113 protein-coding genes and 3 tRNA genes (2 of these 116 only partly in view) are annotated in these 110835 nt (G+C 67.7%); 53 read left to right on the top strand and 63 right to left on the bottom strand.

Going from position 1 to position 110835, the window contains the following annotated elements:
* Window positions 1-1099, top strand: the 3' end of a protein-coding gene (locus tag K3A85_RS09335; protein WP_225206241.1) for a beta strand repeat-containing protein. It extends 2120 nt beyond the left edge of the window; the window shows 1099 of its 3219 coding nt (coding positions 2121-3219); its start codon lies off the left edge, out of view; it ends in the stop codon at window positions 1097-1099.
* Entirely contained in the window at window positions 1096-1398 is a 303-nt protein-coding gene (locus tag K3A85_RS09330; protein ID WP_225206240.1) for a hypothetical protein, read from the top strand. The genes K3A85_RS09335 and K3A85_RS09330 overlap by 4 nt, the downstream gene beginning before the upstream one ends.
* Window positions 1399-1407: 9 nt before the next feature.
* On the opposite strand, the gene K3A85_RS09325 is transcribed toward K3A85_RS09330, so the two are convergent.
* Window positions 1408-1791, bottom strand: a complete 384-nt coding sequence (locus K3A85_RS09325; protein ID WP_225206239.1) for a type II toxin-antitoxin system HicB family antitoxin — start codon at window positions 1789-1791, stop codon at window positions 1408-1410.
* Window positions 1792-1874: 83 nt separating this feature from the next.
* On the bottom strand, window positions 1875-2120 hold the full coding sequence (locus K3A85_RS09320) for a type II toxin-antitoxin system HicA family toxin (RefSeq protein ID WP_225206238.1): 246 nt from the start codon (window positions 2118-2120) through the stop codon (window positions 1875-1877).
* A 191-nt stretch (window positions 2121-2311) separates the two neighbouring features.
* Between K3A85_RS09320 and K3A85_RS09315 the strand changes: the two genes are divergently transcribed.
* Window positions 2312-2539, top strand: coding sequence for a hypothetical protein (locus tag K3A85_RS09315; RefSeq protein ID WP_225206237.1), 228 nt, complete (start codon window positions 2312-2314; stop codon window positions 2537-2539).
* Here K3A85_RS09315 and K3A85_RS09310 read toward each other — a convergent pair whose 3' ends face one another.
* Window positions 2540-2722 carry a hypothetical protein gene (locus tag K3A85_RS09310; RefSeq protein WP_225206236.1) on the bottom strand — a complete coding sequence of 61 codons (183 nt, stop codon included), beginning with the start codon at window positions 2720-2722 and terminating at the stop codon, window positions 2540-2542.
* Between the two features lie 53 nt (window positions 2723-2775).
* Between K3A85_RS09310 and K3A85_RS09305 the strand changes: the two genes are divergently transcribed.
* Window positions 2776-3129, top strand: coding sequence for a thermonuclease family protein (locus tag K3A85_RS09305; protein WP_225206235.1), 354 nt, complete (start codon window positions 2776-2778; stop codon window positions 3127-3129).
* 224 nt (window positions 3130-3353) lie between these two features.
* Here the strand turns inward: K3A85_RS09305 and K3A85_RS09300 are convergent, their stop codons facing one another.
* The 11 genes from K3A85_RS09300 to K3A85_RS09255 all read right to left on the bottom strand — a co-directional run bounded on the left by K3A85_RS09300 (window position 3354) and on the right by K3A85_RS09255 (window position 9929).
* Entirely contained in the window at window positions 3354-4187 is an 834-nt protein-coding gene (locus K3A85_RS09300) for a DUF3800 domain-containing protein (protein ID WP_225206234.1), read from the bottom strand.
* A 288-nt stretch (window positions 4188-4475) separates the two neighbouring features.
* Entirely contained in the window at window positions 4476-4943 is a 468-nt protein-coding gene (locus tag K3A85_RS09295) for a phage virion morphogenesis protein (RefSeq protein ID WP_225206233.1), read from the bottom strand.
* Window positions 4944-4945: 2 nt separating this feature from the next.
* Complete coding sequence (locus tag K3A85_RS09290; RefSeq protein ID WP_225206232.1) at window positions 4946-5437, bottom strand: phage tail protein; 492 nt, start codon at window positions 5435-5437, stop codon at window positions 4946-4948.
* Window positions 5434-5565, bottom strand: a complete 132-nt coding sequence (locus tag K3A85_RS18015; protein ID WP_263624785.1) for a hypothetical protein — start codon at window positions 5563-5565, stop codon at window positions 5434-5436. The genes K3A85_RS09290 and K3A85_RS18015 overlap by 4 nt, the downstream gene beginning before the upstream one ends.
* Window positions 5558-5959, bottom strand: a complete 402-nt coding sequence (locus K3A85_RS09285; RefSeq protein WP_225206231.1) for a hypothetical protein — start codon at window positions 5957-5959, stop codon at window positions 5558-5560. The genes K3A85_RS18015 and K3A85_RS09285 overlap by 8 nt, the downstream gene beginning before the upstream one ends.
* A 2-nt stretch (window positions 5960-5961) precedes the next feature.
* A complete protein-coding gene (locus tag K3A85_RS09280) occupies window positions 5962-6180 on the bottom strand; it encodes a tail protein X (protein WP_225206230.1) in 219 nt (72 codons plus the stop codon).
* Entirely contained in the window at window positions 6180-6653 is a 474-nt protein-coding gene (locus K3A85_RS09275) for a head completion/stabilization protein (RefSeq protein ID WP_225206229.1), read from the bottom strand. Before K3A85_RS09275 ends, K3A85_RS09280 begins: the two co-directional genes overlap by 1 nt.
* A 99-nt stretch (window positions 6654-6752) precedes the next feature.
* Window positions 6753-6893: a hypothetical protein gene (locus tag K3A85_RS09270; RefSeq protein WP_225206228.1), complete on the bottom strand. Its 141-nt coding sequence runs from the start codon at window positions 6891-6893 to the stop codon at window positions 6753-6755.
* A 1-nt stretch (window position 6894) separates the two neighbouring features.
* Window positions 6895-7653, bottom strand: coding sequence for a phage terminase small subunit (gpM, locus tag K3A85_RS09265; protein ID WP_225206227.1), 759 nt, complete (start codon window positions 7651-7653; stop codon window positions 6895-6897).
* A 239-nt stretch (window positions 7654-7892) separates the two neighbouring features.
* A complete protein-coding gene (locus K3A85_RS09260; protein ID WP_225206226.1) occupies window positions 7893-8972 on the bottom strand; it encodes a phage major capsid protein, P2 family in 1080 nt (359 codons plus the stop codon).
* 60 nt (window positions 8973-9032) lie between these two features.
* Window positions 9033-9929 (bottom strand): GPO family capsid scaffolding protein, encoded by an 897-nt coding sequence (locus tag K3A85_RS09255; protein WP_225206225.1) that lies wholly within the window; start codon window positions 9927-9929, stop codon window positions 9033-9035.
* 176 nt (window positions 9930-10105) lie between these two features.
* Here K3A85_RS09255 and K3A85_RS09250 point away from each other — a divergent pair, with 176 nt between their 5' ends.
* From K3A85_RS09250 to K3A85_RS09240, 3 genes are all read left to right on the top strand, one after another.
* Window positions 10106-11983, top strand: a complete 1878-nt coding sequence (locus tag K3A85_RS09250; protein ID WP_449867126.1) for a terminase large subunit domain-containing protein — start codon at window positions 10106-10108, stop codon at window positions 11981-11983.
* A complete protein-coding gene (locus tag K3A85_RS09245; RefSeq protein WP_225206224.1) occupies window positions 11976-13034 on the top strand; it encodes a phage portal protein in 1059 nt (352 codons plus the stop codon). The genes K3A85_RS09250 and K3A85_RS09245 overlap by 8 nt, the downstream gene beginning before the upstream one ends.
* Window positions 13035-13245: 211 nt before the next feature.
* Window positions 13246-14007, top strand: coding sequence for a DNA adenine methylase (locus K3A85_RS09240; protein WP_225206223.1), 762 nt, complete (start codon window positions 13246-13248; stop codon window positions 14005-14007).
* Here K3A85_RS09240 and K3A85_RS09235 read toward each other — a convergent pair.
* From K3A85_RS09235 to K3A85_RS09220, 4 genes are all read right to left on the bottom strand, one after another.
* The gene (locus tag K3A85_RS09235) at window positions 13994-14164 is read right to left on the bottom strand and encodes a hypothetical protein (protein ID WP_225206222.1); all 171 of its coding nucleotides are present in this window, start codon (window positions 14162-14164) and stop codon (window positions 13994-13996) included. The genes K3A85_RS09240 and K3A85_RS09235 overlap by 14 nt on opposite strands.
* Before the next feature lie 526 nt (window positions 14165-14690).
* Window positions 14691-15596 (bottom strand): hypothetical protein, encoded by a 906-nt coding sequence (locus tag K3A85_RS09230; protein ID WP_225206221.1) that lies wholly within the window; start codon window positions 15594-15596, stop codon window positions 14691-14693.
* Window positions 15597-15633: 37 nt separating this feature from the next.
* On the bottom strand, window positions 15634-16902 hold the full coding sequence (locus tag K3A85_RS09225; RefSeq protein WP_225206220.1) for a tyrosine-type recombinase/integrase: 1269 nt from the start codon (window positions 16900-16902) through the stop codon (window positions 15634-15636).
* Window positions 16903-17057: 155 nt separating this feature from the next.
* Window positions 17058-17147, bottom strand: a tRNA-Ser gene (locus tag K3A85_RS09220).
* A gap of 112 nt (window positions 17148-17259) precedes the next feature.
* Here K3A85_RS09220 and K3A85_RS09215 point away from each other — a divergent pair.
* The 10 genes from K3A85_RS09215 to mazG all read left to right on the top strand — a co-directional run bounded on the left by K3A85_RS09215 (window position 17260) and on the right by mazG (window position 26309).
* Window positions 17260-18345: a lytic murein transglycosylase gene (locus K3A85_RS09215; RefSeq protein ID WP_225206219.1), complete on the top strand. Its 1086-nt coding sequence runs from the start codon at window positions 17260-17262 to the stop codon at window positions 18343-18345.
* Window positions 18329-19330, top strand: a complete 1002-nt coding sequence (locus K3A85_RS09210; RefSeq protein ID WP_225206218.1) for an SPOR domain-containing protein — start codon at window positions 18329-18331, stop codon at window positions 19328-19330. The genes K3A85_RS09215 and K3A85_RS09210 overlap by 17 nt, the downstream gene beginning before the upstream one ends.
* A gap of 105 nt (window positions 19331-19435) precedes the next feature.
* Window positions 19436-20560: a D-alanyl-D-alanine carboxypeptidase family protein gene (locus K3A85_RS09205; protein WP_225206217.1), complete on the top strand. Its 1125-nt coding sequence runs from the start codon at window positions 19436-19438 to the stop codon at window positions 20558-20560.
* Entirely contained in the window at window positions 20560-21198 is a 639-nt protein-coding gene (tmk, locus tag K3A85_RS09200; protein ID WP_225206216.1) for a dTMP kinase, read from the top strand. Before K3A85_RS09205 ends, tmk begins: the two co-directional genes overlap by 1 nt.
* Entirely contained in the window at window positions 21195-22163 is a 969-nt protein-coding gene (locus tag K3A85_RS09195) for a DNA polymerase III subunit delta' (RefSeq protein WP_225206215.1), read from the top strand. Before tmk ends, K3A85_RS09195 begins: the two co-directional genes overlap by 4 nt.
* Before the next feature lie 33 nt (window positions 22164-22196).
* Window positions 22197-23759, top strand: a complete 1563-nt coding sequence (metG, locus tag K3A85_RS09190; RefSeq protein ID WP_225206214.1) for a methionine--tRNA ligase — start codon at window positions 22197-22199, stop codon at window positions 23757-23759.
* Window positions 23759-24535: a TatD family hydrolase gene (locus tag K3A85_RS09185; protein ID WP_225206213.1), complete on the top strand. Its 777-nt coding sequence runs from the start codon at window positions 23759-23761 to the stop codon at window positions 24533-24535. The genes metG and K3A85_RS09185 overlap by 1 nt, the downstream gene beginning before the upstream one ends.
* On the top strand, window positions 24532-25299 hold the full coding sequence (locus tag K3A85_RS09180) for an MBL fold metallo-hydrolase (RefSeq protein ID WP_225206212.1): 768 nt from the start codon (window positions 24532-24534) through the stop codon (window positions 25297-25299). The genes K3A85_RS09185 and K3A85_RS09180 overlap by 4 nt, the downstream gene beginning before the upstream one ends.
* A complete protein-coding gene (locus K3A85_RS09175; protein WP_225206211.1) occupies window positions 25296-25475 on the top strand; it encodes a hypothetical protein in 180 nt (59 codons plus the stop codon). Before K3A85_RS09180 ends, K3A85_RS09175 begins: the two co-directional genes overlap by 4 nt.
* A gap of 33 nt (window positions 25476-25508) precedes the next feature.
* Window positions 25509-26309 carry a nucleoside triphosphate pyrophosphohydrolase gene (gene mazG, locus K3A85_RS09170; protein ID WP_225206210.1) on the top strand — a complete coding sequence of 267 codons (801 nt, stop codon included), beginning with the start codon at window positions 25509-25511 and terminating at the stop codon, window positions 26307-26309.
* Between the two features lie 35 nt (window positions 26310-26344).
* On the opposite strand, the gene hflX is transcribed toward mazG, so the two are convergent.
* The 7 genes from hflX to dusB form a co-directional block, all read right to left on the bottom strand.
* On the bottom strand, window positions 26345-27694 hold the full coding sequence (gene hflX / locus K3A85_RS09165; protein ID WP_225206209.1) for a GTPase HflX: 1350 nt from the start codon (window positions 27692-27694) through the stop codon (window positions 26345-26347).
* 3 nt (window positions 27695-27697) lie between these two features.
* Window positions 27698-28297 (bottom strand): RNA chaperone Hfq, encoded by a 600-nt coding sequence (gene hfq / locus K3A85_RS09160; protein WP_225206208.1) that lies wholly within the window; start codon window positions 28295-28297, stop codon window positions 27698-27700.
* 178 nt (window positions 28298-28475) lie between these two features.
* Window positions 28476-29864, bottom strand: coding sequence for a nitrogen assimilation response regulator NtrX (ntrX, locus tag K3A85_RS09155; RefSeq protein WP_225206207.1), 1389 nt, complete (start codon window positions 29862-29864; stop codon window positions 28476-28478).
* Window positions 29865-29886: 22 nt separating this feature from the next.
* Window positions 29887-32124 (bottom strand): sensor histidine kinase, encoded by a 2238-nt coding sequence (locus tag K3A85_RS09150; protein WP_225206206.1) that lies wholly within the window; start codon window positions 32122-32124, stop codon window positions 29887-29889.
* Window positions 32125-32216: 92 nt separating this feature from the next.
* On the bottom strand, window positions 32217-33656 hold the full coding sequence (locus tag K3A85_RS09145; RefSeq protein ID WP_225206205.1) for a sigma-54-dependent transcriptional regulator: 1440 nt from the start codon (window positions 33654-33656) through the stop codon (window positions 32217-32219).
* Window positions 33653-34828 carry a two-component system sensor histidine kinase NtrB gene (locus K3A85_RS09140; protein WP_225206204.1) on the bottom strand — a complete coding sequence of 392 codons (1176 nt, stop codon included), beginning with the start codon at window positions 34826-34828 and terminating at the stop codon, window positions 33653-33655. The genes K3A85_RS09145 and K3A85_RS09140 overlap by 4 nt, the downstream gene beginning before the upstream one ends.
* Entirely contained in the window at window positions 34800-35837 is a 1038-nt protein-coding gene (dusB, locus tag K3A85_RS09135) for a tRNA dihydrouridine synthase DusB (RefSeq protein WP_225206203.1), read from the bottom strand. Before dusB ends, K3A85_RS09140 begins: the two co-directional genes overlap by 29 nt.
* Window positions 35838-35970: 133 nt before the next feature.
* Here dusB and K3A85_RS09130 point away from each other — a divergent pair, with 133 nt between their 5' ends.
* From K3A85_RS09130 to K3A85_RS09120, 3 genes are read left to right on the top strand one after another with little or no spacing between them, the layout of a single operon-like run.
* A complete protein-coding gene (locus tag K3A85_RS09130) occupies window positions 35971-37155 on the top strand; it encodes a bifunctional 2-C-methyl-D-erythritol 4-phosphate cytidylyltransferase/2-C-methyl-D-erythritol 2,4-cyclodiphosphate synthase (RefSeq protein ID WP_225206202.1) in 1185 nt (394 codons plus the stop codon).
* A complete protein-coding gene (locus tag K3A85_RS09125; protein WP_225206201.1) occupies window positions 37152-37691 on the top strand; it encodes a hypothetical protein in 540 nt (179 codons plus the stop codon). The genes K3A85_RS09130 and K3A85_RS09125 overlap by 4 nt, the downstream gene beginning before the upstream one ends.
* Window positions 37692-37698: 7 nt before the next feature.
* Window positions 37699-38211, top strand: coding sequence for a CinA family protein (locus K3A85_RS09120; protein WP_225206200.1), 513 nt, complete (start codon window positions 37699-37701; stop codon window positions 38209-38211).
* Here the strand turns inward: K3A85_RS09120 and K3A85_RS09115 are convergent.
* A complete protein-coding gene (locus tag K3A85_RS09115) occupies window positions 38208-38657 on the bottom strand; it encodes a type II toxin-antitoxin system RatA family toxin (RefSeq protein WP_225206199.1) in 450 nt (149 codons plus the stop codon). The genes K3A85_RS09120 and K3A85_RS09115 overlap by 4 nt on opposite strands.
* A gap of 8 nt (window positions 38658-38665) precedes the next feature.
* Window positions 38666-39610 carry a lipoyl synthase gene (gene lipA / locus K3A85_RS09110; RefSeq protein WP_225206198.1) on the bottom strand — a complete coding sequence of 315 codons (945 nt, stop codon included), beginning with the start codon at window positions 39608-39610 and terminating at the stop codon, window positions 38666-38668.
* A gap of 66 nt (window positions 39611-39676) precedes the next feature.
* Between lipA and K3A85_RS09105 the strand changes: the two genes are divergently transcribed.
* Window positions 39677-40330, top strand: coding sequence for a carbonic anhydrase (locus K3A85_RS09105; RefSeq protein ID WP_225206197.1), 654 nt, complete (start codon window positions 39677-39679; stop codon window positions 40328-40330).
* A gap of 95 nt (window positions 40331-40425) precedes the next feature.
* On the opposite strand, the gene K3A85_RS09100 is transcribed toward K3A85_RS09105, so the two are convergent.
* Window positions 40426-41748, bottom strand: coding sequence for a hypothetical protein (locus K3A85_RS09100; RefSeq protein WP_225206196.1), 1323 nt, complete (start codon window positions 41746-41748; stop codon window positions 40426-40428).
* 312 nt (window positions 41749-42060) lie between these two features.
* Between K3A85_RS09100 and gyrA the strand changes: the two genes are divergently transcribed.
* Together gyrA and K3A85_RS09090 are read left to right on the top strand one after the other, a co-directional pair.
* On the top strand, window positions 42061-44799 hold the full coding sequence (gene gyrA / locus K3A85_RS09095) for a DNA gyrase subunit A (RefSeq protein WP_225206195.1): 2739 nt from the start codon (window positions 42061-42063) through the stop codon (window positions 44797-44799).
* Complete coding sequence (locus K3A85_RS09090) at window positions 44796-45149, top strand: DUF952 domain-containing protein (protein ID WP_225206194.1); 354 nt, start codon at window positions 44796-44798, stop codon at window positions 45147-45149. Before gyrA ends, K3A85_RS09090 begins: the two co-directional genes overlap by 4 nt.
* A 1-nt stretch (window position 45150) precedes the next feature.
* Here the strand turns inward: K3A85_RS09090 and K3A85_RS09085 are convergent, their stop codons facing one another.
* Entirely contained in the window at window positions 45151-45807 is a 657-nt protein-coding gene (locus K3A85_RS09085) for a lysoplasmalogenase family protein (protein ID WP_225206193.1), read from the bottom strand.
* A gap of 73 nt (window positions 45808-45880) precedes the next feature.
* Here K3A85_RS09085 and trmFO point away from each other — a divergent pair, with 73 nt between their 5' ends.
* The gene (gene trmFO, locus K3A85_RS09080; protein WP_225206192.1) at window positions 45881-47251 is read left to right on the top strand and encodes a methylenetetrahydrofolate--tRNA-(uracil(54)-C(5))-methyltransferase (FADH(2)-oxidizing) TrmFO; all 1371 of its coding nucleotides are present in this window, start codon (window positions 45881-45883) and stop codon (window positions 47249-47251) included.
* Between the two features lie 10 nt (window positions 47252-47261).
* Here trmFO and K3A85_RS09075 read toward each other — a convergent pair whose 3' ends face one another.
* Window positions 47262-47735: an EF-hand domain-containing protein gene (locus K3A85_RS09075; protein WP_225206191.1), complete on the bottom strand. Its 474-nt coding sequence runs from the start codon at window positions 47733-47735 to the stop codon at window positions 47262-47264.
* A gap of 76 nt (window positions 47736-47811) precedes the next feature.
* Window positions 47812-48414, bottom strand: a complete 603-nt coding sequence (locus K3A85_RS09070; protein ID WP_225206190.1) for a squalene/phytoene synthase family protein — start codon at window positions 48412-48414, stop codon at window positions 47812-47814.
* Window positions 48415-48558: 144 nt separating this feature from the next.
* Here K3A85_RS09070 and K3A85_RS09065 point away from each other — a divergent pair, with 144 nt between their 5' ends.
* From K3A85_RS09065 to K3A85_RS09040, 6 genes are all read left to right on the top strand, one after another.
* Window positions 48559-49914 carry a pilus assembly protein TadG-related protein gene (locus tag K3A85_RS09065; protein WP_225206189.1) on the top strand — a complete coding sequence of 452 codons (1356 nt, stop codon included), beginning with the start codon at window positions 48559-48561 and terminating at the stop codon, window positions 49912-49914.
* Window positions 49914-50375 carry a TadE/TadG family type IV pilus assembly protein gene (locus K3A85_RS09060; RefSeq protein ID WP_225206188.1) on the top strand — a complete coding sequence of 154 codons (462 nt, stop codon included), beginning with the start codon at window positions 49914-49916 and terminating at the stop codon, window positions 50373-50375. Before K3A85_RS09065 ends, K3A85_RS09060 begins: the two co-directional genes overlap by 1 nt.
* Complete coding sequence (locus tag K3A85_RS09055) at window positions 50372-50821, top strand: TadE/TadG family type IV pilus assembly protein (protein WP_225206187.1); 450 nt, start codon at window positions 50372-50374, stop codon at window positions 50819-50821. Before K3A85_RS09060 ends, K3A85_RS09055 begins: the two co-directional genes overlap by 4 nt.
* 125 nt (window positions 50822-50946) lie before the next feature.
* Complete coding sequence (locus K3A85_RS09050; RefSeq protein WP_225206186.1) at window positions 50947-52863, top strand: Tad domain-containing protein; 1917 nt, start codon at window positions 50947-50949, stop codon at window positions 52861-52863.
* A complete protein-coding gene (locus K3A85_RS09045) occupies window positions 52860-53456 on the top strand; it encodes a TadE/TadG family type IV pilus assembly protein (protein WP_225206185.1) in 597 nt (198 codons plus the stop codon). Before K3A85_RS09050 ends, K3A85_RS09045 begins: the two co-directional genes overlap by 4 nt.
* Before the next feature lie 56 nt (window positions 53457-53512).
* A complete protein-coding gene (locus K3A85_RS09040) occupies window positions 53513-54124 on the top strand; it encodes a pilus assembly protein (protein WP_225206184.1) in 612 nt (203 codons plus the stop codon).
* 42 nt (window positions 54125-54166) lie between these two features.
* Here K3A85_RS09040 and K3A85_RS09035 read toward each other — a convergent pair whose 3' ends face one another.
* The 5 genes from K3A85_RS09035 to K3A85_RS09015 all read right to left on the bottom strand — a co-directional run bounded on the left by K3A85_RS09035 (window position 54167) and on the right by K3A85_RS09015 (window position 57652).
* Window positions 54167-55582, bottom strand: coding sequence for a pyruvate dehydrogenase complex E1 component subunit beta (locus tag K3A85_RS09035; protein WP_225206183.1), 1416 nt, complete (start codon window positions 55580-55582; stop codon window positions 54167-54169).
* Between the two features lies 1 nt (window position 55583).
* Window positions 55584-56708 carry a pyruvate dehydrogenase (acetyl-transferring) E1 component subunit alpha gene (gene pdhA / locus K3A85_RS09030; RefSeq protein ID WP_225206182.1) on the bottom strand — a complete coding sequence of 375 codons (1125 nt, stop codon included), beginning with the start codon at window positions 56706-56708 and terminating at the stop codon, window positions 55584-55586.
* 192 nt (window positions 56709-56900) lie between these two features.
* Window positions 56901-56977, bottom strand: a tRNA-Arg gene (locus tag K3A85_RS09025).
* A 70-nt stretch (window positions 56978-57047) separates the two neighbouring features.
* A tRNA-Arg gene (locus K3A85_RS09020) sits at window positions 57048-57124 on the bottom strand.
* A 15-nt stretch (window positions 57125-57139) separates the two neighbouring features.
* Window positions 57140-57652 (bottom strand): (deoxy)nucleoside triphosphate pyrophosphohydrolase, encoded by a 513-nt coding sequence (locus K3A85_RS09015; RefSeq protein WP_318248078.1) that lies wholly within the window; start codon window positions 57650-57652, stop codon window positions 57140-57142.
* A gap of 44 nt (window positions 57653-57696) precedes the next feature.
* On the opposite strand from K3A85_RS09015, the gene K3A85_RS09010 reads away from it, so the two are divergent.
* From K3A85_RS09010 to K3A85_RS09000, 3 genes are all read left to right on the top strand, one after another.
* A complete protein-coding gene (locus tag K3A85_RS09010) occupies window positions 57697-57879 on the top strand; it encodes a Flp family type IVb pilin (RefSeq protein WP_225206181.1) in 183 nt (60 codons plus the stop codon).
* Between the two features lie 93 nt (window positions 57880-57972).
* Window positions 57973-58140, top strand: a complete 168-nt coding sequence (locus tag K3A85_RS09005; RefSeq protein WP_225206180.1) for a Flp family type IVb pilin — start codon at window positions 57973-57975, stop codon at window positions 58138-58140.
* A gap of 236 nt (window positions 58141-58376) precedes the next feature.
* Window positions 58377-58544 carry a Flp family type IVb pilin gene (locus tag K3A85_RS09000; protein WP_225206179.1) on the top strand — a complete coding sequence of 56 codons (168 nt, stop codon included), beginning with the start codon at window positions 58377-58379 and terminating at the stop codon, window positions 58542-58544.
* A gap of 108 nt (window positions 58545-58652) precedes the next feature.
* On the opposite strand, the gene K3A85_RS08995 is transcribed toward K3A85_RS09000, so the two are convergent.
* From K3A85_RS08995 to K3A85_RS08980, 4 genes are all read right to left on the bottom strand, one after another.
* Window positions 58653-60107, bottom strand: coding sequence for a M48 family metalloprotease (locus K3A85_RS08995; RefSeq protein ID WP_225206178.1), 1455 nt, complete (start codon window positions 60105-60107; stop codon window positions 58653-58655).
* Window positions 60108-60183: 76 nt separating this feature from the next.
* Window positions 60184-61128 carry an acetyl-CoA carboxylase carboxyltransferase subunit alpha gene (locus K3A85_RS08990; RefSeq protein WP_225206177.1) on the bottom strand — a complete coding sequence of 315 codons (945 nt, stop codon included), beginning with the start codon at window positions 61126-61128 and terminating at the stop codon, window positions 60184-60186.
* Between the two features lie 32 nt (window positions 61129-61160).
* Window positions 61161-62042, bottom strand: coding sequence for a tyrosine recombinase (locus K3A85_RS08985; protein WP_225206176.1), 882 nt, complete (start codon window positions 62040-62042; stop codon window positions 61161-61163).
* A 12-nt stretch (window positions 62043-62054) separates the two neighbouring features.
* The gene (locus K3A85_RS08980) at window positions 62055-63947 is read right to left on the bottom strand and encodes a hypothetical protein (RefSeq protein WP_225206175.1); all 1893 of its coding nucleotides are present in this window, start codon (window positions 63945-63947) and stop codon (window positions 62055-62057) included.
* Between the two features lie 250 nt (window positions 63948-64197).
* Between K3A85_RS08980 and K3A85_RS08975 the strand changes: the two genes are divergently transcribed.
* Both K3A85_RS08975 and aroB read left to right on the top strand, forming a co-directional pair.
* On the top strand, window positions 64198-64803 hold the full coding sequence (locus tag K3A85_RS08975) for a shikimate kinase (RefSeq protein WP_225206174.1): 606 nt from the start codon (window positions 64198-64200) through the stop codon (window positions 64801-64803).
* A complete protein-coding gene (aroB, locus tag K3A85_RS08970) occupies window positions 64794-65900 on the top strand; it encodes a 3-dehydroquinate synthase (protein WP_225206173.1) in 1107 nt (368 codons plus the stop codon). The genes K3A85_RS08975 and aroB overlap by 10 nt, the downstream gene beginning before the upstream one ends.
* Here the strand turns inward: aroB and K3A85_RS08965 are convergent.
* From K3A85_RS08965 to ahpC, 12 genes are all read right to left on the bottom strand, one after another.
* Window positions 65897-66328, bottom strand: a complete 432-nt coding sequence (locus K3A85_RS08965) for a DUF488 domain-containing protein (protein WP_225206172.1) — start codon at window positions 66326-66328, stop codon at window positions 65897-65899. The two genes, aroB and K3A85_RS08965, sit on opposite strands and share 4 nt — an antisense overlap.
* 37 nt (window positions 66329-66365) lie before the next feature.
* Window positions 66366-66737: a tRNA-binding protein gene (locus tag K3A85_RS08960; protein WP_225206171.1), complete on the bottom strand. Its 372-nt coding sequence runs from the start codon at window positions 66735-66737 to the stop codon at window positions 66366-66368.
* Window positions 66738-66780: 43 nt separating this feature from the next.
* Entirely contained in the window at window positions 66781-67572 is a 792-nt protein-coding gene (locus K3A85_RS08955; protein WP_225206170.1) for an enoyl-CoA hydratase-related protein, read from the bottom strand.
* Window positions 67573-67668: 96 nt separating this feature from the next.
* Window positions 67669-68637: a glucokinase gene (locus K3A85_RS08950; RefSeq protein WP_225206169.1), complete on the bottom strand. Its 969-nt coding sequence runs from the start codon at window positions 68635-68637 to the stop codon at window positions 67669-67671.
* A gap of 23 nt (window positions 68638-68660) precedes the next feature.
* Window positions 68661-70481: a phosphogluconate dehydratase gene (edd, locus tag K3A85_RS08945; RefSeq protein ID WP_225206168.1), complete on the bottom strand. Its 1821-nt coding sequence runs from the start codon at window positions 70479-70481 to the stop codon at window positions 68661-68663.
* Entirely contained in the window at window positions 70481-71101 is a 621-nt protein-coding gene (locus K3A85_RS08940) for a 6-phosphogluconolactonase (RefSeq protein ID WP_225206167.1), read from the bottom strand. Before K3A85_RS08940 ends, edd begins: the two co-directional genes overlap by 1 nt.
* Window positions 71094-72542, bottom strand: coding sequence for a glucose-6-phosphate dehydrogenase (gene zwf, locus K3A85_RS08935; protein ID WP_225206166.1), 1449 nt, complete (start codon window positions 72540-72542; stop codon window positions 71094-71096). Before zwf ends, K3A85_RS08940 begins: the two co-directional genes overlap by 8 nt.
* Before the next feature lie 158 nt (window positions 72543-72700).
* Window positions 72701-73939: a CaiB/BaiF CoA transferase family protein gene (locus K3A85_RS08930; protein WP_404822918.1), complete on the bottom strand. Its 1239-nt coding sequence runs from the start codon at window positions 73937-73939 to the stop codon at window positions 72701-72703.
* 94 nt (window positions 73940-74033) lie between these two features.
* Window positions 74034-74414: a c-type cytochrome gene (locus tag K3A85_RS08925; RefSeq protein WP_225206165.1), complete on the bottom strand. Its 381-nt coding sequence runs from the start codon at window positions 74412-74414 to the stop codon at window positions 74034-74036.
* 400 nt (window positions 74415-74814) lie between these two features.
* On the bottom strand, window positions 74815-76284 hold the full coding sequence (locus tag K3A85_RS08920; RefSeq protein ID WP_225206164.1) for a helicase HerA domain-containing protein: 1470 nt from the start codon (window positions 76282-76284) through the stop codon (window positions 74815-74817).
* Between the two features lie 148 nt (window positions 76285-76432).
* Window positions 76433-77986 (bottom strand): alkyl hydroperoxide reductase subunit F, encoded by a 1554-nt coding sequence (gene ahpF / locus K3A85_RS08915; protein WP_225206733.1) that lies wholly within the window; start codon window positions 77984-77986, stop codon window positions 76433-76435.
* 203 nt (window positions 77987-78189) lie between these two features.
* On the bottom strand, window positions 78190-78753 hold the full coding sequence (gene ahpC / locus K3A85_RS08910) for an alkyl hydroperoxide reductase subunit C (RefSeq protein ID WP_225206163.1): 564 nt from the start codon (window positions 78751-78753) through the stop codon (window positions 78190-78192).
* A gap of 120 nt (window positions 78754-78873) precedes the next feature.
* Here ahpC and K3A85_RS08905 point away from each other — a divergent pair, with 120 nt between their 5' ends.
* The 4 genes from K3A85_RS08905 to K3A85_RS08890 all read left to right on the top strand — a co-directional run bounded on the left by K3A85_RS08905 (window position 78874) and on the right by K3A85_RS08890 (window position 83321).
* Window positions 78874-79773 carry a TetR/AcrR family transcriptional regulator gene (locus K3A85_RS08905; RefSeq protein ID WP_225206162.1) on the top strand — a complete coding sequence of 300 codons (900 nt, stop codon included), beginning with the start codon at window positions 78874-78876 and terminating at the stop codon, window positions 79771-79773.
* A 94-nt stretch (window positions 79774-79867) separates the two neighbouring features.
* The gene (locus tag K3A85_RS08900; protein WP_225206161.1) at window positions 79868-80404 is read left to right on the top strand and encodes a heme NO-binding domain-containing protein; all 537 of its coding nucleotides are present in this window, start codon (window positions 79868-79870) and stop codon (window positions 80402-80404) included.
* Window positions 80401-82413, top strand: coding sequence for a putative bifunctional diguanylate cyclase/phosphodiesterase (locus K3A85_RS08895; protein WP_225206160.1), 2013 nt, complete (start codon window positions 80401-80403; stop codon window positions 82411-82413). Before K3A85_RS08900 ends, K3A85_RS08895 begins: the two co-directional genes overlap by 4 nt.
* A gap of 71 nt (window positions 82414-82484) precedes the next feature.
* Window positions 82485-83321 (top strand): AIM24 family protein, encoded by an 837-nt coding sequence (locus tag K3A85_RS08890; RefSeq protein WP_225206159.1) that lies wholly within the window; start codon window positions 82485-82487, stop codon window positions 83319-83321.
* 365 nt (window positions 83322-83686) lie between these two features.
* Here K3A85_RS08890 and K3A85_RS08885 read toward each other — a convergent pair whose 3' ends face one another.
* The 6 genes from K3A85_RS08885 to K3A85_RS08860 form a co-directional block, all read right to left on the bottom strand.
* The gene (locus K3A85_RS08885; RefSeq protein WP_225206158.1) at window positions 83687-86164 is read right to left on the bottom strand and encodes a TonB-dependent receptor; all 2478 of its coding nucleotides are present in this window, start codon (window positions 86162-86164) and stop codon (window positions 83687-83689) included.
* 94 nt (window positions 86165-86258) lie between these two features.
* Window positions 86259-86435 carry a YezD family protein gene (locus K3A85_RS08880; RefSeq protein WP_225206157.1) on the bottom strand — a complete coding sequence of 59 codons (177 nt, stop codon included), beginning with the start codon at window positions 86433-86435 and terminating at the stop codon, window positions 86259-86261.
* 17 nt (window positions 86436-86452) lie between these two features.
* Entirely contained in the window at window positions 86453-87418 is a 966-nt protein-coding gene (locus K3A85_RS08875) for a sulfate/molybdate ABC transporter ATP-binding protein (RefSeq protein ID WP_225206156.1), read from the bottom strand.
* On the bottom strand, window positions 87415-88251 hold the full coding sequence (gene cysW / locus K3A85_RS08870) for a sulfate ABC transporter permease subunit CysW (protein WP_225206155.1): 837 nt from the start codon (window positions 88249-88251) through the stop codon (window positions 87415-87417). Before cysW ends, K3A85_RS08875 begins: the two co-directional genes overlap by 4 nt.
* The gene (gene cysT, locus K3A85_RS08865) at window positions 88248-89114 is read right to left on the bottom strand and encodes a sulfate ABC transporter permease subunit CysT (protein WP_225206154.1); all 867 of its coding nucleotides are present in this window, start codon (window positions 89112-89114) and stop codon (window positions 88248-88250) included. The genes cysW and cysT overlap by 4 nt, the downstream gene beginning before the upstream one ends.
* 34 nt (window positions 89115-89148) lie before the next feature.
* Window positions 89149-90180: a sulfate ABC transporter substrate-binding protein gene (locus K3A85_RS08860; RefSeq protein WP_318248077.1), complete on the bottom strand. Its 1032-nt coding sequence runs from the start codon at window positions 90178-90180 to the stop codon at window positions 89149-89151.
* Between the two features lie 388 nt (window positions 90181-90568).
* Between K3A85_RS08860 and K3A85_RS08855 the strand changes: the two genes are divergently transcribed.
* The 3 genes from K3A85_RS08855 (at window position 90569) to K3A85_RS08845 (ending at window position 94938) form a co-directional block, all read left to right on the top strand.
* Window positions 90569-92740, top strand: coding sequence for an RNA degradosome polyphosphate kinase (locus K3A85_RS08855; RefSeq protein WP_225206153.1), 2172 nt, complete (start codon window positions 90569-90571; stop codon window positions 92738-92740).
* 18 nt (window positions 92741-92758) lie between these two features.
* The gene (locus K3A85_RS08850; protein WP_225206152.1) at window positions 92759-94267 is read left to right on the top strand and encodes a Ppx/GppA family phosphatase; all 1509 of its coding nucleotides are present in this window, start codon (window positions 92759-92761) and stop codon (window positions 94265-94267) included.
* 92 nt (window positions 94268-94359) lie between these two features.
* On the top strand, window positions 94360-94938 hold the full coding sequence (locus K3A85_RS08845) for a twin-arginine translocation pathway signal protein (protein ID WP_225206151.1): 579 nt from the start codon (window positions 94360-94362) through the stop codon (window positions 94936-94938).
* A 21-nt stretch (window positions 94939-94959) separates the two neighbouring features.
* On the opposite strand, the gene K3A85_RS08840 is transcribed toward K3A85_RS08845, so the two are convergent.
* On the bottom strand, window positions 94960-96174 hold the full coding sequence (locus tag K3A85_RS08840; protein WP_404822917.1) for a dipeptidase: 1215 nt from the start codon (window positions 96172-96174) through the stop codon (window positions 94960-94962).
* A 186-nt stretch (window positions 96175-96360) separates the two neighbouring features.
* Between K3A85_RS08840 and K3A85_RS08835 the strand changes: the two genes are divergently transcribed.
* Both K3A85_RS08835 and K3A85_RS08830 read left to right on the top strand, forming a co-directional pair.
* Window positions 96361-96672, top strand: a complete 312-nt coding sequence (locus tag K3A85_RS08835; protein ID WP_225206150.1) for a PilZ domain-containing protein — start codon at window positions 96361-96363, stop codon at window positions 96670-96672.
* Between the two features lie 41 nt (window positions 96673-96713).
* Window positions 96714-98405: an NAD(P)/FAD-dependent oxidoreductase gene (locus tag K3A85_RS08830; protein WP_225206149.1), complete on the top strand. Its 1692-nt coding sequence runs from the start codon at window positions 96714-96716 to the stop codon at window positions 98403-98405.
* 177 nt (window positions 98406-98582) lie between these two features.
* Here the strand turns inward: K3A85_RS08830 and K3A85_RS08825 are convergent, their stop codons facing one another.
* The gene (locus tag K3A85_RS08825) at window positions 98583-99881 is read right to left on the bottom strand and encodes an HD-GYP domain-containing protein (protein ID WP_225206148.1); all 1299 of its coding nucleotides are present in this window, start codon (window positions 99879-99881) and stop codon (window positions 98583-98585) included.
* A gap of 75 nt (window positions 99882-99956) precedes the next feature.
* The gene (locus tag K3A85_RS08820; protein ID WP_225206147.1) at window positions 99957-100718 is read right to left on the bottom strand and encodes an IclR family transcriptional regulator; all 762 of its coding nucleotides are present in this window, start codon (window positions 100716-100718) and stop codon (window positions 99957-99959) included.
* 98 nt (window positions 100719-100816) lie between these two features.
* Between K3A85_RS08820 and K3A85_RS08815 the strand changes: the two genes are divergently transcribed.
* Genes K3A85_RS08815 through K3A85_RS08790 form a run of 6 tightly spaced genes read left to right on the top strand, consistent with a single transcriptional unit; the run spans window position 100817 to window position 107785 of the window.
* Window positions 100817-101734, top strand: coding sequence for an SDR family NAD(P)-dependent oxidoreductase (locus K3A85_RS08815; RefSeq protein WP_225206146.1), 918 nt, complete (start codon window positions 100817-100819; stop codon window positions 101732-101734).
* A gap of 12 nt (window positions 101735-101746) precedes the next feature.
* Window positions 101747-102928, top strand: a complete 1182-nt coding sequence (locus K3A85_RS08810; protein WP_225206145.1) for an acyl-CoA dehydrogenase family protein — start codon at window positions 101747-101749, stop codon at window positions 102926-102928.
* Window positions 102929-102932: 4 nt separating this feature from the next.
* Window positions 102933-104141, top strand: a complete 1209-nt coding sequence (locus K3A85_RS08805; RefSeq protein ID WP_225206144.1) for a CoA transferase — start codon at window positions 102933-102935, stop codon at window positions 104139-104141.
* 4 nt (window positions 104142-104145) lie between these two features.
* Window positions 104146-105357, top strand: a complete 1212-nt coding sequence (locus K3A85_RS08800) for an acetyl-CoA C-acetyltransferase (RefSeq protein WP_225206143.1) — start codon at window positions 104146-104148, stop codon at window positions 105355-105357.
* Window positions 105357-106943 (top strand): acyl-CoA dehydrogenase family protein, encoded by a 1587-nt coding sequence (locus K3A85_RS08795; RefSeq protein ID WP_225206142.1) that lies wholly within the window; start codon window positions 105357-105359, stop codon window positions 106941-106943. The genes K3A85_RS08800 and K3A85_RS08795 overlap by 1 nt, the downstream gene beginning before the upstream one ends.
* A complete protein-coding gene (locus K3A85_RS08790) occupies window positions 106940-107785 on the top strand; it encodes an FAS1-like dehydratase domain-containing protein (RefSeq protein ID WP_225206141.1) in 846 nt (281 codons plus the stop codon). Before K3A85_RS08795 ends, K3A85_RS08790 begins: the two co-directional genes overlap by 4 nt.
* 359 nt (window positions 107786-108144) lie before the next feature.
* On the opposite strand, the gene K3A85_RS08785 is transcribed toward K3A85_RS08790, so the two are convergent.
* Window positions 108145-109065 carry a LysR family transcriptional regulator gene (locus K3A85_RS08785; protein WP_225206730.1) on the bottom strand — a complete coding sequence of 307 codons (921 nt, stop codon included), beginning with the start codon at window positions 109063-109065 and terminating at the stop codon, window positions 108145-108147.
* Window positions 109066-109187: 122 nt separating this feature from the next.
* Here K3A85_RS08785 and K3A85_RS08780 point away from each other — a divergent pair, with 122 nt between their 5' ends.
* A complete protein-coding gene (locus K3A85_RS08780; RefSeq protein ID WP_225206140.1) occupies window positions 109188-109886 on the top strand; it encodes a pirin family protein in 699 nt (232 codons plus the stop codon).
* A gap of 94 nt (window positions 109887-109980) precedes the next feature.
* Window positions 109981-110271: a hypothetical protein gene (locus K3A85_RS08775; protein WP_225206139.1), complete on the top strand. Its 291-nt coding sequence runs from the start codon at window positions 109981-109983 to the stop codon at window positions 110269-110271.
* Window positions 110272-110276: 5 nt separating this feature from the next.
* On the opposite strand, the gene K3A85_RS08770 is transcribed toward K3A85_RS08775, so the two are convergent.
* The gene (locus K3A85_RS08770) at window positions 110277-110507 is read right to left on the bottom strand and encodes a hypothetical protein (RefSeq protein ID WP_225206138.1); all 231 of its coding nucleotides are present in this window, start codon (window positions 110505-110507) and stop codon (window positions 110277-110279) included.
* A 190-nt stretch (window positions 110508-110697) separates the two neighbouring features.
* On the opposite strand from K3A85_RS08770, the gene K3A85_RS08765 reads away from it, so the two are divergent.
* A protein-coding gene (locus K3A85_RS08765; protein WP_225206137.1) for a PilZ domain-containing protein crosses the window boundary here: on the top strand, window positions 110698-110835 show its 5' portion. The gene runs 270 nt beyond the window's last position; 138 of the gene's 408 nt are visible here — the first part of the coding sequence; the start codon lies at window positions 110698-110700; the stop codon falls past the right edge of the window.

Genomic DNA, 110835 nt, shown 5'->3' with positions numbered 1-110835 from the left:
TAGCTGGACCGTCAACAACGCGGTGCTGACCACGGCGGTCGCGGGCGCTGCGCAGGATCTGATCTACACCGGTGCGGGCACTGTCAGCGTCAGCAACAACTTCATCAGCTATCTCAATGCCTCTCCGGCGGCCACCTGGCTCGCGCCGACCGGGGGGGGCAATGCGGACGGCGGCAACAACACCGGATGGGTGTTCAGTGGCGCGACGGTTGCGATCACGCCGTCGGCAAGCATGCATGCCCATGTTCCGGGCGCGCCCGCCATCGCGACGAGATCGGCCATCGCGCCTGCCGACGCGGCCCACGCCCACGCGCTGAGCGCGGCGGCGCTGCTCGCCGGTTCGGCCATCGCGCCGGCGGCGGCAGCGCACGCCCAGGCGGCGAGTTCGCCGGCGATCACGACGATTTCGCCGGTCGCGCCGGGGGGGCTGGCCCATGCCCATGCGATGAGCGCGGCTTCGTTGCTCGCCAGCTCGGCCATAGCGCCGGCGGCGCCGGCGCACCCGCACACGGTAACCGTGACCGCGCTCGCCGCGCGCTCGGCACTCACGGCCGGTGATCTGGCGCAAGCCCATGGCCTGACCAGCCCCACCGTCTGGGCCGGGACGGGATTGGCGCCCGCCGACGTTGCGCAGGCGTCGCGGCTCGACGCGGCGACGGTTGCCACGCGCTCGGCGCTGGCGGCGGCGCCGCTGTCGCACGCGACGGCGCTCGGCGCGCCGGGCGTGGCGATGCGGATCGCGATCGCGGCGGCCGCGACGATCAGTGCGCAGACCGTCGAAGCGCCGACGATCGCCGCGCGATATGCAATCGCGCCGGACGCGGCGGTGGCGATCCACAGGGCCGGGCTCGCGACGATCGCGGCGCGCTTCGCCCTAACCCCCGGCAGCGTGACGCTGGGGCATCAACTGGCGAGCCCGGCGCTGGCGGCAACGTTGTTCGCGGTGCCGTTGCGCGCGTTCGTGCTGGCGGCACGGCACCGCGACTATGTCCTGGCGCAACACCTGCGAGATTTCACTTTGGCTCCTGGCCGACATCGGCCGGTGCTGATCCTGCAGCGCCGCGCGCGCGACTTCATCCTGCGAGGCATAGACCCATGACCAATCCGAGCGACAAGCCGCTGTTCACCGGCAACCTCGAGCCGATCGGCGTGGGGCAGGAAGAGGCGATCAGCTTCGACTGGATCAATCGGCTGCCGCAGGGAGCCACCGCGGTTGAGGCCTGGCCCGTGATGCTGTCGGGCGGCGACTGCGCCACGGTCGATCGGGTAACGGTTGCGGGCACGGTGGTGCGCTTCTGGATCAAGGGGCTGAAGCCGGGCCTGGCGCGGTTCGACATGGTCGTTCGCGGCTCGGACGGCAGCAAGGAAGGCCCGCGCGTAAGCCTGCGGGTGCGGTAGATCGAACGGTCAGCCCAGCGCGCGCCGGGCGGCCAGCTTGTCGCGCGCGGCCTCGGCCAGGAAGCCGCTGCGATTGCGCGCGACGCGATCGATCGCGGCCACCAGGCCCTCGTCCAGGGTGATGTTGATCCGCAGGGCCTTGCCCGGCAGTTCGGCCCTTACCAGCAAGCACGCGGCGGCATCGGGTTCACGGGGCAGGACTTCGCTCGGCGCGGGAACGGGATCACCATATTGGGCGGAGACGGCGATATGGCCCGACAACGCCTCTTCGGCGTTAAGCGCGGCTTCGCGCAAGGTGGCGCCAGCGGACGTGCAGCCGGGCAAATCGGGAAAATACACGCTGTAGCCTTCGCCGGCCTGCTCAATAACCGCCGGATAAAAAACCGCCGTCATTTTCATCTCCTGTTGCGGTGTGTATAAATATGTATGTTCGGAGGCAAGGTCAAGAGCGAATGTGGATAGATGGCGATGAGGCTCTATCTGAGCCTCACTCCGCTTTGTTGTTCGATCGATCGAAGCGTCTTGATCGCCATGTCGGCTTTGGGATGGGGGACCGTAACGGTTCCGGGCCGTTCGGGGTGACGAAAGTGCTTGTGACTTCCGTTCTGGCGGACTTCGCGCCACCCGGCGGCTTCGATCAGCTTGATGACTTCGCGGCTCTTCATTTCTGCCCCCTTCTTGATGGGTATTTGATACACATCATGAGCGCGGCTGTCAAGCATATATGTGTATATAGTACGCATTGCCGTCACCTTCTGGGTGTTCGCCCGCAATCCGGGGCAGGTGACGTTCAATGTGCTGGCGACGCCGAGCGATGGCAGTATCAAGGGCGGACGGGACGCGCCTGCGGCTGCGCTGATCCGCCACGCAGCAATTCGACATTGCAAATGTTCCACGTTCGTTCTCATGGGGCGTGGGCTGGAAGCGACTCGACACGATCAGCGACTACGCGCGGCATGGGATCGACCTGCGCGCCACCTGCGAGCAGTGCGGCCGCGCGGTGGTGATCGCGTCGCTGGCACTCTCGTTGGAAATGCAGCGCCGCAACCTCCCGCGCGATCTCGATGCGGTGCGCCGCGTCCTGCGCTGCGAAGGCTGCGGCAGCAAACGGCCGCACCTGGTGCCGGTGATGCGGGAGTGATCAGGCGATCGGAGGCAGCGGCCCGCTTTCGTCGATCAGGATGGCAAGGCGCGTGGTGATATCGTCGAGTTCCTCGCGCCCGCTGGCGCTAGTCTGCCAATAGACCAGCGCGGCCTTGAGGTGCGCCATGGCTTGCTCGAGGTGCGCGGCGGCGTGCTGTGGCTGGTTGATGACGTTTCGCATGGGGCGTTCCTTTGCGGCGGCGTTCCGGGCAGTAGCATGTTAAGACGCACTGGATGAGCCTGTTCCAGATCCTCGCCGCCGGCGCCGCCCTGTGCGCCACCCCTTCGGTGCACGATGGCGACACCATCCGCTGCGGGGTCGAGCGGATCCGAATCGCCAACATCGACGCTCCCGAGCTGCCGGATAGCCCGAAGTGCCAGGACAATCGCCGGGCCTATGCCTGGTGTGACTATGCGAGAGGCTATGCCGCGCGCGACGCGCTGCAGCAGTTCCTTGCCGGCGGCCGGGCGCGGATCGAGCGGCTTGGGCAGGACAAATATGGTCGCAGTCTGGCCCGCGTCACCGTGAGCGGGAAGGACGCTGGTGGCTATCTGGTGGGTTTGGGCCTCGCCCGCTGGTGGCAGTAGCGCTGCTATCCTATGAAGAGCCCTGCAGCTGCGACAGATCGTTACAAAAGCTCGACTCGAATCTTGCGTAATCATTGCGGTTAAGGTAATGATGGATCGGCGGGATACGCCGGAGCAACCTTTCGCACGACCCAGAGACTGGGGAGGCGGCTACTGGGACGGTCGTCCATTGGATGATGACCTATCAGCCCGGATAGAAAGAAAGGCCGGGGCCCGCCGTTTTACTAGAACTCGTATCCACCCAATTGGAATATTGCTCGATCGCTTTGCGGGATCTCACCTTGGTGCGCGAACGGTAACATCATCAGACCAAATCCGGCGGGCTTCCTGCGTCTCCCTTGGCGCGCTAGGCGGCTAATGAGAGCCTGCGCAGGTTCAACAGTGTGTCGCGGTAATGCCGTACAAACAGCTTGGAAGAATGCGCTTGCGGCAATGTCAGCGAGTTGCAGACCTGCAAGATTTGCATGAGGAACCACGGTGCAAAGGCTTTCATAAATCACCCCTGGTGCGATGCTATTACGGTCAAGCACCAAACTCTTGGTCAGCGTCTGCGCTTCTATCCGACGCAGATACGTTCGTAGATCATCGTAATCATGGCCCCCGCGTTCGGAAAAAACGATCCGGGCTGGCTGGGTCTCCAATCCAGCTTTTTGAGAGCGACTGGCGCACCATTGCGTCACCCGCTCTAGAAGTAACCGCAAACACCAGTTGTAAAATTTCTTGTCGTTGGCTCGACCAAGTTTAGGATTCCAATGCCGCCGCATTGTGTCTTTGTGGGATGCCACAACGAATATTCGCGCGGGCTTTTCCGCAAGGACATTGCAGACGTGCCTTCTATTGGTGTCGCTCAGGTTACGATAATGAATGGAAGCGGGGGTGCTTCGCCGAATGGCGGCATTCATCTCGCGAATCCAGTCGACTGCCTCAGCTTCTCGGTCAGAGGAAATCACGACTGCCGAAATGACGAACCAATCCGTCCAATGCGGGATATCGATTAGCTTAGGCTTTACGCCTGGATCGCCAGCCTCGTCGATATATACATGGAATGCTGGCTGCATCGTGGTGAGATGACTCGGCGTCGATGAACTGTCGAGTCTTTCCGGAAATTTCAATGCGATTACGCCCGAACAATCATAGCTTCAACAATCGCGGGAGTTAACATTTCTATCGGCAAGGGCACACCTTGCCGAGACATTTTCGGGGTTTTTCGCTCGCCTCTACCTGCACTCGCTGATCCATCGTCAGCGCACTGATCACCGTGGGCGGGAAGGATGCGGGCGCGGTGCTGGTGGCGCAGGGGCTGGCCCGGTGGTTGCAGTGACCGGTGGCGCAGCGCGCGCCAGCAGCTACCCTGCCACGTGATCCATGACAGCCCGCTCGATCGCCTCGATGTCCGCCGGCGAGAAGCCGAGCAGGCGGCGCGCGGGATAGCGGACCTTGATCGAGTTGGGCGTTGCCGGATCGACCGGCGCCGTCAGGCCGTAGTGGTGCACCGCTGCGGTGCCTGCGACCAGCGGCGTGAAGGCAAGTTCGATGCGCTCGGCCGAAGTTTGGACCTTGAGGTTGCGGGCGAGCGCGGTCTTCGGGAACATCTTGCCCTTGCGCTGGCGCAGGCGGCCGCGCTTGTCGGCCTTGGGCTTGCGCGGTTCCATCGGGCTGCCATCGGGCTGCACGTTGTCGCGGATGCGCTGGGCGTTCGCATCGCGCAGGGCCTTGCCGATCTTGCGCGACAGCCTCCCGCGCTCGCGCGGTTCCAGCCTGGCCATATAGCCCGCGAGCCAGGGCTCGAGGCGTTCGAGCGCGGGCGCTTCCATTGTCAGTCGACCGGCGCTGGCGCGATCTGCACGCCGTGCGCCCAGATCGAGGCGACCGGCACGGGCGGCGCGGCGAAGGGTACGCTGTCGGGATCGAGCGGCACCGGCTGATCCTTGACCTGCAGCTGCCACTCGCCGGGCCGGGTGCCGGGGAGTGCCTCGACGAACTCCTCGAGGCGCAGCGTGATCGTGACATCCCACGAAGTGGCGCTGTTGATGTCGACCTCGAACGGGATCGGAGCCGCGCCCGGGGCGAGCAGATCGGGTTGCTGATCGCGCAGCCATTCGGTGACGACGAAGAACAGCACCGTCGGATCGTCGGTGTAACCGGTCGCCAGCACCGTGAGGTCGTACGACCAGGCAAAGCCGTGGTTGTTGCCGAGCCGGCCGCGCACGCTGCCCTTTTCGACCCACATGGCGAGCTTGTCATAGTCGCGCTCGACCTCTGGCAGGAGGCGGGCGATGGCGGCGCGCAGCGATGCCGGCTTCTTCATTCGGCGGGCTCGCGGTGCGCGCGACGTAAGTGCAGGTGGTGGGGCAGGGCGAGGGCGATCGCGACGGCCATGCCGCCCAGGCTCGCCAGCGTGATCGCGATCAAGTCGGTGACGGGCAGATCAGCCATCGGTGCTCTCCAGGGAGCCGCTCGGCGCCGCGTTGGCAGCGGCCGGCAGGCCGATCCGCTTCCGGAACAGGAACGCCGCGCCATCGAGCAGCAGGGGGAAGCCGACGAAGCCCTGCGCCATGGCGAGCAGCACGGCCGCGACGGGGTTGAGGTGGTAGTAGCTGACCAGCACGACCGAAATTGTCGCTAATGCCGGCAGCGCGCTGATCTCGCCGAAGGCGATGTAGCGGCGGCGGCGCTGCCAGTGCGCGGCGAGCACCGGATCGGCCGGCGGATCGCCGGCGGCGCCGTAGAGCCGCAAGCCGAGCTTGGCGACGACGACGGTGGTCGCGGCGAAGAGGCTGGCCAGCCACCAGAAGAAGAACGCTTTCCAGTCTGCAAGGTCGCTGCCCATGATCAATCCCACAGGTTGACGGTTTCGAGGGTGGTGACGGCGCTGGCGGGCGGATCGGGCAGGATCACGGCGCGGCCTTCGGCGATGACATCGCCTTCTTCGGCCAGGCCGCGATTGAGTTCGAAGGCGGCTTCGACCACGCCGCCGGCGGTGGTGCCGAGGTGGCGCCAGCAGAGCAGGTCGAGCGTGTCGCCCTGGCGCGCGGTGACGGTGGTGGTCATCAGATCAGTTCCACCGTGCAGCGCGAGGTGCCGAGCAGGTCGCGCACGGCCTCGGTCGAGAGGCGGCGATAGTCGGCGGCGGTGAGGCGCTTTTCGGGCGCGGCGGCAGCGCCATGGCCGGTCGCGCTCATCTCGGTGTGGAGATCCGCGATCTCGGCCGCGGCGGCGAAGCGCACGGCGCGGGTCCAGAGCACGACGGCGCGGACTTCGCCGGCGATGGTGCGGTCGGGCTCGACCTGATCGAGGCTGGTTGCGCCTGCCGATTCCGCCCGCGCGCGCCATTCGGCGAGCTGGCCCTCGACCGCGAGCAAGCCGCCCTCGATCGCGCCGAGCAGGCGGGCGTGCGGGACACCCGGGCCGAGGGCCAGTGCATCGCGCATCGCCGCGACGTCGATGTCGGGCCAGAAGCCGTCGCCGGGCACGACCGAGGAAGGCGGCGAGCTGGGCGGGACGGGGGTGGCGACGAACGACATGGGCGGGCCTTACGAAAGGGTGGGGGGTGAGGGCGCGGCGCTGGTGTGGCTGGTGCCTCCATCGTCGTTCCCGCCCCCCGGCGCGGGTGGCGCAGTTGGTTACCGGGCGCGCGCGGCGCTGCGGGGATGGCCCTGGATCAGATGGTCGTGGTGCCGGGTGCGCAAGTGCTCGTGGCGGGAGAGGGCGAAGGGCACGGCAAGGAAGAGCGCGCAGGCAAGGAGCAGCAAGGCAATGGTCACGTCAGTTCTCCGGGTTGGCCGCAGGCGGGGCAGCGTTGGCGAGTTCGCGGGTGGTCTGTTCGATCAGCTTCTTGACGCCGGAGCCGGCATCGAGCGCCAGGGCGCGTTCGAAGTGTTCGAGGGCGTTCGACAGCAGCGCGCGCTTGCCGCCGGCGACGGCGCTGTCGGCGCCGGGATCGAAGGCCGCTGCGGCGCGGGTGAAGGCGAGCGCGATGGCCTTGTGCAGCTTGGCGCGGACCTGGTCGAACATGTCGTGCGGGCCGGTCAGGCGTTCGAAGCGCAGCAGGGTTTCGAGGTCGATCGCGGGCACCTTGGCGAGGCCCGCCTCGGCCACCTGCTCGGCGATGGCGACGGCGGGATGACGGGTGAAGCGTTCGGGGAGCCTCAGGCCGAAGCGCAGCATGTGTTCGGCGATGGCGAAGGCCCAGGGCCAGTCGGCAAGGTCGATCGCCCAGATCAGCATGTTGGCGACGATCTCGTCCTGCGGGGCCTGGCCCGCCTCGGCCGCGCCGGCGAGCGCGCCGTCGACCCAGGCGCGGTAGCTGCCGACCATCTCGCGCTTGGCTTCGATCTTCCGCTCGGTCGCCTGGATTTCGCGCAGCTGGGCAAGGTGGACGCCGAGCCCTGCGAGCAGCGTCTGGTACTCGGTGGCGACGGGGCCATCGGCGGGCATCGGCGCGGGGCCTGCGGCGGTGGCGGCTGCAGCGCCGGCGGCCTGCGCGGCGAGGATGGTTTCACGGTGACGGCGGGCGAGCGACATGGCGTGGATCTCCGGGATGAAAACCTGCCGCCGCGATCAGCCGGGAGAGGCAAGACTTCGCGGCGGCAGGGAAAGCGGCTTCGGGCCACCGCTTTTTTCTGTCTGGCTCCCGGCTCCCGCAGGCCCGCGCAGGATGGCCGGTCACAGCCCTCGGGTATTCGGGCGTCCCTGCCGGGCCAGGGGCTGCAAACCCGGCAGGGACATGGGCGCCGCGCCTTACGGCTTGGCGGCGTTTAGAATTACGGCTTCGCCGCCAGCACGATGTTTTCGACCAGGGCGACCTTGCCGTAGTCCTCGACCACGAAGTCGATGTTCGCCATGTCGTAGTTGGCGATGCGGGTGTATTCCGGCTCATCGGCGAGGCGGCGGCGACGGCTGTTTTCCTGTTCGTAGACCGACAGGTTGTCGAGGCTGGTGATCAGCAGCGCGTTGGCCGGGAAGAAGGGCACGCGGATCGCGGGCAGGCCGCCGATCTGCTTTTCCGAGCGCAGGATGCGGTCCCGCGCTTCCTGCTCGGTCGCCTTGTCGCCGGCGTTGTTGATCATCGGGAAGTACTTGTCGTGGACAAGGTCCCGCCCGCAGATGACGACGAGGTCGGTGCTGTCGCGGTGCCACTCGTCGAGCAGCTCGATCGCGTCGTAGACCAGCGCATCGAGGTTGACGAAGTCGGCCTTCGCGGTGGCGACGTTGTTGGTCACCTCGTTGTAGAGCTCGACGCCGCCGGCGACGTAGATCTTGTCCGCACCGCTGCCGGTGAGCGCGCCATCCTTCAGATAGCGGAGGGGCGCCTTGGTCCGGATCTTGTAGAGCCAGCCCTTGGCGAGGTCCTGCAGCAGCGGATTGGTGGTGCGGTTGCTGGAGGCGGCGACCGAGGTGCCGTTCCAGCCCATCAGGATCATGTCGAGCGCCTGGCGCTTGAGGATCGCATCGCGCAGCAGCGTCTCGAATTCCGGGCGGTGGCGCCAGGCGTCGATCGCCGAGTACTGGCGCGCCCAGTTGAACTCGGTGCGCTCGCAGCGATAGGTGTTGACCTCGCTGGTGTCGGTCGGGTCGGCGGGCTGGATGCGGTTGTTGCCCGCGGTGTTGGTGCGCCCCGCGATCGGCTGCGTGATGTCGATGCCGACCGTCTGGCCTTCCTGCTCGGGCACCATGATGTAGTTGATCGACCGCAGGAATTCGCTCTGCAGCTGGACGCGCTCGACGATCTTCTGCTGCACCGCCGGGGCGACGGTGAACTGGGCGGTGGCATCGGGCACGCCGTTGATCAGGGCGATCTGGCTGACGAAGCCGTTGAACAGGAGCCGGGTTTCATTGCGCATGTGGGGTATCCTCGGGGTTTCAGGTGGGCGCGGGCCGGGCTGGGGGTTACGTTCGGGCGATCAGCAGTCGGTGCGGACGCCGTTGCCCTCGCCGCCGGTGGCGGCCGGGCGCTGGCGATAGGTGCCGTGCGGGGTGGCTTCGATCGTGGATTCGAGAGCGGCGAGCTTGTCGGCGGTTGCCTTGGTGCTGGCAGCGACCGTGGCGATCTGGCCCGACATGTTTTCGACCACGCCGGTCAGCTGGCCGATCAGCGCGCCGAGCGCGGTGAAGGCGGCGGCATCGGGGCCGGGCTGGACGGCGGGGGTGGTCGCGGCAGGCTCGGCGGCCGGAGCGCCCGCAGGGGTCGATTCCTTCGGCTTGCCGGTGAAGCCGTCGAGCAGGCCCTTGATCGAGGCGAAGATGCCGGTCGGATCGGGGTTCACCGCAGGCGTTTCGTCAGCGAGTTCGATCGTGGCCTCGGTGGCGGCGGTGAACAGGTTCGCCTTGTCCTGCTTGCGGTGGGCCAGCGGATTGTTCTCGCCCTGCGAGGCGGCGAACTGAAGCATCTCGGTGCCGAGCGAAGCCGGGCTGTCGGTGACGGCGAGCCCGACCAGGTAGGCCTTGCCGCTGTTGGCGAAGTTCGGGCTGATCTCGATCGAGGAGTAGAGTTTCTGGCCCTTCTTGTTCATCGCCACGAGCGGATCGAGCGCGTCGATCTCGGCGAAGAGGGCAAGGCGCTTTTCCTTCTTGCCGGCAACGTCGAGCTCGATTTCCTCGGTCTTGAGCGCGAGCACATCGCCATAGGCCTGGAAGGGACCGTCGGCGGTGACGCCGCGGACATGTTCGAGGTTCACGCGCGCCGCATAGGTGGTGCGGTTGTAGGTCTGCGCAGCGTCGAGCAGCCACTGCCGCTCGATCGCGCGGCCGTCGGTGGTGGCGCCTTCGACTGCCACGCGAAAGAAACGGGTCTTGGCCATCGGTACTTGCTCCGTCCTGATCTCGGTTCGCGGCTGCCGGGCGGGGCGACGTGCCGACTGGACGGGTGCAACAGGCATTTGCAGGCGCAACTTCGCAACGCGCGCGCATTGTGACCCGCGCGGTTACAACGGCGGGGGCTTAGGCGGCGGCGGACAAGGCCCATAGCGTGCGGCCCATGGAGCTGCCGCCCGAGATCGCGAACGACCAGGACGCCGCGCCCGAGGAATCGGACGACGCCGCCGCGCAGGCTGCTGCCGTGCCGATCGCGGCGATCGTGGCCAAGCGCATGGAGGCGCGCTCGCTCTACTGGCGCGGGTGGTCGATCACCCAGATCGCAGCCGAGCTGGGCATCGCCTATACCACGGTCACCAGCTGGAAGGTGCGGCATGGCTGGGATCGCGCCTCACCGCGCGAGCGCGCCGAAGAATGCCTGTGGGTGCGCTACAACCAGCTGCTTCTGAAGGAGCAGAAGACCGGCAGCGACTTCAAGGAGATCGACCTCCTCGGTCGCCAGTTCGAGCGGTTCGCCCGACAGGAAAAGTACCTTGGCGACGGCAACGAGGCGGACCTCAACCCGAAGCGATCAAACGGGGCGAAGGCGGCGAACAAGAAGAAGGACGCCGAAAAGAACCTGATCACGCCCGACATGGCGGCGCAGCTTCGCGCCGACATGGAAGGCAGCCTGTTCGGGCACCAGGAGACCTGGCTATCGACCACGGCGCTGCGCACGCGCATGATCGTCAAGAGCCGGCAGATCGGCGCGACGTGGTATTTCGCGCGCGAGCGGCTGCTGGTGGCGCTCGAGACCGGCAAGAACCAGATCTTCCTTTCGGCAAGCCGCGCGCAGGCGAACATCTTCCGCAACTACATCGTGCAGTGGGTGCAGAAGGTCTGCGGCGTGACGCTGAAGGGCGATCCGATCGTCGTGCAGCGCGGGGAAGCCGAGGACGGATCGGCGCTCGAGCCGGTCGAGCTTTACTTCCTCGGCACCAATTACCGCACCGCCCAGGGCTATCACGGCGATGTGATCATCGACGAGTGCTTCTGGATCTACGGCTTCGAGGAGCTGTTCAAGGTCGCCGCGGCGATGGCGACGCACAAGATCTACACCCGAACGCTGTTTTCCACGCCCAGCACGTTGGCGCACGAAGCCTATCCGATGTGGAGCGGCGAGCGGGCCAACCGCAAGCGGGCGAAGGCCGACCGGGTGCGGATCGACATCGGCCATGATGCGCTGAAGGATGGCGCGCTGGGCGCCGACGGGATCTGGCGCCAGATCGTTACCGTGTTCGATGCCGTGGCAAAAGGCTTCGACCTGGTCGACGTCGAGGAGCTGCAGATCGAGTATTCGGTCGACGAGTTCGACAATCTGTTTCGGTGCCTGTTCCTCGACGACAGCCAGTCGATGTTCCCGTTCCAGCTGATGCGCGGCTGCATGGTCGATAGCTGGGATGTCTGGCGCGACTATTCGCCCTATGCCCTGCGACCCTATGCCGGCGAGGTCTGGCTGGGGTACGATCCAAACGCCAGCGAGAGCGGCACCGGCGACGACGCCGCGCTGGTTGCAGTCGCGCCGCCCGCCAAGCCCGGGGCCAAGTTCCGGGTGCTGGAAAAGCGGCGGCTGAAGGGGCTCGACTTCGCCGGGCAGGCCGAGGCGATCCGCGAGTTCACCCGCAAATACAATGTCACCAAGATCGCGATCGACACGACGGGCGTCGGCAAGGCGGTCGAGCAGCTGGTGCGCCAGTGGTTCCCGACGGTGGCCGCGATCAACTACAGCCCGCACGTGAAGGCGCAGATGGTCTACAAGGCCAAGAACGTCATCGCCAACCGGCGGCTCGAGTTCGATGCCGGGTGGCTCGACGTGATGGCGAGCTTCATGGCGATCAAGCCGGAAGTGACCAAGGGCGGCATCACCTTCACCGCCGGCCGCGCGGGCCACGTGGGCCACGCCGACCTCGCCTGGGCGATCATGCACGCCCTGTTCTTCGAACCGCTGGACGCCAACGAGCTCGGCCAGGGCGGGTCCACCATGGAGATCTTCGATGTCTGATGAAATGCTGCCAGCCACGGTGGATAGCGTCGACGCGCCGCCGTCGGTCGCCTTTGCCTTCGGCGATGCCGAGGGCGTGCTCGATCGGCGCGAGATCTTCGACCTGTTCGAGGTGGCCAACAACGGGCGCTGGTACGAGCCGCCAATCAGCCCGGCGGGCCTCGGCCGCTGCTATCGCATGGCGCCGCACCACCAATCGGCCCTGCTGCTCAAGCGCAACCTGCTGGCGGCGAGCTTCGTGCCCTCGCGCTGGCTGTCGGCTGCCGACTTCGCCACCTGGGCGCTCGACTGGCTGATCTTCGGCAACGCCTACCTTGAGAACGTGCCGAACATGGCGGGCCGGCCGGCCAGGCTAAGCCCCGCGCGCGCGGCCTTCATGCGGGTGGGGCTAAAGCCCGACCAGTATTTCTATGTGCCGAAGGCCTTCATGCTGTCCGACGCGCACGAGTTTCCGGCCGGGCGCGTGTTCCACCTGGTCGAGCCCGATCCAATGCAGGAGGTATACGGCATGCCGGAATATCTCTCGGCGTTGCAGTCGGGCCTGCTCAACGAGAGCGCGACGATCTTCCGGCGCCGCTACTACATCAACGGCAGCCACGCCGGGTACATCCTCTACATCGGCGACGAAAAATTCTCGGAAACCGACAGCAAGGCGATGCGCGACGCGATGCGGCAGTCGAAGGGGCCGGGCAATTTCCGCAACTTCTTCCTGCATATCCCGAACGGCAAGCCCGATGCGATCAAGATCATGCCGATCGGCGAGGTTGGCGCGAAGGACGAGTTCCTCGGCATCAAGGACATGACCGCGCAGGACATGCTCGCCGCGCACCGCGTGCCGCCGCAGCTGCTGGGCATGGTTCCCAAGAACACCGGCGGCTTCGGCAACGTCGTCGATGCCGCGCGCGTGTTCTACCAGCTCGAGATCGAGCCGATCCAGCGGCGCATGCTGGCGGTGAACGACTGGCTGGGAGTGCCCGCGGTGGCGTTTCAGACGCCGGCCGTCGCGCAGATCGCCTCGGCGGCGAGCGGAGCGTCGACCGCGCGGGCTTGAAGGCTTCTCCCGGCCGGTGAGGCGGGGGAGGGGCTGTTGGCGCAGCCCCTAGCCGGCGGAAGTGCGCCGCCATGGAACCGGCCGACTAGCAAGTCGGCTCCATCCCGCCTTCCCCGGCCGGGGAGGCGGTCCCTTAGGGTGAGGTCCCGATTCGATGCCACAGAGCGACTCGACTCTTTTTCAACACGAGCAGGTAAAGCCGGTGCGGCCGATGGCGCCGTACATCGGAGGGAAGAAGGTGCTGGCGCGGCGGCTGTGCGAGCGCATCGCGCAGGTGCCGCACATGACCTACGCCGAGGTCTTCGTCGGCATGGGCGGCGTGTTCTTCCGCCGCGAACAGCGGCCCAAGGCCGAGGTGATCAACGACTGGTCGGAGGACGTCTCGACGTTCTTTCGCGTGGTGCAGCGGCACTATGTTCCGTTCATCGAGATGATCCGCTGGCAGGTCACCAGCAGGGCAGGCTTCGAGAAGCTGGCGAGGCAGGATCCGGGCACGCTTACGGACCTCGAGCGATCGGCGCGCTTCCTCTACCTGCAGCGCCTGGCCTTTGGGGGCCAGGTGGCGCGCCGCACGTTCGGGGTGGTGACGACGTCGCCGGCGCGCTTCGATGTCAGCAAGGTGGTGCCGATGATCGAGGCGGCGCACGAGCGGCTGTCAGGCGTGGTGATGGAGCGGCTGCCCTGGCAGGACTTCCTCCCGCGCTACGATCGCGAGGGCACGCTGTTCTACCTCGACCCGCCCTACTACCTGAGCGAAGGCGACTATGGCCGCGATATGTTCGATCGCGGCCAGTTCGAGGCGCTGGCCGAGCAGCTGCGGTCCTTGCGCGGCCGGTTCATCCTGTCGATCAATGACCATCCCGAGGTGCGGCGGATCTTCGCCGGCTTCGACATGGAAGAGGCGCGGGTGCGCTACTCGGTCGGCGGCGGGCAGAACTCGCAGATCGCGGGCGAGCTGATCATCTCGAACTGACCGGCGCCGAGGGCTGCCGGGCCGCGCGCTGCAGCTCGCGCGCGGCCCGGCGTATGTCCTCGCGCTTCCCGCGCGGCACATAGACCTGGACCTGCACGAGCCCCTCGGCGCTGCGGCGCTGGCGGTAGGTAGCTTGGCGTTCGGCGTTGCTGCTCATCGGTGGCCTCGGTGCAGTGGGCCTCGACGTTACTAATAACGCGGGCGCTGCTCCCCTGGGTGGCGTTGTGGCACCTGGCATCACGTTGCCCGACGCGCTCGCGGCTCCCGCGGCCCTCGCGGCGGGCCCCGGATGGGGCGGCGCGGCGGGTCGACGGGCGCCGGCTGGGGGAGGGAGGGGGCGAGGCCCGGGGGAGGCCGGCCAGCCCCGGCGCGCCGCGATTTCCCCCACCCCCCGCCTCCACGCTTTCGGTGTCGAAATTACGCAGATTTGTTGGCCGCGATGCGGCCGGGTTTCGGCTGCAGCGCCGGAGCGGGGTCGGTCACATCGCGATGTGACGGGTTACGCACCGCGACGCAGGTTGTTCACCGACCTCATCGACATTTCCGATGAAGGCTGCGCCGCAGGATGGCACGGACCTTGCGCCCTCGGCCCCTGCCGAGCCCCGGAGCGCCCATGGCGCTCCGTTCTCCGTTGCGTTTGGAGCTTCGTTTCGTTGCTGAAGAGGGTTTCGGGTGGCGCTAACCTAATCAGATCGACGCCAGGAGACGCCCAAAGCGTCTCCTGTCCTTTTCCCTTGTTCTGCCAGATGGGAATCAGGAGCACTCTTGTTACTCGGACTTTCGTCAAAAGAGATGCCCATGCGGCGGTTGTAAGCCTCCTGGGCGGCGAGATCGCCGGGATGGCAGGCCTGGGCCCACTGGTCGGTGGGCAGGTCTCCCATGCGCTCCATCTCGCGCCTGACAAACGCTGCATCTTCGACGGCACGCCCTTGTTCCCTGCCTCGCAAAGAGTCGGCCGCGCGATCGAAGCTCTTCGCAACCCACTGAAGGAGGCGCTGTGCGCGGTTGGGCACCGGTCCGGAGCCACGGCGCTCGGGATGCGACTGCAGCTCGATGCCCTGTCGCTTTAGGATCTGGCGCAAGTGGATCTGCGCTTCGAGGGGCAGGCGGCTGATTTCGAAAAAGTAGGCGTTCGGCGCCCAGGTCCGCTTCTGGCCTTCTCCTGCTGGCTCACTGCGCCTTGCCCAGTCGATCCACTTGAGACGCCGCAGCAGCGCCATATGGCGGATCGCGGTCAGTCTGCAGCACCCGGCCGCGCGGGCAATCATCTCGTATGTTGCGACGATTTCCCCCGTCGAGAACTTCACAAAACCGAGCACCGCGCGGAGCGTCCGCATCAACTCCCAACGGAGTTTAATCGGGCGTTTTTTCTCGGCATCGTCGTCGTCATAAACGACCCGGACTTTATCGATCCATGCAGTGCCGGTGTCGATAATCGCCTGGATTACGCGCCATCCTTGCTTAGGGCTGCCGTCTCCGAATGGTCGGCCGACCTGAGCGCGCTGATCGGTAATATCCCAAGTGCAGCGCCAGAAGCCGGCTCGTTCGACTGCCAATGCCGCATCGGCGGTGGAGCCGAACAGGTCCATGGGAGGCCGCGCCATCACGCGCGCCCTTCTTGAGAACCTACCGTCGAGGTAGATCGAGCAGGGTCACCGGGGGCGCGATACCCTCCATGAGCAAGTCCGCCCACTCCTGGGCCAGTTCGCGGCGGCGCGGCATGTAGGCCGCGCGGTTGTAGCGCGACTCCACACCCTCGGGTTCGTGCGCAAGCATCAGATCGATGATCGCCCGATCGGCCGGTCGATCCAAATCGATCGCCCGTTCGTTCATGATCGTGGAAAAGGTCGATCGCCAACCGTGCGGAACGTGTCGGCCGGTGAAAGACTGCAAGCGTCGATAGGCGGTGTTGAGGGCGTTGTCCGTCATCGGACGATGCGAATGCCGAGCCGACGGGAACAGATATCTGCGTGACCGCGCGTGCTGCGCCGCGACTTTCACCACATCGACTGTCTGGCGCGCCAGGGGAATAATGAACTCGAACTCTTCGCGCTCGGACTTCGCACGAGCTAGCTTCATTTTCGACGCGGGGATTCGCCAGATTGGGTCCGGCCCGTCGAGGTCCTCGAACTCCCCGATCTGTGCCATCTGCACCACCCCAGGACGTGCTGCAGTCAACGCCAGCAAGCGCGAAGCCAGCTTGGTTGTTGGATGCCCGGGGTCCGCCTCGAAAGCACGGATGAACTCGCGCGCCTCGGACAGCTTCACAAGCGCCGGCTGCTTGTTCTTGATTACGGGGCGCAACGCTCCACCGATCGTCGCGGCCGGATCCATCTCCGCAAGATCTGACGCAATCGCGTAGCGATAGACCGCCGAGATTCGCTGCCGCAGACGATGCGCTGTTTCGATAGCGCCGCGCTCCTGCACCTTCTCGAGCAGCTCTCGAATCTGCGCTGGCCGGATCGCCGCGATCTCGCTGCCGCCAATCACTGGGAAGACCTCCGCAGAGAGGCTTGCGAGCACGTCGTGCGCGTGACGCTCCTTCCACTGCGGCGACTGCAGTTCGTGCCAACGACGGGCAATCGCCTCGAACGTCCTGGAGGTGTCGATGCCCGAAGTGCGCCGCGCCGACCGACGCTTGTACTCCACCCCAGGATCCTTCCCCTCGCGCAGCTCCTTGCGCGCATCGTCCCGAAGGTCCCGCGCTTTCCGAAGCGAAAGGTCCGGGTAGGGGCCGAAGACAATCCTCCGCTCCTTTGCGGCGAAGCGGTACTTGAACCGCCAGCTCTTGTAGCCGCTCGGAGTGACGTACAGATACAAGCCTTGGGCGTCGGCCAGCTTGATCGGCCGGTCGCTCGCCTTGGCCGCCCGGCATTGTTGGTCCGTAAGTGGCAAGTGCCCCCACCTTCAGCAAACGGTGCCCCAAGAGTGCCCCATAGATGAGCGCGCTCTTGTGATAGCTCCTGAAGTTTCCTGCCGCCGTAATTCCGCAGTTTATGGCGCTTTGTAAAGGCTTATGAGCTTCCTCGAAAGCCTCTGAAAATGCCTGTTGGCGGACAGGGTGGGATTCGAACCCACGGTGAGCTTCCACCCACGGCGGTTTTCAAGACCGCTGCCTTAAACCACTCGGCCACCTGTCCTCGCGCCGCCCCTGCGGCCTTGGCGCGTTAGCGGCGGCAGGGCGCTGCGGGAAGGGGAATTGTTGGCGCGGGGGATTTCCAGACGTCACATCGCTGTGCGACAAGGCCGGCAATGATGCGCTCCACTCCCGTCGTCCGCACCGGCCTTTCCCGGCCCGCCCAGTTCGTTGCCCGGTTCGTGCCCGCGCTTGCCCTCGCGCTCGTGCTTGCGCTCGTCTCTGCCCCTCGCGCGCGGGCGCAGTCGGACGAGGAGGCAGGCTTTGCCGGATACCTCCAGCTCCTTTCCGCCCGCGCCCGCGCCGAAGGCGTGCGCGAGAGCACCATCGCCGGCGTGACCGGCTCGCTGAGCTTCAGCCCGCGGGTGATCCAGCTCGACCGCAGCCAGCCCGGCGGAGGTCCGAGCACCGGCTTCAGCCCCTTTGCCCCCTATCGCCGCACGCACGTCGACGCGGCGCGGATCGCCGGCGGCCGGCGGCAGTACCTCGCCAACGCCGACCTGCTCGCCCGGATCGAGCAGCGCTACGGGGTGCCGGGCAAGATCGTGCTGGCGATCTGGGGCCACGAGAGCAACTACGGCAGCTACACCGGCGACTTCGACCTCGCCCGCTCGCTGGCGACGCTCGCCTACGAGGGCCGCCGGCGCGAGCTGTTCGCCGACGAATTCGTCGCGCTGCTCAAGATGATCGACCGCGGCGTTCCGCGTTCCAAGCTGGTCGGCAGCTGGGCCGGCGCCTTCGGCAACCCGCAGTTCCTGCCAAGCGTCTACCTGCGCGTGGCGCAGGATGCGGACGGCGACGGCCTGGCCGACATATGGTCGAGCACGCCCGACACGCTCGCCTCGATTGCCAACTACTTCCGCGATGCGGGCTGGCGCCCCGGCCAGCCGTGGGGCGTGGCGGTCGACGTGCCCGCCACGCTCGACCGGGCGAGCCTCGGCACCAGCCTTGCCAGCCCGCGCTGCCCGCAGGTCTTCGCGCGGCATTCGGCCTGGCGCACGATGCGCGAATGGCGCGCGCTCGGCGTGACCCCGCAAGGCGCGTCGCTGGCGGACGACGTTCAGGCAACTCTCATCGAACCCGACGGACAAGGGCGGACCGGTTACCTGCTAACCGGAAATTATCGAGTCATCCTCGATTATAACTGCTCGAACTTTTACGCCCTCTCCGTAGGATTGCTTGCCGATGAGATTGCCCGCTGATCTCGGAGCCCCGCTGGCCGCGCTGGCCCTGATCGCCGCTGCGCCCGCGCTCGCCGGCGCGCCGCCGCTCGCCGGCCCGCCGAGTGCCGCCGACCGCCTCGGCCCTGCCGGCGACTACCCGGTGACCATCGGCGAGCCCTTCAGCGTCGATGGCGTGACCTATACCCCGCTCGACACGCTCAACTACGACGCGGTCGGCTACGTGGTCGAGACCGACGGGGCCGGCGTCGCCGCCGGCCACCGCACGCTGCCGTTCCCGTCCTATGTCGAAGTGACCGCACTCGATTCGGGCAAGACCGCGCTCGTCCGCATCGATCGACGCGGGCCGATGACCGGCGATGCGCTGATCGAGCTGACGCCGATGGCGCGGGCCCAGCTCGGGCTCGCCCCCGGCGTGCGCGCGCCCGTGCGGGTCCGCCGGGTCAACCCGCCCGAGGCCGAGCGCGCACTGCTGCGCGCCGGGCAGGAAGCGCCGGCGCGAATGGACACGCCGCCGGGCCTGCTCGCGGCGCTCAAGCGCAAGCTCGGGGTGGCGCCCGCGCCCTCGACCGGGCCCGCACTGATCGATGTGCCGGCCTCGAGCGCCGTGCCGCCGCAGGTCGCGACACCGCTGCCCGGTTCCTCTCCGCCGGCACCGGCGCGCCCGGCGTCCAAGCCCAAGCCGACGACCGCGGCACGGGCTCCGGTCCCCGCGGCTGCGTCGGCGCCGGCCTCCGCCCCGGCTTCGCCCGCCCCGCTGCCGTCGACAGCCGGGCCCGCCGTCGCGACCGCCCCGGCGCCTTCGACCGCATTCGTCCAGGTCGGCGCCTTCTCGACCCGCGCCCGCGCCGAAACCGCGGCGCGGCAGGTCGGCGGGGTGGTTTCGCCCGCAGGCACGCTGTGGCGCGTGAGGATCCCCGCTTCGTCCACCGCCGCGGCGCAGGCCGCTCTGGCGAAGGCGAAGCGCGCGGGCTATGCCGATGCGCGGGTCGTGCCGTCGAAGTAAGGCGCAGGCGACCCGCCATCCGTGGGGTTCTGCTTGCACCGACCGATTGCTCTTTTTGTCGCGCTCGCCCTTGCGACCGTCCCGGTGCGCGCCGCAGCGCCCGCCTTGGAAGCCCCGGCTCCGGCTCCGGCTCCGGCTCCCGCAGCGCTCGCGCCGATGCCCGAGATCAGCGCACCGATCGGCCTGCTGATCGACGTCAATTCCGGCCGGGTGCTGTTCGAACGGCAATCGCACCGCCGCTTCGTGCCGGCCTCGCTGACGAAGATCATGACCAGCTACGTCGCGTTCGAACTGATCGCGCAGGGCAAGCTCCGGCTCGACCAGAGGTTCACGATGAAGCCCGAGACCTTCGCCAAGTGGCATGGCGTGGGCAGCACGATGTTCCTCGGCAACATGAGCCAGACCAGCGTTGCCGACCTGATCGAGGGGATCGTCACGGTCTCGGCCAACGACGGCTGCGTGGTAATGGCCGAAGGCGTCGCCGGATCGGTGCCCGGCTTCACCGCGATGATGAACGCCGAGGCGCGCAAGCTCGGCATGCGCGACACGCACTACAATACGCCCAACGGCTGGATGGACGAAGGCCAGACCTGGGTTTCCGCAGCCGACCTCGCCAAGCTGTCGATGGCGCTGATCACGCGCCATCCGGCGCTTTACCAGCGGTTCTACGGCCACCACCAGGCAACGTTCGGCGGGATCACCCAGAACAACCACAATCCGCTCTACGGCCATGTCGACGGCGCCGACGGGGTGAAGACCGGGTTCACCAACGAGGCGGGCTATGGTCTTGTCGGCACCGCGATCCGCAACGGGCGGCGACTGATGATGGTCGTCGGCGGCTACGACCGGCCGGTCGACCGTGCCGAGCAATCGCGCGCGCTGCTCGAATGGGGCTTTGCCGCGTGGACCTCGCATCCGCTGTTCCCGAAGGGCGCGCATCTGGGCGAGGCGCGGGTGCAGGAAGGCGAGGCCCGCAGCGTCGGCCTCGTCGCCCCGCACGACCTCGCGCTGGCGCTGCCGGCCGGAGCGACCGGGCGGCCGACCCTTGCGATCCGCTACAAGGGCCCGCTGCGGGCGCCGATCGCCAAGGGGCAGCAGGTCGCGACGCTGGTGGTGAAGGTGGCTGGCCAGCCCGACGAGGCGCTGCCGCTGGTGGCGGCGCAGGACGTCGCCAAGGGCGGCGTGCTGGCGCGGCTGCGCGACGGCTTCCTCGCGCTGGCAGGTCGCTGATGGCGGGAGCAGGGCTGTTCATTGCGCTCGAGGGCGGGGAGGGCGCGGGCAAGTCGACGCAGGCGCGCCTGCTGGCCGAGGCGCTGCGCGCGCAAGGGCGCGAGGTGGTGCTGACGCGCGAACCGGGCGGCACCGAGGGCGCCGAGGCGATCCGCGCGCTGCTGCTTTCGACCGAGGGCGAAGGCTGGGGCCCGCGGGCCGAAGCGCTGCTGTTCGCCGCGGCGCGCGCCGACCACGTCGACAAGCTGATCCGACCGGCGCTGGCGCGGGGCGCGGTGGTGATCTGCGACCGTTATCTCGATTCGAGCCGCGCCTACCAGGGCGGGGGCGACGGCCTGTCCGATGCCGATCTGCGCGATCTCCACCGGATCGGCAGCGAGGGCCTGCTGCCCGACCTGACGCTGCTGCTGGCGCTGCCACCGGAAGACGCGGCGCAGCGCCTCGAACTGCGCGATCGCGGCGCGGCCGACCGCATCGGCGGGCGCGATGCCGCCTATCACGCGCGGGTCGCCGCCGCATTCGAAGGCTTTGCCCGCACGGAGCCAGCGCGCTTTGCCCGCATCGATGCGACCGGCGCGCCGGGCGAAGTCCATGCGCGCGTGCTGGCGGCGCTCGCAGGCCAGGCGTGGCGCGCATGACCGACCTGCTCGGCCACGAACACCCCTGGGCCGCCTGGCGCGCGGCGATGGCCGGGCAGCGGATGCATCATGCCTGGCTGCTGGCCGGGCGCGAAGGGCTCGGCAAGGCGGCCTTCGCGCTCGAGGCCGCGGCCGAACTGGTCGCAGAGCCGGGGGTGCCGCAACCCGTGCCGACGCTCCATCCCGACATCCACGTGCTGGTCCCGTTGCCCGCCAACGACGACGAGGCGAGGAAGATGGAGGACGGGCGGCCCTACCAGAAGAAGCGGAGCATCGGGGTCGACGTGATCCGCACGATCCAGCGCCGGCTCGTCACGCGGCCGACGCTGGGGGCACGCCGGGCGGTGATCATCGACAGCGCCGACCTGCTCGAAAAGGCGGCGGTCAACGCTTTGCTCAAGAGCCTCGAGGAACCGCCGCAGGGCACGTTCTTCCTGCTGGTCGCGCACCAGCCCGGCCGGTTGCTGCCGACGGTGCGATCGCGCTGCCAGGTGCTGCGCTTCCATCCGCTCGACGATGCGGCGCTGGCGCGCGCGCTAGATCGCGGGGCGCCCGGTCTCGATCCGGCGACGCGGGCCGCGGCGATCGCGGTCGCGGCCGGATCGCCGGGCGCCGCGCTGCATTTCGCCGAACAGGACCTGGGCGAGGTCTTCGCGGTGATGCAGCGGCTCGCCGATCAGGGCGACGGCGACTTTTCGCTGCGCGGCAGGCTGGCCGATGCGCTGGGCGCGCGCCCGGATCGCGAACGGCAGCTGGCGGCGATCGAGGCGGCGCGCATGGTCCTGGTCGAAGCGCTCGCCCGGGCCGACGACGCGCGCCGCCTGCGGATTGCCGATGCCCACGCGCGGATGGTCACGCTGGCGGCGCAGGCGCCGGTCTACAACTACGACCCCGGCCTGCTGGTGCTGGAAATCGGCGGGTTGCTGGCGTCGGCCGCGCGCACTAGGGAGAGCGCAAGCCGCTAGCAACGCCAGTTCCACAAGGAAGCGACCGTCCCGATGGGCGAACCCTATTACATCACCACCGCGATTTCCTATCCCAACGGCAAGCCGCACATCGGCCATGCCTACGAGGCGATCGCCGCCGACGTCATCGCCCGCTTCCACAAGGCGATGGGGCGCGACGTGCGCTTCCAGACCGGGACCGACGAGCACGGCCTGAAGATGGCGCAGAAGGCGCGCGACATGGGGGTGACGCCGAAGCAGTTGGCAGATGAAATGTCGCAGCATTTCATCGATATGTGCGCCACATTGAACGTCGATTACGATGTCTTCCTGCGCACCACCGAACCGCGCCACCACGCCGCCAGCCAGGACATCTGGCGCCGCATGGAAGAAGCCGGCGACCTCTACCTCGACCGCTACGAAGGCTGGTACTCGGTCCGCGACGAGGCCTATTACGACGCGAGCGAGCTGGTCGACGGGGAAGGGGGCGTCAAGCTCTCGCCGCAGGGCACGCCGGTGGAATGGACGGTCGAGGAATCGTGGTTCTTCCGGCTGTCGAAGTACCAGGAGCCGCTGCTCGCGCTCTATCGCGACAACCCCGATTTCATCCAGCCCGATGCGCGGCGCAACGAGATGATCGCCTTCGTTTCGCAAGGCCTGCGCGACCTTTCGGTCTCGCGCACCAGCTTCGACTGGGGCGTCAAGGTGCCGGGCAGCGACGAGCACGTGATGTACGTCTGGGTCGATGCCCTGACCAACTACCTGACGGGCGTCGGCTTCCCCGAGGAAAACGACGATTTCACAAGGTACTGGCCGGCAAACCTCCACCTGATCGGCAAGGACATCGTCCGCTTCCACACGATCTACTGGCCGGCCTTCCTGATGAGCGCCAGGCTGCCGCTGCCGCGCCAGGTGTTCGGCCATGGCTTCCTGCTCAACCGCGGGCAGAAGGAATCGAAGAGTCTCGGCAACGTGACCGATCCGGTCGAACTCGCCGGACGGTTCGGGGTCGATGCGCTGCGCTACTTCCTGATGCGCGAAGTGGCGTTCGGGCAGGACGGCTCCTATTCGCCCGAGGCGATCGTGACCCGCTGCAATGCCGAGCTGGCGAACAGCTACGGCAATCTGGTCCAGCGGATTCTTTCCATGATCTTCAAGAACATGGACGGCGAACTCGGGACGTTTTCGAGCACCGGGGCGGACGACGTGCTGCTCGCGACGGTGCGCGAGGCCTGCGCCGAGGACCTGCCGCGCGAATTCGCCGCGCTCAACTTCTCGGCCGGGATCGACGCGTGGATGCGCGCGGTCTTCGCCTGCAACGCCTATATCGACGAGCAGGCGCCGTGGACGCTGCGCAAGACCGATCCGGAACGCATGCGCGCCGTGCTGCTTTGTCTGTTCATGGCCATCCGCGACCTGACCATCGCCATCGCGCCGGTGGTGCCGGCCGCGGCCGCCAAGGTGCTCGACCAGCTCGGCATCCCGGCGGACAGGCGGCGGATCGCCGACCTCGCCGATGCGGCGTGGTACATGGAACGGGTCGCGACCGGAGAACGACTGACGGCGCCGGTCGGGGCGTTCCCGCGGCTCGAGCTGCCGGCGGAAGACCAGGCCTGATGCTGATCGATTCGCACTGCCATCTCAACTACAAGGGCCTGGTCGAGGAGCAGCAGGCGGTGCTGGCCCGCGCCCGCGAGGCTGGCGTCACCGGCTTTCTCAACATCTCGACCCGCCAGCGCGAATGGGCCGAGGTCGTGGCGACGGCGCACCGCGAGCCCGACGTCTGGGCGAGCGTCGGCATCCACCCGCACGAGGCCGACGGGCATGCCGACCTGGGCGAGGCGGTGCTGAGGCAAGCGACGGATGATCCGCGCGTTATCGCGATCGGCGAGACCGGGCTCGACTATTACTACGACCACTCCGACCGGCAGGTGCAGCAGGATCTGTTCCGTGTGCATATCGCGGTGGCGCGCGAGACCGGGCTGCCGCTGATCATCCACACCCGTGATGCCGAGGCCGACACGCTGCGGATCCTTGCAGAGGAGAAGGGGAAGGGGGACTTTCCCGCGTTGATCCACTGCTTCACCGCCTCACCCGATTTCGGCCGCGCGGTGCTCGATCTGGGCCTGACGATCTCGCTGTCTGGGATTGTGACCTTCAAGAATGCCAAGGACTTGCAGGCGTTCGCTGCGGAAGTTCCCGAGGACCGGCTGCTGGTCGAAACCGACGCTCCGTTCCTTGCTCCGGTGCCGCATCGGGGCAAGACCTGCGAGCCCGCGTTCGTGTCCGACACGCTGCGCTTCGTCGCGGCCCTGCGCGGGGTCGAACCTGACAAGCTGGCTGAAGTTACCAGCGCCAACTTCTTCAGGCTGTTTGCGAAGGCGACGGCGTGAAGCTGGTCATGCTCGGATCGGGCACGTCGACCGGCGTGCCGCGCATCGGCAACGATTGGGGCGATTGCGACCCCAACGAGCCGCGCAATCGGCGCACGCGCGTGGCGATCGTGGTCGAGGGCGAGGACGGCGCGCGGATCCTCGTCGATACGCCGACCGACTTGCGGCACCAGTTGCTCAGCACCGGGATCGGCCGGATCGACGGGGTGGTCTGGACGCACGACCACGCCGATCACACCCACGGCATCGACGACCTGCGCCCGTTGCGGATGGGGCGCGGCGCGCCGATCCCGGGCTATGCCGCCGACGAAACCGTGCGGCGCCTGCGCCAGCGGTTCGGCTATGTCTTTGCCGGGCAGCACGGCTATCCGACGATCTGCAATCTCGACAATCTCGACCGCGTGCGGATGATCGCGGGCATTGGCGTCAGCCATTGCCAGATGCTCCACGGGCCGGCGCAATCGACCGCGTTCCGCTTCGACCAGAATGGCAAGTCTGTGGGCTACGCGACCGATTTCAGCGAGATCAATGCCGAGATGGTCGCGCTGTTCGACAAAGTCGACGTGCTGGTGGTCGACGCCTTGCGCCGGCAGCCGCATTCGACGCACGCGCACCTGGCCATGGCGCTCGAACTGGTCGAGGCGAGCCGCGCCGGCCGCGGCGTGCTGACGCATCTCGACAAGTCGATGGACTACCGGACACTGTGCGACGAAACGCCGGCGCACGTCGAGCCGGGTTACGACGGCATGGAGATCGTGTTGTGAACGGCGACAAGCTGATCGCCATCGTCGGGATCGTCATGGCGCTGATCCTCGTCGGCGCGAACGGCCGCCTGCGCGCGATGCCACGCCGGCGGCAGGCGTTGATGGCGCTGGGCTGGATCGCGATCATCGTGGTCGTCGCGCTCGCATTCGGATCGGCGCGCCCACCCGCTATTTAACATAATCATTATTATCGAATTGGAGCACGACCGATGGAGCAAGGGGCCCCTGCCGTTCAGTCCGATGCATCGGCCAATCTTGCGCGTCTGCTCCGGATCATGGCGACACTGCGCGATCCGCAGCGCGGTTGTGACTGGGACAAGGCGCAGACCTTCGCGACGATTGCGCCCTATACGATCGAGGAAGCCTACGAAGTGGCCGATGCGATCGAGCGCGATGACTTGGCCGCCTTGCGCGAGGAACTGGGCGACCTGCTGCTGCAGGTGGTGTTCCACTCGCGGATCGCCGAGGAAGCCGGCGCCTTTGCCTTCGATGACGTTGCCGCGGCCATTTCGGACAAGATGGAAGCGCGCCACCCGCACATCTTCGGCGGCAGCACCGAGCGCGACCATGCCCGCGAGGAGCGCTGGGAAGCGGCCAAGGCTGCAGAGCGCGCGGCCAAGGGCGCGACGAGCGCGCTCGATGGCGTTGCGCTGGCGCTGCCCGCCCTGATGCGCGCGGAAAAGCTGCAGAAACGGGCGGCGCGCGTGGGGTTCGACTGGCCCGACACCGAGACCCCGGCGGCCAAGCTCGCCGAAGAAGCGGCCGAGCTCGCCGCGGCGGGAACGGACGAGGAACGCCTGGCCGAAGCCGGCGACCTGCTGTTCGCCGCCGTCAATGTCGTGCGCAAGTACGGCATCGCCCCGGAGGATGCGCTGCGCTTCGGCAATGCCAAGTTCGAGCGGCGCTTCCGCGCGATGGAGACGCTGGCCGAAGGCAGCTTCGACACGCTGTCGCTCGATGACCAGGAAGCGCTGTGGCAGCGGGTGAAGGCCGCCGAGCGCGAGGGCTGATCGGATCGACCCTGCGCGCGCGCCGGACGCTTGCGCTAGATCCGGGTGAAGCGGCCGAGATCCTTAGGGCTCAACCGCACCTTCAGGCGCAGCGAAGGCATCCCCGCCTCGTCCTCGACCTCGCGTTCCGACAGCACTTCGCCATGCGCGTGGAGCCATGCAAGCCGCTGGCCGTCCGACAGCGGCACGGTCAGTTCGAGCTCCTGCGCTCCGCCGGTGAGCAGCGACGACAGGCGGTCGAGGAGATCTGCCACCCCTTCCCCCGTGACCGCCGAGAGCGGCACGACCGGGAGCTCGGGAACGCCGTGGGCAATGAGATCGCGCCGCATCGCGCGCTCGTCGGGGGCGAGCAGGTCCCACTTGTTCCACGCCTCGATGATCGGGACGGCGCTGCCCTCCTCACCGATCACGCCGAGGTCGGCGAGGATTTCCTCGACTTCGGCCTTCTGCTGCGCGGTCGCCGGATTGGAGATGTCGCGCACGTGGACGATGACGTCGGCGGCGGTGACTTCCTCGAGCGTGGCGCGGAAGGCGGCGACGAGCTGGGTGGGCAGGTCCGAGATGAAGCCCACCGTGTCTGACAGGATCGCCTTATCGACGCCCGGCAGGCGAACGGCCCGCATCGTCGGGTCGAGCGTGGCAAAGAGCAGATCCTCGGCCATGACGCCGGCGCCCGTCAGCCGGTTGAACAGCGTCGACTTGCCGGCGTTGGTGTAGCCGACCAGCGCGATGATCGGCCAGGGCGCGCGCTGGCGGCGGTCGCGGTGGAGGCCGCGCGTGCGGCGCACCTGCTCGAGCTCGCGCCGCAACCGCGCCATCCGGTTGCGGATCATGCGGCGGTCGGCTTCGATCTGGGTTTCGCCGGGGCCGCCGAGGAAGCCGAAGCCGCCGCGCTGGCGTTCGAGGTGGGTCCACGAGCGCACGAGGCGTCCCGCCTGGTAATCGAGGTGGGCGAGTTCGACCTGGAGACGCCCTTCGGCCGTGGCCGCGCGTTCGCCGAAGATTTCGAGGATCAGGCCGGTACGGTCGATGACCTTGTGCTTCAGCTTTTCCTCGAGGTTGCGCTGCTGGATCGCCGAGAGCGAGCCGTCGACGATGACCAGCTCGGCCTCGTTCTGCGCGAGCGCGACGCCGATGCGCTCGACCTGTCCTTCGCCGAACAGCGTGGCGGGGCGCACCGCGCGGATCGGCAGGACGAAGGCGTCGACGACCTCGATGCCGATGGCGCGGGCAAGGCCCTGCCCTTCCTCGAGCCGTGTTTCGGCGTCTTCGCCGAGGCCGCCGCCCTTCTGGCGGATATCGGGCAGGACCACAATCGCGCGTGCGCCGCGGGTAACCTCGCCTTCGAGATCGCCCGCGTCGCGCCCAAATTCAAAAGTGCTCAAGTGTCAGGCGCCCTCGCCGTCCCAGTCGCCCGACAGGTCGACATGGCCGGCAGGCTGGATAGTCGACACGGCGTGCTTGTAAGCCAGCTGGACGTAGCCTTCGCGCTCGAGCAGCATGCAGAACAGGTCGTAGGAGGCGACCTTGCCCTGGAGCATGACGCCGTTGACGAGGAACATCGTCACCTGCACACCCGCATCGCGCACGCTCGACAAGAAGACTTCCTGAAGCAGGCGCTTCTTGCCGTTGTCGTCGCTGCCGCCCTGGAAATGGGCGACCGAGAGCTGCTGGCCCGGCATGATCGTGCTGATCGCGTGCTTGTAGACGAGCTGCGACTGGCCGTCGCGGCGCAGCAGGATCGAGAAGTTGTCGAACCAGGTGACGATCCCCTGGAGCTTGACCCCCTTCACCAGGAACATGGTCACGGGGATCTTGTTCTTGCGAAGGTGGTTGAGGAAGAGATCCTGCAGGTTCTGGCCCTTGCCGCCCGACGGACCGGCGCTCGGAGCCGGTGCGGGAACGGGGGCGGCAGCGGTGTCCACCGCTTCGGGAGCAGGCTCGGCCGGCTTGGTGCGCGGGCGAGCGGAAAGGGTCCGTCCGGTCATCATGTGACTCCATTGCTATTGGCGTAGCCCTTATGCGGACCATCGCGATCTGGCCTCGGTGACATCCGAATCCGTATCGGAGCACTTTGACCGGGTTCCATGACAACTTATTGCCCGATCCCTCGCGGGTAAACCGGTATCTTGCCTGAGGGTTCCGCAGGGACGTCCCCTACCCTCGTTACTCGTCGTCGTCCTCGTCGTCGCGGCGCTCGGCCATGCCGAGCAGCTTGAGCTTGCGGTGCAAGGCCGAGCGCTCCATCCCGATGAAGCTGGCGGTCTTGGAGATGTTGCCGGAAAAGCGGCGGATCTGGACCTTGAGATACTCGCGCTCGAAGTTCTCGCGCGCTTCGCGCAGCGGCACGCCCATCAGCGCGGACGGGGCGTTGGCACCGCCGAGCCGGGTGCTGATGATTTCCGAGGGGAGCATGTCCGCCTCGATCCGGCCGAGGCGATCGCGCGGCGCGAGGATGATGGTCCGCTCGACCACGTTTCGCAGCTGGCGCACGTTGCCCGGCCAGTCGTAGGCCTGGAGCGCGGCCATCGCCTCGGGCGAGACCAGCGGCGGGGCGATGCCCTGCTCGCTGGCGTAGCGGGTGAAGAAGTGCTCGACCAGCGAGGGGATGTCGTCGCGCCGTTCGTTGAGCGGGGGAATCGCGACCGGAACCACGTTGAGGCGGTAGTAGAGGTCCTCGCGGAACCGTCGCTCGGCGATCTCCTTTTCGAGCGGGCGCGACGAGGAGGAGACCACGCGCACGTCCACGCGGATCTGGCGGTGGCCGCCGACCCGCACGAAGGCCTGGTCGGTCAGCACGCGCAGGATCCGCGCCTGGCTCGATGCGGGCATGTCGGCCACTTCGTCGAGGAACAGCGTGCCCCCGTCGGCCATCTCGAGCAATCCAGCCCGCACCAGCTTGCCGTCGGCCTCTTCGCCGAACAGCTCCTGCTCGAAGCGCTCGGGGGTGATGCGCGCCGCGCTCACCGTGACGAAGGCGCTCTGGGCGCGCGGGCTCCACGAATGGAGCAGGCGCGCCGCGACTTCCTTGCCCGCGCCCGCAGGGCCGGTGATCAGGAGGCGGCTGCCAGTGTTGGCGACGCGCTTCAGCGTTGCGCGCACGGCATTGATCGACGGGCTGTTGCCGGTGAACTCGTCGGCCATGGCGAAGCCTTCGCGCAGCCGCTGGTTTTCGCGGCGCAGGCGCTCGGTTTCGGTTGCGCGCTCGACCAGCAGCAGGAGCCGCTCGGCTTCGAACGGCTTCTCGATGAAGTCCATCGCGCCGCGGCTGATGGCCGACACGGCGGTGTCGATGTTGCCGTGGCCGGAGAAGATCAGCACCGGGAGTTCGGGCTCGCGCTTCTTGATCTCGTCGAGCACTTCGAGCCCGTCCATCGGGCTGCCGTGCAGCCAGACGTCGAGCAGCACGAGGCTGGGCCGGCGCTCGTCGATGGCCGCGAGGGCGGACGTGCTGTCGGCTGCGGTGCGGCAGCCGTAGCCTTCGTCGCTGAGCACGCCCGCAACCAGTTCGCGGATGTCGCATTCGTCGTCGACGATCAGGATGTCGAGTGCCATGGGGTTTCCTGCGGTTGTCTGGTCAAGGCGCGGCGGGAGCCGCCACGGGATCGATCGCTGCGGTATCGAGCGGGTTGCGGGCAAGGCGCATGATGACCCGGGTGCCGCCGCCCGGTTCAGCCATGAACTGCATCTCGCCGCCGTGTTCCTCGACGATCTTGTTGACGATCGCGAGGCCGAGGCCGGTGCCCTTCTCGCGCGTGGTCATGTAGGGTTCGAGAATGCGTTCGCGCTCGGCGGGCAGGCCGACGCCGTTGTCGGCAACCGTCACCGTGACGGCGTGCTGGTCACCCGCTAGCCACACCCGGATCGCGCCCCGGTAATCGACGTCCCCGTTTCGCGCGCGCTGCTCGATCGCCTCGATCGCGTTCTTGAGGACGTTGGTCATGGCCTGGCCGATCTGGTGACGGTCGGCCTCGATCGGCATTGTCGCCTCGCCGGTGAAGTCGAAGTCGATGTCGGGATGCGCGACTTCCTGGAGGAACAGGGCCTGGCGCACGAGGTCGCTTGCATCCTCGCTGCGAAAGACCGGCTTGGGCAGGCGCGCGAACGAGGAGAACTCGTCGACCATCTTGCGCAGGTCGCCGACCTGGCGAATGATCGTCGCGGTCAGCTCCTCGAACAGTTCGGGATCGGTCTCGATCTGCCGGCGATAGCGTCGCTTGAGCCGCTCGGTGGCGAGCTGGATCGGCGTCAGCGGGTTCTTGATCTCGTGGGCGATGCGCCGGGCGACGTCCGACCACGCCGCGCGGCGCTGGTCGAGCAGCTGCCGGGTAATGTCCTCGAAGGTGACAACGTGCCCGGTCGCATCGTGCGTGATCTTGACCGCGAGTGTCAGCAGTTCGCCGTTCTTGGCATAGTGGACAAGGCCGCTGGCCTCGCCCGAACTCACCAGCTGCCCGAGCTGGGGGGAGATGTCGTCGAGCCTCGTGCCGACCGGATCGACCGCGTCGCGATCGCGCAACAGCTTGAGCGCCGAGCTGTTGATGAGCCGGATGACCCCTTCGCGATCGGTCGAGACGATGCCCGCGGTGATCGATTCGAGCACGGCTTCGATGAAGGCGCGCCGGACCTCGAGCTGCGCATTGGCGCCGACCAGCGCCTGGGTCTGGGTCTCGAGCTGCGCGGTCATGCGGTTGAACGCGCGCGCGAGCAGGCCGACCTCGTCGGTGCCGCTGCCCGGGGTCACGCGCATCGAGAAGTTGCCGCTGCCGACCTTGCGCGCGGCCGAGACGAGCTCGACCAGGGGCGCGACCTGGCGGTCGGCGAAGCGCAGCGCCACCCAGACCGCGAGCACCACCAGCGCGAGGCTGATCCCGAACAGCGCTAGGTTGAAGCGCAGCTGGAGCGCGCGCGCGCGGCGGGTGAGGACGTCGTAGGCCTTGAGCACGGACTGCGCGCGCTGCCACTGGTTGAGCGCGAGGGCATCGGAATTGCGCGCGACGTAGAGATAGATGCCGCGGCTGCGGTCGACCGGCGTCACCGCCTCGATCCGCGCGGCCGAGGCGTTGACCACCACCGCTTCGCCGGCGTCGATCTTGCGCAGTTCCTCGGCGGTGATGCGCTGGCGGTCGTCGGTCGAGTTGGGGTCGACGATCGCGGCGGTGCGCAGCGTCCCGTCGGGGCGCCGCTCGACCAGCGCGGATTCGTTGAGCTTGCGGTTGATCACCTGCCACGAATAGCCTTCGGCGAAGTCCTGGCTGGTGATCGGCGCCTGCGCGAGGTAGTCGCGCAGGTCTCCGGCCATCGCGACGCTTTCGTTGCCGACGTCGCGCAGCTTGTCGGCATAGTAGCCACGTGCGAGGTTGTTCGCGTTCTCGAGCATGCCGCGCGAATTGTCGGAGAACCAGAACTCGACCCCCGACTGGAACAGCAGCGAGGCGAAGACCACGACCAGCAGCGTGGGGATCGCGGCGATGAGCGAAAACAGCCACACCAGGCGCAAGTGCAGGCGCCCGCTGCTCCCAAGGACGCTGGTCGCGGCGCGGCGCAAGGCGACCCGGCGCCCGAGCAGGACAATCAGCGCCATGGCCGGAACGAGCGTTCCGATCAGCAGGCTGGACGTGATGCGCGACGGGAGCAGCTGGTTGGCGGCCGTGTTTGCGCTGAACGTCGACCAGCTGACCCACAGCGCCACCGCGAGCATGAAGGTCGCCGTCAGCTCGAGCAGCAGGAACACGTTCGCACGCCGCAGGGTGACCAGCAATCTTCGCCACCAGCGGGGCGACCTGCGGGACTCGGTTCGGGGCGACTGCGGCATCGTTGCCGATCAACAACACTCCTGTTGCCGATTTGCAAGAGGTTTGAGGGGCAGTCGCCGCGGCTCGCCGCAGCCGCGGCGCGCCCGAAAGGTCAGGAGCGCGCCGCCGCGCCTTCGAGGACGATGCCGAGCTCGACGAGACGCTTGCGCAAGGTGTTGCGGTTGATCCCCAGAAGCTGCGCCGCGCGCAGCTGGTTGCCCCCGGTCGTGGACAGGGCATGGAGGAACAGGGGCCGCTCGAACGCTGCCAGCGCCTCGTCGTAGAGCGTTCCGGGCGCGGGCCGGGCCTGCCCGATCCATCGCTCGAGCGCGCCGCCGAAGTCGACCCCCTCGTCGGTGACGGGCTCGCCCGGGCGCGCGGCGCCTGGCAGCGGCTCTGCAACCAGCAGTGGTTCGATCGTCGCGCTATCGATCACTTCGTCACGCGCCAGCAGCGCGAGGCGATAGACGAAGTTGCGCAACTCGCGCACGTTCCCGCGCCAGGGCTGGCGCGCGAGGAGCGCAGCGCCCGCGGGCGACAGCGACCGGCGCGGCAAGCCTTCGCTGGCCGCCAGCGTCAGGAAATGGCGCGCGAGCGCCTCGATGTCGTCGGCCCTGTCGCGCAGCGGGGGCAGTTCGATCGGCACGACCGCGATGCGGTAGTAGAGGTCCTCGCGGAACTGGCCCGCAGCGATCATCGGCACGAGGTCGCGGTTGGTTGCGGCGATGATCCGGCAGTCGAGCGTGATTTCCTCGCTGCCGCCGACCCGGCGGATCCGGCCTGACTGCAGTGCGCGCAGCAACCGCGTCTGCGCCTGCATCGGCATGTCGCCGATTTCGTCGAGGAACAGGGTGCCGCCCCCGGCCTGCTCGAACTTGCCGATATGACGGGCATGGGCGCCGGTAAACGCGCCCTTTTCGTGCCCGAACAGCTCGCTTTCGATGAGATCGGCAGGAATCGCGGCCGTGTTGACCGCGACGAAGGGCCCCGCCGCGCGATTTCCGAGCTGATGGATCGCTTCGGCGACGAGCTCCTTGCCGGTCCCGGATTCGCCGAGGATGAGGACGGTGAGGTCGTTGCGCAACACGCGCGTGATCATGCGATAGACCGCCTGCATCGCCGCGCTGCGGCCGACCAGGGGCAAGGCCTCGGGCTCGTCGGAGGGATCGCCGATGCTCTCGGCGCTCTGCCCCGCTCCGATCGCCTGCCGCACGGTGCGGACAAGTTCCTCGAGATCGAAGGGCTTGGGGAAGTATTCGAAGGCGCCGGTATCGCTCGCGCGCACCGCCGTATCGAGCGTGTTCTGCGCGCTCAGGATGATGACCTGCATTTGCGGACAGGCCTGGCGCACGCGGGCGAGGCTTTCGATCCCGTCCCCGTCCGTCAGCATCACGTCGGTCAGCATCAGGCCGTAGCGGCGTTCCGCCAGGTGGCGGTCCCGCTCGGCGATCGAATCGCAGCGGTCGACCCTGAACCCTTCCGCTTCGAGCGCAGCGGTAATGACGAGCGCGATCGAGGCATCGTCCTCGACCAGCAGGATCGACTGCTTCACTTCGTTCCTTCCCTGTCGGCCTCGACCGGCACCGTGCCCGCGACCGGCAGGTGCAGGCGGAAGTGAGTCCACCCGCGCGCCTCGTCGCGATCGTGCGAGATCCGGCCGTGCATTTCGCGCACCAGTTTCTGGACGAGCGCCAGCCCGAGCCCCTGCCCGGTCTTCTTCGCCGTCACGAACGGTTCGAAGATGTGATCGCGCAGCTTCGGATCGACCCCGGGGCCGTTGTCGCTGACGCGCAACTCGATCGGCAGCCGCAGGGGCTTGCCGCCGGGGCCGGCATGGAGCTGGATGCCGCTGGCGAACCGGGTGCGCACGGCAATGCGGGGAATCTTGCTGCTCTCGCAGGCCTCGCGCGCGTTGGTCAGGAGGTTGAGCAGCACCTGGACCAGCGCATCGGAGTTGGCCATGACCGGAGGGAGCGAGGGGTCGAACTCCTCCTCGATGACCACGGTCCCGCTGCTCGAGGCGGCGATGATCGCCTGGGCGTGGCGCACGGCTTCGTGCAGGTTCAGCGGCGTCGCCGGTTCCTGGCTGCGCCGCGAGAGCGACTGCATCTGGTCGATCAGCTTGGCGATGCGATCGACTTCGGCGGTGATGAGCCCCGTCAGCGCCTTGTCCGCGCCTTCGAGCTTGCGGTCGAGCAACTGCGCCGCGCCGCGTATGCCGGCGAGCGGATTCTTGATCTCGTGCGCGAGGACCTCGGGTGCACGCAAGGCGCCGCCCTCGCCCGCGCCGCCGCCGCCGCCCTCGCCCGAGAGCGCGTCGACCCCGATCGCTTCGTGGACGATCAGCATCTGCCATCCGGGCGAATGGGTCACCGGCGCGGTCATCACGTCGAGCCTGCGCGCCGCCTGGCCGAGCACGCGGACCCGCGCATCGCGCGCAAAGAGCTGCGCCTCGCCCTCGGCGAGACGTCCCAGGATCAGCGGCTCGTCGAACGCGAAGATTTCGGCAACGCTGCGCCCGACGAGGCGCCGCGCACCCTTTCCGGCAAGCTGCTCCGCGGCGGGATTGACCGAGGAGACGACGAGGCCAGGGTCGAGCACGAACACCGCCAGCGGCAGGCTGGCGACGAGCCGCTTGGGCTCGGGCCGCGCGGCTTCCCGCCGCGGCTCGCCGGGCTGGCCGGCGACCGCTGCGTCAGGCAGCGGCGCGCCGGTCGAGGCCATGATCGGAATCGAGGAGGCGACCGTAGAAGCCGGCGAGACTGTCGAGCACGGCGGCGGCATCGTCGATGAAGTTGACCCGGTTACGGAATTCCGCCGAGCCCGGCAGGCCCTTGGTGTACCAGCCCAGATGCTTTCGCGCCATGTTCACGCCGGTGACCGGACCGTAGTGATCAAGCATGGCGTGATAGTGCTCGACGATCACCGCGTACTGCTCTGCCAGCGACGGATCGGGGCGGCGCTCGCCGGTTTCGAGCCAGTGCATCACTTGCCCGAGGAACCAAGGGCGGCCGTAGGACCCGCGACCGATCATCACGCCGTCGGCGCCGCTTTGCTCAACTGCCGCTGCCACGTCCTCGATCGCGCAGATGTCGCCGTTGACGATGACCGGGATGTCGACGACTTCCTTGACCTTGCGCACGAAGGCCCAGTCGGCGCTGCCCTTGTACATCTGGTTGCGCGTGCGGCCGTGGACGGTGATCATCTTCGCCCCGATGTCCTGCGCAATTCGCGCGAGCTCGGGGGCGTTGAGGCTGTCGTGGCACCAGCCCATCCGCATCTTCACCGTCACCGGCACAGAGACCGCCTTGACCGTGGCTTCGATCAGCCGCGTCGCCAGCGGGATGTCGCGCATCAGCGCCGAGCCGGCATCGCCGTTCACGACCTTGCGCACCGGGCAGCCCATGTTGATGTCGATGATCGCCGCGCCGCGGTCTTCCTGGAGCTTGGCCGCCTCGCCCATCTGATCCGGCTCGCAGCCGACCAGCTGCATCGACACCGGTTCTTCGGTCGGGTGCCACATCGCCTTCTGGATCGACTGGCGAGTCTCGCGGATCGCGGCGGGGCTGGCGATCATTTCGGTCACGTTGAGGCCCGAGCCGTAGCGACGGACCATCGTGCGGAACGGCAGGTCCGACACGCCGGTCATCGGCGCGAGCACGACCGGGCAGCCCACGGTCACGGGGCCGACCTTGAGCGGCGCCAACTGGGGCGGAACGGGCGTGGATGTCATGACCTGGATGCTCTGCCTAAAAAACAGGCAGCACATAGGGGAGCGGCCGGCAAAGGGCAAGGCCGCGGCGTGGGCCGCATCCCGTCTTGCCCGCTTGCTAGCCGGTGCACGACGCTGGTAGAGGCGCGCCGGCATGACCGCGCCCCTATCTTCCCGAGCCAGCAGCGGAGTCGCCGCGGTGATCGTCGCGGCAGGCAAGGGCCTGCGCGCGGGGGGCGAGGTCCCGAAGCAGTTCGCGATGTTCCGCGGCAAGCCTCTGGTGCGCCACTCGGCGCAAGCCCTCGCCGCGGTCGGCGTGGCGCCGATCGTGGTCGCGATACCCGAGGGATGGGACGCGGTCGCGCAGCAGGCGCTCGCCGGCATTGCCGCTGTGCGGCTGGTGCAGGGCGGCGCGACCCGCCGCCAGTCGGTCGCGCTCGCGCTCGAGGCCCTCGCCCCGGACCAGCCGGAATGCGTGCTGATCCACGATGCCGCGCGTCCCGATCTGCCGCAGGCAGTGGTGGCGCGGCTGATCGAGGCGCTGGCGGGCCAAGCCGGTTCGATTCCCGTGCTGCCGGTGGTCGACAGCGTCGTGCGCGGGCGCGACGGCATGCGCGACGCCGCCGTCAGCCGCGACGGGCTGTACCGCGTGCAAACCCCGCAGGCGTTCCGCTTTGACGCCATCCTGGCCGCGCATCGCGCCTGGGACGATGCCGCCGATGCCGGCGACGACGCCGAAGTCGCCGAAGCCGCAGGCCTTGCCGTGGCGCTCGTTCAGGGCGACGAAAGGCTGCGCAAGGTGACGTTCGCCGAAGATTTCGAGGAGACTCCCGTGTCCGAGCGCTATCCCCGCACCGGGATGGGATTTGACGTCCATCGTCTTGCCGAGGGCGAGGACCTGTGGCTTTGCGGCGTCAAGGTGCCGCACCACATGGGCCTTGCCGGGCACAGCGACGCCGACGTCGCGATCCATGCGCTCGTCGACGCCATTCTCGGCGCGATCGGCGAAGGCGACATCGGCGATCACTTCCCGCCGTCGGACCCGAAGTGGAAGGGCGCGTCGTCCGACCGCTTCCTGGCCCACGCGGTCGCGCTGGCGCGCCGCGGCGGGTTCGGGATCGGCAACGTCGATGTGACCATCATCTGCGAGGCTCCCAAGATCGGGCCGCACAAGCAGGCGATGCGCGTGCGCCTCGGCGAAATCATGGGCATACCGGCCGATCTGGTAAGCGTGAAGGCCACCACGACCGAAAGACTTGGCCTGACCGGCCGCGGAGAAGGAATCGCCGCGCAGGCCGTGGCGACGCTCGTTCCCCGATTCGAGGAGATCGAACAATGAACCGTTTGCGTAACCGCATCGCCGGGCTCGTCGCCCTGGCCGCGCTGGGCACGGCCGAGGTCGCGTCCGCGCAGGACTGCCTGACCCAGCCCGAGCTCAACGGCATGGTCACCTTCGCGCTTCCCGTCGTGATGGATGGCGCGATCAAGGCGTGCCGCCCGTCGCTGTCGCCACAAGGATACTTCGCGACCGAGGGGCAGGCGCTGGTGCAGCGCTACGCCTCGCGCAAGCAGGGCGCCTGGCCGACGGCCAAGGCCGCGATCCTGAAGATCGGCGATTCGCGCGATGCCAAGATGAAGGACATGGTCGCCAACCTGCCCGACAGCGCGCTCCAGCCCTTCGCCGAAGGCATGGTCGCGCAGATGGTGACCGAAGGGATCAAGCCCGACCAGTGCGTCGCGATCGAGCGCGCGACCCGCCTGCTCTCGCCGCTTCCGCCGGAGAACACCGCGGAACTGCTGACGTTCATCGTCGGCCTTGCCGATCGGCCCAAGGCGGGCAAGAAGGCCACCCTCAACCTCTGCCCGGCGAATTGAGCCCGCGATGGACACCCTGCTCCCTGCCGAAATCGTGGATCTTGCCCGTCGCGTGATCGAGGAAAACGCTGCGCTCGGGCGCACCGTGGCGATCGCCGAAAGCTGCACCGGCGGCCTCGTCGCCGCCGCGCTGACCGAGATCGCCGGCAGTTCGGCGGTGCTCGACCGCAGCTTCGTGACCTATTCCAACGAGGCCAAGAACGAGATGCTCGGCGTCTCGATGGACGTGATCGACACGTTCGGCGCGGTCTCGATCGCGGTTGCATGGTCGATGGCGCAGGGCGCGCTCAAGCATTCGAACGCCGACGTGGCGGTGGCGATCACCGGCGTTGCGGGTCCGGGCGGCGGATCGGAGCAGAAGCCGGTGGGCACGGTGGTCTTCGCCCGCGCCGAGCGGGGCGAGGATCCCGAGGCGGTCAACGCCGAGCTGAAGTTCTTCGAGAACGCCAGGACCCGTTCGGACGTGCGGCGCGAAGCGGCGATCTGCGCGCTCGAGCTGCTCAAGCCGCCCGCGGCCTAAGCTGTGGGCTGCGGCAGGCCGTAAAGCTTTTCGGCGCGAGTCTCGAACGCGGTCACCATCTTGCGGAAGGCGCGGTCGAGGTACTGCCCGGCCAGGCGCTCGAAGATCGCATTGCGGAAGGTGAAGTCGACGCAGAAGTCGATCACGCAGCCGCCCTGCCCGTCGGGCGCGAAGGCCCAGGTGTTCGACAGGCTCTTCATCGGTCCGTCGAGATATTCGACCTCGATCCGGCGCGGGCGGTCCTTCTTGACCCGCGAGGTAAACTTCTCGCGCAGCGCGTTGAACCCGACCAGCATGTCGGCGACCATTTCCTCCTCGCCGTCGGACTTGATCCGCGTGGCGACGACCCAGGGCAGGAATTCGGCGTAGCGCCTCACGTCTGCCACCAGGTCAAACATCTGCTCGGGCGACCAGGGCATGCGGCGCTGTTCGGAGATGTGCGGCACGGCGGCGTTCAGCCCTTGAGCGCGGCCTTGGCGAGCTGCGCCTCGCGCGCGGCGCGCATCTGCTTGAAGTCGTCGCCGGCGTGGTAGCTGGACCGGGTCAGCGGGCTCGACGCCACCTGCAGGAAGCCCTTCGCGCGCGCGATCGCGCCATAGGCGTCGAACGCCTTGGGCGTCACGAACTCGATCACCTTGGCGTGCTTGGGCGTCGGCTGGAGATACTGGCCCATCGTCAGGAAATCGATGCCCGCCGAGCGCATGTCGTCCATCACCTGATGGACCTCGAGACGCTCCTCGCCGAGCCCGAGCATGACGCCGGACTTGGTGAAGATCAGCGGATTGTGGCGCTTCACTTCCTCGAGCAGCCGCAGCGAGGCATAGTAGCGCGCGCCCGGGCGGATCGTGGGGTAGAGCCGCGGAACGGTCTCGAGGTTGTGGTTGTAGACGTCCGGCCCCGCCTCGACGATGGCGGCGACGGCCGACGCCATCTTGCCGCGGAAGTCGGGGGTCAGGATCTCGATCGTGGTTTGCGGGGTCTGTTCGCGCAGCGCGCGGATGACCTTGACGAACTGGCCGGCCCCGCCGTCGGGCAGGTCGTCACGATCGACCGAGGTGATGACGATATGCTCGAGCCCGAGCTTGGCGGCCGCTTCGGCGACATGGCCGGGCTCGAACGGGTCGACCGCGCGCGGCATGCCGGTCTTGACGTTGCAGAAGGCGCAGGCGCGGGTGCAGACGTCGCCCAGGATCATCACGGTGGCGTGCTTCTTGGTCCAGCACTCGCCGATGTTCGGGCAGGCCGCTTCCTCGCAGACGGTGTTGAGCTTGAGATCGCGCATCAGCTGGCGGGTTTCGCCATAGCCCTTGCTGCCGGGCGCCTTCACGCGGATCCAGTCAGGCTTGCGCTGGCGGACGGGGCGGTCTTCGGTCTCGAGCTTCGTGACAGGTTCGGTCATGCGGCCCAGATAGGCTCATCGCAGCGCACTTGAAAGATGCAATCGAAGCCTGCAAGGGCACTGCTCATGGCAACCGAGAGATCCCCCGAGCTCGAACAGCTCATCGCCGGCTACCGCCGTTTCCGTGAACATGGCTGGACCCCGCGCCTCGAGCGCTGGCAACAGCTCAAGGACGGGCAGGAGCCGCAGGTGATGATCATTGCCTGCTCGGACAGCCGGGTCGATCCGGCGCAGATCTTCGACACCGATCCGGGCGAGATGTTCGTCGTGCGCAACGTCGCGGCGATGGTGCCCCCGTTCGAGACCAACCCCGGCCACCACGGCGTTTCCGCCGCGCTCGAGTTCGCGGTGCAGGTGCTCAAGGTGAAGGAAATCGTGGTCATGGGCCACGGCATGTGCGGCGGCTGCAAGGCCGCGCTGACGCAGAGCCTCAAGGGCGCCGAGCCCGGCGAAGGCGGTTTCGTCGCCGACTGGATCGGCCTGCTCGACGAAGCGCGCGAGCCGGTCGTCCACGAACACGGCACCGAAGGGCGAACCGCCGAGCGCGCGATGGAGCAGGCCGCGGTCAAGGTCAGCCTGCAGAACCTGCGGACGTTCCCCTGCGTCCGCTCGAAGGAGCGCAGCGGCGAGCTCAAGCTGCGCGGCGCGTTCTTCGCGATCTCGGACGGGGTGCTTCATGTCCTCGACGAAGCCAGCGGGGCGTTCGAGCCCGTCGCCTGACCGAACCGGCCATCAGCCCGATCCGGTCGGCTGAACCAAGAAGGGCGGCCCCGCTGGAGCCGCCCTTCCCTTTTCCCGTCCTTGGGAAAGCCTGATTACTTGCCTGCGGCCTTCTGGTCGACCCAGACGGTCCACAGCTTCGCCATCGGCGCGCGGATGCCGGCGACCTGCGCGAAGCTCGCCTTGGCGTCGGCCCACTTGCCCTGGTCGGCCTGGGCAATGCCGAGGCGGGTCAGCGCGCGGTCCTTGTCGATGCCGCCCTTGGTCAGCGCGAGCTTGTAGAACTCCTCGGCCTTAGCGGCTTCACCGTACTGCAGATAGGCATCGCCGGCAGCGTTGGCGGTGACGCCGTTGGCGCCCGCGGCGGCATCCTTGGCGAGACCGGGCAGCGATGCCTTGTCCGCGGTGATGCGGCCCTTGGCTTGGGTCATCGAGTCGGCGACGAACGTGTCGCTCGCCTTGAGCGCGCCCGCAGCGAGACCTTCCTGCGCGATCTTCAGCACTTCGCCGGGGTTGCGGCGGGCGTCGGCGGCCTGGATGTAGTCGACGTATTCGCGCTCGACGTACTTCGGGTCGGCCTTGAGTGCGCCCGAACGCTCCATCAGGCGACCGAGGTCGAGGTTTTCCTGGGCGGTGAAGGCGCTGGCGTTACGCACCAGCTGGGTCGCGCCGAGCCAGTTGATCGGCGTGGGATAGGCTTCGGCGAGCATCGCGCCCCATTCGGCCGATTCCGCGTTCAGCTTGCTGGTATAGGCGATGCGGTTGGCGCGGCTGTACCACGCTTCCGGGGCCACGCCGCCGGCGGCCTTGCGCGCCGCGATCGCCTGCTTGAGCGCATCGAGCCCGCCCTTGGGATTGCCGGTCTGGGCATAGCTCTCCGCCAGCATCTCGGCGGCCACGTCGTCGCTGTAGTTGGCAGCGACGACCGGCTGCAGCGCCTTGATCGCGCCGGCATAATCCTTCGCTTCGTAGGCCTTGGCGCCGACGAAGAACTGCACGAGGCTGACCTTGTCCGCCGGCAGCTGGCCGGAATCGAGCATGTTCTGGAGGCCGGTGCGGACCAGCGCGGCATCGCCCACCCAGTTGCCGACCGACTGCTGCCACTGGCCGAAGATGATCTGGTCGGCCGGAGTCTTGACGTTCGGCTGAAGCGCGGCGAGCTGCGGCACGAGCGCCTGGCCGGCAGCCTTCTGCGCATCGCCGCTCTGGCCCTGCGCGGCGGTGAACGCCGGCTGGAACGCCTGCGCCGCCTTCACGAATTCGGGCGAGTTACTGACCTTGCCGCCCTTGGCTTCCTTTTCCTTGGCCACCGCGGCAACCGGAGCGAACCCGCCCGCCGCGATGCCGGTGGCGACCGCGATCCCGAGCGCGGCACGCGCCGCTGCCGACTTGCCGAATTTGCCGAAAGTACCCCGCATCTTCATGATCTCCTGTTCGACCCGGACCCGGTCTTTCCCGCCAGCCCGTTGCCGGGGCGGTTCCTCTCCATGGTCGCCTGTGCGCTAGTGGCGCGGAATTGCGCCGTTGGCAACGCCCCGAGCGACTAGAACCCGCGCGGTGAACCCGCTTTGAACGACGACTTGCCCTGTCGTTCAGGCAGCCTGTCGCATGTGTGGAAAACTGGCCGGCAAGACCCGCGATGGAGCCGCCTTTGCTGGCTTTGGGGGGCCAGATGTCCTAGGGCTGCAACATTCCCACAAATCACAAGCGAAAACGCGGAAAAACTGCACGTGAGCGACGACACCCAGACGATCGATCCGGCCGCCCCCGGCGGCGAAGGCGAATTCCAGCGGATCGACATCGTCGACGAAATGAAGACCAGCTACCTCGATTACGCGATGAGCGTGATCGTGAGCCGTGCGCTGCCCGACGTGCGCGACGGCCTCAAGCCGGTCCATCGCCGCATCCTTTTCGCGAGCCAGGAGGGCGGCTTCGTTGCCGGGCGGCCCTATCGCAAGAGCGCCAAGATCGTCGGCGACGTGATGGGCAACTATCACCCCCACGGCGACAGCGCGATCTACGACGCCCTCGCCCGCATGACCCAGGACTGGTCGATGCGCGTGCCGCTGATCGACGGCCAGGGCAACTTCGGCTCGATGGACCCCGATCCGCCGGCCTCGATGCGCTATACCGAAGCGCGCCTCGCCCGCGTCGCCAACTTCCTGCTCGACGATCTCGACAAGGACACCGTCGATTTCGTCGACAACTACGACGGCTCGCGGCAGGAGCCCTCGGTCCTGCCCGCGCGCTTCCCCAACCTGCTGGTCAACGGCGCGGGCGGCATCGCGGTCGGCATGGCGACCAACATCCCGCCGCACAACCTCGGCGAGGTGATCGACGGCTGCCTTGCCTACATGGACAACCCGCTGATCTCGATCGACGAGCTTTGCGAGATCATCCCCGGCCCGGACTTTCCGACCGCACCGATGATCCTGGGCACCGCGGGCGCGCGCAAGGCCTACAACGAAGGTCGCGGCTCGATCATCATGCGCGCGCGGCACAAGATCGAGGAAGGGCGCGGCGATCGCCGGTCGATCGTGCTGACCAGCATCCCCTACCAGGTCGGCAAGAACAGCCTGGTCGAGAAGATCGCCGAGGCCGCGAAGGACAAGCGGATCGAAGGCATCTCCGACATCCGCGACGAATCCAACCGCGAAGGCGTGCGCGTTGTCATCGACCTCAAGCGCGACGCCTCACCCGAAGTGGTGCTCAACCAGCTCTGGCGCAACACGCCGGCGCAGTCGAACTTCCCCGCCAACATGCTCGCCATCCGCGGCGGGCGGCCTGAAATCCTCAGCCTAAAGGACATCATCGAGGCCTTCGTCCGCTTCCGCGAGGAAGTCATCACCCGCCGGACCAAGTTCGAACTGAACAAGGCGCGTGACCGCGCGCATATCCTGCTTGGCCTTGTCGTCGCGGTCACCAACCTCGACGAAGTGGTGCGGATCATCCGCGGTTCGGCCAACCCCGCGATCGCGCGCGAGACGCTGCTGGCGCGCGAATGGCCGGTGAGCGAGATCGCGCCCTACCTGCGCCTTGTCGAAGCCATCGAAAACGACGCCGACGATGGTTCGGGCGAGCCGTACCGGCTGTCCGAAATCCAGGTGCGGGCGATCCTCGACCTGCGCCTGCACCGGCTGACCGCGCTCGGCCGCGACGAGATCGGCGACGAGCTGAGCGTTCTCGCCAAGGCGATCGAGGAGTACCTCTCGATCCTCGCCGACCGCATCAAGCTCCACGCGGTGATGCGCGAGGAACTCGTCGCCGTGCGCGACCAGTTCGCCACCCCGCGCCTCTCCGAGATCGCGCCGGCCGCCGACGGGATCGACGACGAGGACCTGATCGAGCGCGAGGACATGGTCGTGACGATCACCCTCGACGGCTACATCAAGCGCACCCCGCTCTCGACCTTCCGCGCCCAGGCTCGCGGCGGCAAGGGCCGCAGCGGCATGGCGACCAAGGACGAGGACGCGATCGCGACGATGTTCGTCGCCTCGACGCATACGCCGGTGCTGTTCTTCTCGACCGCGGGCAAGGTCTACCGCCTCAAGGTCTGGCGCCTGCCCGAGGGCGGCCCGGCGACGCGCGGGCGTCCGGTGGTCAACATGCTGCCCGCGCTCGACCAGGGCGAGACGATCGCCGCCGTTCTGCCCTTGCCCGAGGACGAGGGCGAATGGGGCAAGCTCCACGTGATGTTCGCGACGGCCAAGGGCAACGTGCGCCGCAACGCGATGGATCTCTTCGCCAACATTCCCAGCAACGGCAAGTTCGCGATGCGCTTCGACGAAGGTAGCGACGACCGCCTGATCGGTGTCGCGCTGCTGTCCGAGGGCGACGACGTGCTGCTCGCGAGCCGCCAGGGCAAGGCGATCCGCTTCCCCGCCGACGACGTGCGCGAATTCCAGAGCCGCACCTCCACCGGCGTGCGCGGCATGACGCTGAAGGCCGACGACGAGGTGATCTCGCTGTCGATCCTCCACCGCGTCGGCGTCAAGGACCAGGAGGAGCGCGACGAATACTTGCGCTTCGCCCCGTGGAAGCCCGAGAAGGAAGGCGAGATGGCCGATCAGGAGCGCTACCGCTTCCTGACCGAGCGCGAGCAGTTCATCCTGACCGTCTGCGCCAACGGCTACGGCAAGCTGTCTTCGGCCTACGAGTACCGGCGCACCGGTCGCGGCGGACAGGGCATCACCAACATCGACAACATCAGCCGCAACGGACCGGTGGTGGCGAGCTTCCCGGCCGCGCAAGCCGACCAGCTCATGCTCGTGACCGACCAGGCCAAGCTGATCCGCCTGCCGCTCGAATCGCTGCGCGTGATCGGGCGCGGCTCGGCGGGCGTGCGCCTGTTCAACGTCTCGGGCGAGGAACACGTGGTGAGCGCCGTGCGTCTTGCCGATGAAGGCGATGACGAGGCGCCGGCGACGGCGGACGGCGCCGACGCGCAGGATGGAGAGCAGGCCGAATGAGCGAGATGCCGCAGGTCGCCTACAAGATCCTGACAGCGCCGCAGATGGCCGAGCTCGAAGCGCAGGCGGTGTTCAGGGGGGCGCCGGTCGACCTGGCGGATGGCTTCATCCACCTTTCGACCGAAGCCCAGCTCGCCGAGACCGTCGACAAGCACTTCGCCGGCGCGGAGGACCTCCACATCGCCACGGTGGATCTTGCCGTGCTGGGCGACGCGGTGAAGTGGGAGCCCTCGCGCGGCGGCCAACTGTTCCCGCACGTCTACGCCGACCTGCCGCTCAGCGCCGTGCTCGCCTACGCCCCGCTGCGGCGCGACGAGTCCGGCGCGATCGTCCTCCCGGTCGCGAGCTGAGCTACTCCGCGCGGAACGCGCCCCGCGCCCGCAGCGCGCCGATGACCCCGGTGCAGATCATCAGCTGCCCGAAGTAATAGAGCGGCCAGACGAGCAATCGCGGCAAGGCGCTTTCCGCCATCGGCCCCATGCGGGCGAACAGCAGCAGGTCGGAGGCTGCGAACAGCATCGCGCCGAGGCCAACCCGATAGCGCGGGAAATCGCTGAGCCACGCCGCCGCGGCCATCCCTCCCAGGGCCAGCGCGTAGAGCGCGACTTGTGGCTGGCGCGTCAGGCCGAAGGCAATCAGCGGCACGCCGACGATCGTCGCGACGGCGAGCGCCTTCTGGCTGGCGCCAGGGTGCGCTCGCCGATGCCGCAGATAGAGCGCAATGGCCGCGAGGTGACCGAGGAGGAATGCGACGGCGCCGAGCGTGAAGTCGATCTCGAGCACCATGTCGCCGATCGCGCCAAGGGCCATGACCAGCGCGATGCGGTGGGCATCGCGCACCGGGTGGTAGGACCAGGCATAGACCGCCAGGAGGGCAACGCCGCCGCCCTTCCAAGCTATCTCGTAAACCCCCGGCACCCGCGTGTGATCGGCGAGCCAGTAGCTCAGCCCGAATACGAGGCTCAGCGCGAGCCAGGGCCGTCGTTGTACCAGTGCGCCTGCCGTCATTCGTGTCCCCCTTCCCCTCAGGCGCGGCACCTTGGGGTTGTCGCTGCGCCGATGCAATGCCAATGCGCGAGCCATGGATCATCAGGTACACATCATCGGCGGCGGCATGGCCGGAAGCGAGGCTGCCTGGCAGCTTGCTCGCCGCGGAATCCGCGTCCGCCTGTCGGAAATGCGCGGCGGCGGCGACACGACGCCGGCGCACCAGGGCAAGGGCCTTGCCGAACTCGTCTGCTCGAATTCGTTCCGCTCGGACGACCACGAGAAAAACGCGGTCGGCCTGCTGCACGAGGAAATGCGCCGCTGCGGCAGCCTGCTCATGGCCGCTGCCGACAAGGCGCGGGTTCCGGCAGGCTCTGCACTGGCGGTCGACCGCGACGTGTTCTCCGCCGAAGTCGAGGCGGCGCTCGCCGCCCTGCCGACGCTCGAGATCGTGCGCGAGCGGGTCGATACCCTTCCCGATCAGGGGCTGACCATCGTCGCCACGGGGCCCCTCACCGCCCCGGCCCTCGCCGGATCGATCGGCGCGGCGACCGGGGCGGAAAGCCTCGCCTTCTTCGACGCGATCGCGCCGATCGTCTATCGCGACAGCATCGACATGGATGTCGCGTGGATGGCCTCGCGCTGGGACAAGGGAGCCGAAGCATCGCTCGCGCTCGGCGGCGATGGCCGGGACTACATCAACTGCCCGATGACCAAGGAGCAGTACTTCGCCTTCTGGGAGGAACTCCAGGCAGGCGAAAAGACCGAATTCCGCGAATGGGAAGCGAACACGCCCTATTTCGACGGGTGCATGCCGATCGAGGTCATGGCCGCGCGCGGGCCCGAAACGCTCCGCTTCGGTCCGATGAAGCCGGTCGGGCTCGACAATCCGCACTGGGCGACCGCGGAGCACCCCAACGGGCGCTGGCCCTATGCGGTGGTGCAGCTTCGGCAGGACAACAAGCTCGGCTCGCTGTGGAACATGGTGGGCTTCCAGACCAAGCTCAAATATGCCGAGCAGGTGCGCATCTTCCGCACGATCCCCGGGCTTGAAAAGGCCGAATTCGCACGCCTCGGCGGCCTGCACCGCAACACCTTCCTCAACTCCCCAACCTTGCTCGACCGGCAGCTGCGGCTGCGATCGGCGCCGCACATCCGGTTCGCGGGACAGATCACCGGCTGCGAAGGCTATGTCGAGAGCGCCTCGGTCGGCCTGCTGGCGGGGTTGATGGCCGCCGCAGAGACGCTGGGGCGCGCGTGGACGCCGCCGCCGAGGACGAGCGCCCTCGGCGCCCTCATGTCCCATATCACCGGTGATGCCGAGGCCGAGACGTTCCAGCCGATGAACGTGAACTTCGGGCTGTTTCCCCCGGTTGCCGACGATGTCCGCAAGAAGGAGCGCAAGGAAGCCTATACCGCCCGCGCCAAGGCCGACCTCGCCTGCTGGCTCCCGTCGCTCGGCTGAGGACGCGAAGCTACCTGCATTTGCAGGCCGGCTTCCTGGCCGGCTGCTTTGTCGTTGCGTATTCGGCGCGGTCGAGCGCGCCATTGCCGTCGGCGTCGGCCTTGCGGAACTTGTTCGAGGTGGCAACCGCCCATTCCTCGAACGTCAGCAGGTTGTTTCCGTCGAGGTCGAGCTTGCGGAAGTCCCTGACCCTGGGCGCCAGCATCTCGTTGCGGGTGATGCGCCCGTCGCGGTCCCGGTCGAGGCGGTCGAACCGACGCTGTTCGCGCGTCTGCTCAGTCGCATGCGGCAATTCCGGGCCGACCGCATTGCCCGGATCGACTTCGGGAATATCCTCGTCGGCGGCATCCTCGCTTGGCGGAGCGGCCGGATTGGCGACGGGACGCACGGTCTCGGTCTCGGTCTCGGCGCGTCCCTGCCACCAGAACACCCCTGCCGCAACCAGCAGGAGCGCACCGAGCGCGCCGATCAGGATCCGGTGCAAGGCTGGTCTTCCCCGTTGCCGCGTGGGGCAAGACTAGTGCGCGCGCAGCCTGGCGGAAGCGGGAGATGCAACCGATTTAGCGGCCGAGAAGGCCCAGCCGCAGCACACGCAGGAAGCGCAATGCCGGGGAGGCGTGGTCGGGCAACAAGGCCATCCCGCGCAGAATGACGAGCGGTCGCATCGTTCGCGGCAAGCGGGGCGCAGGTCCGGCCGCGGGGCCTGCTCGATCGAGCCATTCGGCGCCGGCGCGCGCAATCGCGTCGAACGCTGCGCGGTCGGTCTCGCCGCCGATCCGGGCCAGCGCGAGCAGCGCCGCGATCCGCGCCTCACGCAGCGCCGCGCCGCCATCGGAGCCCACGTTGCGCGCTTCCCATCCATCGACGATCGCGGCCAGTGCGGCACGTTCACCGTCCCACGGCGCGAGGGCGGCAAGAAGCGGTTCTCCCTTGGGCCAGCGATCTGCAGGCTCGGCCATGCGGTCGCGCCACCAGGCGAGCCGAAGCTGCACCATGATCGGATCACGCCCTTCCCGCGCCGCATCGGAAAGCCGGTGGTCGAACGCCAGGAGACTGCTCCAGGCGTTGCGCACCCGCTCGGGGGCATAGGCGACGGCAAGCCGCTCGATCGGCTCGAGCTGATCGGCTTCACCATTGTGGTCCGGGTCTGAGCTGGGGGACATGGAGGCGGGGCAACCTTGTGAATAGGCTATGATCGTAACGTCAAATTAACGCCGACGGTTGCATATCCCCTAACTAACGGACGCAAAGTTGCGGAGGCCGCAAGGCTTCTGGATCGCGTGGACGGAGGGCGGGGCGGTGCAGACATGTTCGGCAAGATCGGCTTGATGGTTCGCAATCGCAGCGCGCGCAAGCGTGCTTTGGGGGCGCAGCACGACCGCGCCCCCGGCCTCCTGCGACGCCTCGCCGATTGCCGGTCGGGCAATGCGATCGTGCTGGTGGCGATGTCCGCTCCGGTGCTCGTCTCGGCGGCCGGCTTCGCGATCGATACCTCGCAATGGTTCCTGTGGCGGCGCGAGATGCAGTACGCGGCCGACCAGGCGGCGATCGGCGCGGCATGGTCGCTCGCCAAGGGGATCAGCAAGACCGCCTACACCACGCATGCCCAGCAGGAATTCACCGCGAACCTGGCCGACACGTCGGACTTCGCGACCACCCCGACGGTCGAGTTGGTGAACTACAACAACGGCACGGCCAACGCGATCCGCGTCACCGCCTCGGCCACGCGCAAGCTGCCCTTCTACGGCTTCGTCAGCGGCCAGTCGGCGACGGTCACGGTTGCGGCCCAGGCGAGCTTTGCCAAGGGCGCGACTTATACCAGCTGCATCATCTCGACCAATCCGACGGCCGATGGCGCGATCACGATCGGCGGCAGCGCAGTGCTCAAGTCGGGCTGCGGACTTGCCGCGCTGTCGAACTCGACCAACTCGATCCGCGTCTCGGGCAATCCGACGATCGACGTGAACTACCTGATGAGCGCGGGCGGCATCGACGACTGGTTCAACACGAACACCGACGACGTCGTGAAGGAGTACATGACCACCCTGTCCGACCCGTTCATCGGACTGACGCCGCCGACCAACACCGCCAAGGGAACGACCTATTCCTGCGTGAAATCGGGCAACACGACGGTCGCGACGCTCAACCCGGGCACTTATGCGAACATCACGACCGCGTGCAACACGGTGCTCAATCCCGGCATCTATGTGATCGACGGGGGTGGTGTGACGATCCGCGCGCAGGATGCGGTGACCGCGAACGGCGTGATGTTCGTGCTCAAGAACGGAGCCTACTTCAAGCTGAACGGCGGATCGTCGATCAATCTCACCGCGATGACCCAGTCGCAGCTCCTCGCTGCCGGCGTGTCCTCCTCGCAAGCGCCGCTGCTCGAAGGGATGCTGATCTTCGAGGACCGCAACAGCGTGGGCAACACCTCGACGCTCAACGGCAACTCGGATTCGGTCATCAACGGCACGGTCTACTTCCCCAAGTCCACGCTGAGCTTCGGCGGCACCGCACGCGTGACGAGCCGATGCCTCCAGATCACCGCGAACATGATCTCGGTCCAGGGCAACGTGAACATGACCAGCTTCTGCCCGGTCGGCATGCAGACCTCGACCCAGGTCGGGACCGATGCGCCGAGCGTGATCCTGGTCTCGTGATGCTGGCGCTGCGCCGTCTCCTCGGCCACCTGACCGGGGCTTCCGATGGCTCGCTGGTGATCGAGTTCGCGTTTCTTGCTCCCCTGCTCGCGCTGTTCGGCCTCGGCACGGTCGACCTGACCCGGATGGTAGCCCGCCGTACCGCGTTGCAGGCCGCGCTGAGCGAGAGCACCCAGATCGTATTGGCCGCGAGCCCCGACAACGACGCCAAGCTGACCTCGCTCAAGACCGTGCTCGCGACGACCACCGGCGTGCCGGCCGCCAGCATCCAGATCGCCACGGTCTATAGGTGCGGGGTCGACACCACGTTCGTCTCGCTCCCGGGCTACTGCGCGGTGACCGGCGAGATCGGCAAGTACCTGCAGATCACGGTGACCGACACCTTCACCCCGATGTGGACGCAGTTCGGGATCGGCGGGCCGGTGACTTCGTCGATGCAGCGCACGATCCAGTTGTCATGATGTCCGCTCGCACGTTCCTGCGCCGCACGTCGCTGCGCATCGCCGCCTCGCGCGCGGGCTCCGCCGCGATGGAATTCGCGCTGATCGGCCCGCTCTTCATCCTGATGATGATGGCGGTGTTCCAGTTCTCGATCGTCATGCAGTCATACAATGCGCTCGGCAGCGCTGCCGCGGATGTCCAGCGCCAGGTCGTGACCCAGTCGCAAGCCGGGAACCTCCTCACCGCCTCGCAGATGCGCGACACCGCGATCGGCCGCGCTTCCGGGGCGCCCTATTTCCTCAACACCGCCGCGCTCTCGGTAACCGTTGCGCTCGCAAGCTCGCAGCGGATCAGCGGGGCGAACGAATACACCCTGACCATGACCTACGATGCGCCGATCTTCGTCTGGGTCACGCCGCTCACCTTCACGACGACCTACACCCGTTCGATCTTCGTCAAGGTCTGACCGGCTCCGTAAAATCCCTCAGCTCGTCGTCAGGCGGATCTAACTATCCGTATTTACCAGAAAAAGTGCTGCTTGAGGTTAATCTGACCACCGTGCCGGCCAGGGTTTACTCTCTTCTTTTGCGATTGCTCGATGCCGCGCTCGCGCGCGGCTCGACGCACGCGCGCGACGATGGGCCGTTCCTCGCCCGGCTTGCGCGCAACAGGGCCGGCAATACCGCGATGATCATTGCCGGTGCGATGCTGCCGTTGATGGCGATGGTCGGCGGGGCGGTCGATGCAGGGCGCCTTTATCTGGTCAAGTCGCGGCTGCAGCAGGCGTGCGACGCCGGCGTCCTCGCTGCGCGCAAGCAGATGGGCGCGATGAGCAATTTCAACGCCGCTACCGACACCGTCACCGTGGCCGACCGCGGCACGCGCATGTTCAACGCCAATTTCAGCGCGGGGATGTACGGGTCGACGGGCCGCGCGCTCACCATGACCATTCAGGACGATCAATCCATCGTGGGCGTCGCCAGCACCTCGGTGCCTATGACGATCATGCAGATCTTCGGCGCGCAGCCGGTTGCGCTGACGGCCAACTGCACCGCCCAGCTCAATGCGCCCAATACCGACATCATGATGGCGCTCGACGTCACCGGGTCGATGAACGAGGTCAATCCTGGCGATTCGAGCCCGAAGATCGCCATCCTGAAAAGCGTGGTGAAGGACTTCTTCGCCGCGATGGAAAGCTACAAGCAGCCCGGGAGCCGGATGCGCTACGGCTTCGTGCCCTACTCGACCAACGTCAACGTAGGGGGGCTGCTGGCCGACGACTGGATGGTGAAAAGCTGGACATACCCGTCGCGCACGCTGATCGGCACCGGGACCGCAAACGGCACCTACACCTACAACACCGCGTCCGACCTCGTTTCTGGAACCGCCGTAGACAGCACCTACACTTACAGCGCGACCTATAGCTCGTGGACCAAGTCCTATTACTGCGTCCAGCCTGCAAACACGCTGACCAGCAAGACCACGACCATCTCCACGACCTCGACGACTGTCGCGGGACCTCCGGCAGGAACCCGGACGGTGGCCACCAACCAGGTGGTCTACAATGGGGCGACGTTCGCGAGCGCGAACCGGTCGGGCACCACCTGCACGGCGACCAAGACGACCTACACCAACTATACGCTGCAATACGACACGATCACCGAGCCCAAACTCGGAAGCGGCAGCCAGTGGTGGTACAAGGACGTGACCAAGGACGTCAGCGGCTGGCGCACGGGATCGGACGGCTGCATCGAGGAGCGCGCAACCTACGAGATCGCCGACTACACCAACGTCGACCTGACCAAGGCGCTCGACCTCGACCTCGATACGGTGCCGACCGCAGGCGTTCCGGCAACGCAGTGGCGCCCGCACTATCCGGCGCTGGTCTACGACCGGGCGCTGCTGTGGAACGGTACCGGCAGCTGGTCCACGGCCGAAGTCCAGACGCAGAACGAGTACATTTCGCCCTATTACGGGGGCTTCGCCGATTGCCCGGCGCCGGCGAAGAAGCTGCAGACATGGACCAGCAGCAGCCTTGCAACCTACATCGACGGGCTTGCTGCGGGAGGCAGCACCTATCACGACATCGGCATGATCTGGGCCGGCCGGCTGCTCTCTCCGACCGGACTGTTCGCGAGCGAGAACGCCAACGTCTCCGCCTCGCGGCCGACGAGCCGCCACCTGATCTTCCTGACCGACGGGCAGACCTCGTCCTACGATCTGAGCTACGGGGCATACGGCATCGAACCGCTGGCGAAGCGACGCTGGAGCCCGACGAGCACGCTGACCCTGACACAGACCATCGAGAAGCGGTTTTCGTTCACCTGCCAACAGGTGAAGAACAAGAACATCACCGTCTGGTTCATCGCCTTCGGCACCGATCTCAATCCGATCATGACCGAGTGCGCGGGCTCCGGGCACTATTTCTCCGCCGCCAACGCGACCGAGTTGAGCGCTGCATTCGAGAAGATCGCCCGTTCGATCGGTGAGCTGCGGCTGTCGCAATGATCCGGCGAACGCTCCGAACCTCGCTGCTTGCCGCCGATGCCGGCGCGACCGCGGTCGAATTCGGCCTGGTCGTGCCGGTGCTCGTGATGGTCCTGCTGGGCCTGTTCGACATGGGCTACAACATGTGGGCCGTGACGATCCTGCAGGGCGCCTTGCAGCAGGCGGCGCGCAGTTCGACGCTCGAGAGCGCCAGCGGCCAGACCGCCACCATCGACGGGAAGGTGACGACCAGGGTCAGGCAGCTGGTCCCGTCGGCAACGCTCGCCTTCTCGCGCAAGGCCTATACCAACTTCAGCAACGTCGGCACGCCCGAGGACTATACCGATACCAACGGCAACGGCACCTGCGATGCCGGCGAGCCTTTCGAGGACGCCAATTCGAACGGCACATGGGATGCAGACCGCGGTGTCGACGGCATCGGCGGCGCGCGCGACGCGGTGCTCTACACCGTCACCATGTCCTACCCTCGCGTCTTTCCGATGGCGCGTCTCGCCGGGCTTTCGTCGACCGTCTCGGTAACGGCCAGGACGGTCCTGCGCAACCAACCGTTCAAGCTGCAGGAAGCTTCGACCACGATAGGGTCGTGCCAATGATCGGGAAGCTCCTGCGACGGGTCCGCCGTTCCCGGTCGGGCACGGCTGCCACGGAAATGGCGCTGGCCCTGCCGTTTCTCCTGACCATCGGGATGTGGGGCACCGAGCTTGCCAACCAGATGGTCACGCGGATGCGGCTATCCCAGCTCGCCATGCAGATCGCCGACAATGCCTCGCGGATCGGCGATCAATCGATGCTGTCGAATCGCAAGATCTACGAATCGGACGTCAACGATCTACTCGCCGGCGGCAAGGTGCAGGCGGGCACGCTCGATCTCTACACGAACGGGCGCGTGATCTTGAGCAGTCTGGAGGTCCTGCCCGGAACGACCAGCACCCAATACATTCACTGGCAACGCTGCCGCGGTCTCAAGAAAGTCACGAGCGCGTATGGGGCGGAGGGCGCCGGCAAGGACGGCTCGCTCCCCGGGATGGGCCCGTCGGGCGATGAAGCCAAGGCCAGCGCAGGCGATGCGGTGATGTTCGTCGAATTGACCTACGACTACCAGCCGCTGATCTCGAACCTGTTCACCGGCGGCTCGCAATCGAGCACGATCAAGGTGCAGGCGGCGTTCAATGTGCGCGACGACCGCGACCTGACCCAGATCTACCAGCGCAGCAGCGCCAGCCCCGATCCGGTCGCAAGCTGCACCACCTATTCCAGCTGAGCCCTCCCCCCGCGCAGCGCGAGGGGGGAGAGGCCTTCGCCGTCAGCGATAGCAGACGTTGCGAACCGCCTGTGCGATCCTGCCGGCGTCGATCAGCGCCGCCTTTTCGAGATTGGCCGCATAGGGGAGCGGCACGTCCTCGTCGCACACGCGCAGGACCGGAGCATCGAGGCTGTCGAAGCCTTCCTCCATCGCGATCGCGATGATTTCCGATGCGATCGAGCAGACCGGGAAGCCTTCCTCGGCCACGACCATGCGATTGGTCCGCGCCAGGCTTTCGAGCACCGTCGCCTTGTCGAGCGGACGCAGCGTCCGCAAGTCGATCACCTCGGCCTCGATACCTTCCGCAGCCAGCGTCTCGGCCGCTTCGAGCGCGAAGCCGACGCCGATCGAGTAGGACACGATCGTCACGTCCCTGCCCGGACGGACGATGCGGGCCTTGCCGATCGGCAGGACGAATTCGTCGATCTGCGGCACATCGAAGCTGCGACCGTAGACCAGCTCGTTCTCCAGGAAGACCACGGGATCGTCGCTGCGGATCGCGGCGCGCAGCAGCCCCTTGGCATCGGCGGCATCGTAAGGCGCGATGACCACCAGCCCCGGAACGCTGGCGTACCACGGGCCGTAGTTCTGCGAATGCTGCGCACCCACGCGGCTTGCCGCGCCGTTGGGGCCGCGGAACACGATCGGGCAGCGCATCTGGCCGCCCGACATGTAGTTGGTCTTGGCCGCCGAGTTGATGATGTGGTCGATCGCCTGCATCGCGAAGTTGAACGTCATGAACTCGACGATCGGCTTGAGCCCGCCCATCGCCGCGCCCGCGCCGATACCGGCAAAGCCGTATTCGGTGATCGGCGTGTCGATCACGCGCTTGGGTCCGAATTCCTCGAGAAGGCCTTGCGTGACCTTGTAGGCGCCCTGGTACTCGGCGACTTCCTCGCCCATGACGAAGACGCGGTCGTCGGCGCGCATTTCCTCGGCCATGGCGTCGCGCAGCGCTTCGCGCACGGTCGTGGCGACCATCGCGGTGCCGGCAGGGATCTCGGGATCGGCGACCGGCTTGGCGGCGCCCGCCGGGGCGATCGATGCCGCGGCCTTGGCCTTGGCCTCGGTGCCGACCGGACCGTCGCTCTCCTCGGCCTTTTCCTCGACAGCGGGCTGCGTCGTCGCCGCAGGGGCGGGCGCGGGTGCGGGTGTGGCAGCCGCCGCGTCTTCGCCCTCGCCCGCAATCCTCGCGATCACGGCGCCGACCTTCACGCCCTCGGTTCCTTCGGGCACGACGAGTTCGGCAATCGTGCCCTCGTCCACGGCCTCGAATTCCATCGTCGCCTTGTCGGTCTCGATCTCGGCGAGGATGTCGCCCGACTTGACCTCGTCGCCGGGCTTCACCAACCACTTGGCAAGCGTGCCCTCCTCCATCGTCGGGGAGAGCGCCGGCATCTTCAGTTCGATCGCCATCTCAGTACTTCTCCACCAGGACGTCGGTATAGAGTTCCTCCAGCGCCGGCTCGGGCGAGCTTTCGGCAAAGTCGGCGGCCTCGGCCACCTGCTGGCGGACCTTCTTGTCGATGTCCTTGATCCGGTCCTCGGTCACGCCCCGCTTGAGCAGTTCCTGCTTGGCGGCTTCGATCGGGTCGTGCTTCTCGCGCATTTCCTGCACTTCCTCGCGGCTGCGGTACTTGGCGGGGTCCGACATCGAATGGCCGCGATAGCGATAGGTGTTGAGCTCCATCAACACAGGGCCATTGCCGGCCCGCACGAATTCGAGCGCGACCTCGGCGGCCTGGCGCACTTCGAGCACGTCCATGCCGTTGACGTCCATGCCCGGGATGCGGAAGGCCGTGCCGCGACGATAGAAGTGGGTTTCGGCCGAGCCGCGCCGCACCGCGGTGCCCATGGCATAGCCGTTGTTCTCGACCACGAACACGATCGGCAGCTTCCACAGCGCCGCCATGTTGAACGTCTCGTAGACCTGCCCCTGGTTGGCCGCGCCGTCGCCGAAGTAGGCCATGCACACGCCGCCGTCCTCGCGATACTTGTGCGCAAAGGCGAGCCCTGCACCCAATGGCACCTGCGCACCCACGATGCCGTGGCCGCCGTAGAACTTGTGCTCGGTGCTGAACATGTGCATCGAGCCGCCCTTGCCGCGGCTGATGCCGGCGCCGCGCCCGGTCAGCTCCGCCATGATGACCTTCGGATCGATGCCGTAGGCGAGCATGTGGCCGTGATCGCGATAGCCGGTGATCACGCTGTCGTGCCCTTCCTTGAGCGCCGACTGCAGGCCCACCGCGACCGCTTCCTGGCCGATGTAGAGGTGGCAGAAGCCTCCGATCAGGCCGAGCCCGTAAAGCTGCCCCGCCTTCTCCTCGAAGCGGCGGATCAGCACCATCTGTTCGTAGAAGCGCAGCAGCTCGGCGTCGCTCGCTTCGTACTGCTTGTTGTTGGCGTGCGCCTGCTGCAGCGATCGCAGCGCGAACTCGGCCTCGTCCTGCGCGGCGATCGCTTCGCTCGACTGGACCACCGGGGTCTGCGTCGTGGCGGGCTTGGAGGTTCGGGGGGCGCGCGGCCTGGCGGGTTTGGCCAAGTCTTCGGTTTCCTTTTGCTTGCAGCCTCGCATCGCACAGTGTGCGAATGTGCCTGCCTCTATGGCGCGCGAAGGCGGATTCCGCAACGTCGCGGCCGGGTGCGTACCGGGGCCCGGATACCTATTCAAGTCCGGACGCGACAACGGGAAATTGTGAGATTGCCGCCTTGTGCGAGGCCCTGCCCGCAGGGGTGGCGCACCCGGAACGATTCGAACGTCCGACCCTCAGATTCGTAGTCTGATGCTCTATCCAGCTGAGCTACGGGTGCATGCCCTGACAACTGCAGGCGACTGCAGTCGTGGTCCCGACCCACCCCCATCCAGGCGATGGGAGGGGAATGGCGCACCCGGAACGATTCGAACGTCCGACCCTCAGATTCGTAGTCTGATGCTCTATCCAGCTGAGCTACGGGTGCGTGGGAGACGGGCCTTTAGGTGGCGTCCGCAGGCTTGGCAAGCCCTTTCAGCAAGGGAATGATCACTCTCCCCAGGCGGATGTCGAGCGGGGGCATATTGTCCCCGGCGCCGACTTCGTGCCCGAGCCGGTCCGCGCCCCACCACTGGCAGGCCGCACCCGCCGCGATGTCCTCCGGCTGGCAGTCGGGGTTTCCGCTCCATTTGGTGCAACTGTATAACAGCAGCACCAGCGCGCGCCCCGGCCCCGCCTCGCCCACCGCAAAGCTTGCCGGAGCGAATGTCGCCGGATCGGCTTCGATCGAAAGTTCCTCGCGAAGTTCGCGCACGAGCGCGGACTCGGGCGCTTCTCCCGATTCGACCTTGCCGCCAGGAAACTCCCACAGCCCGCCATGGTGCCGATCCGTGCGGCGGCGCTGGAGCAGCACGTTCCCCCGCCCGTCGAGCAGCGCGGCGGCCACCACGAGCAGCGGCGGCGAAGACCCGGTGGCGCTCTTCGCGTCCGGGGGCAGGCAAGGATTTGTTAGCATCGTAGGGGTATCAAGCAGGGTGCCGAAATGAGTAGGAAACCACGGTGAAGACTACCTTGCACAAATTGCTGAGGGACAAAACGGCAGGAACGGTCATCGAGTATGGCCTGCTGGTTGCTGTCTTTTCCACCTTCGTCGTTTTCGGCATCCGCAGCCTCGCCGAGGGGTCGGGCAACCTCTGGTCGCGCGTCTCCGAGCAAGGCGGCGCTGCGTTGTCGCAGCATTAATCGCTTCTTAGGAAGTGCTGCGTAAATACACGAATGCTCGCTCCGGGGACAAAAGGAGCGGGACGGGAAAGAAGACACTCTAGGAGACTGACCATGAAGCTTTTCAACGAAATCGTCCGCAACGAAGACGGCGCCACCGCGATCGAATACGGCCTGATCGCTGCCCTCATCGCCGTTGCCGCGATCACCGCGATGTCGTCGCTGGGCACCAACCTGTCGCAGACCTTCAACAAGGTCGCCACCACCGTCAAGACCAACTAATCTGGTCCTGACCGGTAAGGTTACGGAACGGGCGGGATTTTCCCGCCCGTTTTCGTTTGTGCGGGTGACAGCTGCGATCATAACGATCGACATCTCCTAACCTTCACTTTTCTTACCCGCGACCCAAACTTCGGGAGTCTTCGGTAAGACGATCTTAAGGATCATCCCGTAGACAAACCACGGTTCCTGGAGGCGCACGCTAGGACGGGACGAGAATGAAATAGCGGAGACTGACGATGAAGCTCATTTCTGACCTGATGAACAACGAAGACGGTGCAACCGCGATCGAATATGGCCTGATTGCGGCCCTGATCGCCGTCGCCGCGATCACTGCGCTGAGCTCGCTGGGGGGCAACCTGTCGGAAACCTTCAACAAGGTTTCGACCACGGTGAAGACCAACTGATCCTCGGGGTCAGACTGAGATTCGAAACGGGCGGGGGTCAATCCCCGCCCGTTTTCGTTTGGGCTCGCCTGGCCCGGTGGCGCCGCTAACGAAGGTTTACGCGAAGCCCTAATAGGTAATTAGCTTAACCTTCTGCCCGGGCTGGAGACGCGCATCGGCGTTCAAGGCATTGAGCACCAGGAAGCGCTCGAGCTTCCGGTCGCGATAGGCCATCAGGCTGCTCAGGGAAGCGACGGTGTCACCCGACGACACGGTGCGGACCGCGATGCGCCGCGGTCGGACCATCCCTGCCTCGGCTGCATCGATTCGCCGGATCGACCGGAACATCGAATCGAACACGCCCGATTCGCCCGCGCGCGCGATCGTGGCGAAATGGAACGCCTGCTGCGGACCCCACGCATAACCGACGACCGTTACATCGACCGCGCTGCCGCCGCTGGTCATCCGCCGGGTCGCGATGGCCGCGGGAATCCCGTTGATCGTCGTCCTGCTGACCGCTGACGGTTGCGCGCCCTGCGCCAGCTTGGCGAAGGCGGCGCGCACATAGGCGTCGAGGTTCCCGTCGAAGGACCCGCCGGCAAGTTCGCCCTTGCCCGACTGGCCGGAAATCCTGACCGAGCGGGTTCCGTTCGCGAGGTAGAAACCCGGGGGCGCCGAAAACGCCATCCGGTAGCCCGGATGCACGAAGGTGCGGCCCTCCACCACGCCCTGGCGCGGGTCGTCGTCGTAGGTCAGGCCATCGATTCGCGCGAGGAACACGTCGCGATTGGTCAGGCCGCGCGCGGACCCGGCCTGCGCATCGGCGGCTGCGACCCGCGCCGCCGGCTCGGGATGCGTGCTTGCCCATTCCGGCATGCGCTCGCCATCCGCGCTGCCGCTGATCTGCGAATCGAGCGCCGTCTGCGCGGCGAGACTGCGCAGGACCGAGGCCATCGCATGGGGATCGTAGCCGGCGCGCTGGAGATAGCGGACCCCCAGGTTGTCGGCTTCGGTCTCCTGCGCGCGGGAATAGCGCAGGGTCAGAAGCTGGCTGCCGGTCGAGAACAGCTGGCTGCCTGCCTGCCCCAGCGCGGTATTTCCGAAAATCGCGCCTGAGAGCACCGAACCCAGGATGCCGATGATGGCATTGCGCGTCGCCGCGCTCTCGCGCTTTGCGGCATGGCGCGCCGCGACATGGCCGACTTCGTGGCCCAGCACGCCGGCGAGCTCCGCCTCGTTGTTCATCAACCCGACGAGGTTGCGGGTTACATAGACGTAGCCCCCGGGGATCGCGAAGGCGTTGTTCACCGGGGAATTGAGCAGCGTGACGGTAAAGTCGCCTCGTGCGTTCGAAAGGCCCGACTGGACCGCGATGGTCTTTCCGACCTGCTCGACATAGCCCGCCTGGGGGCCCGTCACCGCGCCGCCGAACTCCTGGACCAGTTGCGGATGCGCCTTCGCGCCTTCCTGCCGGTCGGCGGGGCTGATGGCGTTTGCGCCACCCTGCGCGGTGACCGGAGCGGCAGGAACGCTGCCGGCGAGCAGCGTCCCCAGCGTGGCAAGCGAAAGGATCGAACGGCGCATCGAGGTCTCCAGCTCCCTTTGCGGCTCGAACCCGTTGCCGCCGTTCGAAGTTCCCGGCGCCCGCGGTTCGCTGCGATCAGGCGCCGATCCTGAGGAAACGTTCCGCGCGCATGGTCCGCAAGGCGGCCGGATCCTTGCCCGAAAGCGCATCGAGCTCTTCGCCGATCGCCTGGCCCAGCGCCTGCGCCGTCGCCACCGGATTGCGATGCGCGCCACCCACCGGCTCGGCAACGATCCGGTCGATCACCCCCAGCGACAGCAGGTCCTGTGCGGTGACCTTCATCGCCTCGGCCGCATCCGGCGCCTTGTCGGAGGTCCGCCACAGAATCGACGCGCACCCTTCGGGCGAAATCACCGAATAGACCGCGTGTTCGAGCATCAGCACCCGCTCGGCGCTTGCCAGCGCGACGGCGCCGCCCGAGCCGCCTTCACCGACGATCGTCGCCACCATCGGCACGCCGAGCGCAAGACAGGCCTCGGTCGAGCGCGCGATTGCTTCGGCCTGGCCGCGCTCCTCGGCTTCGACCCCGGGAAACGCCCCCGAGGTATCGACGAGGGTGACCACCGGCAGCCCGAATCGGCTCGCCATTTCCATCAGGCGGACCGCCTTGCGGTATCCCTCCGGCTTGCCCATGCCGAAATTGTGGCGGATGCGGCTCTGGGTGTCGTTGCCCTTTTCGTGGCCGATCAGCATGACCTTGCGATCGCCCAGCGTCGCGAACCCGCCGACAATGGCCTGGTCCTCGCCGTAGAGGCGATCGCCGCCCAGCGGCATGAAGTCGGCGAAGGCGTGCGCGACGAAGTCCTTGAAGTGCGGGCGGGCAGGATGCCTTGCGACCTGGGTCTTCTGCCAGGGGCTCAACGACCGATAGGTGCTCGCCAGCAGATCCGCGCTCTTCGTTTCGAGACGGCGGATTTCGGCAGCGAGATCGAGTTCGCCGCTTTGCGCCGTGTCGCGCAGCTCGGCGATGCGGGCCTCGAGCGCTGCGACCGGCTTTTCGAATTCGAGATAGGAAATCATGATGCGAGCGCTAAGGATGCTTCGCGCCCGGGTCAACGGTTCGGCGCACTTCCCAGCGGATGACGGCTGTTGACGAGCGCGACGAGCCTTGCCGCGTCGACATGGGTGTAGATCTGCGTCGTCGCGATGTCCGCATGGCCGAGCAAGGTCTGCAGCACGCGCAAGTCCGCCCCTCCTTCGAGGAGATGCGTGGCGAACGCATGCCGCAGGACGTGCGGGCTGACCTTTTCCGGATCAAGCCCCGCTCGAAGGGCCAGGTCGCGCAGCAACTGGAACAGGCGGACGCGCGTCAGGTGCCCACCGCGCGGGCTCGGAAAGACGAAGCGCCCCCCTCCCCCGCGCGCCGCGAGCCAGCGGGCCAAAGCGGCGCGGGCGCGCTCGCCCACCGGCACGAGGCGCTGCTGCCCACCCTTGCCGGTGATGGCCACGAACGGTGCATCGCGCGGCACCGCCGCCAGCGGCAGCGACACCAGTTCGCTGGCACGAAGCCCCGAGCCGTAGAGGAGCTCGATCAAGGCCAGCAGCCGCACCGCTTCCGGCCGTCCGGACGCGGCATCGCTCTCGGCCAGTGCGAACAGCGCCGCAACCTCGTGATGGTCGAGAATGCGGGGAAGACCGCGTCGCAGGCGTGGCCTGGGCAGGGCCGGCGAGGGATCGTCCGCCCGCCAGCCTTCGTCGAGGCAGAAGCCGTAGAACTGGCGCAGCGCAGAGGCCTTGCGCGCCAGCGTCGCCGGGGCAAGGTCGGCCCAGGCCTCGCCGAGGCGGGCGAGATCGTCATGGCCCGCGACGACGAGGTCGCCGATCACCTCGGCCGCGCCGGTCAGGTCGCGGCGATAGGCGGCAAGCGTGTTTGCAGCGGCCCCGCGCTCGGCCGCCAGCATCGCCAGGAACGCCGAGACGGCATCGTCCGCCATCGCGCGCGCGGGTCAGACCCGCGAGATCGCCTCGGCCGCGATCATGCGCGCTTCGCCTTCGAAGCCTACACGGCGCAGCGCCGAGACGATATGGTAGAGGTGCACCGCCGTCATCTTGTCCCAACCCGCGCCCTGCATGCCGAAGCCGGCCAGCATCGCCACCAGCGCCGGGTTGTCCGAATCGGCCGCGGCATCGATGGCGCGGGTCCACCGCGTCTCGCGGGCCATGTCGAGCGACAAGGACCGGGCGAAGGCTCGTGCGGTGTCGGCGTCCACCCGGCCCAGCCCCATGAGCCCGGCGAGAAGAAACCGCGAGCGAATGGCGCCGCTGCTCGAATCGCCGTCCTTGAATTGCCCGAGCTGGTCGGCGCCGATCGCGGCGAGCTTGTTCGGACTGGCGACGGCAAGGATGCCCCAGGCCTCGCTGCCGACCGGCGTGAACGGCGTCCAGCGCGCGGCGTTGCGGTCGAGGCCGGCGGTCAGCATCGAGGAAACGAGGCCCGCCGCATCGTCGGTCATCGCCGCGTTCGGCACGATCCGGGCTGCGGCATAGGCCGTCAGGACAAGCCGCGAATAGGCGCGATCGGGGTCGCCGGCCTCGGACCACAACGACTTGATCGCGGCAAGCCGGTCGGCGGCATCGGGCGAGACGTAGGCGTTGCGCAACAGCGCGGTCTGCGGTCCCCAGGTGGCGTCATCGGCGTCGAATGCCGCGATCTGCGACCAGAGGTCGATCATCGCCGCGCTCGAAAGGATGCCGCGCCCCGCCGCCACTTCGGCCGCGGCCGCACGCGCCGCGAGCGGCAGCATCGGCGCGCGCACCGCAACCATGTCGTAGTCGCTGCCGGCAGGCTTGCGCAGCGCTTCGGGCGGCTCGATCCCGGTTGCCAGCGCCAGGCCCGAGCGCCACGGGGTCAGCTTGTCGACGTCCTTCCACTCGATCTGCACCGCGCGCCGCGCGTTGGTGCCCGACCCTGCAAACTTCTGCGCCAGCAGGATGTCGATCTTGTCGCCGCTCGGCAAGGAACCGCCCCGGCGGCGCATCGCCAGATCGAGCTGGCTCAAGGCCGGGGGGCCATCGCCGGTGAAGGCCGAACAGATTGCGCGGGTCAGCGACCAGTCCCAGCCCGTTCGCCCCGCCGCGGTGAGGGCGCTGATCGGGCAAAGTCCGACCGGGTCGGCGGTGGCGAGGAAGCTGCCCATCGCCGCGTCCTCGAGGCTTCGGGTGAAGTTTCCGCTGTCCACCTGCTGCACCAGCGCGCGCGCAGCATCCGCCTCGCCCATTCGCAGCAGCACTTGCGCGCGGATCGCGGCCCAGTCGGCGCCGTTCATGCCGACCGGCGTGTCGAGCCGACTGACCAGCGCGCGGCGCAGCAGGATATGCCCCCAGCGCGACACGAGCGGGCCGCGCGTCGCGCCGAGCACGCCCTCGACGAAGCGGCCGTTGAGATAGTGGCTCGACGTCGCCGGCAACCCGCCATCGGCCTGCGCCACCAGGCCCACAGTCGCGAGGCTGCGCTGCGCGTCGGGGGGAATGTCGTACTTGGGCCGCACCTTCTCGACGAGTTCGTCGATCAGCGCGGGATCGATGCCGGCGAGCGGGTCCGCGCGTGCCGCCGGCGGCGGGGTCGCGCCGGTGTCCGTCGGCAAGGGCTGGACCACCGGACTGGACGTCGTCGCGACGGCCTGAGGCGCGGCGACTGCCGCGGGCGTCGATGCGCGCGGCGCGCTGGTCGTCGCGCGGGGCGTGGCGGCGGATAGCGGGCGCGGGGCGGGCGCGCGGGCGGGTTCGGCGCCGCTCTTGTCGTCGAAGCCCGGGGGCAGCAGCGATTGTTGCGCCGCAAGCGAGCCCGACACGGCGATGGCTGCCGCGGCCGCCAGCAGCCGGATTGCCCTGCCCTTCATCTCAGTGCGCCTCGACCGGCGTCGGCAACGGGATTTCGATCCATTCGGTCGGTCGCTTCCCACCTTTGCTCCATGCCAAGACCACAACCGCAAGCAGGGCCGCCACAGCGATTCCTGCCGCAAGATACCTTTTGTTCACGCGACCTAACCCCCTGCGGCGAGCCTGGTGCGGCATTGCCCGTCCGGGGGTGCCGGCGCGCCCGCCATGGCGCTTGCGCGGGGCAGTAGCGCAAGTATAGGCAGCCCCGCAATGGAGCACGACGTTTCGCCTTCGCCCGGTGCGCCAGCGCCGATGCTCTCCTCCGCCGATGTCGCGCGCATCGCTGCTCTGCTCGACCGCCCGGTGGTCCTCGTCGGCATGATGGGCGTGGGCAAGACGACTGTCGGTCGCCGGCTCGCGGCCATGCTCGGCCTGCCCTTCGTCGATGCCGACGAAGAGATCGAGCGCGCGGCGCAGATGGCGATCCCGGAAATCTTCGCGCAGTTCGGCGAACCCTATTTCCGCGACGGCGAACGCCGGGTGATCGCCCGCCTGCTCGGCGATGGCGCGGACAAGGACCGCAAGGTCCTCGCGACCGGCGGCGGGGCCTTCGTCGATGGCGAGACGCGCCGGCTGATCCTCGAAAAGGCGGTGTCGGTCTGGCTCGACAGCGATGTCGACACCCTCGTCGAGCGGGTCGGCCGCAAGGACAACCGCCCCCTGCTCCGCGAAGGCAACCCGCGCGAGATCCTCACGCGGCTGCGCGCCGAACGCCAACCGCATTATGCGCAGGCGGCCATTCACGTCGTCAGCGGGCAGCAGCCGCATGCAGTGACCGCCGACAGGATCCTGAGGGCAATCGATTCATGGCTGTGATCAAGGTGGACATCGCGAACGCACCCTACGAGGTGCGGATCGCAGCGGGAATTCTCGCCCGGGCCGGCGAACATTGCCGCCCCTTCGTCCGCAAGGATCACGTCGCCGTCGTGACCGACGAAAACGTCGCGGCGAACTGGCGCGGCAGCGTCGAATCCTCGCTCGCCGCCGCCGGCATCGCCTCGCACTGGCTGGTCCTGCCTGCCGGCGAGGCGACGAAGTCGTGGCACCATCTGGCGCAAGTCGTCGACTTCCTGCTCGCGCACGAGGTCGAGCGCAAGGACTGCGTCATCGCCTTGGGCGGCGGGGTCATCGGCGACCTCACCGGCTTCGCCGCCTCGATGGTCAAGCGCGGCTGCGGCTTCATCCAGATGCCGACGACACTGCTCGCGCAGGTCGATTCGAGCGTCGGTGGCAAGACCGCGATCAACACCGCGATGGGGAAGAACCTCGTCGGCGCGTTCCACCAGCCTGCGCTGGTCCTCGCCGATCCGGCCGCGCTCGGTACGCTTCCCTTGCGCGACACGCGGGCAGGCTACGCCGAAGTGATCAAGTACGGACTGATCGACGATCCTGCATTCTTCGAATGGTGCGAGGCCAATGGCGAGCGCCTGCTTGCCGGCGAGTCCGCCGCCCGCGAGACGGCGATTGCCCGTTCGGTAGCGGCCAAGGCGCGGATCGTCGCCGAGGACGAGAAGGAAACGACCGGCGTGCGCGCGCTGCTCAACCTCGGGCACACCTTCGGCCATGCCCTCGAAGCCGAAACCGGCTTTTCCGATCGCCTCCTCCACGGCGAAGGGGTCGCGCTGGGCATGGTGCTCGCAGCGAGGTTTTCGGTGCGGCAGGGCCTGATGTCCGGGCAGGACGCCGAGCGGGTCGCAGGCCATGTCGCTGCGGCCGGATTGCCGTCGTCGCTCGCGTCGCTTGGCCTTTCATGCGACGGGCGTCGCCTTGCCGACCACATGCTCCACGACAAGAAGATGGACGCGGGCACCCTGCCGTTCCTGCTGATGCGGGGGATCGGCCAGACGTTCCTCGCCAAGGACGTCGATCTCGCCGAGGTGGCGGCGTTCCTCGACGAGCAACTCGTCGGCTAGGGGACCAGGTCGACCGCGTCGTGGTCGGTCAGCAAGGCCTTGCGCAGCAAGGTACGGTGGCAGCCGCAGGCTTCGCGCTCGTAACATAGCAGCGCCGTGCGCTTGTCCGCGGCGAGATCTGCGAGTTGCGCGCCGGCGGCGATCGCCTCGGGAAGCTCCAGCTGCCCGGCATAGATTCCCTCCAGCCTGGCATGATCACCGGCACGCGCCGCGGCGCGACCTTCCGGCGGCGTGCCGAGCGCCTTGAAGTGACGATATGCGATCCCCGCTTCGGCGAGGTTTGCCGCGAGCGCCGATTTCGAAAACCCCGGACGGCGCGACAACGGCAGAGCGCGCACATCGGCGACGACCTCGATCGAAGCCGCCTGCAAGGCGGCGAGGAAGGCAGGCATCGAGGTCTGCTCGTAACCGATGGTCCAGATCGTCATGGGCTCCATGTGGGTGGCCAGGGCGACGGCGCAAGGGTCAGAACAGCCGCGATCCGTTGGGCACCGGCGCGTCGGGCGAAAACAGCACCACCCTCCCCTCCCCATCGGCGAAACCGAGTGTGAGGACTTCGGACATGAACTTGCCGATCTGGCGTGGCGGGAAGTTGACCACCGCCGCCACCTGCCGCCCGACGATGCTGTCGGGCGCATAGAGCGCGGCAATCTGCGCGCTGCTCTTCTTGCGGCCGATTGCCGGGCCGAAATCGATCTCAAGCTTGAGACTGGGCTTGCGCGCTTCGGGGTAAGGCTCGGCCCTCAGGATCGTGCCGACGCGGATGTCGACCTTGAGGAATTCGTCGAAGCCGATCGTCTCGGCGGCCGCTGCGGCGGGATCGTGGTCGAGGTGCATGCGCACCTCAAACCACGCCCGCCGGCTAGGCGGCAAGCGCCTTCTACTTCCCCTGGAAGTTGGTCTTGCGCTTCTCGAGGAAGGCCATCACGCCTTCGCGCGAATCCTCGCTGTCGCCTGCGACGAGCTGGCCTTCCGCCTCGGCGAGCAGCGCGCCCGAAAGATCGCATTCCATCGCGCGCAGCAGGTTCTGGCGCATCCGGCCCAGCGCCACCGTCGGCCCCTTCGCGAGCCGCTCGGCCAGCGCCATCGCTTCATCCTGCAGCTTGTCGTCGTCGACCGCCTTGTAGATCAGGCCCCACTGCTCGGCCTTGTCCGCGCCGATCTTTTCGCCCAGCATCATCATCTCGGTCGCGCGGGCCTTGCCGATCAGGCGCGGCAGGATCCAGCTGGCGCCGCCATCGGGGACGAGACCGATGTTGACGAAGGCCTGCAGAAAGTAGGCGCTGCGCCCGGCGATCACGAAGTCGCCCGCCAACGCAATCGAGCAGCCCACGCCCGCCGCCGGGCCGTTGACGGCAGTGATGACCGGCACGTTGAGCTTGGCAAGCTTGGCGACCATCGGGTTGTAGGCCTCGGTCAGCGCTTTGTAGCTGCCCGCGCCGCCGGTGATCGGCGAGGGACGATCACCCCGCGCGGCGAGATCGGCGCCCGAGCAGAATGCGCGGCCCTCGCCGGTAATGACCAGCGCACGCACGTCCTTGCCCATCAGGGTCAGGGCATCGGCGATTTCGGTCGCCATCTGCGGCGGGCAGGCGTTGAGCCGCTCGGGCCGATTGAGCACGATCTTCGCCACGGCGCCGGTGCGTTCGAGGCGGATGGTTTCGAATTCCATGGGGCACCCTCTCCTGATTTAACCGAGTGATTAATTCAGGAGCTATGCCACCGACGCGTGCTTGGCAAGCTTCAAGCACGCGGGGGCGCCGTCAGCTCAGGCGTGATGCGCCTGCGCGAAGGCCGCCGCAGCGCCGAACAGTCCGGGCTGCGGATGCGTGATGAGCTTGACCGGCATCGCCGCCATCAGATGTTCGAATCGCCCCTTGGCGCGAAACCGGTCGGCAAAGCCCGAGCGCAGCAGCGTGTCCTTGATCCTGAGGCCAAGCCCTCCCGCCATGACCAGCGCCGAGGCCCCGTGCGCGAGCGCGAGATCGCCTGCCACGCTTCCCAGCGAGAGGCAGAAGCGATCGACCGCGGCGGCAGCCAGGCTGTCCTGGCCGCTGGTGCCGAGCGTCCACAGCTCCTTGTCCTCGCGCGGGGTGAAGGGCTGCCCCTCGATGCCGGCGAGCGTCTCGTAGATATCCACGATCCCCGGCCCCGCGACGACCCGCTCGGCCGAAACGCGGCGGTGGCGCTTGCGCAGGCGCGCCAGGATCGCATCCTCGATCGCGTCGAGCGGCGCATAGTCGATGTGCCCGCCCTCGGTCGGCTGCACCCGATAGCGCCCGCCCTCGCGCCACAGCTGCGCGACGCCGAGCCCGGTTCCGGGCCCGACGACGCTGATCGTCCCGCTGTCGGGCAGTTCCTGGTCGGGTCCGCTGAGGTGCTGGAAGTGCTCGGGGCCCGCCTGCGCCACGGCGTGGGCGACGGCGGCGAAGTCGTTGACCACGACGTAATCGTTCGCGCCGAGCTTTTCGGGGATCATCGCCGGGCGGATGATCCACGGATTGTTGGTGAACTTGATGATCTCGCCGCCGACCGGCCCTGCCACCGCGATCGCCACGGCATCGGGCACCGCCGCGCCCAGTTGCCGGCCGAATTCCTCCCAGGCGAGCTGGAAGCTCGCGTGATCCGCGGTCTTGAGCGTGATCGCCTCGCCCAGCGCGACGACCCTCCCGGCTTCGACTTCGGCGAGCGCGAAGCGCGCGTGCGTTCCGCCGATGTCGACCGCAACCAGCTGCATTGTCTTGCCCCTCCGCTTTTCCGTCACAGCCCGGCGGCAGCCAGCATGGCCGAACCGCCGCGCTCGGCGGGATCCGAATGGTGGCGCATCAGCGCGAACAGCTCGCGGCCGACCCCCATGGCTTCGGCCGGCGCGACAGCCTCGTCCCGCACCTCCCATTGCGCGGCGTCGACGAGGGCCTCGAGCCTGCCCGTTTCGGCGCACACGCGAACGACATCGCCGTCGCGAAGTTTTGCCAGCGGGCCGCCGAGCTTGGCTTCGGGCGAAACGTGGATCGCCGCCGGCACCTTGCCCGATGCGCCCGACATGCGCCCGTCGGTGACGAGGGCGACCTTGAAGCCGCGGTCCTGCAGCACGCCCAGCGGCGGCGTCAGCTTGTGCAATTCGGGCATGCCGTTCGCGGCGGGTCCCTGGAAGCGCACCACGACCACGACATCGCGTTCGAGCTCGCCGGCCTTGAACGCGGCGAGGACCTCGTTCTGGTCCGCGAACACGCGGCACGGGGCCTCGATCGTCCAGCGCGAGCGCTCGACCGCGCTGACCTTGATCGTGCCTCGACCAAGATTGCCGCCCAGCAGGCGCAGCCCGCCTTCGGGCTGGAACGGGGCCGACACTGGGCGCAGCATGGTATCGTCGCCGCTCGCTTCGGGCGCGGGTTTCCAGCGCAGCGCCTCGCCTTCCATGAACGGCTCCTGCGCGCCCTCGCCCAGCCCGTCGCCATAGACGGTGAGGATGTCGCCATGGGCGAGCCCTGCCCCGACTAGTTCCTTGATCACGTAGGGCATGCCGCCTGCCGCATGGAAGTAGTTCACGTCGCCCGCGCCGTTGGGATAGACGCTGGCGATCAGCGGCACCGCGCGCGACAGTTCGTCCATGTCGTCCCAGTCGATCTGCACGCCCGCCGCCCGGGCGATAGCCGGCAGGTGGATCACGTGGTTGGTCGACCCGCCGGTCGCCAGCAGGCCGACGATCGCATTGACGATCGCCTTTTCATCGACGCAGCGGCCGAGCGGGCGATAGTCCTCGCCGTCCCAACCGATCTCGGTCACGCGGTGGACCGCGGCGCGCGTCAGTTCCTGGCGCAGCTTGGTGCCCGGCAGCACGAAGCTGGAGCCGGGCATGTGCAGGCCCATCATCTCCATCATCATCTGGTTGGAGTTGGCGGTGCCGTAGAACGTGCAGGTCCCCGCCGAATGGTAGCTCGCGCTCTCGCTCTCGAGCAGTTCGTCGCGCCCCACCTTGCCCTCGGCATAGAGCTGGCGGATGCGCACCTTCTCCTTGTTGGCAAGGCCCGAGGGCATCGGGCCGGCCGGCACCAGGATCATCGGCAGGTGGCCAAAGCGCAACGAGCCGATCAGCAGGCCCGGCACGATCTTGTCGCAGATGCCGAGCAGCAGCGCGCTCTCGAACATGGCGTGGCTCAGCGCCACTGCCGTGCCCATGGCGATGGTGTCGCGGCTGAACAGCGACAGCTCCATCGAATCCTGCCCCTGGGTCACCCCGTCGCACATCGCCGGAACCCCGCCGGCGACTTGCGCGGTCGCGCCCCTCTCGCGGGCGAAGACCTTGATCTGCTCGGGGTAGCGGCCATAGGGCTGGTGCGCCGAAAGCATGTCGTTGTAGGCGGTGACGATGCCGATGTTCATCGCCTTTCCGCTGCGCAGCACCGGCTTGTCCTCGCCCGATGCCGCAAAGCCGTGCGCGAGGTTGCCGCACGAGAGCTGCGGGCGGTTGAGCCCGGCGTCACGCTGGCGCGCGATCAGGTCGAGGTAGGCCGCGCGGCTGTCGCGCGAGCGGGCGATAATGCGATCGGTGACTTTCGCGACCGTGGGATGCAGGGCCATCATTCGCTCCAGTAGATCGTGACGGGCGGCCCGAAGCCGCGCAGGAAATCGGCGACGGGGAAGCGGTCGTCACCCTTGAGCACGCGCTCGATCAGCGCCTTCTTCGACGCGCCGGTCACGACGAGGATGATCTCCTTCGTCGCCTTCAACGCCCGCTTGTTGAGGCTCAGCCGTTCGAACGGCGCCTCGGGCGGGAGCGGGATCGGCGTCGTGGCGATCACGCTCGGCCCCGGGCGCACCAGCGCGACCATGTGCGGGAACAGCGACGCAACATGCCCGTCCTCGCCCATGCCGAGCCAGACGAGATCGAACGGCGCGACCGCCATGCCCTCCTCGAGCCGCTCGAACTTCGCGCCCGACCGGCCAAGCGCTGCATGGATCTTGCCGAAGTTCGAGGCGGGATGGTCGTCGGGCACGCGCCGGTCGTCGGTCAGCGCGATCGTCACCTTGCTCCAGTCCAGCGGACGGTCCTTGAGCAGCGCCAGCACCTTGATCGGGGTCGAGCCGCCGGTGAAGGCGATCCGCTTTTCCCCCGACTTCACCAGCTCGGCGGCGATGCGGTCAGCGACCGCCGCCGCATCGCCGGGTTCGGCCCAGCGGACGTGCGCAGGCTCAGTCATTCCAGCTTCTCCCGTCGCGCTCGGTCAGCGCGATGCCCGCGTTGGGGCCCCACGATCCTGCGGCATAGGGCTTCACTTCCATGTCGCCCTTCGCCCAGACCTCGCGGATCGCGTCGGTCCATTTCCACTGCGCCTCCACTTCGTCGCGGCGCACGAACAGCGTCTGTTCGCCCTCGATCAGGTCGAGCAGCAGGCGCTCGTAGGCAATCCGCTTGCGCGCCTTGGCAAAGGCGGTGGTCAGCGACAGGTCGAGGTTGACCTCGCGCAGGACGATCCCGCCGCGATCGAGGCCGGGCTCCTTCGCCATGACCTGCAGTCGCACGTATTCCTCGGGCTGGAGGCGGATCACCAGGCGATTGGCGCGCAGCTTGCCCCCGCGCTCGGCGAAGATGTTGTGCGGCACCTGCTTGAATTCGACGACGATCTCGCTGCGCCGCTCGGCCAACCGCTTGCCATGGCGCAGGTAGAAGGGAACGCCCTGCCAGCGCCAGTTGTCGATATGGGTCTTGATCGCGACGAACGTCTCGGTGTCCGAGTCCGCGCCGAGATCGTCGAGATAGCCCTTCACCGCCTCGCCCTTGACGGCGCCGGCGCGATACTGGCCGCGCACCATTTCCTCGGGCTTCACCGGGCGCAGCGCCCGCAGCACCTTGACCTTTTCGTCACGGATCGACGTCGCGTCGTAGTCGCGCGGCGGCTCCATCGCGGTGAGCGCGAGCAGCTGCAGCATGTGGTTCTGCACCATGTCGCGCAAGGCGCCGGTGTCGTCGTAGAAGCCCTTTCGCCCCTCGAGACCGACCGTCTCGCTGACCGTGATCTGGACATGGTCGATCCCGGCGCTGTTCCACAGCGGCTCGAACATCATGTTGGCGAAGCGCAGCGCCATCAGGTTCTGCACCGTCTCCTTGCCGAGGTAGTGATCGATGCGGAAGATCTGCCGCTCGTCGAAGGCGGCGGCGACCGCGTCGTTGATGCGCCGGCTCGAAGCCAGGTCGTTGCCGAGCGGTTTCTCGAGCCCGATCCGGGTATCGCCATGGGCAAGACCGGCGCGGCGCAGGCCCTCGATCGTCGGCTCGAACAGCGCGGGCGCGGTCGACAGGAAGATCGACAGGCCGCAGCCGGTATCGCCGATCTTGTCCGCCAGGGCGCCGAAGCTGTCGATGTCCGAGGCATCGAGCGTCTGGTATTCGAGCCGCTGCAGGAACGTGCCGAGCTTGGTCTCGTCCTTGCGATCGTCGGGCAGGAACTCGTCGAGCGCGGACTTGGCGAAATCGCGGAATTCGGCGTCGTCGTGCGCCGACCGCGCGGTGCCGACGATCCGCAGCGACGGGTCGATCAGCCCGTCCTCGTGCAAGGCATAGAGCGATGGCAGGAGCATCCGCCGCGAGAGATCCCCGGTCGCTCCGAACAGAAGCAGGGCGGAACAGCTGGTCTCGGCCATCGACATCGCACTCCCTCGACACGCATCGCGATGCGCGTCCCGTCAGCAGCCCTAGAGCCGCATCCACCCCGGTCCAGACCGCATAAGTATGCAGGCTTGCGCCGCCGCCGTCGCGCATACTTTTGCACTGGATGTTCGCGGCTGCAATGCCGCCCGGATCAACTCGTTCCTCCGCCGATCGCCCCGCTCGCGGCGAGCGCATCGAGCGCATCGTCGGATAGCGAGAGCCAGCTCCTGATGCCATCGCGGGTCTGCTCCCCGACGCGCGGCGGGGGGCTGCGATAGGTCGCTGGGGTCTTCGACAACTTGGCCGGGAACGCCACTGTCGGCACGCTGGCGCCGTCCTCGCGGGTGAACGCCTGCACCGTGTCGCGCGCCTCCACGAACGGATCGGCGAAAACATCGCGCAGCGAGTTGACCGGACCGGCAGGCACGTTCGCGGCGACGAGCCGGTCGATCAGCGCAAGACCCGTTTCGCCGGCGACCTTGTCCTGGACCAGCGCCTCGATCGCATCGCGGTTGATCTGTCGCGCGGCGGCGGTGGCGAAGCGCGGGTCCGTCCCGACCTCGGGGCACCCGAGCAGCCCGCACAGCGCGCGGAACTGGCTGTCGTTGCCCACCGCGATGATGATTTCGCCGTCGGCCACGCGGAACGTGCGATAGGGAACGACGGTCGGATGGCGATTGCCGAGGCGGCCGGGATTGATCCCGCCGACCAGCCACGACGATCCCTGGTTGGCCATCATCGCGATCTGGGTGTCGAGCAGCGACAGGTCGATGTGCTGCCCTTCGCCCGTCCGTTCGGCATGGCGCAAGCCTGCAAGGATCGAAACCGCGGCATACATGCCGGTGGACAGGTCGGCCATCGCCACCCCCGCCCGCAGCGGGCCCCCGCCTTCCTCGCCCGTGACCGACATGAACCCGCCCATGCCCTGCGCGACGAAGTCGTAGCCCGGTCGGTCGGCATAAGGCCCGGTCTGGCCGAAGCCGGTGATCGAGCAATAGACGAGCCGCGAGTTGAGGCTGCGCAGCGTGGCGTAGTCCAGCCCGTAGCGGGCAAGGCCGCCGACCTTGAAATTCTCGACGAAGACGTCGGCTTCTGCCGCGAGGCGGCGGACGAGCTCGGCGCCCTCGGGCCTTGCGATGTCGATCGCCAGCGAACGCTTGTTGCGATTGCAGCTGACGTAATAGGCGCTGATCTCGCGATCTTCGCCGCCATCGGGCAAGGCCAGGAACGGCGGACCCCACGCGCGCGTGTCGTCGCCCCGCCCGGGGTGCTCGACCTTGAGCACGTCGGCGCCGAGGTCGGCGAGCACTTGCGTCGCCCACGGCCCCGCGAGCACGCGCGAGAGGTCGAGCACGCGCACGCCGGCGAGCGCGGCGGTCGTCAAGGTCATGGCTTTGCGCTCCGCTTCGTTTCGCGGTGAGCGTTAGGAGCGAGCCAGCGCCGCCTCAAGCAGGCGGCGCAAGTTTCAGCGATATGAAAGCGGCTTACTTCGCCGCCTGGGCGAGGTAGGCGATCACGTCGGCGCGGTCCTGCGGGTTGGGCAGGCCGGCGAACGGCATCTTGTTGCCCGGAATGTACTTGGCGGGCGCCGCCAGATAGGCGTCGAGCGTCTGCGCGTTCCAGGTCACCGCCTTGGCCTTCATGGCCGGCGAATAGGCGTAGCCCGGAACCGAGCCCGACTTGCGGCCGATTACGCCCTTCATCGACGGGCCGAGCCGCGTGGCACCGGTGTTGAGGTCGTGGCACGCGGCGCAGCGGGCATAGACGGTCTTGCCCTTGGCCGGGTCACCCGCCGCCTGCGCCTGGGCAGCCGACGCACCGACCACCAACACGGCGCCTGCGAGGACCAAAGGCATCAACTTCATCGCTTACTCCCTCGAAATATTGTTGCCGCCATAGCCGGTTGCGGCTTGCGCGCCACTGAACAATCGGGCGCGACGAGGCAAGTTCCTTGTTCGTTCGGGCTGTTAGGCCGTGAACTCATAAACGGCGCCTTCGAGGCGTCAAAATGGCGAACAGCGCGGGCCAAGGTGCCCGCCGGAAGGGCTGGTTGCCCTTCCAAGGGCGGCTTGGTTTGCGATGGAAGCCATTTTGACGTCCCTTCGGGATTTGACCAGAAGGGCCATCTGCCGCGTCGGGAAGGCTTGAAATATCGACATATTCCTGCGCCTTCCCTCCTTGCACCTGGCCCTTCTGCCTCAAACCTCGAAGGCGCCGTTTATGAGTTCACGGCCTGGTGCCGGGTCGTTCGGCGGGGGCGCGCGTTCAGGCCGCGACCGGAGCGGTGACCAGCCCCAGATCGGGAATGCCGACCGATCGCCGGCCGCCGTAATCGGTCCGCACGACGATGAGGTTGCTCTTTTCGAGGTGCTCGAGCAGCCGCCGGATGCGCCCGGGCGAACGGGTGCCGTAGACTTCGGCGAGGCGATCGTCGTCGGGGCACGGCGCGCCTTCGCTTGCGGCCACGGCCAGCAGCAGGAACGGCGCGAGCAGGTCGTCGGGCACCGCGCGTGCAACGCGCAGCACGTCCTGCCAGCGCGGCTCGGCATCGTCGGGGATTCCGGCAACGGCGAGCGCGAAGCGACGGCGGAACGCGGCGAGGTCGATCCCGGTCGCAGCCAGTCGCTGCATCCGGCAGCGTACGGTGAAGTCTTGGTAGAGCTGCGCCGCGGGCTGGAAGGTGCAATCCGGCTCCTGCGCCATTTCGGCAAGGATCGCGGCGACGCTCGCCGCGGTTTCCTCCTGCGCGAACAGGCTGGGTTCCGCCGCCGGCTCGACCTGTTCGGCAGCAGGCACGGTGCTTTCGATCACCCCGAGCAGTTCGTCGCTGTCGATGGCCGGCGCTTCGGGCTCGGGCGGGCGCGGCGGAGTCTCCATCGCCAGCGGTTCGGACAGCAGGATCGATTCCATCTCCGCGCCGCCGGCATTGGGCAGCGGCATCAGGCCCTGCACGACGTTGCGCGCCTGCGTCTGGACCTCGCCGATGCGCACCCCGACCGGACGGCGGGCGATGGCGGGGCCAAGGCCGAGGAAGTGCCCGCGCTCGAGGTCGCGGATCTGTTCGGCCTGGCGCCGCTCCATGCCGAGCAGGTCGGCGGCGCGCGCCATGTCGATGTCGAGGAAGGTGCGCCCCATCAGGAAGTTTGAGGCCTCCGCCGCGACGTTCTTGGCGAGCTTGGCGAGGCGCTGCGTGGCGATCACGCCGGCAAGCCCGCGCTTGCGGCCGCGGCACATCAGGTTGGTCATCGCGCCGAGCGAAAGGCGGCGCACCTCGTCGGTGACGTCGCCGGCGGCGGCGGGCGCGAACATCTGCGCCTCGTCGACGACGACCAGCGCGGGATACCATTCGTCGCGCGGGGCGTCGAACAGGGTGTTGAGGAACACGGCCGCACAGCGCATCTGCGCCTCGAGCTCCAGGCCGTCGAGCGTCAGCACGACCGAGGCGCGGTGCTTGCGGATGCGCGCGGCGAGCTTGGCGATCTCCGCCTGGTCATAGGCCGAGCCATCGACCACCACGTGCCCGAAGGCTTCCGACAGCGACGCGAAATCGCCTTCGGGATCGATCACCACCTGCTGGACCACGCTGGCGCTCTGTTCGAGCAGGCGGCGCAGCAGGTGCGACTTGCCGGACCCGGAATTGCCCTGCACCAGCAGGCGGGTCGCGAGAAGTTCCTCGATGTCGATCCGGACGGGGGAGCCGTTACGCTCTGCCCCGATGACGATGGATGCGCTCACCGGGCCAGCGTTTGGCCGCCGCGGCGCGCACCGGCAAGGCTCCTTCCCCCGATTTCCCCGGCCTTGCGACGGACCGCGGCGAAAATAGAAGCGGCGACATGGCTTTGCGCCATGCCGCCGCCCTGCGACCCGGAAGGGCTGTGGGGGATCAGCCGTGCCGGATGAGATGGTCGAACGCCGAAAGCGCCGCCTTGGAGCCTTCGCCCATGGCGATCACGATCTGCTTGTAGGGAACGGTGGTGCAGTCCCCTGCGGCGAACACGCCGGGGAGCGTCGTGCCGCCACGCGAATCGATCTCGATCTCGCCGCGATTGGATAGGCCGATCGAACCGTTGAGCCACTCGGTATTGGGCACGAGGCCGATCTGGACGAAGATCCCCTCGAGCGGAACCTCGTGGATTTCCTCGGTATCGCGGTTGCGATAGGCAAGGCCCGTCACCTTCTCGCCATCGCCCAGCACTTCGGTGGTGAGCGCCGAGGTGATGATCGTGACGTTGGGCAGCGAACGCAGCTTGTCCTGCAGCACGGCGTCGGCGCGCAGCACGCTGTCGAACTCGATCAGGGTGACATGGGCGACGATGCCGGCAAGGTCGATCGCCGCCTCGACGCCCGAATTGCCGCCGCCGATCACCGCGGTCCGCTTACCCTTGTACAGCGGCCCGTCGCAGTGCGGGCAATAGGCGACGCCGCGGTTGCGGTATTCCTCTTCGCCCGGCACACCCATCTGCCGCCAGCGCGCGCCGGTGGACAGGATCACCGTCTTCGCCTTGAGGCTCGCGCCGCTTTCCAGTTCGACCGTCGCATAACCGTCGCCGTTCGCGGGCTTGAGCGCGCGCGCAGTCTGCAGGTTCATCACGTCGACGTCGTATTCCTTGACGTGGTTCTCCAGTTGCGCGGCAAGCTTCGGGCCTTCGGTGTGCTGGACCGAAATGAAGTTCTCGATCCCGAGCGTGTCGAGCACCTGGCCGCCGAACCGTTCGGCGACGACGCCGGTGCGGATGCCCTTGCGCGCGGCATAGATCGCCGCGGCCGCGCCGGCCGGGCCGCCGCCGACGACGAGCACGTCGAACGGCTCCTTGGCCGCGATCTTCTCGGCGGCGCGGGCGACGGCGCCGGTGTCGACCTTGGCCATGATCTGGGCAAGGTCCATGCGGCCCTGGCCGAAGACCTCGCCGTTGAGGAACACCAGCGGCACCGCCATGACCTTGCGCCGTTCCACCTCGTCCTGGAACAGCGCTCCGTCGATCGCGGTGTGCGTGACGTTGGGATTGAGCGCGGCCATGATGTTGAGCGCCTGCACCACGTCCGGGCAGTTCTGGCAGGTGAGCGAGAAGAACGTCTCGAAGTGCAGCGGCCCCTCGAGCGCGCGCACCGCGTCGAGCAGGTCGGCGTCCTCCTTCGGCGGGTGCCCGCCGACGTGCAGCAGCGCAAGGATCAGCGAGGTGAACTCGTGGCCCATCGGCAGGCCGGCGAAGACGGCTTCGGCGCGGCCTTCATCGGCGCGGATGGCAAAGCTGGGACGGCGCGCGTCGGCGCCGTCGAAGCGGGCGGTGACCTTGTCCGACTGCGCGGCGATTTCCTCGACCAGCGAGCGGGTCTCGGCCGACTTGGCGCTGTCGTCGAGCGATGCGACCAGCTCGATCGGCCGGCGCAGGTTGCCGAGGTAGGCCTTCAGCTGGGCGGTGGTGGCAGCATCGAGAATGGGCATCTGTTGGGTTCCTTCGGCGGGACGTCCGGGCAGCATGCAGCGCCTGCCGCAGCCTTCGGGCCGGGCACCGGGATGGCGGGACTGTCACGGGGGAGCGAGGTGGCCGTCCGAAAGGGGGCCCGTCGCGATAGGGTCGGGCGGCGGCCCTGAAGCTGCGCCGCCCGACGAATTTCGGGACCGATCCCGAACGCTTGCGATCAGATCTTGCCGACGAGGTCGATCGACGGCGCCAGCGTCTCGGCGCCCTGCTCCCACTTGGCGGGGCAGACCTGACCGGGGTGCTCGCGGACGTAGATCGCGGCCTTGATCTTGCGCACCAGTTCCTCGGCATTGCGGCCGACGCCTTCGCAGGTCGTTTCCATGACCTGGATCACGCCGTCGGGGTCGACGACGAAGGTGCCCCGGTCGGCAAGGCCCTGGCCTTCACGCATCACCTCGAAGTTGCGGGTGATCGTGCCGGTCGGATCGCCCAGCATGTAGTAGTTGATCTTGCCGATGGCGGGCGAGCTGTCGTGCCAGGCCTTGTGGCTGAAATGGGTGTCGGTCGAGACCGAGAACACCTCGACGCCGAGGCCCTTCAGTTCCTCGTACTTGTCGGCGAGGTCCTCGAGCTCGGTCGGGCACACGAAGGTGAAGTCGGCCGGGTAGAAGAAGAACACCGCCCACTTGCCCTTGAGGTCGGCGTCGCTGACGTCGACGAACTTGCCCTGGAGATAGGCGGTCGAGCTGAACGGCTTGATCGTGGTTCCGACGAGAGACATGCGATTTCCTTTGCAGTCGCGGGTTGTGAAGCTGGGGGGCCACCGTGTCGGGCGGCCTTGCAGGGCTTGAGCTAGCGCCGGAGTGTTTCAATTTCCAATGATCAATTCCGGCCATATTGATTGATTCCTTCGATCAAAGTTCTCGTCGCGCGCCTATTCTTCCTTCTTTGCCCGGATGAGCGAACGCACTGGACGGACGGAGAAAAACCCGACAGGTTCGCACCAGCCGGGGGGAGACTGCATGCTGCCGACGCGTCGTGGCGATCCGCTTTTTCGCACCACCACTCTCGAAAGGGACCGGTGGCGATGAACGCATCCGGCCACCCCCGCCCGTTCGACGCCGATCATGAAGGCCGAGACCACGACCACGGCCACGACCTTTCCCCCGCCAACGGCTTCGTTCCGCGGCGTGGTCGCCCCTCGGTGGCCGAGGCGGTGCTGCTGGCGGAGCGTATCCTCGAAGCGAGCTGGCAGGTGTTGCTCGAGCACGGTTTCGAGAACTTCTCGTTCGACCGCATCGCCCGGCACGCCCGGATCGGCAAGGCGACGATCTATTCGCGCTTCAGCGGAAAGACCGAGCTGATGCGGGCGCTGCTCGCCTGGCGCATGGCGCGGCAACGCGCCGAAATCCTTGCGGAAAGCGACGCGATGGAACCGCTCGCCGCCTTCACCTTGCGCGCGCAGAGGGTCCTCGAGGCGCTCCTGTCGGCCGATGGCGTGCTGATGGAACGGCTCATCGACTGGGTCGATCTGGAAGCGGGCGCCGGCAACGTCCGCGCCGAAGTCTACCGCAGCGCCCTCCAGTCGATCGCCGACGAATTCGCCGCGATGAATGCAGCCGGCTCGCTCGCGATCGCCGACGTCGACCGCGCCGCCCGGTTCTGGCTGGAGGGCCTGCTCGGCCATGCCCGGCTGGCCGCGAGCGAGGGCGAGCAGCATCCGGCCGAGCGCCAGCGATGGGCAAGCGATTACGCGGACTACTTTTTCCGCGGCGTGGATGCTTGGGTTACCAAATCCTGACGCCTGTCGAAGGAGGTTTGCGGGGGCGGGCCTTCACCCGTTAGCGAGCATTCGCGCCTAGTGCGGCTCCCGGATCGGGGATGCGCTGGGCGAAATGAAGGGCATTGTTTTCAACCTTCTGGAAGAAGCCGTGACGATGGAGCACGGCGATGCCGCGTGGCTCCATCTCGTCGAGCAGGCCGCCGGGCGCGGGACCTATTCGTCGCTCGCTTCCTATCCCGATGCCGAGCTGCTGGGGATCGTTGACCAGGCGGCGGCGGCGCTGTCGCTGTCGGTGCCCGAAGTGCTGCGCTGGTTCGGCGAGGCGGCGATGCCGCTGCTGGCGGAACGGTTCGCAGGCCTTTTCGAGCTGCACCGGTCGAGCCGCTCGTTCATCCTCAGCATCAACGACATCATCCACCCCGAGGTGCGCAAGCTCTACGCCGGGGCCGCCTGTCCCCACTTCCATTTCGCCGAAGCCGAGGATGGCCGGCTGATCCTCGGCTACCAGTCGCAACGGCAACTGTGCAATCTCGCGCACGGCTTCATCCTCGGCGCCGCGCGGCACTTCGGCGATGCGGTCGAAGTCGAACACCTCTCCTGCACCCATTCGGCCGACCCCTTCTGCCGCCTCGCGCTTTCGTGGACATGAAGCACGCCCAATTCCCGATCCGGGAAGCCGCGGGCGATGCCGACGCGGTCCTGGTCGATCGCCTGCGCCGGCAACTGCAGCAGGAGCGCCGGGCGCGGCGCGATGCCGAAGCCGTCGCCGAGCGCGGCCTGCGCGAGCTTTACGAAAGCCAGGTGCGGCTCGCCCTGCTCCAGCGCATCACCGACTTCGCCAACCAATCGAACGATTTCGCCGACGTCCTCTCGGTCGCGCTCAAGGAAATCTGCCTGCACATGGGCTGGGAGTTCGGCAACGCCATGCGCGTGTCCGACAACGGCAGCACCGTCACGGCCTGCGACACCTGGTTCGCCTCGGACCCCGAGCGCCTGTTCGCCTTCGTCGAAGCCTCGCGCAGACTCTCGGTCGAACGCGGCGAAGGACTGCCGGGGCGGGTCCTGCGCGACAACCACCCGCACTGGATCGACGACATCGGCGAGGAAGGCTGGTTCCTGCGCCGCGCCGAAGCGGCCGATGCGCGCTTGATCTCGGCTTGCGCCTTCCCGATCTGCATCCGCGACGAGCTGGTCGCGATCATCGAGTTCTTTTCGAGCAAGCCGATGGTTGACAAGGACGCGATCCTGCTGACCATCACGCAATCGGCCACGCAGCTCGGCCGGGTGATCGAGCGCGAGCGGGCGCGGGCCACGCTGATCCACGACGCGCTCCACGATGCGATGACCGGGCTGCCCAACCGGGTCCTGCTCGACGAGCGCTGCCGCGAGGCTTTCCGGCGGCTCGGGACGGCTTCGACCGGCATCGCGCTCATGGTGATCGACCTCGACGGCTTCAAGGCGATCAACGACAAGTACGGCCACCACGCGGGCGATGCCTTGCTGGTCGAAGCCACGCGGCGGTTCCAGGCGGCCATCGCGGCGTTCGAGCAGGCCAATCCGCGCGCCGGCCACGCCACGCTGGCGCGGGTCGGGGGCGATGAATTCGTCGTCCTGCTCGATTCCGTCGCCGACTGCGCCGCGGTCGAGCGGCTCGCCGAGATGCTGCACGACGTGCTGCGCGCGCCGACCTGGGTCGACAACGACCAGGTGGCCGCGGGCGCCTCGATCGGGATCGCCCACTCGAGCGATGCCTACGACGACGTCGAGCAGATCCGGCGCGACGCCGACCTCGCGATGTACGAGGCCAAGGCTGCCGGATCGGGCCGCACGGTCACCTTCACCGATGCCCTCGGCACCACGGTGCGCAACCGCATGGCGCTCGAACGCGACTTGCGCGAAGCCATTCGCGACAAGCAGTTCCTGCTCTACTACCAACCGATCTTCTCGCTCAGCGATGGCCCGTCGCTGATGGGCTACGAAGCGCTGATCCGCTGGCAGCACCCGACGCGCGGGCTGCTCGATCCCGGCGCCTTCATCGAGGCGGCAGAGGAAAGCGGCCTCATCGTGTTCATCGGCGACTGGGTGCTGCGCCAAGGCTGCAGCGCGCTCGCCCGCCTGCACAAGCGCATCGGCCGCAAGGACGGCAGCACCCTGCCCTTCGTATCGATCAACATCGCGCCGCAGCAGTTCCTCCAGCCCAACTTCGCCCAGCAGGTCCAGCGCGTGCTGATCGAAACCGACGTCCCGCCCGATTGCTTGCGGCTGGAGGTGACCGAGGGCGTGGCGATCATCGATTCCGAGCGGACCCGGCAGGTGCTCGAGGAAATCCGCGCCTGGGGCGTGCGCACCAGCCTCGACGATTTCGGGACCGGGTATTCCTCGCTCAGCTATCTCCAGAACCTGCCGTTCGACACGCTCAAGATCGACCGCTCGTTCGTCGCCTCGATCGACGATCCCAAGAGCCGGAACATCATCCGCGCGATCCTCGATCTTGCCAGCAACCTCAACCTGTCGGTCGTCGCCGAGGGGATCGAATCGCAGGCGCAAGGGCGCACCCTGATCGAGATGGGCTGCGAATACGGCCAGGGCTTCCACCTCGGCATCCCGCTCGACGAGAAGTCCGCCTTCGCCCTGATCGACCAGCAGCATACCGGCTGAGACGAGAGCCGCTTTTCCTTTGCCGCCGCGGCGCTATTCCTGTCGGCCCGCTCGCAGGAAAAGGACCACCGATGGCACAGAGCCCCTGGCAGCACAGCCGCAGCGCATCGATTGCCGACGACGTCGATTTCGAGATCAAGGGCCAGGAGCTCCAGTTCGTCGAGATCGAGCTCGACCCGGGCGAAAGCGCCGTGGCCGAAGCGGGCGCATTCGTGTGGAAGGACGCCTCGATCGAGATGACGACGGTGTTCGGCGACGGCTCGGCCCAGGCCGGCGGCGATGGCTTCATGGGCAAGCTGCTCGGTGCGGGCAAGCGCCTGCTGACCGGCGAAAGCCTGTTCACCACGGTATTCACCCACCGCGGTCATGGCAAGGCGCGGGTCGCCTTTGCCGCGCCGACGCCGGGCGCAATCCTGCCGATCCGCCTCGCCGACGTGGGCGGCACGCTGATCTGCCAGAAGGACGCGTTCCTCGCCGCCGCGCGCGGCGTGTCGATCGGCATCGCCTTCCAGCGCCGCGTGATGACCGGGCTGTTCGGCGGCGAAGGCTTCATCATGCAGCGCCTCGAAGGCGATGGCTGGGTCTTCGTGCAGATGGGCGGCACGGTGATCGAACGCACGCTCGCCCCCGGCGAGGAACTGCACATCGACACCGGCTGCCTTGCCGCGCTCACCCCCTCGGTCGATTTCTACCTGGTGAGCGTCGGCGGGGTCAAGTCGATGCTGTTCGGCGGCGAAGGCGTGTTCTTCGCGCGGCTGCGCGGCCCCGGCAAGGTATGGATCCAGTCGCTGCCGTTCGCGCGGCTCGCCGGGCGGATGCTCGCCGCGGCGATGCCGGGCGGCGGGCAGAACCGAGGCGAAGGCTCGGCGCTCGGGATGCTGGGCGATTTCATCGACGGCAACCGCTAAGTCACCTGGGAGCACGGGGGCTGCGGATCCCCGTCGGGCTTCGATCGGATCGACCATATCTGACGCATGCGTCAGGTATGGTTGCCGGCGTCCATCCCCGCGGGCGCGCAGCGGCTGCTGTCCTACAGGCGCCAAGGCTGGTATCCTGCGCCGGTCATGACGCAGGAAATGCCGATGTTTCAGATACTCGCTGCAGGGCTTCGACAGACCGGAGCCGCCGTGCGACGCTGAACCGGGAGGCTTCGAGTTTTTTCCCAGGACCGTGTCAACTGTGTCAACCTGGTCGCCGCCCGGCAGCGTTCTTCGTGCCACTTTCAAAGTGATCGGAAGGGCGCCGCCACCGGGCAGCGCCCTCCCCCGTCAGGTCAGAAGCTGGCCTTGAAGGTCACGCCCCAGGTGCGCGGGTCGCCCGGCTGGCCGACGATCAGGCCGGTGTTGCCCGAAGCGACTGCGAGCTGTTCGTAGTAGTTCACGTCGAACGCGTTGCGGACCCAGCCGTAGATGTCGAAGCCATTGTCGGTGCGATAGCCCAGGCGGAAGTTCGACAGGGCATAGCCATCGACGTTGGTGTAGGCCGACGGCGTCGGGTTCGACGAGAAGTCCGAACGGTAGTTGCCGTCGAAGCCGAGGTAGACCTGCCCGTCGGTGCCGAACAGCGCCACCGGCGCGTTCGCTTCGGCGCCATAGGAGAACGACCACTTCGACACGCCCGGCAGGCGCTGGCCCGAAATGTTGCACGACAGCGGGCTGACCCCGCCCGGCGTGCCCGGCGCGCTCGGGGTGGCGGTCAGGTTGCCGCTGGCGTCGACGGGCTGGCTGCCGCCCGAAAGCTCGGGCGGGCACGGCGCGTTGACGAACTTGCGGTAGGTCGCATCGGTATAGGCGCCGTTGCCGTAGACGTTGAATCGCTCGCTCGGACGCGCCGAGAAGTCGAATTCCACACCCTGCGTGCGCACCTTGTCGGCATTGGCGAGATAGCCGCGCAGCGCGCCGACGGTGTAGTTCGAGACTTGCGCCTGATAGTTCTCGATCTCGGTGCGGAAGATCGAGAGGTTGAAGGTCGCCTTGCGGTCCCAGAACTGCGTCTTGAGGCCCGCCTCGAAGTGGTTGACCGTCTCGGGCTTGACCGTCGCGAGCTCGAGCAGGGGCATGCCGGTGCTGTCGGTCGGCACGCCGTTGAGGTTGACGCCGCCCGACTTGAAGGTGTGCGCATAGGTCGCATAGGCATGGACATCGCGCGCGACGTCGTAGGACGCGGTCACGTCGTACGAGAAGTTCCAGTCCGAGAAGCGGACGTTGAACTGCTGCGGCGCGAGCACGGCGAGCTGCGCCTTTTCGCGCGACGAGTTGCCGCCCTGGGCGGCGCTCTTGAACACGACGAGCTTGCCCGTTCCGTCGGTGACGACCGAGCTGTAGTCGCCGACCTTCTTGTCGTAATTGACGCGGAAGCCCGGCTGGATCTTGAAGGCGTCGGTGATCTTGAAGGTCAGCTGGCCGAACACCGCCGCGCTGGTGTTCTTGAGGCTGATGTCGTTGCGCGCGGTCAGCCCGTCGAGCACGGTCGGATCCTTCGACAGCGGATCGCTGGGCTTGATCAGCCAGGCCGAGGCCGCCGGACCCTGGCTCTGGATGCCCTGGGTGCGGATCTTCTGGTAGAAACCGAACGCGCCGAGGACATAGCCGACCCGGCCGGTCTCACCGGTCAGGCGCAGCTCCTGGGTGTACTGGTCCTGCTTGGAAGGGTTGTTCGACTTCGTGGTGATCGGCAGGCCGAGGAAGTCACGGTCGTTCGACGGGTCCCAGTCCCAGTGGCGCCAGGCGGTGATCGAGGTGATCGTGCCGATGCCGGTCTCGATCACGCCGCGCAGCGAAACGCCGCCGATCTTGTTCTTGGCGCGCAGCGGCGCATCGACGTCGGTCAGGCGATCGAAGGCGTCGGTGCTGGGCACGCTGTAACCCTGCAGCGCGGCGAGCGCGGCGTACTGCCGGTCGAGCGAGCGCTGGGTGGTGCCGGTGCGCACGTAGATCTGCGCGCAGCAGCGCGGGTTCTGGCGGCTGAAATCACCCGCGAGCGTGAAGGCGACGCTATCGCTCGGCTTGAACAGCAGCTGGCCGCGGATGCCGAGGTTGTCCTGCTCGTTGATCTTCTGGCCGGTGACGACGTTGAGGATCGTGCCGTCCCGCCGCGTGCTCGAGACCGCGAGGCGGGCGGCGAGCGTGTCGGAGATCGGCCCCGAAAGCGCGGCCTTGGCCTGCATGAAGCCGAGGTTGCCGACGCTGATTTCGGCGCGGCCCTCGGGCGTGAAGGTCGGCTGGCGGGTGGTGATGTTGATCGCGCCGGCGGTGGTGTTCTTGCCGTAGAGCGTGCCCTGCGGCCCGCGCAGCACCTCGATCTGCTTCACGTCGAGGAAGTCGAAGGTGCTCGACGCGACGCGCGCCATGTAGACGTCGTCGACATAGATGCCCACGCCCTGCTCGATGCCGTCGTTGGTGAGCCCGAGCGGCGCGCCGAGGCCACGGATGTTGACCGAGGTATTGCGCGGGTTCGAGCTGTAGAACTGCAGCGTCGGGGTCAGCTGCTGGAGACGCCCGACGTTGAAGCTGCCGGTCGAATCGATGTGGTCGCCACCGACGACCGAAATCGCCAGCGGCACGTCCTGCGCCGTTTCCTGGCGGCGGCGGGCGGTGACGACGATGGTCTCGTCATCCGACTGGCCGGTGCCGGCTGAGGTGCGTTCGGCAACCGGTGCGGCATCGTCTTCGGCGGTTGCGGCGAAGGCGTTGGCGGAGAAAGCGAGCAGCGCGAGCGGCGCGGCCCCTGCGAGCAGGAGAACACGGGACATCTTGAGTGATCCTTGTTGGTCAGGGTCACGATGCCTCCAGTGGTCCGGTTGGCAGTCGGTAACGCTTGTTGAGGTGGTGTTGGCTGGTGGTTGATCAGTTCGGCTTGAGGCGCTTCTTCTCGGTCACGTCGATCTGCACGACGCGACCTTCGTGAATGGTCAGCGAGACATTGCCGTAGCGCAGGCCGGACAGGGCTTCGCGCACGCTGGCGATCGACTCTTCCAGGTGGCGCTCGGCCTCGTTCCGGGGCGCAGCGGGAGGGATGGTCATGGCTGTGCTCCTAGTCTTCAGGCGGGGTTGAACAGGCGGGAACGGCGCGGCGCGATGCGCACCTCGGTCCCGGTGGCGGGAGGCGCCAGGGCGGCGTCCATGTCGAACTCGACCAGCAGGCCAGTCTCGACAAGCGCGCCTTCGACGCGCCAGGCGCCGCCCTTGCGGAAGACATTGTCGACGAGGACGGTCTCGCCGCCCTCCTCGACCACATCGACGTCGTGCGGGCGGAAATGGACCTCTCCGCCCTCGCCCGCGACGCGGTTGGTCTCGCCGACGAAGTGCGAGACGAACGCGGTGCGCGGGTTCATGTAGATTTCCTCGGGAGTGCCGACCTGCTCGATCTTGCCATGGTCCATGACCACCACCCGATCGGCGAGCTCGAGCGCCTCTTCCTGGTCGTGGGTGACGAAGATCGAGGTCAGGCCCATCTGCTTGTGCAGGTCGCGCAACCAGCGGCGCAGGTCCTTGCGCACCTTGGCGTCGAGGGCGCCGAACGGCTCGTCGAGCAGCAGCAGCTTCGGCTCGATCGCGAGCGCCCGGGCGAGCGCGACGCGCTGGCGCTGCCCGCCCGAAAGCTGGCCCGGATAGCGCGCGCCCAGCCCCTCTAGCTGGACGAGCCTCAGGAGTTCGTCGGCGCGGGCGCGGATCTCGGCCTTGGACGGACGGTCGCGGCGCTTCTTGACGGAAAGGCCGAAGGCGACGTTCTCGGCCACAGTCATGTGGCGGAACAGCGCATACTGCTGGAACACGAAGCCGACATGGCGGTCTGCGACCTTGAGCCGGGAGACGTCCTCGCCGCCGAAATAGACCTCGCCGCCGTCCTGGAACTCGAGCCCGGCGATGATCCGCAGCAGCGTGGTCTTGCCCGAGCCCGAAGGCCCCAGCAGCGCAACGAACTCGCCGTCCTCGATCTCCAGGTCGATGCCATGGAGCGCGGCGAAGTCGCCGAACCGCTTGGTGATGTTCTGGACCTTGATCAATGCTTGGCTCCCGAATGGAGGTCGAAGCGCCATTCGAGGACGCTCTTGGCGACGAGGGTCACCAGCGCGAGGCCGGCCAGCAGCGAGGCGACGGCAAAGGCTCCGACAAAGTCGTATTCGTTGTAGAGGATCTCGACGTGCAGCGGCATCGTGTTGGTCTCGCCGCGGATGTGGCCCGAGACGACCGAGACTGCGCCGAATTCGCCCATGGCCCGCGCGTTGCACAGCAGCACGCCGTACAGAAGGCCCCAGCGGATGTTGGGGAGCGTCACGTGCCAGAAGGTCTGCCAGCCGCTGGCGCCCAGCGAGAGCGCGGCTTCCTCGTCGTCCTTGCCCTGCTCCATCATCAGCGGGATCAGCTCGCGCGCGACGAAGGGAAAGGTGATGAACACCGTCGCCAGCACGATGCCCGGCACCGCGAAGATGATCTTGAGGTCGTGCTCGGCGAGCCAGTGCCCGAACAGGCCGTTGGCGCCGAACAGCAGCACGAAGATCAGGCCCGAGACCACCGGCGAGACCGAGAACGGCAGGTCGATCAGCGTTATCAGCAGGCTCTTGCCCGGAAAGCTGAACTTGGTGATCGCCCAGCTCGCGGCAATGCCGAAGACGACGTTGAGCGGCACGCTGATGGCGGCGATGAGCAGGGTCAGCTTGATCGCGGCCCAGGCGTCGGGAGTAGCGATGGCTGCAACGAAGGCGCCAATGCCCGCCTTCAGCGCCTCGCTGAACACCGCGACCAGCGGCAGCAGCAGGAAGAAGGCGAGGAACGCGAGCGCGAGCGCGATCAGCAGCGCCTGGGTCAGGCGGCCCTCGGTGGTGGCGCGAAGCTTCATGCCCCCATCCTCCGCCGACCGGCAGCCTGCAGGGCGTTGATCGCCAGCAGGATGCCGAACGAGACCAGCATCATCACCACGGCGATCGCGGTCGCGCCTTCGTAGGCGTATTGCTCGAGCTGGGTGACGATCAGCAACGGCGCGATCTCGGTCTTGCCGGGCATGTTGCCCGAGATGAAGATCACCGATCCGTATTCCCCCACGCCGCGGGCGAAGGCCATGGCAAAGCCGGTGAGCAGCGCAGGGCCGATCGCCGGGAAGATCACCCGGGCGAACGTCTGCGAGCGGCTTGCGCCCAGCGTCGCGGCGGCTTCCTCGACATCCTTGCCGAGATCGGCAAGCACCGGCTCGACCGAGCGCACGACGAACGGCAGGCCGATGAACACCAGCGCGATGGTGATGCCGAGCGGCGTGAACGCGACCTTGATCCCGAGCGGGTCGAGGAATTGCCCGATCCAGCCGTTGGGGCTGTAGAGCGCGGTCAGCGCGATGCCGGCGACCGCCGTCGGCAACGCGAACGGCAGGTCGACCAGGGCCGATACCACTTTCTTGCCCGGAAAGGCGTAGCGCACCAGCACCCAGGCGACGAGCAGGCCGAACACCGCATTGACGAGTCCTGCGGCAGCAGCGGTGCCGAAGCTCAGGCGGTAGGCCGCAAGCGCGCGATCGCTGAAGCCGACTTCGAGAAAGTGCCGCCAGCCCATGCCGGCGGCCTTGAGGAAGATGGTGGCGATCGGGATCAGCACGATCAGCGAGAGCCACCCGATCGTGGTCCCGAAGGTCAGCGCGAAGCCCGGGAGCACCGACGGCTTGCGCCAGGTACGGGCGCGCGCCGTGGGCGGGGGAAACGTGGTCGACGACATCTGCAGTGGCCTGCTCGATCAGGAAACGGAAGGGTTACTTCTTGGCAGTGTAGATGCGGTCGAACACGCCGCCGTCGTCGAAGAACTGCTTTTGCGCCCGCGCCCAGCCGCCGAAGTCCTTGTCCACGGTGACCATCGGGATCTGCGGGAACTGCGACTTGAACTGCTCGGCGATGCGCGGATCGCGCGGACGATAGAACGCGTGCGCGATCGCCGTCTGCGCCTCGGGGGTGTAGAGATAGCGCAGATAGGCATCGGCGACTTCGGTGGTGCCGTGCTTCTTCGCGTTCTCGGTCACGACCGCGACCGGCGGCTCGGCGAGGATCGACAGCGAAGGCGCAACGATCTCGAACTTGCCCTTGCCCAGCTCCTTCTCGGCAAGGAACGCCTCGTTCTCCCACGAGATCAGCACGTCGCCGATGCCGCGTTCGACGAACGTGGTGGTGGCGCCGCGGGCGCCGCTGTCGAGCACGGGCACGTTGGCGTAGAGCTTCTTGACGAAGGCCTCGGCCGCGGCGTCCGAACCGCCGCCGGCCTTCTTGCCGTAGGCCCAGGCGGCAAGGAAGTTCCAGCGCGCGCCGCCGCTGGTCTTGGGGTTGGGCGTGATCACCTGGACGCCGGGCTTCACGAGATCGCCCCAGTCCTTGATCCCCTTGGGATTGCCCTGGCGGACCAGCAGCACGATCGTCGAGGTGTACGGCGCCGAATTGTCGGGCAGCGCCTTCTGCCAGTCGGCCGGGAGCAGCTTGCCCTTCGCCGCGATGGCGTCGATGTCGTAGGCCAGCGCCAGCGTGGCGACGTCGGCCTCGAGCCCGTCGATGATCGCGCGGCTCTGCTTGCCCGAACCGCCGTGGCTCATGCGGAAGGTGACGTCCTTGCCCGTCTTCTGCTTCCAGTAGGTGGCGAACGCCGGGTTGATCGCCTGGTACAGCTCGCGCGTCGGATCGTACGAGACATTGGTCAGCTCGACCGCATTGGGGTTGGCCGATTTGCCCGAGCACCCTGCGAGCATCGGCCCGATCAGGCCGAGGGCAAGGGTAGCCGAGACGATAGCGCGGCGGTTCATTGGCGTTCACTCCCTGTTGGTGCCGTCGGAATAAACTCAATCAGCTTTGTAGACATAGCAGGAGTTCTATTACGTCTTAAAGTCCGCCTTTCAATCCGTGCGGTCCCAGGGGGATCTGCGCGTGTTCATGCCGGTCCATCGGTCGACCGAATCAGCCCGGCGGGATCCATAAGATACTCAACTCAATTGGTAGAATATCATCCTGCGGCGAAGCGCCCTCCAATCTCGACCGATCGAGTAGAGATTGACCGGAAGCCGCCGGGGAAAGCAATGTCCTGAGGGTTGCAATCGAACCGGCCGCGTGCGCACCTGCCCGGATTGCAACCTGCGTGAAACTCCGCGTAACCATGGGCGTCGCACCGAAACGTCAAAAGCAAGGACAAGATCGATGACATCGCCTGGTGGCACGGGGGCCGAAACCGCCGCCGACGGCTACTTGCCCCACGGCAGGTACTTCAATCGTGAGCTGAGCTGGCTGCAATTCAACCGGCGGGTTCTCGCCGAAGCGCGCAATCCGAGCTATCCGCTGCTCGAACGCCTGCGCTTCCTGTCGATCTCGGGCAGCAACCTCGACGAATTCATGATGGTCCGCGTGGCGGGGCTCGCCGGCCAGGTGCGCCAGCAGATCGACGAGATCTCGATCGATGGCCTTACGCCCGGCCAGCAGCTGCAGGCGATCAACCGGGCGGTTTCGGCGCTGGTCCACGAACAGCACGCGATCCTCGACGACCTGTCGAAGCAGCTCGAGAAGGCCGGCGTGCGGATCATCTCTGACCGCAAGCTCGAAAAGCACGAAGCCGAATGGCTAGCCGGCTATTTCGAGCAGCACATGCTTCCCGCGCTCACCCCGCAGGCGATCGACCCGGCGCACCCCTTCCCCTTCATCGCGAACCAGGGCACGGGCATCCTGTTCTCGCTGACCCGCGTCGCCGATGGCGCGCAGGTGCGCGAGATGATCCTCATCCCGCCCGCCTTCCCCCGCTTCGTGCGCCTGCCCGGCGAGGATGCGGCGTGGATCTCGATCGAGGACATGATCCGGCGCAAGGCCGCGCGCCTGTTCCCCGGCTTCAAGATCAACGGCAGCGGCGTGTTCCGCGTGCTGCGCGACAGCGACATGGAGATCGAGGAGGACGCCGAGGACCTCGTGCGGCACTTCCGCACCGCGATCCAGCGGCGCCGGCGCGGCAAGGTGATCCTGCTCCAGCTCCAGGCGGACTTCGATCCGGCAGCGGAGGAGCTGCTGCGCGAGAAGCTGCGGCTCGACCACGCGCTGGTGCTCAAGTCGCCGGGGCTGCTGTCGATGACCGGCCTTGCCGCGATCCTCGAGGAGGAACGCCCCGAGCTCAAGTTCGAGCCCTATTCCCCGCGCTACCCCGAACGCATCCTTGAGCACGACGGCGACTGCTTCGCCGCGATCCGCGAGAAGGACATCGTGATCCACCACCCGTTCGAGAGCTTCGACGTGGTGATCGACTTCCTGCGCCAGGCCGCGTCGGACCCCGATGTCGTCGCGATCAAGCAGACGCTCTATCGCGCGGGCAAGCAGTCGGCGGTGATCGCGGCGCTGATCGCGGCGGCGGAAGCCGGCAAGTCGGTGACCGCGGTGGTCGAGCTCAAGGCCCGGTTCGACGAAGAGCAGAACCTGATGTGGGCGAGCCAGCTCGAACGCGCCGGGGTCCAGGTCATCTACGGGTTCGTCGACTGGAAGACCCACGCCAAGGTGTCGATGGTCGTGCGCCGCGAAGGCGACGGCTATCGCACCTACTGCCATTTCGGCACCGGCAACTATCACCCGGTGACCGCGCGCATCTACACCGACCTGTCGTTCTTCACCGCCGATCCGCGCTTCGGCCGCGACGCCGGGCAACTGTTCAACTTCATCACCGGCTACATCGAGCCGCGCGGCACCGAGATGCTGGCGATCTCGCCGGTGGGGCTGCGGCGCAAGCTCTACGAGTGCATCGACCGCGAGATCGCCTTTGCCAGGGCAGGCAAGCCGGCCACGATCTGGGCCAAGCTCAATTCGCTGACCGACAGCCAGCTGATCAACCGGCTCTACGAAGCGAGCGCCGCGGGCGTGGAGATTTCGCTGGTGGTGCGCGGCATCTGCTGCCTGCGTCCGGGCGTGCCCGGGCTGTCCGAACGCATCAGCGTGAAGTCGATCATCGGCCGGTTCCTCGAGCACAGCCGCATCTGGGCGTTCGGCAACGGCGCCGCCATGCCCAACCGCCGGGCGCGGCTGTTCATCACCTCGGCCGACGGCATGATGCGCAACCTCGACCGCCGGGTCGAAGTGATGGTCCCGATCCGGAACCGGACGGTCCACGACCAGGTTCTCGACCAGGTGATGCTGGCCAACCTGATCGATACCGAGCAGAGCTGGAAGCTCGACGGCGACGGCAGCTACCATCGGATCGAAGGGGGCAGCAAGCCCTTCAACGTCCACCGCTATTTCATGACCAACCCCTCGCTTTCCGGGCGGGGCGCAGCCCTTACCAAGGGCCGCAAGGTCCCCAAGCTTGCGCTGCGCCGTGGTGGCGCAACGGCAAAACCCGAATAGGCGTCCGTACCCGAGGTCATGGTCAGAAACCGCAAGAAACCCACCGTCGTCCCGCCGCGCGCCATCATCGACATCGGCTCGAACACCGTCCGGCTGGTCATCTACGGCGGCCCCTTGCGGGCCCCGGCGGTGCTGCACAACGAAAAGGTCACCGCCCGCCTCGGCAAGGCGGTGGCCGAGACCGGCATGCTGTCGGAAAAGGCGCGCGGCGCCGCGCTCGCCTCGCTGCGGCGCTACCGGGCGCTGCTGCAGCTCAAGGGGGTCGAGCATGTCGAGGTGGTCGCCACCGCCGCCACGCGCGATGCCGCCAACGGCAGGGAATTCCTCGAATCGGTCAGGGCGCTCGGCTTCGAGCCGCGTCTGCTGACCGGCGAGCAGGAGGCCGTGACCAGCGCGCATGGCGTGATCGGCGCCTTCCCCGCGGCAAGGGGCGTGGTCGGCGACCTCGGCGGCGGCAGCCTCGAACTCGTCGACATCGAACAGGGCCAGTGCCGCCACGGGATCTCGATGCCGCTCGGCACCTTGCGCCTGCCGGCATTGCGAGCGGAGGGCGAGACCGCGTTCGCGCGCAAGGTCGGCAAGGCGCTGGCCAAGGCCGAGTGGCAGGTGGAGCCCGGCACCACGCTCTACCTCGTCGGCGGGTCGCTGCGGGCATTTGCGCGCTATGCGATGGTCAAGCTTCGCTGGCCGATCGACGATCCGCACGGCTTTGCGATCGATGCCGGCGAAGCGCTGAAGCTTGCGCGCAGTCTGGCGCGCATGCGCGTGGACGCGCTCGTGCCGATCCCGAACATCTCCTCCTCGCGCCTTGCCGGACTGCCCGATGCCGCCGCGCTCATCGCGGTCCTCGTCCAGACCTTGCAGCCCGCCCGCCTGGTGTTCTCGGCCTGGGGGCTGCGCGAAGGCCTGATGTGGGAAGCGATGGCCGAGCACGTCCGCCAGCAGGACCCGCTGGTCGCCGGGGTTGCCGACTTCGTGCGCGACGAAGGCGTCTCGCCGGGCACGGCGACGATGATCGCCGGCTGGACCGCAAGCGCATCGCTGGCGCAAGGCGCGGAGCGGCGCGAACGCCTGCGGCTGTCCGCCACGATGCTGTGCCTCGCCTCGGCGCTCGTCGAGCCGAACCTGCGGCAGGACCTCGCGCGCGACTGGGCCTTGCGCAAGCGGTGGATCGGCGCCTCGGCCAGCGACCGGGCGATGCTTGCCGCCGCGATCATCGCCAACACCGGCAAGAGCGAGCTGTCGCCCGATCTGCTGCGGATCGCCGACGAGCAGCAGCTTCGCGAGGCGGTGACCTGGGGCCTCGCCGCGCGGCTCTGCCGGCGTTTCAGCGGCTGCACCGCGCCCGGCCTTTCGGGCAGCGCGCTCCGGGTGGAAGGCGAAGGGCTGGTGCTCGAGGTGGCGCACGACCTCCAGGTGCTGGTCAACGAGGGAACCGAGCGCGACCTCAAGGCGCTCGCCACGCACATGGGCCTGCGCCCCGAGATCCGCACGACCCCGCCGGGAAGCGTCGCCAGCGCGGTTTGACGTATTGGCGGCGGCGCCGGCAACACCCAGGCTGCAAGCGGTTCGCTGGGTGAAAGGCAAGGGTGATGAGACCGCATTGGGCTGCCTTGGGGATGCTGCTGGTTCTCGCAACTGCAAGCGCCGCGCCGGCGCAGGAGGGCGCCCCGGTCGAACGACCGGCGCCCGGGTTCCTGCCGCCGGGCTTCGAACCCCCGGTGCTGGTCGAAGGGGACGGGTTCCGGATCGTGCCGCTCGGGCCTGCGCTGACGCAGATCGACTACGCCGCCTACATGTCGTCGATCAGGCACCTCAACGAGACGTTCACGCGCAGCACCGACTGGCCCACGCCCGGGATCACCGCAGCCGATGCGGTCAAGGACATGGAAACGGAGCAGGCCCGCTTCCGCAACCGCCAATCCTTCGCCTATGCGATCCTCACGCCCGACGGGAAGCGCGAGCGCGGCTGCATCTACGTCTACCCGAGCCCGGTTGCCCCCTACGACGCGATGGTGCGGATCTGGGTGACCAAGGCCGAGTACGACGCAGGGTTCGATGCCGAAATCTATCGCTGGACGCGCGGGTGGATCGCCAGGGCCTGGCCCTTCCGCAACGTCGCCTATCCCGGGCGCGCGATTGCGTGGGAGGAATGGGACGCGCTGACCGCGCGAGCGAAGAAGGGCGGCGCCGGCTGAGCAGGCCTTGCGATACCGCGCCTATGCCGCGGGCTTGCCCTCGCGCGCAGCCTCGGCTTCGGCTTCGGCAAGCACGCGCAGGATATTGCCCGACCACACCTTCGCGATATCGGTCTCGCTGAAGCCTTCGGCCTGGAGCGCGGCGGTGATCTTCGGCAAGGAGGCGACGTCCTCCATGCCCACCACCCCGCCGCCGCCGTCCCAGTCGGCGCCGATGCCGACATGGTCGATGCCGGCGATGCGGATCGCGTGCAGCAGGTTGGCCATGAACATGTCGAAGGTCGCGCGGCCCTGCTCGGGGTAGCGCCGGTCGATCTCGTGGCGAGCCGAAAGGTAGGCCGCGCGCTGTTCGCGGGACAGCGTCGCGCCTTCGGGATACTGCTTTTCGAGCGCCTCCATCGCGGCGGTGCGCGCCGGATTCGGCTCGGCCTTGTGCAGGTAGACCGAATTGATCTGGATGACCCCGCCCTTGGCCGCCAGGGCGCGCAGCTGGTCGTCGCTGACGTTGCGCGGATGGTCGTAGACGGCGCGGCAGCCCGAGTGCGAGAGCACGATCGGGGTCCGCGACAGGCGCAGCGCATCGGCAAGCGCGGCATCGGAACTGTGCGAGAGATCGGGAACCACCCCGACCCGGTTCATCTGCGCGAGCAACTGGACGCCGAGCGGGCTGAGACCGTCCCACCGCGCCGCATCGGTGGCGCTGTCCGCGAACTGGTTGGTCTTGAAATGGGCAAAGCCCGCGATCCGCACGCCGAGCGCGTGGAAGGCGTCGATCAGCCCCGGATCGTCGCCCAGCGGCCAGGCATTCTCGATCGAAAGGAACACCACCCGGCGGCCCGAACCGGCGATCCGCGCAGCATCGGCAGCCTTGTCCGCCAGCGCGAAGTCGCGCGGGTTGGCCGCGACCATCTCGAGGATCCGCGCCGCGCGGCGAAAGGCGAAGTTCCTCGCCGCGCCGGTCGAGGCGGCATCGAGCGGCCCTTGCGGCGTGTAGATCGCCCAGAACCCGCCATCGAGCCCACCCTGGCGCATGCGGGGAACGTCGACCTGGGTATAATCGCCCTCGTGCAGGTCGGCGATCGACCAGTCGGGCAGGTCGAGCGAGGCCGGCGTATCGAGATGCGTATCGAGCGTCAGCAGCCGCTCGTGCAGGCTCGGGGTCGGCTTCGCCCCGGCAGCGGGGCCAACGGCGGCGATGGCAAGCAGGCTTGCGGCGATCAGGGTCGTCTTTTTCACGCGTTCCAGTCAAACCCATGGAAGGGCCGCTGTCAAACTCCCTTCCCTGGCCGAACCGGCCCGCCAGATCCGCGCTACATTGCGAAGAATTGTGAAAGACGCATTTAACTGCTGTTCATACTGCAGTACGCTATTGTCGCCGGTCTGCGGCAAAAGCTGCAGGAAAGGCAAGGCGGAGGGTGTCTTATGGATTCGCCCGAACGTGTACCCGCTCGGATCGACCGACGCTCGCCGCGACGCGTCGTCAACGTCCATGCCCAGTATCGCCGCAGGATCGCCCGGCTCGGCGCCGAAGTGCTCGACCTGTCGATGCACGGGCTGCGCCTGTCCTGCGCCGACCGGCTTTCTCCCGGCGAGATCGTCTGGGTGACGCTTCCGGGGCTCGAACCCAGGCGTGCGATCGTCATGTGGTCGGACGGCTTCACCGCCGGCTGCGCCTTCCCCGAGCCGCTCCATCCCGCCGTGTTCGACGCCATCATCGAGCGCTGCGGGGCCTGACGATCTTTTCATGACGGCGCACAGCGACTAGGGCCCTGCCCATGCTCCGCCTCTCCGAACTCAAGCTGCCACTCGACCACTCGGGCGAGGATCTCGACCGCGCCGTCTGCGAACGGCTGCAGATCGAACCGTCCGAGCTGGTCCGGTATGCAGTGGTGCGCCGCGGCAACGACGCGCGGCGCAAGTCGGCGATCAAGCTGGTCTATGCGATCGACGCGACCGTCAGCGACGAGCCATCGGTGCTGGCGCGCAACGCCGGCGATCCGCACGTCCGTCCCTCGCCCGACACCAGCTACCGCTTTCCGGTAATGGCGCCGGCCGACTGGAACGGGCCGCGTCCGGTGGTGATCGGCGCCGGTCCCTGCGGCCTGCTGGCGGCGCTGATCCTGGCGCAGATGGGACTGAAGCCGATCATCATCGAGCGCGGCAAGGCCGTGCGCGAGCGGACCAAGGACACCTGGGCGTTGTGGCGCCGGTCGGTCCTGACGCCCGAATCCAACGTCCAGTTCGGCGAAGGCGGCGCAGGCACCTTCTCGGACGGCAAGCTCTACAGCCGGATCAAGGACCCGCGCCATCTCGGGCGCAAGGTTCTCGTCGAATTCGTCAAGGCCGGCGCGCCCGACGACATCCTGACCGAGGCGCACCCGCATATCGGCACTTTCCGCCTCGTCACCATGGTCATGTCCATCCGCGAGACGATCGAGCGTCTCGGCGGCGAATACCGCTTCCAGACCCGGGTCGAGGACTTCGAAGTCGAAGAGCGCGACGGCGAGCGGCGCATCACCGGGTTGCACCTCTCGGGCGGGGCGTTCCTTCCGGCGCGCCACGTCGTCGTGGCGGTCGGTCATTCGGCGCGCGACACCTTCCACGTCCTCCACGACCGCGGGGTCCACATCGAGGCCAAGCCCTTCGCGATCGGCGTGCGCATCGAGCACCCGCAGAGCTGGATCGACAAGGCGCGCTACGGCGCCTTTGCCGGCAACGACATCCTCGGCGCCGCGGCCTACGCGCTTTCGCACCAGGCGAAGTCGACCGGACGGACCGTCTACAGCTTCTGCATGTGTCCGGGCGGCCGCGTCGTGGCCGCGACCAGCGAAGAAGGGCGCGTCGTCACCAACGGCATGAGCCAGTATTCGCGCGCGGAGTTCAATGCCAATTCGGGGCTGGTCGTCGATATCGACCCGTCGCGCGACTATCCCGGCGGGCCGCTCGCGGGGATCGCATTTCAGCGCAAATGGGAAAGCCTCGCCTTCACCGCAGGCGGCGCGGACTACAAGGCGCCGGGCCAGAAGCTGTCCGACGTGCTCGCCGGCCGACCGTCGAGCGGCGACTTCGGCGCGGTCGTGCCGAGCTATCAGCCCGGCGTGAAGCTGACCGATCTTGCGCAGTGCCTGCCCGACTATGTCCTGCAATCGTTCCGCGAGGCGCTGCCGGTGTTCGGTCGCCAGGTCCCGGGCTACGACCATCCCGACGTGATCCTGACCGGTGTGGAGACCCGCACCTCGTCGCCGATCCGCATGCGCCGCGGCGCCGATTTCCAGAGCATCAACACCCGCGGGCTCTACCCTGCCGGTGAAGGGGCGGGCTATGCCGGCGGCATCCTCTCCGCCGCGGTCGACGGGATCAAGGTCGCCGAAGCGCTGGCGATGGACCTCCTGCGCGGCGGCGACGCCGCAACGCCCGGTGCGGTCGGCCCCAGTACGGTCGGCCCCAGTGCGGTCGGCGAGGCTTGACCGCGCAGCCGCGCGCCGAATTCGTATGAGTGCGAAAACTGCAACCCCGATTGCTCCGTTCGCACTTGCACCATGACCGCCGGCAGCCCATTTGCGGGGGGCCTTTCAGGCATCCTCTCCCAAACTTCCAAGGCCGCCGGGGCAACCTGGCGGCCTTTTTTTGTCTTGGCGAAGTGATCAGGACGCCTCGCGCTCCGCTGCAACCAGCAGCTTTTCGCGCAAGGCCCCGGCGTCCCCCAGGCCGAGCGCTTCGGGATCGGCGGTGCCGGCAATGTCGTCCTCTCCGTAGCACTGCGACAGGACGAGCGTCGCCTGGCGAACCGCTCCCCCCTGCCGCAGCGAATGGAAGATGCGCACGGTTGGCTTGGCGTTGTCGGCGGCCGCTTCGTCGACGACCATCGCGATCCGGTCGGAGCGCAGGCGAACGAACGAGCCGATCGGATAGACCCCGACGGTGTCGATGAAGTGTCGCAGGACCTGCTGGTCGAGCGCGGGTCCCATCGCCTGCAGCGCGTTGATCGCATCGGCCGGGTCGATCCCGTTGGCGCTGCCATGCCCGGTGACGAGATTGTCGTAGCAGTCGCAGACGGCCGCCATGCGCGACAGGACGTCGAGATCGTGCCCGGCAAGGCCATAGGGATAGCCGCTGCCATCGAGCCGTTCGTGGTGGCGCAGGCATACCCGCAGCACTTGTTCGGGGATGTCCCCCGCCGCCTTGAGCAGCGCGTGCCCGGTGATCACGTGCGCCTCCTGCAGCTCCACCGGGAGCCGGCGATAGTCGCCGTCGTCCGGCGCCGCCTCGGGCGGCAGCTGCCCGACGCCGATATCCATCAGCAGGCCCGCCATCCCCGCCTCGCGCGTGTCGTGCGGGGTCAGCCGCATCGTGCGGGCCAGCGCGATCATCAGCGCGCTGACCGCCAGCGAGTGGCCGTAGACGTAGTTGCGCTCCTGCTGGCAGCGCAGCAGCCCGTTGAACGCGTAGAGATTGCGCTGGATCGAGGCATAGATGTCCTCGATCACCGGCTCGACGTCGCTTGCCGCCACGGCCTTGCCGAGCCGCGATTCGAGGAAGATCCGGTTCACGATGTGCCCCGCGCGGCCGGCCGCCCGCCGTGCCGCGCCGAACTCGGCCGCCGCACTCACCCCCCCCGCCTTCAGCGACGAGGCGGGAGGCAGGCGGTCGCCGCTCACCGGAGAGCGCCGCGCACGGCCGAACGACGCGCGCCGGGCGCTCGTGCGGATCGGCTCGTCGACGGACGCAGTCACGGTCTCGAGCACGCGGACGTGCTGCACGTCGTCGCCGCGGGCGGTGTCGATGATGACCGAGGGAACCGCGCTGTCGCGCAGCAGGTCGAGCATGTCCTCGTCCTCGAGCAGGAACCGGGCCTTCCAGAAGGGATGCTTGAACCAGCTGCCTTCGAGCTTGTGGATGAACATCCCGAGCCGGACTTCGTTCGTATTGACGCGTTTGAGCATGGGCGTACCGCAACAGGAGTTATCCAAGGATAGCTCGCGCATGCTTGGCGACGACTTGTTCCGGCTTAGCCGTGATTACGTATCGCGGCCGCAGAGCGCAGGGCCTTGCGCAAGGTCGACGAGCGCGCGCCCCAGCGCCTCGATCTCGCGGTCGCTGCGCGATCCGGCGAAAATCGACGCGGAAACGCAGAACTGCACCGCCCCGCCCTCGCCCGGCCCCGGAGGAACGGTGGCGCTGACCGAGCAGATGCCGGGATGGTTGAAACCGTCGTCGATCGCATAGCCGACGCTCTGCGCCCGCGCGATCTGCTCGACCCAGGCGGCAAGGTCGATCCGGCGCCGCCACCGCACCTTCGAGAACCGCCGCACCAGCTCGGCGTGGTCGAGGCCCGCCGATGCGGCGAGCGCGCGCCCGGTCGATCCGCCGCCGATGGGCTGGCGCTGTCCTTCGACCATGTGGATCCGCGTCGCCTCGCCGCTTTCGCCGAGCGCGACGAGGGCGAGCCGCTCGTTCGACACGACCTGCCACAGGCCGGTCGCGGTGTCGTGTTCGCGGGCGAAGCGGGCGAGCGCGGGCCGCGCCGCCGCGATGCGGCGCGACGGGCCGGAATCGCCGAGCACGCCGGCCTGCGCCCAGCCCTCGGCCAGGCGATAGCGCTTGCCCGCGATTTCGCGTTGGCAGATCCCCTCGGCGACGAGCGTGCGCAACAGGTTGAGCCCGCTCGAGGGCGATAGCCCGGTCTCGCGGACCACCTCGGACAGGGTCAGCGGGCCTTCGACCGAAAGGAGCCGAAGGATCGCGAAAGCCTGCGATACGGAGCGGACGGGACCGGGCACGCCGCAGCGATAGATTTCACGCCTGTGAAAAGCAATTCGCAATGTTGAACTCGATTAACCGAGCGGTTAGCGCCTCAAGCGCGATCAGGGAGACTCGAATGCCCGGCATTCTCGAAGGCAAGGTTGTGGCGATCACCGGCGCCGGTCGCGGCATCGGCCGCGAAATCGCGTTGCTCTGCGCGCGCGAAGGCGCCGCCGTCATCGTCAACGACCCGGGCGTCGCGCAAGGCGGTGATGGCGCAGACGCCGCGCCTGCGGACACCACCGTGGCCGACATCGCCGCCGCCGGCGGGCGCGCGTACGCCAACTTCGCCAATGTGGCCGATCCCGCAGCTGCAGCCACCATCGTCGAGGACGCGGTGCAGCGCTTCGGCCGTATCGATGCGGTGGTCAACAACGCCGGCATCCTGCGCGACACGATCTGGCACAAGATGAGCTACGAGGACTGGACCAGCGTCATCGACGTGAACCTGACCGGCGCCTTCAACGTGTCGAAGGCGGCCACGCCCTATTTTCGCGAACAGGGTTCGGGCAGCTTCATCCACTTCACCTCGACCAGCGGCCTCATCGGCAACATCGGCCAGGCCAACTACTCTGCCGCCAAGCTCGGCCTCGTCGCGCTGTCGCATTCGATCGCGCTCGACATGGCGCGCTGGGGCGTGCGCTCGAACTGCATCGCGCCGTTCGCGTGGAGCCGGATGACCGCCTCGATCCCGGCGGAAACCCCCGAGCAGAAGCTGCGCGTCGAACGCATGAAGACGATGAGCGCGGACAAGATCGCCCCGCTCGTCGCCTTCCTCGCCTCGGACGCGGCGCAGGGCGTGAACAACCAGATTTTCGCCGTGCGCAAGAACGAAATCCTGCTGTTCAACAAGCCGCGCCCGGTGCGCTCGATGGTCAAGCTGGAGGGCTGGACGCCGCAGGCCATCGCCGACGAGCTGGTGCCCGCGTTCAAGCCCGCCTTCGCGCGCGCCGACGAAGTCTCGGCGCACGTGTTCCCCTACGATCCGGTCTGAGGAGAGGCCCCGATGAGCACCCCCAATACGGGCATGGACCCCGAAGTCTTCGAGCAGTTCCACGAACAGCTCAAGCGCTATGTCCGCGAACGGCTGATCCCCGCGGAAGCGCAAGTGATCGCCGAGGACAAGATCCCCGACGACATTCTCGCCGAAATGCGCGAGATGGGCCTGTTCGGGCTGACCATGCCGGTCGAATACGGCGGCGCGGGGATGAACATCACCCAGTACGTCGAGACGATCCACACGCTGAGCTACGCGCTGCCGGCCTATCGCTCGATCACCTCGATCAATCTCGGCATGGTCTGTTCGGCGATCAAGCTCAACGGAACGGACGAGCAGAAGTCCGAATGGCTGCCGCGCCTCGCCGCTGGTGAAATCGCCTCGTTCGGCCTGACCGAACCGGGCTCGGGCTCGGACTCGGCGGGTCTTCAGACCACCGCGGTGCGCTCGGGCAACGGCTATGTCCTGAACGGCACCAAGCGCTACATCACCAACGCGCCGTTCGCCAAGGTGGCGTTGATCATGGCGCGCACCAACAAGGAATCGCTGCCCAAGAACGCGCACGTCTCGGCCTTCATCGTGCCGATGGACACGCCCGGCATCACCGTGGGCAAGAGCGACAAGAAGATGGGCCAGCAGGGCAGCCACATCGCCGACATCATCATGGAGGACGTCTACGTCCCCGGTGAAGCCCTGCTCGGCGGGGAAGAGGGCAAGGGCTTTGCCGTCGCCATGCAGAGCCTCGACAACGGACGCCTGTCGGTCGGCGCGGCGGCGACCGCCTATGCCAAGCGCGCGCTCGACACCGCGGTGCGCTATGCCAACGAGCGCAAGGCCTTCGGCGAGCCGATCGCCAATTTCCAGCTGATCCAGGCGATGCTGGCCGACAGCCAGGCCGAGATCTACGCCGCGCAGTGCATGATGCGCGACGCCATCGCCAAGGCCGACGCCGGGCAGAAGGTCCTGATGGAAGCCGCCTCGTTCAAGATGTTCGCCTCGGAAATGTGCGGCCGCGTCACCGATCGCTGCGTGCAGATCCACGGCGGCGCGGGCTACCTCGCCGAATACGAGGCCGAGCGCTTCTTCCGCGACAGCCGCATCTACCGGATCTACGAAGGCACCACCCAGATCATGCAGCTGGTGATCGCCAAGCAGATGCTGCGCAACTTCGCCGCCGGCGTGGAAGGCTGAAGCCTTGTACGATCTCCTGAACGGACTGTCGGTGGTAGAGGCGTCGTCGTTCGTCGCCAGCCCCACCGCCGGGCTCTACTGCGCGCAGATGGGCGCAGACGTGATCCGCGTCGACCAGATCGGCGGCGGACCGGACTTCCGGCGCTGGCCGCTGGGGCCTTCAGGAGGTTCGCTCTACTGGGAGAACCTCAACCGCGCCAAGAAGTCGGTCGCGCTCGATCTCGGGCGGCCGGAAGGGCGCGAGCTGCTCCAGGCGCTGGTGCGCGCCACGGGCCAGTTCATCACCAACTTCCCGGCCGAAGGCTTCCTTGCCCACAACCTGCTGGCGCGCGAGCGGGCCGACCTCATCACCGTGCGGGTAATGGGCTGGGCCGATGGCAGCCCGGCGCTCGACTACACCGTCAACAACGCGGTCGGCTATCCGATGCTTACCGGCGCGGGGCCGGAGCCGGTCAACCACGTGCTGCCGGCCTGGGACCTGCTGACCGGCGCCTACGCCGCCTTCGCGCTGCTCGCCGCGCTGCGCCGCCGCGACGCCACGGGCCACGGCGGCGAAGTGCGGCTGCCGCTGTCCGACGTCGCCATCGGCACCGTCGCCAACTTGGGCAGCCTTGCCGAAGTGCTGGTCGGCGGGGCGAACCGCCCGCGCATGGGCAATACCGTCTACGGCCTGTTCGGGCGCGATTTCGTCACCGCCGACGGCGTGCGCACGATGATCGTCGTGGTCACCCACCGCCAGTGGGCAAACCTGTTGAAGACCCTGGGGATCGAGGCGGAAGTCGCCGCAATCGAAGCGGCGCGCGGCGTCTCCTTCGCCAAGGACGACGGCCTGCGCTTCGGCCACCGCGATGCCCTGTTCCCGCTGTTCGAAGCGGCGATCGGCGCGCGCGACCACGCCGATCTCGCCGCCGCCTTCGATGGCGCCGGGATCGTCCATTCGGCCTATCGCACGATGCTCGATGCGGCGCGCGATCCGGCGCTGGTCGACGACAACCCGATCTTCGGGGCGAGTTCCAATCCCAGCGGCTGCGCCTATCCTGCCGTCGGCGCCTTCGCCACGGTGCCCGGCCTCGAGCGCGGCGAACCCCGCCCTGCTCCGTTGAACGGAGAGCACAGCGAAGCCGTGCTGTCCGAACGCCTCAAGCTGTCCTCGGGCGAGATCGCCCGCCTGATCGATGCCGGCATTGTCGGTGTCGGACGAACCGGAGAATGATGCCATGACCCTGCGCCGCGTCGCCGTTGTCGCCCCGATCCGCACCGCCGTCGGCAAGTTCGGCGGCTCGCTCGCCTCGATGAACGCCGGCCAGCTGGGCGCGGTGATCCTCAAGGCGCTGATCGAGCGCACGAAGATCGATCCCGCCCGCGTCGACGACGTGATCTTCGCGCAAGGCTACGGCAGCGGCGAAGCGCCCGCGATCGGGCACTGGGCGTGGCTTGCCGCAGACCTTCCGCTCGAAGTCCCGGGCTACCTCGTCGACCGGCGCTGCGGCTCGGGGCTTCAGGCGGTGGTCAACGGCGCGATGATGATCCAGACCGGCGCCGCCGACGTCGTCGTTGCGGGCGGGGTGGAATCGATGTCCAACGTCGAGCACTACACCACCGACCTGCGCAAGGGCGTGCGCATGGGGAACCTGACGATCCACGACCGCCTGACCCGCGGCCGCGTGATGAGCCAGCCGGTCGAGCGCTTCGGCGTCATCACCGGCATGATCGAGACGGCCGAGAACCTTGCGAAAGACTACGACATCAGCCGCGAGGACGCCGACGCCTATGCCGTCCGCTCGCACCAGCGCGCCACCGCCGCGTGGGAAAAGGGCCTGTTCGCCGACGAACTGGTCGCAGTGCCCGTGCCGCAGAAGAAGGGCGAGCCCAAGCTGTTCGACCACGACGAAGGCTATCGCCCCGATGCGACGATGGAAACGCTCGGTGCACTCAAGCCGATCGAAGGCGGCGTGGTCACTGCGGGCAACGCCAGCCAGCAGAACGATGCCGCGGCCGCCTGCCTGCTCGTCGCCGAGGACAAGCTCGCGGAACTGGGCCTCGAGCCCATCGCCTGGTTCCATTCGTGGGCGGCGGCGGGCTGCGAGCCGAGCCGCATGGGCATCGGCCCGGTCCCGGCGGTCGAGCGCCTGTTCGCGCGCACCGGCCTGTCGTGGAAGGACATCGACCTCGTCGAACTGAACGAGGCCTTCGCCCCGCAGGTCCTCGCCGTGCTCAAGGGCTGGGGCTGGTCGAAGGACGACAGCCGCAACGAGATCCTCAACGTCAACGGCTCGGGCATCTCGCTCGGCCATCCGATCGGAGCGACCGGCGGGCGCATCCTCGCCAACCTGACGCGCGAACTGGTGCGTCGCGACGGGCGCTACGGCCTCGAGACGATGTGCATCGGCGGCGGCCAGGGGATTGCCGCGGTGTTCGAGAGGGCGTGATGTTCGGCACCGAACTCGACGCCGCGCGCGCCTTCCGCGATGCCGCCCGGGCCGCGCTGGCGCGCCGCCTGGAAGCGCGCAGGATCGACGACGAGCAGCGCGCCGCGCACGGCTTCGCATGGGTCGCAACGACCGTCGCCGCGCTGGAATCGGTGGCCGGATGGCTCGAGCGGAACGGCGCCGCGAACCCGGTCGATGCGCTGGTGGCGAGGCTCGCCTTCGCGGAGTTGGGCGCGCAGCTGACCGGCGGCCTCGCCATGGGCCAGAACGAGATGTTCCGCCCAGCCGACCTCGACCTGACCGAAGCGGCGCGCGCGCTCCACGCCGCCTTCGCCGCGCTGATCGAGGCCGACCATGCCGCGACCCGGCGCGAACTGGCGATGATGCTCGCCGACGGCCTCTGGCCGAGCGAGAGCTTCCACGACGCCGACCTCGACACCATCCGCGAGCAGTATCGCCGCTTCACCGACAGCGAGATCCTGCCCCACGCGCACAAGTGGCATCTCGCCAACGACCTGATCCCCGATGCGACGGTGCAGGCCATGGCCGACCTCGGCACGTTCGGCGTGTGCATCCCCGAAAGCTACGGCGGGCTTGGGCTCAACAAGCTGGTGATGTGCCTCGTGACCGAGGAGCTGTCGCGCGGGTGGATCGGCGCCGGGTCGCTCGGCACGCGCTCCGAGATCGCCGGCGAGCTGATTTCGGGCGGCGGGACCGAGGCGCAGAAGGCGTATTGGCTGCCCAAGATCGCGAGCGGCGAGATCCTGCCGACCGCCGTGTTCACCGAACCCGACACCGGCTCCGACCTCGGCTCGCTCCAGACCCGCGCCCGGCTCGATGGCGGGCAGTGGGTGATCGACGGCGCCAAGACCTGGATCACCCATGCCAGCCGCAGCGACCTGATGACGCTGCTCGCCCGGACCCTGCCCGACGCCAAGGGCTATGCCGGGCTGTCGATGCTGCTGGTGCCAAAGCCGCGCGGCAGCGAGGCCGACCCCTTCCCCGCCCCCGGCATGACCGGCAGCGAGATCGAGGTGCTCGGCTATCGCGGGATGCGGGAATACGCACTGCAGTTCGACGGCATGACCGCGCCGGAGGACGCGCTGCTCGGCGGCGAGCAGGGGCAGGGCTTCAAGCAGCTGATGCGCACCTTCGAAGGCGCGCGCATCCAGACCGCCGCCCGCGCCGTGGGCGTCGCCCGCCGTGCGCTTGAGCTCGCGCTCGACTACGCTCTCAATCGCAAGCAGTTCGGCCAGGCGATCGTCCACTTCCCCCGCGTGTCCGACAAGCTGGCGATGAGCCTCGTCGACTTCGTCGTGGCCCGCGAGCTGACCTACGACGCCGCGCGCGCCAAGGACCTGGGCAAGCGGTGCGACATCGAGGCGGGCATGGCCAAGCTGCTCGCCGCGCGCGTCGCCTGGTCCAATGCCGATGCGGCGCTGCAGGTCCATGGCGGCAACGGCTACGCGCTCGAATACGAGATCAGCCGCGTGCTGTGCGATGCGCGCATCCTCAACATCTTCGAGGGCGCGGCGGAGATCCAGGCGCAGGTCATCGCGCGCGGACTCGCGGGCGGGCGCAATTGAGCTTCGACGCCTGGATCGGGCGCGAGGAGCGGCGGACCGACCGGGTGTCGGACGGCCTGCTCGCGCGCTGGTGCGCGACGCTCGACCGGCCTGTCCCCGCAGCGATCCCGCAAGGGCTGCACTGGTGCCTGTGCCTGCCCGATGCGCCAACTGCGGGGCTCGGCGGCGACGGCCACCCCTTGCGCGACGACAGCCCCGACAGCTTCCTGCCGCCCGTCCCGCTGCCGCGCCGGATGTGGGCATCGAGCAAGGTCGACTTCCTCGCCCCCCTGTCCGCCGGCGCCGCGATCGAGCGGATCAGCCGCGTCGCCTCGGTCAGGGAAAAGAGCGGGAACAGCGGCTTGCTGGTGTTCGTCGATGTGGAGCACGAAACCCGCGCCGATGGCGTCGCCGCGGTGCGCGAGGTGCAATCGCTGGTCTATCGCGCCGCCGCCCCCGCCGATGCGCCGCCCGCCCCGCCGCCCCCCGGCCCCGCCCGGTTCGAGGCGAGCGGCTGGGACGCGGTGCGCACGCTCACCCCGTCCGAAGCGCTGCTGTTCCGCTTCTCGGCGCTGACCTTCAACAGCCACCGCATCCACTACGACCTGCCCTATGCGACCGCCGGGGAAGGCTATCGCGGCCTCGTCGTCCACGGCCCGCTGACCGCCACCCTGCTGCTCGACCTCGCCCGGCGCGAGCTGGGCGACAATGCGCTTGCCCGCTTCGCCTTCCGCGGCACCTCGCCCGCGATCTGCGGCGAGGATCTCCACCTCGCCCTGCGGCGCGAGGGCGACGCGCTGACGCTCGGCGCCTTCGCCGGCGACGGTCGGCAGGTCATGGATGCAAGCGCGCGGCTGCGCTGAGGCCGGCGGGCAGAAGGCTCGGTGCAGCCTCGATTCGCCCGCCTCGGAAGTCGTTGCACGCCGCTTCCCGGATCGCGCAATCTCCAACAAGGTTGACACAGTTGACACTGTCCAGGGGAAAAATTCGGATCGATCAGTGTCGCGGTATTGATCGCCTGCGTCGATCAATTCGGCGCAACGCCGCCGCGGCCTGAGGGATTGTCGCGAAGGCCTGGACATGGGCGCCACTTCTGCCCGAAGCGCCGGGTGTAGGACAGGCAAATCGGTTCGTCCGACCGGGTCCGGACCGCAAGCCCCGGAGCCGGCCAGGACGGGCCGTGCGCCGCGCCGTCTGCCGGGGGACAGGCTTGCCGCAGCGACTAAACCTCGGGCAGTCCCTCGTACTCCTTGCACAGCGCAGTCGAGGCGACGAATTCGTCGAGCAGCCATTGCGCAGCGGGTCCGGGCGGCAGGTCGCGACGCCAGATGCCCCAGAAACCATAGACGCCCTCGGTGGTGTCGGGCATCGCCAGCTTGACCAGCGCGCCCGACTGCAGATCGCCTTCGACCATGTGGATCGGCATGTTGCCCCAGCCGATGCCTTCCTTGAGCAGGGCGTGCTTGGCCGAGAGGTCGGCGAGGCGCCAGGTCTTGGAACTGACCACGGCGAAGTCGCGGCCCTCGGTGAAGCGCGAACGGTCGGACAGCACGAGCTGGGTATAGTGGCGGCCGGCCCCGGGCGGGATCGGGTCCATCCGCGCCAGCGGGTGATCGGGCGCGGCCACCGGCACCATCAGCGTCTGCCCCGCCGCGACCCGCTCCGCGCCGTCGGTGATCGGCCCCGAGATGCCGACGATGGCCTTGCCGTCGAGCACCATCGCGGTCACCGCGCCCAGCGCTTCGACATGGAGCCGCAGCTGCACCGTGGGGAAGGTCTGGGCGAAACCGCGCAGCACCTTGCCGAGCCGGTCGGGCGGGATCATCACGTCGACCGCGACGTCGATCTCGGCCTCGAGCCCGTCGAGCATGCCCTTCACCTTGGCGCGAAGGCCATCCATGCCCTCGGCGACCGCTCGCGCTTCGGCGAGCAGCGCGCGGCCCGCGGTGGTGAGCGTGGGCTTGCGCGTGCCTTCGCGGTCGAACAGGCTGAGCCCCAGTTGCGCTTCGAGATTGGCGATGCCGTAGCTGATCACCGAAACCGCGCGGTTGAGCTTTCGCCCCGCCGCGGCGAAGCTGCCGGTATCGACGATGGCGAGAAAGATGCGCAGCTGGTCGAATGTCGGCGTGCCGGGGTTGGCCATGCGCTTCTTTTCCGATTCCTGGAACAATCCGAGCGATTTTATCCTTCTGAACAGAAAGGCGCGCAAGGCCTATCTCGCTACCAACGAAGCGACGCACCCTGCCGCTTCTTCGGAGACCAACCATGATCGAACTTCGTCCCTTCGACAGCCTCGGCGGCGAAAACCACGGCTGGCTCGACGCCAAGCACCACTTCTCGTTCGCCGGCTACCATGACCCGGCGCGGGTCCACTGGGGCAACCTGCGCGTGTGGAACGACGACACCATTGCGCCGAAGACCGGGTTTCCCCCCCACCCGCATCGCGACATGGAGATCATCACCTACGTCCGCGAAGGCGCGATCACCCACCAGGACAGCCTGGGCAACCAGGGCCGCACCGAAGCGGGCGACGTCCAGGTGATGAGCGCTGGCACCGGCATCCGCCATTCCGAATACAACATGGAAGATGTCGTCACGAAGATCTTCCAGATCTGGATCATCCCGACGCGGCAGGGCGAGAACCCGAGCTGGGGTTCGCGGCCCTTCCCCAAGGGCGAGCGCACCGGCCAGTTCGTCACGCTCGCCTCGGGCTATGCCGGCGATGGCGATGCCCTGCCGATCCGCACCGACGCGCGGGTCGTCGCAGCGACGCTCAAGGCCGGGGACACGGTGGACTATCCGCTGGGCGCGGCGCGCAAGGGCTACCTGGTGCCGGCGACGGGCAAGGTCAGCATCGAGGACGTGGTCGTCAATGCCCGCGACGGTGCCGCGATCAGCGAGCTCGAAGTGCTGCGCGTCACTGCGCTGGAGGACAGCGAGATCGTATTGGTCGACGCGGCCTGATCGACCCCAAGCACTAGGGCGGCAGGACCAGAACGGCAGCACCAGAACGGCAGGGCGCCCGCGCGGGCGCCCTGCCACGAACGGAGAACGATCCATGGCACGACACGCGACAGCACCGGCGCTCGCCCAGCACCAGTGGCAACGGGTGCGCCGGTCGATGAAGGCCGTGGCCGGATGCGCCTGCAATGCCGAGCGGGGCGGCCCCCTGGCGCGGCTGTTCCGCAGCAGGCCCGCTGCTCCGGTGGCGGGGGAACTGGCGGCGGTGCACACCTTGATGTGCAGCGCAGCGCTCGGCCGCGAGCCGTCGGGCTCGGTAATCGACGCGCTGCGCGGCCATGGCTACAGCGAGGTCGAACTGGAGGCGATCGCGCTCCTCGCCGGCTGAGCCGGCTAGGCGGTGACCAGCGATCCGTCCTTCGACAGCTTCAGGATGGGCGCGGCGCGCGCTTCCTTGAGCGCCTGCTCGAGCGACGAGACGATGCCGGCCGCGCCGCGGTCGCGGTCGCAGGCGAAATCGATCGAGCGACGGACCCACCCGCAGACGGAGCCGTCGTCATCCACCTCCACTTCGTGCAGCACGTAATGCTGTCCATGATCGACAATACGATAAGTCCAAGCCATTCCGGTCCAAATCCTTAAATACATACAACAGCCCTAGCCCTGTAACTCGGCTGCGCCACGGTGGTTCCCCTAGCGTCGTTACGTAGCGCTAACTCCATGGTTCTTAACGATAAAGTGACTCATGGAGGGTAGGATCGACAAGCGAGCGCATTCCGGCGCATCGCACCGGGAGCTGGGCTGAGCCTTCCTCATGAACCTTGATGGCGCGTCGAACCTGCAAAAGCGCGTGGGCCGCGAACACCGGCGCGCGCGGATCCTGCGCGCCACGCTGGTGACATTGGCCGGGCACAGCCACGAGGTGATCGTGCGCAACCTTTCGGATTTCGGC

Origin of the sequence: Novosphingobium huizhouense (assembly GCF_020179475.1) — a bacterium.
In the GTDB taxonomy this organism is placed as follows: Bacteria; Pseudomonadota; Alphaproteobacteria; order Sphingomonadales; family Sphingomonadaceae; genus Novosphingobium; species Novosphingobium huizhouense.
Note: the sequence above shows the minus strand (reverse complement) of the source record. Positions and strands in the feature narration are given on the sequence as shown.

Excerpts from the sequence above, each read along its gene's own strand:
- K3A85_RS09330 (WP_225206240.1), top strand. The coding sequence starts at position 1,096 with ATGACCAATCCGAGCGACAAGCCGCTGTTCACCGGCAACCTCGAGCCG.
- K3A85_RS09325 (WP_225206239.1), bottom strand. The coding sequence starts at position 1,791 with ATGACGGCGGTTTTTTATCCGGCGGTTATTGAGCAGGCCGGCGAAGGC.
- K3A85_RS09320 (WP_225206238.1), bottom strand. The coding sequence starts at position 2,120 with ATGCTTGACAGCCGCGCTCATGATGTGTATCAAATACCCATCAAGAAG.
- K3A85_RS09310 (WP_225206236.1), bottom strand. The coding sequence starts at position 2,722 with ATGCGAAACGTCATCAACCAGCCACAGCACGCCGCCGCGCACCTCGAG.
- K3A85_RS09305 (WP_225206235.1), top strand. The coding sequence starts at position 2,776 with ATGAGCCTGTTCCAGATCCTCGCCGCCGGCGCCGCCCTGTGCGCCACC.
- K3A85_RS09300 (WP_225206234.1), bottom strand. The coding sequence starts at position 4,187 with ATGCAGCCAGCATTCCATGTATATATCGACGAGGCTGGCGATCCAGGC.
- K3A85_RS09295 (WP_225206233.1), bottom strand. The coding sequence starts at position 4,943 with ATGGAAGCGCCCGCGCTCGAACGCCTCGAGCCCTGGCTCGCGGGCTAT.
- K3A85_RS09290 (WP_225206232.1), bottom strand. The coding sequence starts at position 5,437 with ATGAAGAAGCCGGCATCGCTGCGCGCCGCCATCGCCCGCCTCCTGCCA.
- K3A85_RS18015 (WP_263624785.1), bottom strand. The coding sequence starts at position 5,565 with ATGGCTGATCTGCCCGTCACCGACTTGATCGCGATCACGCTGGCGAGC.
- K3A85_RS09285 (WP_225206231.1), bottom strand. The coding sequence starts at position 5,959 with ATGGGCAGCGACCTTGCAGACTGGAAAGCGTTCTTCTTCTGGTGGCTG.
- K3A85_RS09280 (WP_225206230.1), bottom strand. The coding sequence starts at position 6,180 with ATGACCACCACCGTCACCGCGCGCCAGGGCGACACGCTCGACCTGCTC.
- K3A85_RS09275 (WP_225206229.1), bottom strand. The coding sequence starts at position 6,653 with ATGTCGTTCGTCGCCACCCCCGTCCCGCCCAGCTCGCCGCCTTCCTCG.
- gpM (WP_225206227.1), bottom strand. The coding sequence starts at position 7,653 with ATGTCGCTCGCCCGCCGTCACCGTGAAACCATCCTCGCCGCGCAGGCC.
- K3A85_RS09260 (WP_225206226.1), bottom strand. The coding sequence starts at position 8,972 with ATGCGCAATGAAACCCGGCTCCTGTTCAACGGCTTCGTCAGCCAGATC.
- K3A85_RS09255 (WP_225206225.1), bottom strand. The coding sequence starts at position 9,929 with ATGGCCAAGACCCGTTTCTTTCGCGTGGCAGTCGAAGGCGCCACCACC.
- K3A85_RS09250 (WP_449867126.1), top strand. The coding sequence starts at position 10,106 with ATGGAGCTGCCGCCCGAGATCGCGAACGACCAGGACGCCGCGCCCGAG.
- K3A85_RS09245 (WP_225206224.1), top strand. The coding sequence starts at position 11,976 with ATGTCTGATGAAATGCTGCCAGCCACGGTGGATAGCGTCGACGCGCCG.
- K3A85_RS09240 (WP_225206223.1), top strand. The coding sequence starts at position 13,246 with ATGGCGCCGTACATCGGAGGGAAGAAGGTGCTGGCGCGGCGGCTGTGC.
- K3A85_RS09235 (WP_225206222.1), bottom strand. The coding sequence starts at position 14,164 with ATGAGCAGCAACGCCGAACGCCAAGCTACCTACCGCCAGCGCCGCAGC.
- K3A85_RS09230 (WP_225206221.1), bottom strand. The coding sequence starts at position 15,596 with ATGGACCTGTTCGGCTCCACCGCCGATGCGGCATTGGCAGTCGAACGA.
- K3A85_RS09215 (WP_225206219.1), top strand. The coding sequence starts at position 17,260 with ATGATGCGCTCCACTCCCGTCGTCCGCACCGGCCTTTCCCGGCCCGCC.
- K3A85_RS09210 (WP_225206218.1), top strand. The coding sequence starts at position 18,329 with ATGAGATTGCCCGCTGATCTCGGAGCCCCGCTGGCCGCGCTGGCCCTG.
- tmk (WP_225206216.1), top strand. The coding sequence starts at position 20,560 with ATGGCGGGAGCAGGGCTGTTCATTGCGCTCGAGGGCGGGGAGGGCGCG.
- K3A85_RS09195 (WP_225206215.1), top strand. The coding sequence starts at position 21,195 with ATGACCGACCTGCTCGGCCACGAACACCCCTGGGCCGCCTGGCGCGCG.
- metG (WP_225206214.1), top strand. The coding sequence starts at position 22,197 with ATGGGCGAACCCTATTACATCACCACCGCGATTTCCTATCCCAACGGC.
- K3A85_RS09185 (WP_225206213.1), top strand. The coding sequence starts at position 23,759 with ATGCTGATCGATTCGCACTGCCATCTCAACTACAAGGGCCTGGTCGAG.
- mazG (WP_225206210.1), top strand. The coding sequence starts at position 25,509 with ATGGAGCAAGGGGCCCCTGCCGTTCAGTCCGATGCATCGGCCAATCTT.
- hfq (WP_225206208.1), bottom strand. The coding sequence starts at position 28,297 with ATGACCGGACGGACCCTTTCCGCTCGCCCGCGCACCAAGCCGGCCGAG.
- ntrX (WP_225206207.1), bottom strand. The coding sequence starts at position 29,864 with ATGGCACTCGACATCCTGATCGTCGACGACGAATGCGACATCCGCGAA.
- K3A85_RS09150 (WP_225206206.1), bottom strand. The coding sequence starts at position 32,124 with ATGCCGCAGTCGCCCCGAACCGAGTCCCGCAGGTCGCCCCGCTGGTGG.
- K3A85_RS09140 (WP_225206204.1), bottom strand. The coding sequence starts at position 34,828 with ATGGCCTCGACCGGCGCGCCGCTGCCTGACGCAGCGGTCGCCGGCCAG.
- dusB (WP_225206203.1), bottom strand. The coding sequence starts at position 35,837 with ATGACATCCACGCCCGTTCCGCCCCAGTTGGCGCCGCTCAAGGTCGGC.
- K3A85_RS09130 (WP_225206202.1), top strand. The coding sequence starts at position 35,971 with ATGACCGCGCCCCTATCTTCCCGAGCCAGCAGCGGAGTCGCCGCGGTG.
- K3A85_RS09125 (WP_225206201.1), top strand. The coding sequence starts at position 37,152 with ATGAACCGTTTGCGTAACCGCATCGCCGGGCTCGTCGCCCTGGCCGCG.
- K3A85_RS09120 (WP_225206200.1), top strand. The coding sequence starts at position 37,699 with ATGGACACCCTGCTCCCTGCCGAAATCGTGGATCTTGCCCGTCGCGTG.
- lipA (WP_225206198.1), bottom strand. The coding sequence starts at position 39,610 with ATGACCGAACCTGTCACGAAGCTCGAGACCGAAGACCGCCCCGTCCGC.
- K3A85_RS09105 (WP_225206197.1), top strand. The coding sequence starts at position 39,677 with ATGGCAACCGAGAGATCCCCCGAGCTCGAACAGCTCATCGCCGGCTAC.
- K3A85_RS09100 (WP_225206196.1), bottom strand. The coding sequence starts at position 41,748 with ATGCGGGGTACTTTCGGCAAATTCGGCAAGTCGGCAGCGGCGCGTGCC.
- K3A85_RS09090 (WP_225206194.1), top strand. The coding sequence starts at position 44,796 with ATGAGCGAGATGCCGCAGGTCGCCTACAAGATCCTGACAGCGCCGCAG.
- K3A85_RS09085 (WP_225206193.1), bottom strand. The coding sequence starts at position 45,807 with ATGACGGCAGGCGCACTGGTACAACGACGGCCCTGGCTCGCGCTGAGC.
- trmFO (WP_225206192.1), top strand. The coding sequence starts at position 45,881 with ATGGATCATCAGGTACACATCATCGGCGGCGGCATGGCCGGAAGCGAG.
- K3A85_RS09070 (WP_225206190.1), bottom strand. The coding sequence starts at position 48,414 with ATGTCCCCCAGCTCAGACCCGGACCACAATGGTGAAGCCGATCAGCTC.
- K3A85_RS09065 (WP_225206189.1), top strand. The coding sequence starts at position 48,559 with ATGTTCGGCAAGATCGGCTTGATGGTTCGCAATCGCAGCGCGCGCAAG.
- K3A85_RS09060 (WP_225206188.1), top strand. The coding sequence starts at position 49,914 with ATGCTGGCGCTGCGCCGTCTCCTCGGCCACCTGACCGGGGCTTCCGAT.
- K3A85_RS09055 (WP_225206187.1), top strand. The coding sequence starts at position 50,372 with ATGATGTCCGCTCGCACGTTCCTGCGCCGCACGTCGCTGCGCATCGCC.
- K3A85_RS09045 (WP_225206185.1), top strand. The coding sequence starts at position 52,860 with ATGATCCGGCGAACGCTCCGAACCTCGCTGCTTGCCGCCGATGCCGGC.
- K3A85_RS09040 (WP_225206184.1), top strand. The coding sequence starts at position 53,513 with ATGGCGCTGGCCCTGCCGTTTCTCCTGACCATCGGGATGTGGGGCACC.
- K3A85_RS09035 (WP_225206183.1), bottom strand. The coding sequence starts at position 55,582 with ATGGCGATCGAACTGAAGATGCCGGCGCTCTCCCCGACGATGGAGGAG.
- K3A85_RS09015 (WP_318248078.1), bottom strand. The coding sequence starts at position 57,652 with ATGCTAACAAATCCTTGCCTGCCCCCGGACGCGAAGAGCGCCACCGGG.
- K3A85_RS09005 (WP_225206180.1), top strand. The coding sequence starts at position 57,973 with ATGAAGCTTTTCAACGAAATCGTCCGCAACGAAGACGGCGCCACCGCG.
- K3A85_RS09000 (WP_225206179.1), top strand. The coding sequence starts at position 58,377 with ATGAAGCTCATTTCTGACCTGATGAACAACGAAGACGGTGCAACCGCG.
- K3A85_RS08995 (WP_225206178.1), bottom strand. The coding sequence starts at position 60,107 with ATGCGCCGTTCGATCCTTTCGCTTGCCACGCTGGGGACGCTGCTCGCC.
- K3A85_RS08990 (WP_225206177.1), bottom strand. The coding sequence starts at position 61,128 with ATGATTTCCTATCTCGAATTCGAAAAGCCGGTCGCAGCGCTCGAGGCC.
- K3A85_RS08985 (WP_225206176.1), bottom strand. The coding sequence starts at position 62,042 with ATGGCGGACGATGCCGTCTCGGCGTTCCTGGCGATGCTGGCGGCCGAG.
- K3A85_RS08980 (WP_225206175.1), bottom strand. The coding sequence starts at position 63,947 with ATGAAGGGCAGGGCAATCCGGCTGCTGGCGGCCGCGGCAGCCATCGCC.
- K3A85_RS08975 (WP_225206174.1), top strand. The coding sequence starts at position 64,198 with ATGGAGCACGACGTTTCGCCTTCGCCCGGTGCGCCAGCGCCGATGCTC.
- aroB (WP_225206173.1), top strand. The coding sequence starts at position 64,794 with ATGGCTGTGATCAAGGTGGACATCGCGAACGCACCCTACGAGGTGCGG.
- K3A85_RS08965 (WP_225206172.1), bottom strand. The coding sequence starts at position 66,328 with ATGACGATCTGGACCATCGGTTACGAGCAGACCTCGATGCCTGCCTTC.
- K3A85_RS08960 (WP_225206171.1), bottom strand. The coding sequence starts at position 66,737 with ATGCACCTCGACCACGATCCCGCCGCAGCGGCCGCCGAGACGATCGGC.
- K3A85_RS08955 (WP_225206170.1), bottom strand. The coding sequence starts at position 67,572 with ATGGAATTCGAAACCATCCGCCTCGAACGCACCGGCGCCGTGGCGAAG.
- K3A85_RS08950 (WP_225206169.1), bottom strand. The coding sequence starts at position 68,637 with ATGCAGCTGGTTGCGGTCGACATCGGCGGAACGCACGCGCGCTTCGCG.
- edd (WP_225206168.1), bottom strand. The coding sequence starts at position 70,481 with ATGGCCCTGCATCCCACGGTCGCGAAAGTCACCGATCGCATTATCGCC.
- K3A85_RS08940 (WP_225206167.1), bottom strand. The coding sequence starts at position 71,101 with ATGACTGAGCCTGCGCACGTCCGCTGGGCCGAACCCGGCGATGCGGCG.
- zwf (WP_225206166.1), bottom strand. The coding sequence starts at position 72,542 with ATGGCCGAGACCAGCTGTTCCGCCCTGCTTCTGTTCGGAGCGACCGGG.
- K3A85_RS08930 (WP_404822918.1), bottom strand. The coding sequence starts at position 73,939 with ATGACCTTGACGACCGCCGCGCTCGCCGGCGTGCGCGTGCTCGACCTC.
- K3A85_RS08925 (WP_225206165.1), bottom strand. The coding sequence starts at position 74,414 with ATGAAGTTGATGCCTTTGGTCCTCGCAGGCGCCGTGTTGGTGGTCGGT.
- ahpC (WP_225206163.1), bottom strand. The coding sequence starts at position 78,753 with ATGTCTCTCGTCGGAACCACGATCAAGCCGTTCAGCTCGACCGCCTAT.
- K3A85_RS08900 (WP_225206161.1), top strand. The coding sequence starts at position 79,868 with ATGAAGGGCATTGTTTTCAACCTTCTGGAAGAAGCCGTGACGATGGAG.
- K3A85_RS08895 (WP_225206160.1), top strand. The coding sequence starts at position 80,401 with ATGAAGCACGCCCAATTCCCGATCCGGGAAGCCGCGGGCGATGCCGAC.
- K3A85_RS08890 (WP_225206159.1), top strand. The coding sequence starts at position 82,485 with ATGGCACAGAGCCCCTGGCAGCACAGCCGCAGCGCATCGATTGCCGAC.
- K3A85_RS08885 (WP_225206158.1), bottom strand. The coding sequence starts at position 86,164 with ATGTCCCGTGTTCTCCTGCTCGCAGGGGCCGCGCCGCTCGCGCTGCTC.
- K3A85_RS08880 (WP_225206157.1), bottom strand. The coding sequence starts at position 86,435 with ATGACCATCCCTCCCGCTGCGCCCCGGAACGAGGCCGAGCGCCACCTG.
- cysW (WP_225206155.1), bottom strand. The coding sequence starts at position 88,251 with ATGAAGCTTCGCGCCACCACCGAGGGCCGCCTGACCCAGGCGCTGCTG.
- cysT (WP_225206154.1), bottom strand. The coding sequence starts at position 89,114 with ATGTCGTCGACCACGTTTCCCCCGCCCACGGCGCGCGCCCGTACCTGG.
- K3A85_RS08860 (WP_318248077.1), bottom strand. The coding sequence starts at position 90,180 with ATGAACCGCCGCGCTATCGTCTCGGCTACCCTTGCCCTCGGCCTGATC.
- K3A85_RS08855 (WP_225206153.1), top strand. The coding sequence starts at position 90,569 with ATGACATCGCCTGGTGGCACGGGGGCCGAAACCGCCGCCGACGGCTAC.
- K3A85_RS08850 (WP_225206152.1), top strand. The coding sequence starts at position 92,759 with ATGGTCAGAAACCGCAAGAAACCCACCGTCGTCCCGCCGCGCGCCATC.
- K3A85_RS08845 (WP_225206151.1), top strand. The coding sequence starts at position 94,360 with ATGCTGCTGGTTCTCGCAACTGCAAGCGCCGCGCCGGCGCAGGAGGGC.
- K3A85_RS08835 (WP_225206150.1), top strand. The coding sequence starts at position 96,361 with ATGGATTCGCCCGAACGTGTACCCGCTCGGATCGACCGACGCTCGCCG.
- K3A85_RS08830 (WP_225206149.1), top strand. The coding sequence starts at position 96,714 with ATGCTCCGCCTCTCCGAACTCAAGCTGCCACTCGACCACTCGGGCGAG.
- K3A85_RS08825 (WP_225206148.1), bottom strand. The coding sequence starts at position 99,881 with ATGCTCAAACGCGTCAATACGAACGAAGTCCGGCTCGGGATGTTCATC.
- K3A85_RS08815 (WP_225206146.1), top strand. The coding sequence starts at position 100,817 with ATGCCCGGCATTCTCGAAGGCAAGGTTGTGGCGATCACCGGCGCCGGT.
- K3A85_RS08810 (WP_225206145.1), top strand. The coding sequence starts at position 101,747 with ATGAGCACCCCCAATACGGGCATGGACCCCGAAGTCTTCGAGCAGTTC.
- K3A85_RS08800 (WP_225206143.1), top strand. The coding sequence starts at position 104,146 with ATGACCCTGCGCCGCGTCGCCGTTGTCGCCCCGATCCGCACCGCCGTC.
- K3A85_RS08795 (WP_225206142.1), top strand. The coding sequence starts at position 105,357 with ATGTTCGGCACCGAACTCGACGCCGCGCGCGCCTTCCGCGATGCCGCC.
- K3A85_RS08785 (WP_225206730.1), bottom strand. The coding sequence starts at position 109,065 with ATGGCCAACCCCGGCACGCCGACATTCGACCAGCTGCGCATCTTTCTC.
- K3A85_RS08780 (WP_225206140.1), top strand. The coding sequence starts at position 109,188 with ATGATCGAACTTCGTCCCTTCGACAGCCTCGGCGGCGAAAACCACGGC.
- K3A85_RS08775 (WP_225206139.1), top strand. The coding sequence starts at position 109,981 with ATGGCACGACACGCGACAGCACCGGCGCTCGCCCAGCACCAGTGGCAA.
- K3A85_RS08770 (WP_225206138.1), bottom strand. The coding sequence starts at position 110,507 with ATGGCTTGGACTTATCGTATTGTCGATCATGGACAGCATTACGTGCTG.